Here is a 113,707-nt window from a genome sequence, read left to right as displayed (position 1 = left end):
GCGAGGGCCGCCGCCTGCGCCGCTGCCGAGATGGCCTGCTGCGTCTTGGTGGTGGGGTTGAAGGAATCCATCCCTTCGGTTCCTCCTGCACGTGGACGGTTCGGGCACCATCGTGCCCGTCGACAGGGACAACGTCAGGAAAGTTGAGCGTGTTCCGCTCAAGGGCCACCCGTCGGTGATCAGGCGAGCGCCGAGTTCAGCATCGCCGAGTCGGCGACGCTTTCGTACCGGACGACCCGCCCCTCCCGGAACCGGTACACGTGCACGAACCGCGCGGTCATCGCCTTCCCGGTCGTCCGGTAGGTGCCCCGGTACGTCCCGAGCACGGCGACGGAACTCCCCGATGCGATGTACTCCTCCGGTTCCACGTGAAACTCCGCCCACTCCGCGGCGACCCGGCCGAACACCCCCGCGGCGACGTCCTCGGGCCCGACGAACGTGCCGGCGAACGGCCCGCCCGCGGTCTCGACCCACCTCACGTCGGGATCCAGGAGGGCGAGCACCAGCGGGACGTCCCGCGACGCGAAGGCGGCGTACCCCGTGCGCAGCGCGGCGACGTTCGCTGCACCGACGTCGCCGTTCGCCGCGGTGCCGGCGGCCGAGTCCGTCATCATCACGTTCCTCCTCGTCGGACGGCAGGCCTGCCGAGCGTGTCGCCCGGCTCCCTCGAGGAACAGTCGGAGAACTGCGTACCTAAGGCCGTACCTGGGGCCGCAGCATCCGCGCGCTGCCCCCGCCGAGGTGGGTGGTGCTCGGGAAGCGCCTGCGCCCGGCGTGCGGGCGTGGCCGCCAGCGCGGCGTCTCCTTCGCGCCGAAGTAGTCACCGCCCTTGCGGCCCGGGTCGTCCGTGCCCCACTCGCGCTTCTCGGACACGCGCGCCATGCGCGGGATGTGCTTGCGGCAGTGGATGTAGGCCTCTTCGACCTCGACGACGACCCACCGCTCCGCCCGACGACCGCGGTCGTCGTCCGTCGGTACGTGCGGGAACGCCGTGCCGAAGTCCGCGGCCTCCACGATCCTCGCCCTGCCGTTGACGTGGAGCCCGACGAGGTCCTCCACGAAGTCGACCATCAGCAGTCCGACGTGCCCGTTCTCCGAGAAGTTGCCGAGGCTCGCGTGCACGCCGTTGCCGCGGTACTCCGGGTACGCGAGCGTGCGGGCGTCGAGGACGCGGATGAACCCGGGAGGACCGGCGCGGAGCGACGCGTCGCACTCACCGCGCCCATCCGCCGAGGCCACGAACACCATCTCCATCCGCTGGACGAACGCCGCCATGCTCGGCAACAAGCGATCTCTGACCTGGTCGGCATAGAAACGGCGAGCGCGCGACTCCGTGCCGTAAGCGCACTGGAGCACGTGCTCACCCGCCGATCCGGGTGTCGGATCGCACTCCTCGGACGGCGACGGCACCTCCACGGTGCGGTGGACGGTCGCCGGGCGGGTGTGAGCGAGGGGTTGGGTTGGGGGAGCCACGTTCCCACCGTGCCATCCGAGCGCCGAAGAGTCACCGAATCCCGTCTCGCGCGATAAGCTCGGGCGCCAGGACCCCGGTCCCGCGCTCCCCGTCCCGACGAGCAGGAAGAAGCCGGCCTTCATGACCGCTGAACAGTTGCTCACCGCTGATCTGCACGGTATCGGTGAGCCACGCGGCGAGGAGCACGGCCAGGCACAGCTCATCAGGGACAGCTGGGCGGAGGTCGAGCCCAACGTCGAGGAGATGGGCCGGCTCTTCTACGCCACCCTGTTCCGGATCGCCCCCGAGGCCCGGGACCTGTTCCCGGTCAACATGGAGGTGCAGCGCAGCCGCCTGATGCGCGCGCTCGTGCACTTCGTGCAGATGATCGACCAGCCCGACGAGCTCGTGCCCTTCCTGGAGCAGCTCGGGCGCGACCACCGGAAGTTCGGCGTGGTCGCCCAGCACTACGACGCCGTCGGCGAGTCGCTGCTCACCGCGATCGCCACCACGGGCGGCGCCACCGTCTGGACCCCCGCCGTCCGCGACGCGTGGACCGACGCCTACGCCGCGCTGGCCGGCCACATGCAGACCGCCGCGCAGGCGGAGCGCGGGCCGGCGTCCTGGCTCGGCCGGGTGGTGGCGCACGAGCGCCTCGGATGGGACATCGCGATCCTCACCGTGCAGCCGAGCGAACCGGTCCCGTACCGCGCGGGCCAGTACGTCAGCATCGAGACCCCGCAGCGCCCGCGGCTGTGGCGCTACCTCTCGCCCGCCAACGCACCCCGAGACGACGGCAGCCTCGAGTTCCACGTCCGTGCCGTCGAGGGCGGTTGGGTGAGCCGCGCCATCGTCGCCCACTCCCAGCTCGGCGACACCTGGCGCATCGGCCCCCCGATGGGACGCATGCACGTCGACCCCGGCACGGGGCGCGACCTGCTGATGGTCACCGGCGGCACCGGCGTTGCCCCCATCAAGGCCCTGCTCGAGGACATCGCGGAGCGGCCCGAGCAGCCGCGCACGCAGGTGTTCGTCGGCGGACGCACCTGGGACGACCTCTACGACTTCGCCAGCCTCCGCAAGTTCTCCTACAGCAACACCTGGCTCGACGTCATCCCCGTCGTGGAGGAGGACGAGGGTTCCTCCGGCGCCGAGCGCGGCACCCTCGCCGACGCCGTCACCCGGTACGGGGCGTGGGCCGACCACGACGTGCTGGTCTGCGGCTCACCCGCCATGATCCGCGCCACCGTCTCCCGGATGCTGGTGGCCGGCACCCCGCTGGACCGGATCAAGTACGACCCGTTCACGATGGACTAGCTTGCTGGGGCCGGACTTCGTGATCGCCGACCGGGGCGGTGATCAGCCGCACTCCACGGTGGCGGGGGCCGCGGTGAGGTGCTGCTCGCGACGGCGGGGCCGGCGCGGCCGCTCGACGACCGAGCACCGCGATCGAGTTGTCCGGGGCGCAGTAGCTCGATGCTGCACCGGTTACCACTCGGGGTCGGTTCCGCGGAACGCGCCCGGACTCTCGCCGGGGCCGTGGTGGATGTGGGGCGGGACCACCGGATAGTCCGCGCGCACCCGGCGGCAACGGTCTCGTCGCGAACCGGCGTGCCGGACAGCCGAGGACGGCCGCCCACGCAACCTCAGGATCCGGTAGTGCACCCAACCCAGCCACCCACCCAGACCGAAGGAATCGACGAACCGGGCCGAACACGCGCGAGGCCGGCGCCGGAGGCCGGGCACGCAGCGACCGGTCGGGCACGGCGCGCCCACCGCAGCGGGATCCCCCGGTGAATGCCCGCGCCGCGCAGCGGTGCGACCAATGATCGATCCGACCCGCACCCCACAGCGGCCGCGATCACGCTGAGGTACTGCTCGCGGCGCATGATCGGCCCGAGCAGAACACCAGCCCAGTGGTCACGACCGTGGCGTACGGCTCGCCGCGGCCGGCCCGGCCGGCAACGGCCCGGGGCCGCCACCGGAGGCCACAATCGCCTTGATCAGCAGGATCGGGACATGAGCTGCACGGGTGCAGTTCATGTCCCGATCGCGCCGATCATGGCCGCGCACATCGATGCGTGGCCCGCGGCAGTTCATGCGCGAGCACCGGCCGCAGTCGCTGCTCCAGCGGCTCATCGAACCGGGGGAGATCGCCAACATGGTGGCGTACCTGGCCTCCGACGCCGCCTCGGCCACCACCGGTGGTGCCGTGCGGGTCGACGGCGGTTACGTCGACGCGATCCTGCCCTGAACGGGCCGGAGATCGAAGGCTACTTGCGCGGCTTCGGCCGCCACACGACGAGGGACTGGCGCCGGTCGACCGGAACCAGGTCACGCCGGTAGGACGCGTGCACCGCGGCCGCGGCCTGTTCGGCGGCGGCGTGCGCGGCGGCCAGCTCCTGCTCCAGCTCCTCCATGCGGGCGTGCAGCTCGTCGACCACCTGCTCCAGCTCGATGATCCGTTTGATGCCGGCGAGGTTGACGCCCTCCTCCTGGGAGAGCCGCTGGACCTCGCGGAGCAGGGCGATGTCGCGCGGCGAGTAGCGGCGCCCGCCACCGGCCGACCGGCCGGGGCGCACCAGCCCCAGCCGGTCGTAGCTGCGCAACGTCTGGGCGTGCAGGCCGGCGAGCTCGGCCGCCACCGAGATCACGAAGATCGGGCTGTCCATGCTCGTTCCGGGTGGCAGGCCGTGGCCGCCCATGGTCATCGCGCACCTCCCAGCAGGTCGGCGCGCGGGTCGAACTCCTTCATGGCTTCGGCGTATGACTGCAGGGCCTCGGTGGCTGCATCGTCGAGCCGCGCCGGCACGGCCACCTCGACGGTGACGAGCAGGTCGCCCGTCTTGCCCTTGCGCTGTACCCCGCGCCCGCGAACCCGGAACGTGCGACCGCTCGTGGTGCCGGCCGGGATCTTCAGCGACACCGTGGAGTCGAGCGTGGGCACCGTGACGGTGCTCCCGAGCACCAGCTCCGGATAGGTGGCCGGAACGGTGAGCGTGAGGTCGTCCGCGTTGCGCTCCGAACGTCCGAACAGCCGGTGGGGTGTGACGTGCACCTTGACGTACAGGTCACCGGCCGGCGCACCGCCCCTGCCCGGTTCACCCTGGCCCTTGAGCCGGATCTGCTGCCCGTCCGACACGCCGGCCGGGATCCGCACGGTGATCGTGCGGGTGCGCGCGCTCACGCCGTCGCCGCCGCACTCCGGGCACGGGTCGTCGATGATCCGGCCGGTGCCGCGGCAGTCGCGGCACGGCTCGGAGAACGCGAACGCGCCCTGGCTCCGGCTCACGAGGCCGACGCCGCTGCACGTCGGGCAGGTGCGCGGGGTGCTCCCCGGCCGAGCGCCGGTGCCGCCGCAGCGTTCGCAGCGGCCCGGCGAGGTGAGCCGCAGCTGCACCTCCGCTCCCCGCACCGCGTCGACGAAGTCGATCCGCAGCTCGCTCTCGACGTCGGCGCCGCGCTGGCTACGCGTGGAGGTGGTCGGGCCGGCACCCCGGTTACCGAACAGGCCGCCGAAGAGGTCGCCGAGCCCGCCCGCGCCGGCGCCGGCCCCGGCCGTGCCCCCGGCACCGGACCTCGCGAACAGATCGTTCAGGTCGAAGCCCTGGCCGGAGGCGCCGGACCCGAAACCACCGGGGAAGCCCTCGGGACCGAACCCGCCGCCACCGGCGAAGAGCGCGCGAGTCTCGTCGTACTCGCGACGCTTCTTCTCGTCGGAGAGCACCCCGTAGGCCTCGGAGACCGACTTGAAACGGGCCTCCGCCTTGGCGTCACCGGGGTTGGCGTCCGGGTGCAGCTCGCGCGCGAGCTTCCGGTACGCCTTCTTGATCTCGTCCGCCGAAGCGTCGGAGGCGACGCCCAGCTCGCGGTAGAAGTCCTTCTCGATCCAGTCCCGCTGGGTCACTCCGCCTCCTCTGCGTCGCTAGTGCCCCGGACCGGGCTCTTCGGCCGGATCTGCTGTTGGACTGGGACCGCCGTTCTCGGGGTCGATCGGCGGGAGGTCGTCGGCGCGGTCGGCCACCGTGACCATCGCCGGCCGCAGCACGCGGTCGGCGATGCGGTAGCCGCGGCGCAACACCGCGGAGACCACGGTGACCGTGGGCCCCTCGACGGTGCTGGCCTCGTGCTGCACGGCCTCGTGGACGGACGGTTCGAAGGGCTCGCCGTCCAGGCCGAACGGCTCCAGACCCAGCTTCTGCGTGACGGCCACCAGCTTGTCGGCGACGGACTTGAACGGGCCGGTGAGGTCGCCGTGGGCCTCGGCGCGGTCGAGGTCGTCGAGCACGGTGAGCAGTTCGGACACGAACTGCACGCGCGCCCCGACCAGCACGCTCTCCCGGTCGCGGTCCACCCGCCGCCGGTAGTTGGCGTACTCGGCGCTCACCCGCTGCAGGTCGGCCGTGCGCTCGGCGACCTGGGCGGCGAGCTCGGCGGCCGCGACGGAATCAGGCCCGGTCGCCTGCTCGGCGGGCTGCTCCGGACCGGCGGGGGCCGCCCCGGCCGACTGCTCGGCCGGGGAGCGCACCTCACCGGTGACCGGATCTATCCGGCGCCGGTCCCGGACCACGACCCGCTCCCCGTCGCCCTTCTCGGCTTCGTTGCGGTCGTGGCGACTCATGAGACCTCCTCGCTGACGCCCGTCGGCCGCATTAGCGCGACTGCTGTGTTCGATGGTGAGCTCGCAAGCTCGCTCACTTCTTGCTGTCCTTCTCCTCGTCGACGATCTCGGCGTCCACCACGTCGTCGGCCGCGCTGTCGGTGCCGCCCTGGGCCTGCGGGCCGGGCTCGCTGCCGGGGGCCGCACCGTCGGTGCCCGGCTGCTGGTACAGCGCGGAGCCCATCTTCTGGGACTCGGTGGCGAGCTTCTCCATCGCCGCCTTGATGGCTTCGGTGTCGGTGCCCTTCAGCGAGGTCTGCGCCTCGCCGAGCGCGGCGTTGACCGAGTCCTTGACGTCGGCCGGCAGCTTCTCGTCGTTCTCCTTGACGAACTTCTCCGTCTGGTAGACGAGCGACTCGGCCTGGTTGCGGACCTCGGCCTCCTCACGCCGCTTCTTGTCCTCGTCGGCGTGCTGCTCGGCCTCGCGCATCATGCGGTCGATCTCGTCCTTGCCGAGGGCGGATCCACCGGTGATCTGCATCGACTGCTCCTTGCCCGTGCCCAGGTCCTTCGCGGACACGTGCACGATGCCGTTGGCGTCGATGTCGAAGGAGACCTCGATCTGCGGCACCCCTCGCGGGGCGGGCGGCAGGCCCGTGAGCTCGAACATGCCGAGCTTCTTGTTGTAGGCCGCGATCTCGCGCTCGCCCTGGAACACCTGGATCTGCACCGACGGCTGGTTGTCGTCGGCCGTGGTGAAGATCTCCGAGCGCTTGGTGGGGATCGTGGTGTTGCGCTCGATGAGCTTGGTCATCACGCCGCCCTTGGTCTCGATGCCGAGGGACAGCGGGGTGACGTCGAGCAGCAGGACGTCCTTGACCTCACCGCGCAGCACGCCGGCCTGCAGGGCGGCGCCGACGGCGACGACCTCGTCCGGGTTGACGCCCTTGTTGGGCTCCTTGCCGCCGGTGAGCTCCTTGACCAGCTCGGTGACGGCCGGCATGCGGGTGGACCCGCCGACGAGCACGACGTGGTCGATCTGGCCGACCGAGATGCCCGCGTCCTTGATCACCTGGTTGAACGGCGCGCGGGTGCGGTCGAGCAGGTCCGAGGTGATCCGCTGGAACTCGGCGCGCGACAGCGTCTCGTCCAGGAACAGCGGGTTCTTGTCGGCGTCGACCGTGATGTAGGGCAGGTTGATCGTGGCCGTCGACTGGCTCGACAGCTCGATCTTGGCCTTCTCCGCGGCCTCACGCAGCCGCTGCAGGGCCATCCGGTCCTTGTTGAGGTCGATGCCCTGGCTGCCCTTGAACTTGTCGACGAGCCAGCTGATGACCCGCTCGTCCCAGTCGTCGCCACCGAGGTGGTTGTCGCCGTTGGTGGCCTTGACCTCGACCACGCCCTCGCCGATCTCCAGCAGCGACACGTCGAAGGTGCCGCCACCGAGGTCGAAGACCAGGATGGTCTGCTCCTTCTCGCCCTTGTCGAGCCCGTAGGCCAGCGCGGCCGCGGTGGGCTCGTTGACGATCCGGAGCACGTTGAGGCCCGCGATCTGGCCGGCCTCCTTCGTGGCCTGGCGCTGCGCGTCCTCGAAGTACGCGGGCACGGTGATCACGGCGTCGGTGATCTCCTCGCCCAGGTAGGACTCGGCGTCGCGCTTGAGCTTCTGCAGCACGCGCGCGCTGATCTCCTGCGCCGAGTAGGTCTTGCCGTCGACGTCGCCGGTCTTCCAGTCGGTGCCGATGTGGCGCTTGACCGACCGGATCGTCCGGTCCACGTTGGTGACGGCCTGGTTCTTCGCCGACTGCCCGACGAGCACCTCGCCGTTACGGGCGAACGCGACGACCGACGGAGTGGTGCGCGCACCCTCCGAGTTGGCAATGACCGTCGGCTCGCCACCTTCGAGGACGGCGACGACGGAGTTGGTGGTCCCGAGGTCGATGCCGACCGCACGAGCCATGGTGTGTGCCTCCGATGATGGGTACCTTGAGCTGCCTTCACTCAAGTCTGCCATGGACTGCCCGAGTGCATCGTCGATGCCTTGAGCCGCCCACGCTCAACTTGCTCAAGGGCTCCAACGCGCAGGCATCCGATCGTGTTCCCGAGCCCGATCGACCTTCCGGAGAGGGGTGACCCTCGCGACCTCTACAGCGGCGCCGCGGGGCGCGGCTCCACCCGGCCGGCCGAGACGGCCGGCAGCGGGTCGTCCACCGGGGCGAGCACCCGGTGGTGCTCCGGGTCGGCCACCGCGTTCTCGTCCGCGTCGAGGTACTCCAGCTGGCCCTCCGCGCCGAGGTCCGCGTGGTAGCCGGCGGCGGCGAGCTGCTGCTCGTCGAGGTCGACCAACAGCTCCCAGCGGCTCGGCACCACCTTGTAGTCCGGCCACGGGAGGTGCCCGTACGCGTCGTGCAGGTCGGCGAGGAGCCCGACGAACACCTGCTGCCAGCGCAGCGGCATCGACTGCGCGAGCGAACGCGGCACCACGAGATGGTCCGTCGTGGCGCCCACGGCGGGCCGGTCGAGGTAGTCCTGCACAGGCGTGGTGGACGCCGGGACCGAGCTGTCGGGGGCCATTACCACTCCTGCCGTACGGATTGCCGAACGCGACAGTATCGATATCACTGTGCGCGGTTCGGCGTGGTGCCCGGCCGCGTCGCCAGCGGCACGAGCTCCTTGAAGTTCCACGGCACCGGCCGCACCCGCACCTGCTCACCGGTGTACGGCGCCTCCACCATCTGGTCGTCGCCCAGGTACAGCGTCACGTGGTGGATCGTGGCGGGATCCGACGGGTCGGTGGCGTAGAACAAGAGGTCACCCGGCTGCGCCTCGGCGATCGGGACGTGCCCGCCCGCGTAGAACTGCTGGCGCGAAACCCGGGGCAGGTTGATCCCCGCCGCCTGGAAGGCGCGCAGCATGAGCCCCGAGCAGTCGTAGGTGTTGGGGCCGGTGGCGCCCCAGACGTAGGGCTTGCCGACCTCGCCCAGCGCGAACGCGACCGCCGCGCCCGTCACGCCCTCCGGGAGCACGGCGGTGCGCCCGCAGCCCGTGGGGTCGGCGACGTCCGCGAGCTGTTGCACGAGCTCCCCGGCGAGGCGCTCCCACTTCGCGTAGGCGTCGGGGAACGCCGACCGCTGCACGGTCTGGGCCGCCACCGTGACCGGCATCGTCTCCCAGCCGGGAACCTGCAACAGGCGTTCGACGAAGATCCGGGTGGCGTAGGCCGGATCGGTGACCTCCACCGGTGAGCCCCACCCTTGGGAAGGGCGCTGCTGGAAGAGCCCAAGGGAGTCGCGGTCCCCGTAGCCCAGGTTCCGGAGCGTCGACTCCTGCATCGCCGTGGCCAGCGCGATCAGCCACGCCCGCGGCGGCGCCCCCATGTCGCGGGCCACCCCGATGATCGTGGAGGCGTTCTGCCGCTGCTCGTCGCTCAGATCCCCGATCCGGGTTCCGGCCCGGCTGCCGGCCAGCGGGCCGACCGGGGCCCGCACACCGGGATCACAGGCGCCGTAGCTCGGTGTCCCGCCGCCGAAGCCGCCGGTGCTCGCCGTGAAGGCCATGAAGCCGACGCCGAGGAAGAGGCCGAGCGCCGCCACGAGGACGACGACCGGAACGAGCAGCCGCAGCGGGCGCAGGGGGCGCACCTAGTGCCCCCCGCCGGGGGTCCGGTGCGTGTATCGGCGGATCCAGGTTTTCGATGGGTGTGCCGGCGGGCCGGCCTCGTACCGGGCGTACTCGGCCGGTTCGCCGGTGCGCCCAGCGGGAACCTGGGCCGTCGAGGTACGTGCCGGACTCCCGGCGGGGGGCACTGACATGCGCGCCCCTCATTCCCGGTCGTAGCCGGCAACCCGCCAGCCGTCCTCGGTGCGCACGACCAGCACGAGCAGCTTGAGCGCGTCGGTCGGCACCTCCACCTGCACCGAGCGGGGGGCGACGCGAACGGGGCGCGGCTCGCCGGTGACCCGCGTCGCGGGGATGTTGCCGGGGTCCACACCCGCGAGCACCCCGAGGTACTCGTCGGTGGTCGTCCTCCGCAGGCCGTCCAGCCACTGCTGGGCCGTGATGCCCTCTCGCGGACGCACCCATGCCGCGGCCCAGCGCGCCGCCACCTCGACGGCCGCGTCCGGTGCCGCGGACAGGGGCAGCTGCGACGGGGTGAGCTCGGGCACCGGCGGCAACATGGTCGGCGTCGGCGTGCCGGCGACACCGGGTCGGCGCCCGGCGGGCCCTTCCGTCCCGCCGGAAGCATCGGCGGGCCCGTTCCCGGCCCGCCCCGGCCCGAGGACGCCGGCCGCCAAGGTCAGACCGACCACCACGGCGATCACGACGACCGCGGTGACCGCGAGCCGCAACGGCGACCGCAACGGCCAGGCCCAGATCGCCCGGTACGCCGCGGATCGGCCGTGCGGCGTCCTAATCGGCACGGCCGCCGCCGGGGAAGAACGCCGTCTGGTCCGAGCGCGGCCGGTAGATGCGGTAGACCGGAACACCGTCGACGATCTCCGCCTGCACCGGGCGCGCGCCGCCGGGGCGCAGCGGCACGGCGTCAGGCCTGCGGTAGATCACCCGGTCGTCCATCTCACCGGAGTCGCCCCAGTTCGGCAGGCCGCCGGTGGTCACCGCGTCGTCGGGAGGAGCCGGCAACGCGGGGCGACGCGCGGCGGGCACGAGCGGGGTCGGCGCCAGGTCCGGCGGGGTCCTCCGCGGCGCGGGCACGTCCGCCACGGAGGCCGACACCCGCATCCCGGGCTCCGACTCCGGCCGCAGGCCCCCGGACCGGCCCGCGCTCGCCATCGCGCCGCGGCGCTCGTCCCACCACCGGGTCTGACGGTCGTCGTCGTCGGCCGGGGCGCCGCGCACGCGCTGCCACACCCGCGACAGGGGTCCGGTGCCGGCGCCCGGCACGATGCCGCCGAACTGCTCGCGGGTGAGCGAGACCATCGACACCAGCCGGCGGAACGGTCGTGCGACCGCCCACAGGACCACGGTGACCACACCCGTGACCAGCAGCGCGAGCCACAGGTCGATCCCCGAACCGGGCCGGAAGAGCGACACGACCAGCAGCGCGTGCAAGCCGGCGAGGGCGCCGACCACGAGCGTGTTGACGATTGCGGCACCCGCGACGCGCAGCAGGGCCGGCATGATCTCCGGCTTGAGGATCGCGATGACGGCGACGGCGGGCGCGGTCATCACCAGCAGCCGCAGCACCAGCATCGCGACCAGCACCAGCACCTTCGACAGCAGCTGGAACAGCGCGATGCACATGGCCTGGACGACCGCGAGGACGCCGGCACCGATGCGGCTGCCGGACTCGCCCTGGAAGTAGGGGTACCGGTCGCCCATGCGGCCGGCTATCGCGGCGAAGTCGGCCTTCTTCTGCTCGGCCAGCACCTGTGTGTCCTGGCCCTCGGCGACCTCTGTCTTCGTGAACGTCTGCGCGCGGAGCAGGTCCCGTCCCAGCTCCTGGGCCTGCGGTACGTCGGGGGCGCCGAACTCCCCCCGCAACCAGTTCTGGTAGACGACCTGGTCGACGAGCACCGTCGGCAGCGTGTCCCTCGTGCCTAGACCGACCTGGCCGAGGAAGCCCTCCTGCATCCTGGTGACCCCGTCGAGCAGCAGGGGGTCGGCCGCCTTGGCCCAGTCGACCGGTGCCAGGTAAGCCGCGGAGCCGACCACGAGCGCCACCACCGCGAGCGCGGCCCGCTGGGTCTGGCGGGCCAGGTCACCGCGCAGCGCGAGCACCAGCAGGATGACCGCGAGCAGCAGCAGCACCGGGCCGATGAACGTGGTGAACACCGCGTCGTACATCGCCCGGGTGCCGTTGCCGATCAGCTGGTCCAGCGGGGACAGCAGCTCACCGCCGCCGGCGATCAGGTAATGCGCCCAGTTGACGCCGCCGACCGCGAACTTCGCCAGGTTCATGGCCTGGTTGCCCAGCCAGGTGTCGGTGGTGGTCGACGGGTTGAGCGCCGCCCCGGCGCACCCGATGTCGTAGTTGTGCCAGACCAGCCCGGCGTAGCCGACCTCGCGGTAGACGCTGCCGATCTCACCGTGGCTGGCCCGCGGCGGATCGAGCGAGCCGACCAGACCGGTGCCGGGCCGGTCCGGCTCCGGCGACTCCTTGCAGTCGAACCCCTGGGCGAACGCGGGCTGCCCGAGCAGGACCGAACCGCCGACGAGCCCGGCGACGACCAGCATCGCCATCCGCTTGCGCCGGCGCGCAGCGGGATCGCTCCGGTGCCGCCGCGCCCGGTGGCGGCGCATGGCGACGGCGACCGCCGCCACGATCACCAGGGCGACCGGCAGCCAGCCAGCGGCTGCCGGGGTGCCTCCGGGCATCACCGACGGGCCTCCCCGGCCGCCGGTATCCGGCCGTGGGCGGAGCGATCGGTGCCGTCGGCGATGGTGGGCTCGTCGTCCAGGTCGGTGCCGGGGTCGACGTCGCCCAGCAGGTCGAGGTCCTCGTCGCGCCCCAGGTGCGGGCCATGGCCGTTGCCCACCACCCCGCCCGGTGCGCGACCGAGCAGGTCGTCCGGGTCGTCGAGGTCGTCGAACTCGTCGTCGCCGTCCAGGGAGGTCAGGTCGTCGCCGAGGTCGCTGCCCACGTCAACGGTGATCGCGCGGCCGAGCACGACGGGGCGGGCTGCCGCCGGCTCGGCGGGCGCGTGCACGACCTGCTGCGGGGCGACCGGTGCGCCGCGGACCGAGACCCGGCTCGCGTCCGGGTTCGTGTCGAGGGCCTCCCGGACGTGCTCCAGGTGGGGTGCCTCGAGGTCGATCCGGATCTTCTCCACGCCGCCGTGGCCGTCGGCGAAGATGAACTGGCGGGGCGTGTCGTCCGGCTTGTCGTCGTGCCGCGGGCGGGGCGACAGCGTGCCGAGCATCTGCTCGTAGCCCACCCCGGTGGGCACCTTGAGCAGCCGCAGCGCCTCGCGCTGGGCCTCCTCGTCGTCGGTGCGGCCGACGAACACGGCGTTGACCAGCGATGCGAACCCGGAGACGCGCAGCAGGTCGCCCGCCAGCTGCGAGGCGAAGAGCGCACGGACGTTGAACTTGCGGGAGTCACGGGCGAGCCGGTCGATCAGCACCTTGCCGGTGGGGACCTGCGACAGGAAGTGCGTCTCGTCGAGGGCCACCCCCTTGCGGAGGTTGCGGTCGGCGTCGTAGATCGTGCGCTGGGTGAGCCAGGACGCCAGGTTCAGCAGCTCGACGGCGAGCGCCTCGGCGTCGGTCCACTCCTCGCGCGGGCTGCCGGGACGCGGGAGCGTCATGCCCTGCATCGTGAGCACCGTGAGACGGTAGTCGCGGTCGGCCTGCCACGGGTCCTCGCGGGAGGTGTCCGGGAACAGCAGGGCGGCCTGGGGCAGCTCCCGCCGTTCGGCGAGGAAGTCGGCCACGACGCCGGCGTGGTCCTCGCCGTCGCGGGCGTGCCGGCGCAGCGCGTCGATGACCTGGCCGGGGTGGCGGTCGGCGGCACCGCCGACCTCCCGCACGGCGCGCAACAGCACGATGCGGGTGTGCGGCATCCGGGCGACGTCGTAGGGCAGCAGCCCGGTGAGGACGTCGAGCACGAGCCGGCGGCGGGTGGCCGCGGCGAGCGACCGCTCCCGGCGCCACGCCCGCTCCGGATCCTCCTCGTCGGCGAAGTGCTCCGGGCGGGGCTCGGCGACCACGCGGTAGGGGTTGAGGATGCCCGGGTCGGCCCGCAGCAGGTTGATGTGCCGGGAGAACGGCGCCAGCTCCGGCAGGCGGGTGAGCTGCGCGAGCGGACCGGACGGGTCCAGCAGCGTCCAGCGGGCGCCCGCCCGCAGGGTCTTGTAGGTGATCAGGCCCGTCAGGAACGACTTCCCGGACCCGAGGCCACCGACCACCGCCGTGAGCCCGGAGGCCCGGCGCACCTCCTGCGCGAGCCACGGGTCCCAGGCCACCGGTCGCCGGGTGGCTGTGCAGGTCTCGCCGATCATGATCCCGCGCCGGTCGCCGACCGACGCGGTGGCCGCCGGTACCGCCGACGCGGCCCACATGACCGATCCACGCCTGCGGTAGGCGGTGGACGCGAGGGGCTCGCCCGGGATGAACTCGCGCGCGTGCCGGTACTGGGCCTCCGGGTGCTCGATCTGCACCTTCGGCCGGTACACGTCGAGCACCTGCTGCGCGCGGCTGACCGCCTCGGCCTCGTCCTTGCCCGAGACGGCGACCCGCCACCAGCCGTAGAGGCGGGTGTTGATCTGGGTGAGGCCGCTGGTCAGCTCGTCCTCGACCTCCAGCACGCGGTCGGCCTGGCGGGCGAGCGACATCGGCGGGTCGAGGTCGTGGTCGTGGGTGTAGTGCCGGATCTGGCTGCGCACCTTGCCCATCTGGCGCTGCAGCTCGCCGGCGACCTCCTCGGCCTTGCGCACGTAGATGCGTGCCGACCACTCCACCGGGAACGGCAGCCGGTCGGAGTGCTGCATCCACGGGTCGTCGACCTCGGGGATGCGCAGGCCCTCCATCAGGCCGAGCGAGAGGACCGCGACGTTCCGGCTCACCGTCTGGGCGCGCAGCCGCCCGACCACCCGCACGGTGGGGGCGTAGGGCTCCTGGTACATCTCGACGCCGTCGGTGAACGCGGCGAGGTCCTCGGTCTCCCACCGGTGGGATCCACCGGGCACCACGGTCAGCGTGCGGGGCGCGGGCAGGCCGAGCGCGCAGGACCGGTGCATCAGCCATGCGATGTCGTCGGACGTGGCCGGGACGGCGTCGAGCCCCGTGCCGGCGACCAGGGCGTTCAGGTGGGCGACCTCCGAGGACAGCGCCGCGATCTCGGCCCGCACCGCGGCGGGCGCGACCTTGCCCAGCACGGGCGCCGCGCGCTCGACCCAGCGGTCCAGGGTGCGCCGCCCGGAGACCTCGATGCCGAGGAACACCTCCTTGTCCGACATCGACAGGCCCATGAGGTGGCGCTGCTCGCCCTCGAGGAAGCCGTCCCAGCCGAGGGCGCCCGCGACGTCCGGCATCCGGCCGAGCGCGTTGTGGTCGAACGACTCCGCCCACATGTGCACCGGGTACGGCCGGGTGGTGACGCGCAGGTGCAGCCACCGGCCCTGCAGTTCGCCGACCTGTGCCGCGATCTGGCGGATCAGCACCTCGCGCTGCGAGTCGCTGCGGAAGCTCCACGCCTGCGCCGCGAGCCGGTACCAGGCCATGACCTGCGTGCCGGTGCGGGTCAGGTGCCCCTCGATGGAGCGCAGCGCGATGTTCGGCTCGTACGTGGGCAGCCCACCGTCCCCGGCGAGCGAGCGGCCGCGCTTGCGGCTCGCCCGCTCCTTGGGTCTCCGGTCCCGGCCCGCGTCACCTCGTGACACGCGAACGCCTCTCCCAGGGGCCGGGCTCCGCCCGGCGTCCTGCCTGCTGCTGCGGCTTCCCACGGCGCACCTTGCGCGGCCTGACCGCCGGACCGATCCGGACGTGGCTCGAACGGACCACCCCACCCGTTCCGGCGGTGCGCCGCCGCGGGCCGGTGACCTCGTGCCGGAAGAGCCCGACGACCTGGCCGAGCGGGCGCTCGTAGTTGATGCGCTGGCCGATGAAGCGCGTGACCACCACCGTGAGCACGAGTGCCCACGCGACCGAGAAGAAGTCGAGACCGATCCCGACCCGGCGCTGCACGAACATGATCAAGATCATGACAAGCAGTCCGAGGCCATAGCTCACGTACCTCGCCCGCCACGGGAACGTGGCACGCGGCGGGCCGAGCCAGACGGAGTCGACGCGATAGATCTCGTCGTCGGTGCGGACGAGCACGGATCAGATCATCCGACGAGGAGACCGGCGAGGAAGTTGCCGATCTCGGGACCGTTGCCGGAGACCGCGATGCCGAGGGCGACGAGGCCGACGATCAGTCCGACGCTGCGGCGCGCAACGCCGGCGTTGTCACCCTTTCCGCCTATCCACAGCAGGATGATCGCGATGCCGAGCAGGATGAGCGGGATCACGTTGTCCTGGATCCACCCTTGGAGACCGCTGGTGCTCAGGGCCTGCGCATGCAGAACGAGCACCTGTGGTCCGGTCATGACGGCTCCTCCTCGTGGCGCTGCCAACCCGAGTTCGCCGCGTACCCGACCACCTCGGGCTTTTGGGCGCCCGACCTGGTCTTCTTTCCGGGCACCGCCGACGAGTAGACCATGTTGACCACCGGGAGCATAGCGAGTCGCCCGCGCGTTACAGGCGACCGACACGGACAGCGATACGACGGGGCGCAAGGGGGAACGGCCGGGGTCGCGAACCCCCGATCCGGACCGGTTGAGTGACCGATGTCCCGCCGCCCACCCGGGGGCGGGACCCCGAACGGCGGGTTAGGGTCGCAACGCGCTCCGCTGTTACCGGCGAGTAGGTTGTGGCCTGATCAGCCTGAACGACGCCGGCGCGCGGCGGGGAGCACCGGTCTACCCTGCTCCGCAACGGCCCGCGGTCCACCACTCGCGGCGCCAGCCCTGGGAGGAAAGCCGTGGTTCTCAGACTCGTCATCGGACTGGCGATGACAGTTCTCGCCCTGGCGGTGTCGGGCCGCCGCGCCTACTGGCTCTACACGCTGATCAGGTCCGGGCAACCGGCGCGCGACCGGGTCCAGCAGATGAACGAGCGGGTCAAGGCGCAGTTCGTCGAGGTGTTCGGCCAGCGGAAGCTGCTGCGGTGGTCGGTACCCGGCCTGGCGCACTTCTTCACGTTCTGGGCGTTCGTGATCTTGATCACGGTGTACCTGGAGGCCTATGGGGCCCTGTTCGTGGAGGACTTCCACATCCCGCTGATCGGCCACTGGCCGCTCCTCGGGTTCCTGCAGGACTTCATCGCCGCCGCCGCGCTGATCTCCCTCGCGGTGTTCTCGGTGATCCGCATCCGCAACGCCCCCGACCGGCTGCAGCGGGCGTCGCGGTTCTACGGCTCGCACACCGGCGGCGCGTGGCTGATCCTCTTCATGATCTTCAACGTGCTGTGGACGATGTTCTTCTTCCGCGGCGCGTCGGCGGCACTCGGCGTGTTCCCCTACGAGTCCGGTGCGTTCGTCTCGCTGGCGGTCGGACAGCTGTTCGCCGGGGTGGGCGAGGGCACCCTGTTCGTGCTGGAGAGCATCGGGCTGCTGCTGCACATCGCCGTGATGCTGGTCTTCACCGTGATCATCGCCTACAGCAAGCACCTGCACATCTTCACCGCCCCGCTCAACGTCTCGGCCAAGCGGTTGCCCAAGGCGCTCGGGCCGCTGCAGCCGATCGAGCACGAGGGCGAGCCCATCGACTTCGAGGACCCGCCGGAGGAGGCGGCGTTCGGCCGCGGCAAGGTCGAGGACTTCACCTGGAAGGGCATGCTGGACTTCGCGACCTGCACCGAGTGCGGCCGCTGCCAGTCCCAGTGCCCGGCCTGGAACACCGGCAAACCGCTGTCCCCGAAGCTCGTGATCATGGACCTGCGCGATCACCTGCTCGCCAAGGCCCCCTACATCATCGGCGGCACGGACGCCCCGGAGGAGGGGTCGATCGACTTCTCCGCGGGCCTCACGGCACACCCCGGCCACGGCGTCGCGGAGTCCGGCTTCGAGCGGGTGCAGGGCTCCGGTCCCGAGCAGGCCGCCCGCCCGCTGGTGGGCACCCTCGAGGCCGGCGGCGTGATCGACCCGGACGTGTTGTGGTCGTGCACCACCTGCGGGGCGTGCGTCGAGCAGTGCCCGGTGGACATCGAGCACGTCGACCACATCGTCGACATGCGCCGCCACCAGGTGCTGATCGAGTCCGAGTTCCCCTCGGAGCTGGGGGTGCTGTTCCGCAACCTGGAGAACAAGGGCAACCCCTGGGGCCAGAACGCCAAGGACCGGCTCGAGTGGACCAAGAACCTCGACTTCGAGGTCCCCGTCTTCGAGGGCGAGCTGTCGGCCGACACGGAGTACCTGTTCTGGGTCGGCTGCGCCGGCGCGTTCGACGACAACGCGAAGAAGACCGTGCGGGCCACCGCGGAGCTGCTGCACCGCGCCGGCGTGGACTACGTCGTGCTCGGTCCCGAGGAGTCCTGCACCGGTGATCCGGCGCGGCGCTCGGGCAACGAGTTCCTGTTCCAGATGCTGGCCCAGCAGAACGTCGAGGTCCTCAACGCGGTCTTCGAGGGCCGGGAGCCGGGCACCCGCAAGATCGTGACGACCTGCCCGCACTGCCTCAACACCCTGGGTCGGGAGTACCCGCAGCTGGACGGGCAGTACGAGGTGGTGCACCACACCCAGCTGCTCAACAAGCTGGTGCGCGAGGGCAAGCTGGTGCCGGTCACCGAACCGGACGCGATGACCGACGTCACCTACCACGACCCGTGCTACCTGGGCCGGCACAACGAGGTCTACGCCGAACCCCGCGAGCTGGTGGGGGCGGCCGGGGTGAAGCTGGCCGAGATGCCCCGCCACGCCGACCGGTCCTTCTGTTGCGGTGCGGGCGGCGCCCGCATGTGGATGGAGGAGAAGATCGGCAAGCGGGTCAACCTCGAACGCGTCGACGAGGCGCTCGGCACCGGCGCCGAGAAGATCGCGACGGGCTGCCCGTTCTGCCGCGTGATGTTCTCCGACGGCCTCACCCAGCGCCAGAGCGAGGACAAGGGCGCAGGTGTCGAGATCCTCGACGTCTCGCAGATGCTGCTCGCCGCCGTCAAGCGGGGGGACGCGACCGGGAACGGCCGGGTCGACGAGGCCGTGGACGCCCTCGGTGCGGGCGCACCGCACACGACGGACACCACCCCGGCCGGCGGCACGGAGGCGAGCGGTCCGGGCGACGACTCCGCGGCCCAGGCGGATCCGGAAGACGATGTCGCGGTCGACGGGGCGAACACCCGAGACCCCGAGCCCAAGGGCGCGCGACCAGACGGCAGTGCCCCGGACCAGGAAGGCCACACAAAACAGTGAACAGCGACGTCGCCGTCAGCCTCCGCACGGGGCGAAGCCGGTGACGAGGTAGGTGCGCTCGTTCTGATCCACCAGTTTCACCTGGACTCTCCCGAGCGCCGCGCCGGCCGCCTCGGCCCACCGAGTCGCGCAGGCATCGAGTGTGAGCTCGGCAGGAGGGGGTTGCTTCGGGTCTGCTCCCCGCGGCATGCCCGCGGTGGGCAGCGCCATTGCGGCCGGCTGCGGCTGGTGGAGCGCAGGGGCGGCGGCAGCACAGTCCGGCACGCCCAATCCTCGCGCCAACTGCTCCTCGGCCGGCGGTGTGAGCAGGGCACAGAGCAGGTCGGGGTCGGGCGCCGACTGCGTGATGGCCAGGACGAGCGTCGGCACGATGTCGCCGCTCTCCTCGGCGATACCGGCGCGCGACAGGTCTCCCGCCCGAGCCTGAGCCTGCTCCTGCTCGATCCGGTCCCGGTGCATCGACAGGCCGAAGCCGATCCCGCTCACCACGCACAGCACCGCCCCGACCGCCGCGAGCCGCCACCACGGCAGTTGGGCGAGCCCGGCCAGCAGGATGCCGATGCTCGCGGCCAGGGCCCAGGCCCACGGGCCGGTGCTCACCATCAGCCCGATGACGACGGCGAGGCCTGCGAGCGGGATGTCCCAGCCGCGGAGCGGGCCGTCGAGGCGCAGCAACCGGAGCACGACGAGCGCGACGATCCCGATCAGCCAGGGGATCCATGAGAAGCCCGCGAACGGCCAGAGCAGCAGGGCGGCCGCCAGGACGGCGACGAGGGCGGCGCCCCGCGGCGAGCGGGTGAGGCGGCGCCAGTCGAACCGGGGACGGGCCGGGCCCGGGTTGTCGCCGGGCCCCGGACCCGGCTGCATCGGCACGGGCGGCGGGTACGCCGGGCGCGCCTCGGGGAGCCACGGGGGGCCGGGTTCGCGCGGCGGTTCCATCGCCGCCCGAGATTACTGGGTTTCCGCCTCCGCCGGGCCCTGCCGGACGAGCCCGGCGCGGCGCCATTCCCGTGGCGACGCGCCGTGGGCGTTGCGGAACCGCCGGGCGAAGTAGCCGGGGTCGCGGTATCCGACGCGGGCGGCGACGGCCTCGACGGTCAGCTCGGTGTCGACGAGCAGGCGCCGCGCCTCCACCATCCGCCGCTCGGTGATCCACTGCTGCACCGTCCGCCCGGTCTTGCGCCCCACGACGGTGGTGAGGTGGCCCGGCGTGAGCCCGACGGCCGCGGCGACGTCCCCGAGGCTCAACGGGCCGCGGAAGCCGGCCTCGACCGCGTCGAAGACGGCGGCGAGCAGCGGCTCGTCGCGCAGGGCGAGGTCATCGGACACGTCCGCTGCGAGCCGCGAGATCGCGACGAGCAGCAACGTCAGGTGCGCGAGCGCGGCCTCGTCGCACCCGTCGCGCCGCTCCCGCACCTCCCGGTCGAGGCCTTCGAGGTGCTCGACGAAGGCGGCACGCTGCCCCGGCGGGACGCTCAGCCGCTGGGCTCCGCCCGCCACCCCCCTGACGAACGGGAAGAGCAGCGGATGGGCCCGCCAGGACAGGAGGGGGCGGAGGTGGCCCGGCTCCATGACGTCGGGCGGGAAGTACACCGACCACCCGTCCGCATCGTGCAGGGCGCGCTCGACGAACGTGACCACCTCGCCGGGTGCGACGACCAGCACGTCACCCGCCCCGACCCGACACTCCCGGTCGTCGAGCTGCAGCCGGCCACCACCGCGCTCGACGTACACGAGCACGAGGAAGTCGTGGGCGTGCGGATGGGGGCGCACGATGCCGTCCGGGTTCGTGTGGCCCTCCCGGATGCGCACCACGCCGACCGGGGGCACACCGGGCAGGCGACGGTAGCCGTACACCGGCGCGCCCCGGCTGGTCGCCGCCCGCACCAGAACCGAAGATAGTCCCGGTATGGCCGACGAACGTCCCTTGGCAGCGGGTTTCTGCAGCTCCAGCCTGGAGTGCGACATCCGAACATCGTCGCATCCGAAGGGGACCGCCGCCATGGCCAGCCGCCACGACGAGCACGACTACCTGCCCGCGATGGGCAGGGACCGACTGCTGCCGCTCTACGACCCGTTCACGTGGTTGCTCGGTGCGCCCCGGATCCACCGGCGCCTCGTCGAACTGGCCGCCGTCGAGCCCGGCCACCGGGTGCTCGAGGTCGGCTGCGGCACCGGCAACCTCGTGCTGCGCGCGCAGCGCATGCATCCGGGCGCGGAGCTCGTGGGCATCGACCCCGACCCGCTCGCCCTCGCCCGTGCCCGGCGCAAGGCCGCGCGCTCGGGCCGGGCGGTGCGCTTCGACCAGGGGAAGGCGGGCGAGCTGCCCTATCCGGACGAGAGCATGGACCGGGTGCTCTCGGCGTTCATGTTCCACCACCTCGACGACGCCGAGAAGCGGCGCGCACTCGCCGAGATCCGCCGCGTGTTGCGACCGGGCGGGCAGCTGCACCTGGTCGACGTCGGCGGGCACCACCACGGCCGGTTCGGCCGCCGGATGCAGCGCAGCGAGCACCTGCGGGACAACGCGGGCGAGGGCATCCCGGACCGCATGCGCGAAGCCGGCCTCGCCGACGTCCGGACCGGGGAACGTGGTCGCCTCCGCACGACCTTCTACCGGGCGAGTCGACAGGAGGGTGCTGAAGAGCCCCGGCCGTAGCGAGCAGCGGCCAGGTGGTCGCCTCAGGCGTCCTGCAGCAGGCCGGGCTCTTGAGCGCCCTCCTACCGGCGGGTGTCGGCACGGTGGAAGTTCCGGTGGGCCCGGGACGGTGTGGGCCCGCGCTGCCCCTGGTACCGGGAGCCGACGCCCTGGCTGCCGTAGGGCCGCTCGGCGGGGCTGGAGAGCCGGAACAGGCACAGCTGCCCGATCTTCATGCCCGGCCACAGCGTGATCGGCAGGTTCGCGACGTTGGACAGCTCGAGCGTGATGTGCCCGGTGAAGCCCGGGTCGATGAAGCCGGCCGTCGAGTGGGTGAGCAGGCCGAGCCGCCCGAGGCTGGACTTGCCTTCGAGCCGGCCCGCCAGGTCGTCGGGCAGGGCGACCTCCTCGAAGGTCGACCCGAGCACGAACTCACCCGGGTGCAGCACGAACGGTTCGTCGCCCTGCGTCTCGACGGGCGACGTCAGCTCGTCCTGCTGCCGTGCGGGGTCGATGTGGGTGTAGCGGGAGTTCTGGAACACGCGGAAGAAGCGGTCCAGGCGCACGTCGATGCTCGACGGCTGGAGCATCTCCTCGTCCCACGGGTCGAGCACCAGCCGCCCGGCATCGATTTCCTTGCGGAGGTCACCGTCGGACAGCAGCACCGCGCAAGGGTAGCCAGTGGTGGTGTGGGTGGCTCAGACCTGGGTGTTCGTCGGGGACGGTGAGCCGAGCAGCGGCGACGGGCACAGCCCGAACATCCACGCCACCGCCTGCTCGACCCGCGCGGCCGCGAGCCCGTCGGACGGCGTGACGGGGGTGATCCCGGCGGTCGCGATGATCTGGCGGACCGTGGTCATGACCGCGGGGCTGAGGATGCTGCGGATCGAGTCGCCCGGTTGGGGCACGTGCGGTCCGTCGACGAGCACGGCGGGCGTGCCGAGGCCCGGCGCGTCGGCCACCAGGTCCGGGTCGTCGGAGACGAGCACGGCGCTGGCCGCCACGAGCTGCACCAGCTCCGCGAGCGGCATGCTGCGCACCACCCTGGCCCGCTCGTGCTCCAGCAGCGGGTAGGCGGCCCCGTGGCTCGCGAGCTCGCCGAACACCACGATCTCGATGTCGGGTTCGCGCTCCAGCAGGTCGGGGAGCCCGGCGAGCACACCGAGCGAGTCGACGCGATCCAGGCCGACGAGCACGAGCCGCGGCCCGCCTGCCCGCACCCGCCGCACGAGGCGCGCGAACGACAGGTCGGCCGGCTGCGGGTTGGCCGTCATCGTCTCGCCGACCGCGACCGCGTTGGGCCCCACCGGGCTGCCCGTCGCCGACTGCGCCGCCACGAGGAACAGCGACGCGAGCTGACCGATGATGCGCCGGTTGGCCTCCTGCGGAAAAGGGCACAGCAGGTCGTCGGTGGCCACCCCGCTCTGCAGGTGCACCACCGGGATCTGCCGCCAGAACGCCACCTGTGCGGCCACGGCCGCCGTCATCCCGCCGCCGTAGACCATCACGGCCGACGGGTCGAGGTCGACGAGCACCTCGTCGAGCCGCGCCATCAGCGTGGCCGCGATCGCCGCCGGCAGCGGGGCCGGCGGCTCCCGCAGGAGCACCGTGACGTCCGCGGGCACCCCGAGCGCCTCGAAGGCCTCGTGCACCGACATCGGGTCCGGCCCCGTGGCGACCGTCAGGGCGCGGATCCGGTCGGCCTCGGCGAACGCGGTGGCCACCGGGGCGAGCCGTGCCACCTCCGGCAGGCTGCCCGCCACGAGCAGGACGTCGTGGTCGTGCTCCGGGTCGGGGAGCGCGTCGAGCGACGCTTCGAACTCGGTCATGCTGGATCCTTCGGCCGGGGGAGCTGGCCTGACGGGTCCCTGGAGTGTGAACCGGGCATGGACCAGGCGTCGAGAGCTCATCCCAACTGCTGGTTCCGAAAGGGTGAGAACCACCCTGATGGCGGTACGCGCTGGGTCCTATTGGTGACGGAGCGTGAGATGCTAGGCTTCGATCAGCCCACGCGGATGTAGTTCAATGGTAGAACATCAGCTTCCCAAGCTGAGAACGCGGGTTCGATTCCCGTCATCCGCTCTCATATCAAAGGCCCAGCTCACACGGTGTCCACACCGGAGCTGGGCCTTCGTCGTGGAGCCTCCGAAGAGATCGCATGCGGCCGCTGCAGCGCCGGTATCGCAGCGCTACTTGGCGCGATCCGTTGAGCCAGGAGCAGGTCGATCCGCGCGGTCGTAGGTTTCCTGCGACGCGGACACCTCGCCGAGGTGCGCGATCGACCATTCCTCCAGCGCGCGCAGCGGCCCACGCAGGGTGCGGCCCGCCTCGGTGAGCGCGTACTCGACGCGGACCGGAACCTCGGGGTGGACGGTGCGGCGCACGAGCCCGTCCCGTTCGAGCCCGCGGAGGGTCTGGGTGAGCATCTTCTGCGAGATGCCCTCGATGCGTCGGCGCAACTCCGAGAAGCGGACGCTGCCGTCCCAGAGGGCGCCCACTATGAGCACCGTCCAACGATCACCGATGCGATCCAGGATGTGGCGAGTCGGGCAGTCCGCGCGGTAGGGGCTGCCGCGGAGCACCGACTCGGCCGGAGTGGTTACCACAAGGTGCCTTCTTCCCGTGGGAGAGCTGCGCTCATACGGTAATCGCAGCGCGTCGTCCGACGCCATACCTCCAGTAGAAGGGCGCCTCATGTCTCGCGTTACCGTCATCGGCGGCACCGGCTATGCCGGTTCGGCCATCGTCGCGGAGGCCGCTGCTCGCGGTCACCAGGTCACCGCGCTGAGCCGCTCGCTCCCCGACGCGCCCATCCCGAACGTGACCTATGTCCGAGGCGACGCCACCGACGAAGCAACGCTGTCTTCGGCGATCGAGGGTTCCGACGTCGTTGTGGGCGCACTCGCCCCGCGCGGCCCGCTGGCCGGCACCTGGCGCGGCTTCTACCGCACCCTCGCACGCCTGGCCGATGCCGCGGGCGTACGACTGTTCATCGTTGGCGGCGCCTCCTCGCTCCGCCCCGCGCCCGGGGCGGAGCGCTTCGTCAGCGACCTCAGCGACATCCCCGCGGAGTTGCACGACGAGATCCGCGCCGGGGCGGCGTTCGTCATCGAGGACCTCCCGGCCACACCTGCGAGCCTCGACTGGGTCTTCGTGAGCCCGGCGCTCAGGTTCGGCGCACGCATGCCCGGCGAACACCTCGGCCGTTATCGCCTCGGCGACGACGTCGCGGTCCAGCCCGACGGCGGCGCGATCTCCGCCCCGGACTACGCCCTCGGGCTCGTCGACCTGATCGAGAAGGGCGACCACCACAGGGCACACGTCAACCTCGGCCACTGATCGGCCAACTCCGGTGGGGCTCGACCATCGCCTGCGACAGGTCGATCCCACGGACGGTCATCCCGAGCTGGTGCCGGTAGGCCGCAACCCCTGCCCGGCCCGCTACCGGCGGAGCGCCTTGGACATCTGCATCGTCGAGACCGCGTAGCCGCTCTTGCGGTACAGCGCGATCGCCGCCACGTTCGCGCCGACGACGTTGAGGCCGAGGCGGATCTTGCCGTCCCGCACGACGAGCTCCTCGACCTCGGCGAGGATCGCCGAGCCGTAACCCTTGCGGCGTGCCCGCGGGTACACGTTGATGTCGTAGAGCCACGCCGCGTCGGTACCGTCGACGCGGTGCGGGTCCGGCCCCACCCAGGCGCTCCCCACCGGGATGCCCGCGGCGTCCTCGGCGATCAGGAGGGTGTGCTGCGGGGTGGCCACGCCCTGGGGCAGGTACTGCGTGGTCCCGCCCGCCGCCGTGGCGCGGGCCTCCTCCTCGGACATGGTCGCGACGAGCTCCCGGACGACCGCATCCTGCACCCCGGCGATGAACGAGCCGTACTCGTCCTCGGTCATCTCGCGCAGCGTCACGCGTGGTCCGTCCATACCCTCATGGTGTCCAGCCGCAACCTGGAGATCAACACACATGCCGACCCCTCGGGACTACGACGCCGACCCCGAGCGGTACCGGCTGGGCATGCGGGTGGCGGCGGCGCACACGGCGCCGGGGGTGAGCCTGCAGGCCCGGATCGTCGCGCACCTCGTCACGGCGGGCGCCGCCACCGTGCTCGACGCCGGTTGTGGGGACGGCGCCCTCGCCGCCGCGGCAGCCGCCCGGCCGCTGCGTGTGATCGGTCTCGACGCGGCCGCCCCGATGGTCGAGGCGGCCCGCACCCACGGGCCGGTCGTCCGCGGTGAGGTCGCGGCCCTTCCGGTGGGTGACGCGAGCGTCGATGCGGTGGTGGCCGTCAACGTGCTCGACCACCTCGACCGGCCCACGGCCGGCCTCCGCGAGGCGTGGCGGGTCCTCCGGCCGGGCGGGCTGTTCGTGGCGGGCACGGTGGCACGTTCCGACTCGCCCGAGCTGGCACCGTTCTGGCACCCCACACCGGGGACGTTCGACAGCGAGGAAGCGCCGGGCATCGTGGGGGACGTCTTCGGCGCGGTGACCGTGGAGGCGTGGGACGCGCCGCTCGTCACGCTCCCCGATCGCGACGCCGTGCGGGACTACCTCCGCGCGCGGTTCGTGCCTCCCGACGAGGCCGGCCGGCTCGCCGACGCGGTCACGGCCCGCGGCCCGCTCCCGCTCCCGGTGACCAAACGCGGCGCGCTGCTGCTGGCACGGCGCTGACCAGCCCGATCAATCGGGCAGCAACGGCACCGCGATGCCCTGGTCGCGCCCCATCAGCACCGCCCGGGTGACGGCCGAGGTGCCGAACCGGCGGTGCACCTCGTCCAGGGCGGTGTCCAGCGCGTCGGTGGCCCCCTCGTCGAACGGCAGCTCGAGCTGCATCGTGGCGTCGTCGTGGAGGTTTCCGACGGCGATGCCGACGAGGGTGCACCCGCGCTCCCGGATGAGCGGCAGCGCCCGGGCCACGAGCGCGCGCACCGCGGCGAGCACCTCCCCGGTGCCGGACGTCGGCTGGGCGAGGGTGTGGGAGCGGGTGATGCGGGAGAAGTCGGCGAACCGCAGCCGCAACACCACGGTGCGCCCGACCCGGTGGGCCTTCCGCATCCGCCGGGTGACGCGGTCGACCAGCCCGACGACGACCGCGTCGATGCCCTCCACCGTGTGGGGTCCGCGCCCGATGGCGCGCTGCGAGCCGATCGACCCGCGCCGGCGTCCCACCACGACGGGGCGTGGGTCACGGTTGTGGGCCAGCGCGTGGAGGTGCCGCCCCAGCGCGCGGCCCAGCGTGGAGACCAGCACCGACTCGGGAAGCGCCGCAACCTCGCCGACGCTGGAGATGCCGTACTCGGCCAGCTTGGCCGCCGTGATCCGCCCGACGCCCCACAGCCGCTCCACCGCCAGCGGATGCAGGAACGCCAGCTCCCCGTCGGGTGGGACGACCAGCAGCCCGTCGGGCTTGGCCACGCCGCTCGCGACCTTGGCGAGGAACTTCGTGCGGGCGACGCCCACGGTGATCGGCAGGCCGACGCGCTCGCGCACCTCCCTGCGCAGCTGAGCCGCGATGTCGACGGGTGGGCCGGAGATCCGGTGCAGGCCACCGACGTCGAGGAACGCCTCGTCGATGGAGATGCCCTCCACCAGTGGTGTGGTGTGCCGGAACACCTCGAACACCGCCTTGCTGGCGGCCGCGTACGCCGACATGCGCGGCGGGACGACGATGGCGTGCGGGCACAGGGCGAGGGCCTGCCGCCCGCCCATGGCGGTGGCCACCCCGCACGCCTTGGCCTCGTAGCTGGCCGCGAGCACCACGCCCCCGCCGACGATCACCGGACGCCCGCGCAGGTGCGGGTCGTCGCGCTGCTCGACCGAGGCGTAGAACGCGTCGAGGTCGGCGTGGAGGATCGAGGCCGCGCCTGGCACGAACATATGTTCGCATCGGGGACCGACAGCGGGAAACCCGTTGTTCCCGCCGGGAGGATCGGGCCGTGGAACCGACCGGTCGCCGGGTGCGCGCGCTCGTGGTGCACGACGGCACGCTCCTCGGCGCGCTACCCGCGTTCGACGTGGCCGGCCCGTGGTGGTCGGATGTCGAGCCGGTCGCGGCCGAGCTGGACCGGCGGCTCGGCACGCGCACCGCCGTGCTCCGCTTGGTGACGGCAACCGGGAGGCTGATGCGCGGCGGCGAGGTCACCTATCTCGTCGAGGCGCTGACCCCGCCGGCCTCCGCACCGGAATGGGACGGTGCCGCCGATCCCGGCGTCCTCGCGCCGCACGAGCACCGGATGCACTGGGCCGGGCCGGGAGGTCCGGCGCGGATCCTGGGCTGGGCGATCTCCGCGTTGCGCGCGCTGGACCGGCCGCCCACCGGCCCGCCGGTGCAGGTGAAGTCCTGGAACCTCTCCTGCCTCTACCGGCTCGCCACGACGGCCGGCCGGGTCTGGATCAAGTGCACGCCGCCGTTTCTCGGGGACGAGGCGGCGGCTGCCGGCTACGTGGCCGAGCACGACCCCGACCTCGTTCCCGCGGTGCTCGCCACCACCGCCGACGGCGCGTGCATGCTGATGGCCGACGTGCCCGGCCGCGACTGCTGGGACGCCGACGCCGCCACGGTCGGGGCGGTGCTGCCGCGGTACGTCGCCGCGCAGGCCGCGCTCGCGGGACACGCGCTGCCCGCCCTGCCCGACCGCCGCATGTCCACGCTCGCCGTCCGGGCCGACCGGTTGCTCGCCCCGGACGTGACCGGCGAGCTCGACGCGGCCGAACGGGAAGCCCTCTCCCGTCTCGTCGCCGGGCTGCCGGACCGCGCCGCCGCGATCGCCGACGCGGGGTTGCCCGAGACCCTGGTGCACGGCGACTTCCACCCGGGCAACTGGCGCTCCGACGGTCGCCGAAACGTCATCGTCGACTGGTGCGAGTCCAGGCTCGGCCACCCCGCCTGCGACGTGCTGAGGCTCGCCGAGTGGCTACCGGCCGCGCTCGCCGCACCGGCGACGCGACTCTGGACGGCCGAGTGGCGCGCCGCCGTGCCCGGGTGCGACCCGGACCGGGCCCTGGCGCTCGTGCGCCCCGTCCAGCACCTCGAGGCCGCGCTCACCTACCAGGCCTTCCTCGACGGCATCGAGCCGGACGAGCGGCGCTACCACGAGGGCGACCCGGCCGATCAGATCCGCCTCGCCCTGGGTCAGCGCGACACGTAGGCCTCCTCCCGGGCCGCGCAGGGTTCAGGAATGCCACTTTGCTGTCCTGCACGTTCAGGAATGTGGCTTTCCTGAACTTCCGGGCCCTCCGGCCTCCGCGTCGTACGCCTTCCGCACGCGCACCGGGGCCCGCTCCCGCCACGCCTCCTCGACGAGCTCCTCCAGCTGGTCGCGCTCCACCCGCTCCAGGTCGACGAGGATCGCGCCGTACCCGTCGTAGTGCGGGGTCGTGTAGAAGGCCGGATCGCCGGATGCGAGGAGCGCCTCCTTGTCGTCCAACCGACACATCAGCACGAGACCGCCCTCGGCCTCGGTGCGGAGCCGGGCGAAGCCCTTGCCCTTCACCTTCAGCGCGGGGGTGCCGTAGGAGGTGGACACCTCCACCTCCGGCAGCCTGCCGGCGATCGTCACGACGTCATCCCAGGTCATGCCGACATCGTCCACGGCGGGCGACCGGCTGTCGTGGACGAACCGGAACCGCTATCTCGTCCGGCGCGGCCGCAGCGGTGGGGCCTTCGCGATCACGACCGTGCCGGCGAGGGCCGCCGCGAGCCCGAGCGCGAGCACCCAGCCCCAGCCGGGCCGGACCGGGTCGCCCAGCAGCCAGATCCCGACCATCCCCGGCACGAGCACCTCGGTGACGATGAAGACCGCGGTGACCGCGCCGACGTCGCCGCGGGAGAGCGCCGCCGTGTAACCGACCATGCCGACCAGCCAGAACCCGACCACGAGATAGGTGGAGGGCTGCCCGAGCAGGAGCCCGAGGTCGAGGCCTTCACCGGTCTGGACGTGCGCGGCGCGCACCGACACGGAGCCGCCGCCGAACCCCAGGCCCGATACCAGGGCGAGCGGCCACGCGTGCTTGCCCTGGCGGAGGATGAGCACCGCGACCGCGAGCAGGAGCACGGACGACAGCAGCACGACGTCGACGCCCGGCCGGTGCACCGGCGGCTGCTCGCTCCCCGCGCTCGCCGCCACGAGCACCAGGCCCGCGAGGCACCCGGTGACGGCAAGCCGGGTGGTCGTCGGCATCCGGGCCCCGATCAACCGCGCGCTCATCACGGCGGTGAGCGCGATCGTGCCTCCGATCACCGCCTGCACCGCGAACACGGGCAGCACCCGCAGCGCCATCACGGCGCACCCCCAGGCCACCAGGTCCAGCAGCATCCCGGCGAGGTAGCGCGGCTGAACGGCGGCAGGCCTGGCCCGGGTGGCCCGCCGGGCACCCGCCGCCTGGAGCAGTGCACCGCAGCTGTTGAGGACCATCGCAACAGCTGCGAACAGGATCCCCACCAGCACAGCGTTCAGCATGCCTCACGGGGCCGGGAACGGTTCGCCTCAGGGCTGCGGACGTCGCTTCGAAACCTCGAAGAAGCCGCTCATCAGGCCACCGGGCAGCGCCGCGTTCGGGTCCCAGCGGGACTCGCGATGCTCCTGCAGCATCCGGCGCGGCGCCTCCGAGGCGCGGACGACCAGGAGCGCGATGAGCGTGAGGACGATCACGGGCACGCCGATCACGAGGACCGGCCACCCGAAGTACCCGTACGCCACGAGCCCGGCCGCCAGCTCCATGGCGACGACCGTCGCTCCCATCCGCAGCACGGCGGTGTCCCTTCTCGGATTTTCTTCTGTGTCAGATGGGGTGGTTCAGAGGGCCGGCGGTGCGGTCGGGGCCGCGGGGTCCACCTGTTCGAGCTCGCCGGCAGGGCCGGCCGCGTTGCTGTCGCCCTCGCTCCCGCCCGACTCGCTGCCGGAGTCGGAGTCGCTGCCGGAGTCCGACTCCTTGGTGGAGTCGCTGCCGGAGTCCGGGTCCTTGGTGGAGCCCTTCGTGGGGCTGGACTTCGACGTGGTCTTGGAGGTGGCCGGGGGCTCCTCCGCGGCAGAGGTGGGCGGCGCGGTGGTCGCCTCGTCTGCCGGGGGCACGGCCGGCGCGGGCTCGCCCCCACCGCCGGAGCCGCCGCTGCCGCCACCACCGCTGCCGGACTCGGACGGCGCGGAGTTCGAGCCCGTGCTCTCGTTGCCCGTGGGGTCCGTGGGAGTGTCGGATCCGGTCGGCCAGAGGACGATCGCCACCACGACGGCACCTACGGCCAGCAGCGCGCCCAGCCCGATGGCCATCACGTTGGGCCGGCGGCGCTGCTGCAGCTCGGGCTCGTCGTCGTAGTAGTCGTCCTCCCACTCCGGCTCGGGCTGCTGGTGGGCGTGCCGCGCCTGCCGCGGGCCCGGCGGTGTGAGCACCGCGGCCGCGGGCTCGGCGGCCGGGCGTGACGGCGGCGGCCCGTAGGGGCCGGGACCCGCGCCGCGGGTCGGGGCGCCCTGCTCGCGGTACTGCGGCGGGCCGTCGTTGTAGGGGCCCTCGTTGTACGGACCGTTGTAGGGCATCCCGGGTGGTCCGGGAGGCGGCGGCGCCATGTGCGGCGGCCGCACCGGCGGCGCGCCGGGCGGCATCTGCGGGCCTCCCGGCGCGGGTGCGGCGACGGGCTGGGGCACCAGCGACAGCACGGCGCCCTTGGCGATGGCGTTCTTGGGGTCCGCGTCCACCGCGACCGGCCGGCCGAGCTGCTCGGAGACCAGCTGCGCGACGAGCGGGATCCGCGAGGACCCGCCGACGAGCAGCACGGCAGTCAGCTGGTCCGGCGCGAACCCGGCCGAGAGCACCGCGGAACGCAGGGCCGCGACGGTGTCCTCCACCTGCGGCCCGATCATGGCCTCGAACTCGCTGCGGTGCAGCCGCACCGAACCGCGGGACGACGGCAGCAGCACCGGGATCGACACCTCGGTGTCGCTGCTGAGCGCCTCCTTGGCCTCGGTGCACTCCCGCCGGATGCGCGCCACCGCCGACAGGACGGCGGGGTCGGTGTCGTCGAGCTCGGCGAACGCGTCGGGCATGCCCTCGAGCACGTGCTCGAACACGACCTGGTCGAAGTCGATGCCGCCGAGCCGTTCGAGGCCCTCCGGGCGGCCGACCAGCCTGAAGTCGGCGTCGCCCTTGCGCACGATGGCGGCGTCGAACGTGCCACCGCCGAAGTCGTAGACGGCGATCGTGGACCCGGCGCCGACCCGCTCGTTCGCGGCGTAGCTCGTGGCGGCCGCCTGCGGCTCGGCCAGGAACGTGACGGTGAGGCCCTGGTTCGCCAGCGCCGAGGCCAGCAGCTCCTTCTTGTGCTGGCCCCACGCCGCGGGGTGGGTGACGGCGATCCGGTCGGCGGGCCCGCCCTCCCGCTCCGCGACCCGGTCGACGACCCAGCGGACGAGCCGCGAGGAGAGGTCCTGCGGGGCCCACGGCCGGTTCGCGACCATCAGGGGTGTCGGGTCGCCGATGCGCCGCTTGAACTCGCGGACCACCCGGTCCGGATCGGTGAGGGCGCGGCGTTCGGCGGCCTCGCCGACGACCATCGAGCCATCGGGCCCGACGAAGACGACGGACGGTACCGTGGCGCTGCGGCTACCGAGGGTGACGACTTCCGGCTCCCCCCAGCGGCGGTCCGAGGAGCGACACACCGCTGCGCAGGTGAACGTCGTCCCCAGGTCGATCCCGAGCTGGTACGCCATGCCTTTCCCCTCACCCCGACAACCGGCCTGTAGACCGGTCCCACGATCGCATCGCGGGATCCCAGCCCGTCGTTAGCCCCCTCCCGGGGGCCCTATTGGACCAAGGCCCACCCCCGAGTGCCCCTATCGGGGGTCCCCCTAGTCCCCCGAACGGCGGCTTCCCGCAACTGTGGGGGATCCCCGATGGCCGAGCAACTCCTGCGCCCTACCTTCTGTTCAACGCGGCCTACCCAACCGCAGTCACGCAACTTAGAGGGGATACACAACACATGACTCTGATGGAGTTCCTCCGCTCCCTGATGTTCGACGACGAGGCCCGGCAGGACTTCGCCGAGAACCCCGACCACGCCCTCGAGCAGGCCGGCCTCGGCGACCTGAACGCGGAGGACGTCTCGGACGCGCTCACGATGATGCACGACGACAGCCAGAGCGCCGACTTCAGCCGCGAGTACAACGGCGGCGACCAGGAGGTCAACATCGCCGCGCCGTCGCCCGTGGAGCACCACGACGGCGGCGACTCGGAGTCGGCGGCCGAGTACATCACCAGGTACGTCCAGAACAACTACGTCACCAACGAGGGTGACACGATCACCGACAACTCGATCAACCAGCAGATCGACACCGGTGGCGGCGACTTCGACCAGGACATCGACGTCGACTCGACGGTCGCGTCCGGTGACGGCGCGGTGGCCGCTGGTGACGACATCGAGGACTCGACGATCACCTCCGGCGACGACAACATCGTCGGTGACGACAACATCGAGGGCGACGGCAACACCTCGATCTCCGGCGACGGCAACTCGGCCGTGATCGGCGACGGCAACACCTCGGGCTTCGGCGACGGCGACGTCTCCTCCACGAACATCGACGGCGACGTCAGCGTCGACGACGGCAGCTCGTTCGCGATCGGTGGCGACTCCAGCGTCGACAGCCGCGACCAGTCCGACGACGACGTCAACATCGACAACAGCGACAACTCGACGAACGACTCCAACAACACCGAGACCGACTGGCACGACGAGTCGGACAACTCGAGCCACACCTCGGTCGAGGACAACGACGAGTACAGCGAGTACTCGGACAGCTCCGACCACAGCACCCACGAGGACAACGACTCGAGCAGCTCCGACGACCACAGCAGCGTCGACTCGGACTACTCGATCGACGCCTGATCAGCTCGACCACCGCGACCCCGTCGCCGGCGATGCCGGCGGCGGGGTCGCAGCGTTGCGGGACGGGCGCAGGCCCCGGATCCCCTAATGCCGGATCGGTGGACGGTGCCGCATCCCCGATGGCGGCGGGGCCTCCCGGACCTACCGTTCTGTCCGATCCCACGATTACCGGAGAGACCAGTCGATGGCCGAGACGCTGTCCCTGATGGAGTTCCTGCAGGCGCTCCTCACCGACACCGGGATGCGCAGCGGGTTCGGGGACGACCCGCAGGGCACGCTCGCCGCCCACGGCCTCGCCGATCTCACCCCCGCCGACGTGCACGACGCGCTGGTGCTCGTGCAGGACACCCAGACCGTCGACTACTCCCTCGACGCCGCGATCGCGCCATCACCTCCGTCGCCCGCGGGCGACGGCCACGAGGCCGCCGTGGAGTACCTGGCCCGCTACCTCGCCGGCCCGCAGGACGCCGGCCCGGACGAGTCGTGGACCGATCCCGACGACCCCGGCGGCGTCGCGCCGCTCGGCGGGTTCGGGACAGGCGACGACACCGGGTACGGGGCCGGCTCGGACCTACCCGTCGACGACGGCAGGTGGGCCGCTCCCGGACCGGAGCCGGATCACGATCCCGGCGAGCAGTTCGACACCGCCCTCGACGACCTCGGTCACCACGACGACTTCGCCGAGTTCAGTGGCTTCACGGACCTCCCCGAGGTCCCTTCCGAAGATCTCGCGGACGGCCACGACAGCGGCTCCACGCTGCCCGAGGGGGCCTGACCCCCTCGGGCGAGTCCCGCGTCCCCCGAACCCCCTACGGGGTGGGGTCCCCGATCCCCGAACGGGTACGAATCCCAGACTCTGGACGATCCCCGATGGCCCGGATGGCCGAGCGCCATACCGTTCGGACCAACGCCGGAACCACCCGATCCCGGCACCTCCCACCGATGGAGTTGAGCCCTGATGTCGACGACCAACCTGCTCGAACTGCTCCTCAACCTGCTGCGCGACCCGAGCGCGTACCGCGAGGACCCGGAGGGCTTCCTCTCGTCCTGCGGCGACGTCTCGCCCGAGGACATCCGCGAGGCGCTGGTCCTGCTGCAGGACCGGCAGGACGCCGACTTCAGCCGTGACCACCACTCCGGCGGCAACGTCGTCCACGTGCCCCCGCCGCCGCCCGCGTCGGAGCCGGAGCCGGGCGAGAGCAACCACGAGGCCGCGGTCCGCTACCTGGACACCTACGTGACCAACAACTACGTCACCAACGAGGGCGACACGATCACGGACAACTCGATCAACCAGCAGATCGACACCCACGGCGGCGACTTCGACCAGGACATCGACGTCGACTCCGTGGTGGCCTCCGGCGACGGTTCGGTGGCGGCGGGCGACGACATCGACGACTCCGACATCACCACCGGGGACGACAACATCGTCGGGGACGGCAACGTCGACGGGGACGACAACACCTCGGTCGACGGCGACGACAACGAGCTCGTGGACGGCGACGACAACGTCACGGGTTTCGGGGACGGCGACACGTCCTCCACCGACATCGACGGGGACGTCACGGTGGACGACGGCAGCTCCCTCGCGGTGGACGGCAACTCGAGCGTCGACAGCCGGGACCAGTCCGACGACGACGTCAACGTCGACAACAGCGACAGCTCGACGAACGACTCGGGCAACACCGACACCGACTGGCACGACGAGTCGGACAACTCGAGCTACACGTCGGTCCAGGACAACGACGAGTACAGCGAGCACTCGGACAGCTCCGACCACAGCACGTACACCGACAACGACACGACCACCACGGACAGCCACGACAGCACCCAGGAGTCGTACAGCGCCGAGGTCGTCTGACCATTGGGTGGCAGCGCCGGGTGAGCGGCGCTGTAGCCTGCCGGGTGATCCGCCAACCGGCCCCGCCACCCCACGGGAGTACCCGAGGTGGCGGGGCCGGTGTCGTAGCGGCCGATCCGGTGAGTCAGTATCGGGTCGACGGCTGGCACGTGTCGACGAGGAGGGAAGGACCCGGCGTGGCGGTTCCCGCAGCGGTCGAGTTGGTCGACCTCGCGCTGAAAGCAACCACCGCCTACGAGCGTCCCGACCTCGGTGGGCGACTGCTCCAGACCCGCAAGCGGCTCGCCGACCCCGACGTGCGCGTCCTGATCGTCGGCGAGTTCAAGCAGGGCAAGAGCCAGCTGGTCAACGCGCTGGTGAACGCCCCGGTGTGCCCGGTGGACGACGACATCGCCACCGCGGTGCCCACGGTGGTGAAGTACGCCGAGACCACCGCGGCCGAGCTGGTGCGCGAGGGCGAGTCGGAGGACTCGACCGAGCGCACCGCGGTGCCGGCCAACCAGTTGGTGCAGCACGTCTCGGAGGCCGGCAACCCGAACAACAAGGCACTGCTCAGCTACGCCGAGGTGGGGTTGCCGCGCAAGCTGCTGTCCGGCGGGCTGGTGCTGGTGGACACGCCGGGTGTCGGCGGGCTCGGGTCGGCGCACGGCGCAGCCACGATGTCGGCCCTGCCCAGCGCGGACGCGGTGCTGCTCGTCTCCGACGCGGCCCAGGAGTACACCGCGCCCGAGCTGGAGTTCCTGGACGCGGCGATGAAGCTGTGCCCCAACGTCGCGTGCGTCCTCACCAAGACCGATCTCTACCCGCACTGGCGGCGCATCGAGGAGCTCGACCGCGGCCACCTCCGCCGGGCCGGCGTCGAGGCCGAGATCTTCCCGGTGTCGTCGGTGTTGCGCCTGCACGCGGCCAAGGAGCAGGACAACGAGCTGATGGACGAGTCCGGCTTCAAGCCGCTCGTCGACTACCTGCTGCACAAGGTCGTGGCCCAGTCCGACGATCTCGACCGAACCTCCACGAGCCATGACGTGCTCTCGGTCGCCGACCAGCTGTCGTCCGGGATGCGGGCCGAGCTCGCGATCCTGGAGGACCCGGAGAAGGTCAACGCACTCGTCGAGGACCTCACCAAGGCGAAGGCACGGGCCGACGAGCTCAAGCACCGGTCGTCCCGCTGGCAGATCACGCTGAACGACGGCGTGGCCGACCTGCAGTCCGACATCGGCTACGACCTGCGGGACCGGCTGCGCACGATCGGGCGCGAGGCCGAGCAGCTCATCGACGACTCGGACCCGGCCGAGGTGTGGGAGCAGTTCTCCGACTGGTTCCACCAGCAGATCTCCTCGGCGGCGTCGGCCAACTTCGTCTGGGCGGCCGAGCGGGCGCGCTGGCTCGCCACGCAGGTGGCCGAGCACTTCGCCGAGGGCGCCGAGATCTCCATGCCGGAACTGCGGTTCGACGACGACGGCATCGCCGGCAAGGTCGACCAGCTCACCCAGCCGGAGGTGGAGCAGCTCACGCGCGGCGGCCAGCTCCTGACCGGTTTGAAGGGCGGTTACGGCGGCATGCTGATGTTCGGCATGATGGGCACGCTCGCCGGGCTCCCGATCTTCGCGGGTGCTCCCGCAGGTGTGCTGCTCGGCATCAAGGCGGTGCGCGACGAGAAGAAGCGGATGTTGCAGAAGCGCCGCGGGGACGCCAAGACCGGGGTGCGCAAGCACATCGACGAGGTCACGTTCCAGGTGGGCAAGGACTCCACCGACATGCTCCGGCGCACCCAGCGTCAGCTGCGCGACCATTTCAGCGCGCTGGCCGAGGAGATGAGCACCTCGATCTCCGCGTCCGTCCAGTCCGCGCAGAACGCGCTCAAGACCAACACGTCGGGCCGCGAGAAGCGGATCAAGGACCTCAAGGCCGAGCTGTCCCGCATCGACGGCATGGCCCAGCGCGCCAAGGCACTCGTGAACGACAAACGCTCGACCGCGCTCTCCGGAGGTGCCGCATGACCGCGCCCGCGCCCCCGCTCGGTGCCGCGGTGCGGATCCTGCTGCGCCAGGCCATCGAGGCCTACCAGGACAGCCAGCAGGCGCACGGCTGGCTGACGCACAACCTGCAACGGTTCGACGAGCCGCTGCGGGTCGCCATCGCCGGCAAGGTGAAGGCGGGCAAGTCGACGCTGCTGAACGCGCTGGTCGGGGAGCAGATCGCACCGACCGACGCGGGCGAGTGCACCCGGGTCGTCACGTGGTACGTCGACGCCCAGTACCCGCGCGTCATGATGTACCCCCGCGGCACGGACCCGCAGCAGCTCACGATCAACCGCTCCGGCGGCGGGCTCGCGTTCGACCTGAACGGAACCCCCGTGGAGCGGGTCGACAAGCTCGAGGTGCAGTGGCCGTCGCAGAGCCTGCGCACGCAGACGCTGATCGACACCCCCGGCATCGCATCGCTGTCGGCCGACACGTCGTCGCGGGCGGGCGCGTTCCTCGCGCCGGAGGACGCACCCACGCAGGCCGACGCCGTCATCTACCTGATGCGCCACCTCCACAACACGGACGTGCGGTTCCTCGAATCGTTCTTCGACCAGGGCGTGGCCCGCGCCACCCCGGTCAACACCATCGGTGTGCTCTCCCGCGCCGACGAGATCGGCGCCGGCCGCCTCAACGCGCTCACCTCCGCGCGGAAGATCGCCCGGCGCTACCGGGGTGACGACAAGATCCGCGGCCTGTGCCAGACCGTCGTCGCCGTCGCGGGGTTGCTGGCACAGACCGGCCGCACGATGCGCCAGGGCGAGTTCACGGCGCTCACCGCGCTCGCCGCGATGCCCCGCTCGGACATCGAAGCGATGCTGCTGTCGGCGGACCGCTTCTCCCGCACCGAGCTGCACTCGCCCGATGCCCCCGACTCGGAGACCCGCGCCTACCTGATGGAGCGGTTCGGGATGTTCGGCGTGCGGCTGGCCACCACGCTCATCCGGCAGGGCATGACCGACCCGAACGCCATCTCGGCCGAGCTCGTCAAGCGCAGCGGCCTCGACGAGTTGCGCAGCGTGCTCTCCACGCAGTTCAGCGAGCGGCGTGACCTGCTCAAGGCGCGCTCGGCGCTGCTGGCCATCGACCTCGTGCTCACTCGTGAGGAGCCGCGCGCGGCCACCCCCACCCTGGCCGGCGAGGTGGAACGCATCCTGGCGGGCGCGCACGAGTTCGCCGAGCTGCGGTTGCTCTCCGCGCTGCGGGCCGGCGCGGTCAAGCTGCCCAAGGAGCTGCTGCAGGAGGCGGAGCGGCTGCTGGGCGGCGACGGCGGCGCGCCGTACGCCCGGCTCGGGCTGGAGCCGGACGCGGGCTCGCAGGAGGTGTGGGACGCCGCCATCGACGCGGCCACCCGGTGGCGCAGGCGGGGGGAGAGCCCGCTGTCCAGCCGGGCGATCGCCGACGTCTCACGGCAGGTGGTCCGCAGCTGCGAGGGCATCCTCGCCTCGATGCAGCAGCAGTAGCAGCCGCCGTCAGGCCTCGGTGCCCGGCCCGACGATCTGGCGCAGGTGGGCGAACAGCTCGCCACGGCTGCCCGAGCCGAGGCGCTGGCGCATCCGGGCGACGTGGTGCTCCACGGTCTTGGCCGAGATGAACAGGCGCTCGCCGATCTGCCGGTAGGTCAGGCCTTCCAGCACGAGCCCGGCCACCTCCCGCTCCCGGTCGCTCAGCGGCCCGTCGATACCGTCGGACGCCTGGTCCGGCGGCGGCTCGGCCTCCGCCGAGGAGGTTGCGACGCCCCGCGGGTCGCCGTCCGTGTCGGCCTCCACGGTGACGGTGCGCGCGGCCGGGCCGGTGCTCTGCAGGGCACGGGCGCACGCGAGCAGCGCCGTCATCGCCTTGCGGTCATGGGTGCGGATCGCCGCCTGCCCGGCGAGCTTGCCGCCCTCCCACGCCATCCCGACGGCGTGCAGGCCCCGGGCGGCCGCCTCCACCCCCGCGGCCTCGACGGTGCCGTCGAGCAGGTGTACCCAGTGCTGCGCGGCCGCCGCCATCGCGGACGCGTACCGGCTGCCGTCGGCGGCCGTCTCCAGCGCCGACGCATGCCGTCTCGCGGCGTCGCGGTTCTCGGACAGGATCGCGGCCTGCAGGCCCGACCAGTGCAGGGGCGCCGCCCACAGCGCCGGGTCGCCGAGCCGGGAAAGCAGGTCAGTGGCCTCGTCGAGGTGCGGGCGAACCCAGCTCGCCTCCCGCAGCCGCGTGGCCGCCACCCACAGCTCGCCGAGCTGCTGCAGCACGAACAGGTCCACCGGGTGGCGCACGATCGCCTCCCGGGCCCGGCCCCAGGCCGTCATGAGCACCGCGATGTCGCCCGCCCTGCGGGCGAGCGCGACGTCCAGGGCCGCGGCGAGGAACTCGTCGCGGGGTTCGAGGACCGCGCCGGGCGGTGACGCGACGGTGAGCGCCGAGCGCGCCGCGCCCGTGGCCCCGCGGAACAGCGCGATCCAGCCGAGGAGGAGGCGGTGGCGGGTGACGGACCCCCGCCCGCCGAGCCCGACCCGCAGGGCGCGTTCCAGCACCGACTGCGCCACGTCGAGCTCGCCGCAGTGCACCGCGACCAGCGCCGCGAGCGCGGCCGGGGTGTCCGGCAGCAGCGCCGCGCGTTGCGAGGACTCCAGCAGCGACGCCGCACGCGTCAGCTGCGACAGCGCCGCGGTGGGCGACCCGGCCACCGAGTCGTAGACGCCCTGGGCCATCAGCTCCTCGGCACCGGCCAGGAGGGTGGGCGGGCGGACCGGAGCGCCGTTCCCGGACGCGGGCGCGTGCAACATCTTGCCGGCCTCGTCGAGCGCGCCGGTGCCGATGAGCGCGGGGACGGCGAGCACGGTGGTGGCGCCCATCGCGGGTTCCAGCACGGTGCTCATCCAGCGGTACAGCTCCGCGCTGCGGCCGAGCATCCCGCGGTGGGCGAGGACGGCGGCCGCCACCGTGCCGGCCCGCACCGCCTGCGTTGGCGACACCTGATCGGGATCGGACAACACCTGGTCGGCCTGGGTGAGCGCGAGGTCGAGGTCGCCGGTGAGCACCGCCGCCTCGGCCCGACCCGCCGCCAGGCCCAGCGCGGGGCTCCCGGCATGCACGGCGGCCTCGAACAGCTCGCCGGCCGCGGGCGATCCGGTGCGCAACGCCTCCTCGCCCGCCGTGGTGAACACCGCCGCGACCCTCGAACCGCTCGCACCCGTGCCGAGCAGGCCGCGAGCCGCCGCGAACACGTTGCCCCCGCGGTCGAGCTCGATCTCCGCGAGGGTGCGCCGCAGCTCCACCCGCGACGCCCGCGGGGCGCGCGCCAGCACCGCGGCCGACACGAGGGGGACGACCCTCCCGTCGCGGGTGAGCATCCCCGCGGCCCGCGCACCCTCCAGCAGCTCGTCGAGCTGGGCGGCGCCGTCGTCGGGGGAGAGCCCCAGCATCGGGACGAGTACCTCGGACTCCAGCGGGGCGCCGAGCGCACGGGCCAGCAGCAGACCCCCCACACCGTTGCCGAGGCCGTGCACCAGATAGCCGAGCTGCACCAGCAGGCCGGCGGGCGGCTCGCCGGATGGCGGCACGCCCCGGAAGCGATCCAGCCCGGTCTGCTCCAGGAGCGCACCGAGCAACCGATCGACCAGCCCCGGCTGGCCCGCCGTCTGCTCGAGCACGTGGTTCACCAGCTCCGGGGGCGGATCGTCACCGCCCAGCAGCAGCGCCGCCCGGGCCACGACGCCGGTGCGGTCGAGCGCCTCCAGCACCACCGGCGGGCGGGTGGCCGCCAGGGCGCTGCCGAGCGCGGCGCTGCCGGGCGGGCGCGGCCACGGCCGGTGCGCCACCACGAGGTGGCCGCCGGGCGCCGCGGCGAGCGCCGCGAGCCGCTCCAACTCGGCCGGCGACAGCAGGTGGGCGTCGTCGAGCAGGATCGCGTCGTCGACGCCCAGTTCCGCGATGGCGCCGATCTCCCGGTGGACGGTGAGGCCCCCGGCCGCGAAGGTGGCGGCGAGGGCGTCGAGCAGTACGGTCTTGCCGTGCCCGCCCGGACCGATCACATCCACCCGGGCGGACGACGTGGAGCGCGCCGCTGCTTCGTGCACGAGTCGACGCGCCGCGGGCGAGCCCGCGAGCAGCCTCTCCGGGGCCCGCGGCGCCGGGTGGGTACGCATCGACACTGATCGGAGGTTAGTCAGCGGACCCGATCACCTGGCAGTCGGCGGTTGCCGGCGTGTGCCCAGCGGTCCCCTTCGATCAGGTGAGTGGCACGATCGTCCCGCAATGCTCCAGGAGGAACACATGCATGGGTCCGTCTGGGCGATCGTGCTGGCGGGCGGGGTGTCGCGGCGGTTCGGTGAGCGGTCGAAGCAGTTCGAGAGCGTCGGCGGCGTGCCGATGGTGGCCCGCTCGCTGGCGACCGCGCGCCGCGTCTGCGACGGCGTGGTCCTCGTGCTGCCCCCTGGACGAACCTGGACCGGGGAGCCGGTCGACGCCGTCACCGAAGGTGGTGATCACCAGTCGGAGTCGTTGCGCGCGGGGCTCGCGGCGGTACCCGCCGACGCGGCGATCGTCGCGGTGGCCGACCCGGCCCACCCCCTCGCGTCCGACGCGCTGTTCAGGGCCGTGGTCGCAGCCGTACGGGAGGGCGCTGACGGCGCCGTGCCGGTGGTACCGATACTGGAGGTCGTGCAGCGGGTGCGGGACGGCCGGGTGCTCGAGACCCTGCCCAAGGACGACCTCGTCCTGACGCAGACCCCGCAGGCGTTCCGCGCCGACGTGCTCCGCGCCGTGCACGCCGACCGCCCGCGCCCGGTCGAGAACTCCGGGTTGCTGGTCGAGCGCGGCCACCGGGTCGTCACCGTTTCGGGTGACGTGGCCAACGTCCATGTGACGACTCGGCAGGAGCTCGCGATAGCAGAGTGTCTCGCCTCTCGCGGGATTTGCGGTACGGGCCCCGGCTGCACTACGACATCGGGCGGAACGACGGCCCTCGTCGACCACGGCGAGTAGCACTCCCCATACAGCTCCCCAGACAGCGGAGGACAGCTTCCTGATGGACTACGACACGCCTGTTGTCATCCTGTGCGGCGGACAGGGCACTCGCATCCGAGAGGTGAGCGAACGGCTGCCGAAGGCCATGGTGGACATCGGCGGACGACCGATCCTCTGGCACATCATGAAGCTCTACAGCCACTACGGGTACCGGCGCTTCATCCTCTGCCTCGGCTACAAGGGCTGGGAGATCAAGCAGTTCTTCCTGGACTACCGGTCGCACATGTCCGACTTCACCCTCACGCTGTCCGAGGGCGACCACCAGCCGTGGTTCCGCAACGGCGTGGCGGACGAGAACTGGGAGATCACCTTCGCCGAGACCGGCCTCGAGGCGGGCACGGGGGCGCGGCTGCGCCGCATCCGCGACTACATCGACACCCCGCAGTTCATGATGACCTACGGTGACGGCGTCAGCGCGGTGGACATCGGGAACCTCGCGAAGGTCCACGCCGACGGCGGCCGGCTCGGCACCGTCACCGGTGTGCACCCCACCTCGAAGTTCGGCGAGATGCAGGTCGACGGCAACGTCGTCGCGGAGTTCAACGAGAAGCCCACCCAGGTCACCGGCTGGGTGAGCGGCGGCTACTTCGTCTTCGAGAAGTCCTTCCTCGACGACTACCTCGACGACGAGGAGGACCTCTTCCTCGAGGCGGAGCCGCTGCAGCGGCTGGCTCGCGACAAGCAGCTCACCGTGAACCGGCACGAGGGTTTCTGGGCCGCGATGGACACCTACAAGGACTACCAGGCGCTGAACAGCGTCTGGGCCACGGGCGAGGCTCCCTGGAAGATCTGGAAGGACGAGACCCGCGCCTGATGACCCTCATGGGCGCCGATCGGCGCTGAGCAGCCGCTTCCACTCCTCGACTCCGGGGAGGGCGGACGCGCGCACCGCGCCGTCGGGGGTGAGGACCCGCACGGCGAGCGCGATCTCGTCGTGGTCGGCATCCCGCGCGGTCACGAGCAGCGGCCACGTCTCCCCGCCGATCAGCCCGTTGATCTCCTCGGTGCGATGGGCCTCCTGGTACTCCCGCACGGCCGCGATCGTCCGCTCGTCGAACCGGCCGTTCGGCTGCACGTCGGTGAGGCCGGCAGCACGGAGGAGGTGCTGGGCCGCCTGCACGGCTCGCCCTTCGCTGCCGGACCGCAGCAGCGGCCACGACACCCGCCTGGCCGCCCCGTCCGACATGGGTTCCCCGAGCACGTCCGCCACCTCGCTGCGCAGGCGCGGCAACATCGCGTAGAACGCGTCACCGGGGCAGAGGGTGTCCTTGAAGTCGCGGTGCCCGCCGATCTCGGACGGCTCGATGCCGTACTGGTGGCAGATGTACGCGCACAGGCTCCGCAGCTGCTCCCACTGCTCGTCCGGCGGCGTGATCGTCGAGTAGGTGCCCTCGTTCTCGATCCCGACGGCCTCGACGTTCTGCCCGGTGCAGTGCGCGCCCTCGACGTGCCGGTTGCCGCCGCGCAGCACCTCGAGGCTGCGGTGGCGGCCCTCCAGCACGTAGCCACCGCGGCTGATCGTGAAGTTCTGCCCGGTGTCGATCCAGCCACGCCGGTCCATGTGGAAGTCCTGGATCGTGCGGGCCACGAACTCGGCCGCGCCGCGGCTGAGGTCCTCGACGTTCGGGGTCGCCGTGTGGTGCACGATGATCCGCACCGGGCGCCGGTCCCAGACGGGGATGGTGGCCGAGGGTTCACGGGCGCGCCACGCGCCGCACCCCAGGATCGGCGGGCTCTTCACCCCCGGTCCCGCGGCACTCGCCTCGGCCGGCCGGATCAGGCCGCCGATCGTCCCGGTGAGGAGGAGCCCGCCGAGGAGGACGCTGCGCCGGGACGCGTTCGGACCCCACACATCGCCTCCCCTTCATTGCCCCCTCCCGGCTCCCGCGCGCCGGCCACCTGTTGATCTCCGAACGATGAGCTACGCAAACGTCCCGCACAACGCTGCTGCTCGAAGGTGTGATCGCCCGGTCGAGCAGCGCACATCCGCGACTTGTCGGGGTTACTGATGAGTAATAAGCTGATGGTTACCGACGAGTAGGCCGTTCCACCCTGCTGAGGAGCGATGCACGATGGGCCACTTCAGGAGCAACCTGCGGGATCTCGAGTTCAACCTGTTCGAGGTCTTCCGGGTGCAGGACCGCCTGGGCACCGCGCCCTTCGACGGCATCGACATCGACACGGTGCGCGGCGTGCTCACGGAGCTGAACACCGTGGCCACGGGCCCGCTCGCGGAGTCGTTCGCCGACGCCGACCGCAACCCGCCGGTCTTCGACCCGGCCACCCACTCGGTCACGTTGCCCCAGTCCCTCAAGGACAGCTACCGCGCGCTGTGGGACGGTGAGTGGTGGCGGATCAGCCTGCCGGCCGACCTCGGCGGCTACGGCATCCCGGCCACCGTGCAGTGGGCCGCGTCCGAGCTGATCCTCGGCTCCAACCCGGCCGCCTTCATGTACATGGCGGGTCCCAACTTCGCGGCCGTGGTGCACCGCAACGGCACCGAACAGCAGCAGCACTGGGCCGAGCTCATGATCGACCGCGGTTGGGGCGCCACGATGGTGCTCACCGAGCCCGACGCCGGCTCGGACGTCGGCGCGGGCCGCACCAAGGCGGTGCAGCAGGCCGACGGCACCTGGCACATCGAGGGCGTCAAGCGCTTCATCACCTCGGGTGAGCACGACCTCACCGAGAACATCATGCACCTGGTGCTGGCCCGGCCCGAGGGCGCGAAGCCCGGCACCAAGGGGCTGTCGCTGTTCCTGGTGCCGAAGTTCCACTTCGACCCCGAGACCGGCGAGCCCGGCGAGCGCAACGGCGCCTTCGTCACGGGCGTGGAGCACAAGATGGGCCTGAAGGCGTCCACGACGTGCGAGCTGACCTTCGGCCAGCACGGCACCCCCGCGGTCGGGTGGCTGCTCGGCGAGGTGCACAACGGCATCGCGCAGATGTTCCAGGTGATCGAGTACGCCCGGATGATGGTGGGCACCAAGGCGATCGGCACGCTCTCGGCCGGCTACCTCGCCGCGCTGGACTACGCCAAGGAGCGCGTGCAGGGCGCCGACCTCACCCGGCAGCTCGACAAGTCCGCCCCTCGCGTGACCATCACCCACCACCCCGACGTGCGCCGCATCCTGATGCTGCAGAAGGCCTACACCGAGGGCCTGCGCGCGCTCTACACCTACACCGCCACGTTCCAGGACGAGATCAGGGCGGGCGACGCCACCGGTGCCGACACCACGCTCGCCGCGCGCGTGAACGACCTGCTCCTGCCGATCGTCAAGGGTGTGGGCTCCGAGCGCGCCACCGAGCAACTGCTGCTCTCGCTGCAGACCCTCGGCGGCTCCGGCTACCTGCAGGACTACCCGATCGAGCAGTACATCCGCGACTCGAAGATCGACTCGCTCTACGAGGGCACCACCGCCATCCAGTCGATGGACCTCCTGTTCCGCAAGATCGTGCGGGACGACGGGCAGGCCATCGGGCACGTGGCGGGGGAGATCAAGGCGTTCCTCGACGCCGAGGACGAGCTCGGACGGCTGAAGGAGGAGCGGGCGCTGCTCGCCACGGCGCTGGCCGACGTCCAGGGCATGCTGGGCGCCCTCACCGGCTTCCTGATGGCCTCGACCGAGGACCCGAAGAGTGTCTACAAGGTGGGGCAGAACAGCGTCCGGCTGCTCATGGCGGTCGGCGACCTCATGATCGGCTGGCTGCTGATGCGCCAGGCCGAGGTGGCGCTCGTCGCGCTGGGTGGGGAGCCTTCGGCTCGCGACACGGCGTTCTACGAGGGCAAGGTGGGAGCAGCGAGGTTCTTCGCCAAGACGGTGTTGCCCCAGCTCACGGCGCAACGCGCAGTGGTGGAGGCGACGGACGACAGCCTGATGGAGCTCCCAGAGGCCGCCTTCTGACCGCACGAGCGGCACCCTCGTCCGATAGAGCGGTACGAGAGTGCCGTTCGTGCAACGGAATCCGGTTCCGTGAAGATCAGCTGCCCTGCACCTGGAATCCCTGCTCCGTGGCGTAGGTGCGCAGCCGCTCGCCCCATGCGTCGAGGCCGGCCTGCACATCCGTGTGGTTCACCAAGGCCTGGCCGACGGTGTCGGGGAAGACCGACTCGGTGTAGTCCTGGAAGGGCGAGTACTGCCAGCCTTCCGAGACCTGCTTCGAGGCGTCGACGTAGACCTGGTTGGCCTGCTGCCCGCCGAGGAACGGCATCGGCGCGGCGAGCCACGCCGGGTCCTGCACGAGCGCGCTGGTGGCCGGGTACAGGAGGCTGGTCTCGTTCAGCTCCTTGGCCGCGGCCGGGTCGGAGTTCAACCAGGTGGCGAACTCGGCCGCGGCGGCCGGGCACTCGCTCTGCGTCGTGACGGCCACGGACGACCCGCCGTTCTCGGGCACCACCGGCTCGCCGTAGTTCGGCATCGGCGCCACCCGCCACTGGCCCTCGGCCTGCGGGATCACGCTCTGCAGGAACGTCGGGGCCCAGGCGCCGGCCACCCAGGTGGCATAGCGGCCCTCGGCCATCCCCCGGTACCACTCGTCGGTGAAGCCGGGCACGGGCTCGACCAGGCCCTCGGACACCAGCGGGTTCCACGTCTTCGCGAACCTGGCGGCGCCGTCGTCGGAGAAGTCGATCGTGAGTGCCGACTCGCCCTCGAGCGCGAACGGTCGCGCTCCGGCCTGCCACAGCAGGCTCGAGACACCACCGGCGTCGTCCGGACCGATGTTCCCGATGAAGCGGTCCGGGTCGCTCGCGTGGATCTTCCGGGCCGCCTCGACGTACTCGTCCCATGTGGTGGGCAGCGGGATGCCGAGGCCGTCGAGGATGTCCGGCCGGTACAACATGATCATGGGCCCGGTGTCCTGCGGGATGCCGTAGATCCCGTCACCCATCTTCACCTGGCGCCACGCCGAGGGCAGGAAACGATCCTCCACGTCGGCCGCGCCGTACTGGGTGAGGTCGACGAGCGAGTCGGTGAGCACGAAGGCCGGGATGTTCTTGAACTCCATCTGCACGGCGTCCGGGGCGCCGGTGCCGGCGGAGAACACGGTGCGCAGCTGCGTGTAGTGCTCGTCGCCCTGCCCGACGTTCGACACCTCGACGTCCACGCCGGGGTGGGACTGCTCGTAGAGGTCGACCGTCGACTGGATGTTGGGCACCCACGTCCAGAACGTGAGCGGGCCGTCGCAGGTCTCCCCGTCGCCGCCACCACCACCGCCACTGCTGCACGCGGACAGCGCCATGGCCAGCGCGACGGATGCCGCCGCGAGCGTGCTCCGTGATCGGATCATGCGTTCCGGTCCTCCCCGGGTGGTGGTCCTCTACTGCTTGACGGCGCCCAACGAGATGCCCGACTGCCAGTACCGCTGCAGCACGAGGAACACCGCGATCAGGGGGATGATCGCCAGCAGTGACCCCGTGATGACGAGCGTGAAGACCGCCTGGGCACCCCCGCCTGCGGCGTAGGCCTGCTCGTTCCACTGCTTGAGCCCGACCGTGAGCGGGAACCAGGCCGGGTCGTTGAGGACGATCAGCGGCAGGAAGTAGTTGTTCCACACGTGGACGAGCTGGAAGAGCAGCACGGTGACGAAACCGGGCGCCAGCAGCCGCATCGCCACCGACCAGAAGATCCGCAGCTCCCCGGCGCCGTCGAGGCGGGCCGCCTCGAGCAGCTCGTCGGGCACCGCGGCGGCCGCGTAGATCCACATCAGGTACAGCCCGAACGGGCTCGCCAGCGACGGGATGATCACCGCGAACGGCGTGTCGACGAGCTGCACGGAGCTCATCAGCAGGTACGTGGGGATCGCCAGCGCGGTGACCGGCACCATCACCGCACCCAGCACGCCCGCGAGCAGCAACCTCCTGCCCGGGAAGTCGAACTTCGCCACGCCGTATCCGCCCAGCGCCGCGAGCAGCGCGGCGCCGCCGGCCCCGACCACCGCGTACAGGACCGTGTTGAGGAACCAGCGGACGTAGATGCCGTCGGTGTAGGTCAGCACGTCGCGCACGTTCGTGAACAGGTGGAAGTCGCTGGCGAACCACAGCCCGAAGCTCTCGAACAGCCCGGTGGTGCTCTTCGTCGAGTTGATCACCAGCCAGGCGAGCGGCAGGAAGAAGTACGCCAGCAGGCCGAGGAGCATCGCGGTGAGGATGACGCTGGGCCTGCGGGCGCGGCCCCCGCCGCCGCCGGCCGGTCGCCGGGTCGTGCGCACGCGCTCGGCCGGAGCCGTCTCCACCGCGGTCACAGGATCCGCTCCCGCCGCGCGGTGGTCAGCTGCACGACGTAGGCGACGACGATCGTCACCAGCCCGAGCAGCACGGAGATCGCCGCCGAGTAGTCGACGAGCTGGCCGTTGAAGGCGAGCTCGTAGGCGTAGATGTTGGGCGTGTACGAGGTGGTGATCACGGCCGGGGCGAGGTCCATCATCACCTTCGGCTCGGTGAAGAGCTGGAAGCTCCCGATCACCGAGAAGATCGACGCGAGCAGCAGCGCGGGCCGCAGCGCCGGCAGCTTGACGCTCCACACCTTCCGGAACTCGCCGGCTCCGTCCACCTCGGCGGCGTCGTAGAGGTCCTGCGGGATCGCCCGCAGCGCCGCGTAGAGGATCAGCATGTTGTAGCCGACGAACTGCCAGGTGACGATGTTGGCCAGGGCCGGGAGCATGAGCTCGGCCCCGAAGAGGTTCGGCGGGTCGGCGCCGAACGCGTCGGCGATCTGCCCGGCGAGGCCGAACTGGCCGCCGTACAGGAAGCCCCACATGAGCGTGCCCACCACCGCGGGCACCGCGTACGGGACGAAGACGCCGAGCCGGAAGAGCTTCGGCCACCACACCCGCCTGCTGTCGATCGCCAGCGCCACGAACAGGGCGAGCAGCAGCATCACCGGCACCTGGATCACCAGGAACAGCCCGACCCGTCCCAGCCCGGCGAGGAACTGCGGGTCCACGGCGGCGCGGAGGTAGTTGTCCAGCCCGACGAACGTGGTGCCGCCGATGAGGCGGCGCCGGAAGAGGCTCAGGACCAGCGCGTACACCAGCGGGGCGACGATGACGGCGAGGAACACGAGAAGGAACGGGGCGAAGAACAGGAATCCGGTGAGCCCCCTCCGGCGGGAGGGGCTGGCAACCGCCATCGAACGATCCTCCTCGATCGTCTTCGCTACGCCGCGGCGCAAGTGTGAGCGCTCACACACGGATGGGTCAAGGGGTTGCCAGAAACCGCCGGCCTCGGCTTCCATCGCCGCGTCGGGTCTCGTGAGCGTTCACAGCGGAATCGGGGAGGCGGCATGCCCGAGAACGGTGCCCGCCGAGCCAGCGGACGGCACGGAGCTCCGGTGATGGGGGACGTCGCCGCGCTCGCGGGAGTCTCGTACCAGACCGTCTCCCGCGTGATCAACGACCAGCCCGGTGTGCGCGACTCCACCCGCGATCGCGTGCTCGCCGCGATGCGCGACCTCGGGTACCGGCCCAGCACCGCCGCGCGCTCCCTCGCCTCCGGCCGCACCCGCATGATCGGGGTCGTCACGATCGGCTCCGGGCTCTACGGGCCGGCCTCCACGCTGCGCGGCGTCGAGGCGGCGGTCCGCGACGCGGGCTACACGGTGAGCACCGAGAGCCTCTCGCGGTTCGACCGCCCGTCGGCGCTGGCCGCCGTCGAACGCATGACCGCGCAGGGCGTCGAGGGCATCGTCGCGATCGACCCGGAGGTCGACGCCGCCACCGCGCTGCGGACGCTTCCCGCCGGCATCCCGATGATGGTGCTGTGCGGCGGTCTCGACGCCGTCACCGCGGGCGTGCAGATCGACGGCACCGAGGGCTCGCAGGGCGCGATCCGACACCTGCTCGACCTGGGGCACCCCACCGTCCGGCACCTGGCCGGGCCACTGCGCTGGGAGGCGGCGCGCTCCCGGATGCAGGGCTGGCGCACGGCCCTCGAGGCTGCCGGTGCTCCGGTCCACGAGCCGCTGCAGGGTGACTGGAGTGCGCGGTCCGGCTACGCCGCCGGGCGGGTGCTCGCGGCCGACCCGGACGTGAGCGCGGTGTTCGCGGCCAACGACCAGATGGCGATCGGCCTGCTGCTCGCGCTGCACGAGGCCGGCCGGGCGGTGCCCCGCGACGTCAGCGTGGTCGGCTTCGACGACATCCCGGAGGCGGCCTACCTCATCCCGCCACTCACCACCCTGCGCCAGGACCTCGAGGACGAGGGCCGCCGGGCCGTCGCGATGCTGCTCTCCCAGATCGAGCGCCCCGCCGCCGACCCCATCCCCGTGCGAATGGTCCCCGACCTCATCGTGCGTGCCAGCACCGGCCGGTACACCAGGAGGGACCCGTAAGTGACGCCTGCGCCCTACGTCGAGGACCCGCGTCCGGACGCCCGCGCTGCCACCCCGTGCGGCCGTGCGGTCGAACGCACCCCGCATGAGCCTGAACGGGCAGTGGCGGTTCGCGCTGTCCCCGACCGCCGAGGAGGCCCCGGCCGGGTTCGCCGACCCGGCGTTCGACGACGCCGGGTGGGCGCAGCTGCCCGTGCCCGCGCACTGGCAGCTGCACGGGTACGGCGAACCGGCCTACACCAACACGCGCTACCCCTTCCCGATCGACCCGCCGCGCGTGCCCACGGAGAACCCGACGGGCAGCTACCGGCGCACGGTGCCGGTGCCTGCCGAGTGGGCGGGCGAGCGGATCCTGCTGCGGTTCGAGGGTGTGGACTCGTGCTTCGCCGTGTGGGTCAACGGGCACGAGGTCGGCACCGCCCAGGGCAGCAGGCTCCCGTCCGAGTTCGACGTCACGGAGGTCGTCCGCCCCGGCGCAGGCAACCTGGTGGCGGTGCGGGTGCACCAGTGGTCGGCGGGCAGCTACCTCGAGGACCAGGACATGTGGTGGATGTCCGGGATCTTCCGGGACGTGGCGCTGCTGGCACGGCCCGCCGGCGGGGTGGACGACGTGTTCGTGCACGCCGGCTACGACGGCGGCGCCGGGTCGCTGCGCGTGGAGGTCCCCGGTGATGCCCGGGTGCTCGTCCCCGAGCTGGGGATCGACGCCGCCGCGGGCGAACAGGTGTGGGCCGAGGGCGCGCAACCGTGGAGCGCCGAGGTACCCCGGCTCTACGACGTGGCGGTCGTGACGGCCACCGAGCGCGTCGACATGCGGGTGGGGTTCCGCACGGTCCGGATCGAGAACGGGCTGCTCACCGTCAACGGCAACCGGGTGCTGCTGCGCGGCGTGAACCGGCACGAGTTCCACCCCGACCGCGGCCGCGCCGTCACCGAGCAGGACATGCTCGACGACGTGCTGCTGATGAAGCGGCACAACGTCAACGCCGTGCGCACCAGCCACTACCCGCCGCACCCACGCTTCCTGGAGCTGTGCGACGAGTACGGTCTGTACGTCGTGGACGAGTGCGACCTGGAGACCCACGGCTTCGTCCACGTGGGCTGGCGCGGCAACCCCACCGACGACCCGGCCTGGGGCGACGCGTTCGAGGACCGGATGCGCCGGATGGTGGAGCGCGACAAGAACCACGCCTGCGTGATCATGTGGTCGCTCGGCAACGAGTCCTGGACCGGCCGCAACCTCGAGCGCATGTACCGCTACGCCCACGACCGCGACCCGGGCCGTCCGGTGCACTACGAGCACTGCCCCGACGGGCGCTTCACCGACGTCTACAGCCGGATGTACGCCTCGCAGGCCGAGACCGACCTCATCGGCCGCCGCGAGGAGCCGGCCCGCGGTGTCGACCCGGTGCAGGACGCGGCCCGCCGCGCCGCGCCGTTCGTGCTCTGCGAGTACGCCCACGCGATGGGCAACGGGCCGGGAGGGCTCGCCGAGTACCAGGAGCTCTTCGAGGCCCATCCTCGCTGCCAGGGCGGTTTCGTGTGGGAGTGGATCGACCACGGCATCCGCACCCGCGACGCGCAGGGCCGCGAGTTCTACGGATACGGCGGCGACTTCGGCGAGGAGCTGCACGACGGGAACTTCGTGGCCGACGGGCTGCTCTTCCCGGACCGCACCCCGTCTCCGGGGCTGCACGAGTTCGCCAAGGTCGTCGAGCCCGTGCGGATCAGCGGCACCCCGGACGGGCGCCTGCGCGTCGCCAACCTGTACGAGGTGCTCGACCTCGCCCACCTGCGCTTCACATGGGCGCTGGAGGAGAACGGCGTCGAGGTCGACGCCGGGCCGTTGGACGTCCCCGCGGTCGCCCCCGGCCACGCCGTCGACCTCGACCTGCCGGCCGAAGCGGGCCGTGAGGTCGAGACGTGGCTGACCGTGCGCGCCGTCCTCGCCGCCGACGAGCCGTGGGCACCTGCCGCCCACGAGGTCGCATGGGGTCAGGTGCGGCTCGTGGCGCGCCCGCGCACCGCGGCCGCGGCCGGCCGTGGCGTGGTGCCGCTGGACCGCGTGCGCGGGGTCCTCACCGAGCTCGCCGGCATCGCGGTCGACGGTCCGCGCCTCGACGTGTGGCGCGCCCCCACCGACAACGACCGGATCCCGCGCGACTCGGCCGCCGACGCCTGGCGGGCGATCGGCCTGCACCGGCTGCGGCACCGGGTCCTCGACGTCCGCGACGAGGACGGCGGGATCGTCGTGCGCACCCGCACGGCCCCGGCCGCCGTCGACGCCGGGTTCCTGTCCACGATGCGCTGGACCCCGCTCACCGGCGGCGGGTTGCTCCTCGACGTCTCCGTGCAGCCGGAGGGCGAGTGGCCGGGGCCGATCCCGCGGCTGGGCCTGGCCTGGTCGCTGCCGGCCCAGGTCGACGCCGTCACCTGGTACGGCGGCGGACCCGGCGAGGCCTACCCCGACACCCACCACGCGGCGCGCGTCGGGCGGTTCACCAGCTCGGTGGACGGGCTGCAGACGCGCTACGTCATGCCGCAGGAGAACGGCAGGCGCGCGGACGTGCGCTGGGCCGAGCTCACCGGCGGGGGCAGCGGCCTGCGGATCGAGGCGCTCCCCGGGGCCGACGGGGACCCGGAGACGTTCGGTCTCACCGTGCGGCGCTGGACCAGCGCCGACCTCGACGCAGCGCGGCACCCCGTCGAGCTCGTACCCGGCGACCGGGTCCGGCTCACCGTCGACCTGGCGCACCGCGGCGTCGGCACCGCGAGCTGCGGACCCGACGTGCTGCCGCAGCACGAGCTGCACGCGGCCCCGGCACGGCTGCGGCTCGCGTTGAACCCCCGCTACCCCGCGATGTAGCTCTGCAGTTGCGCGCGCTCCGACTCCAGCAGGTCGATGCGCGCCTTCACCAGGTCGCCGATGCTGACGATGCCGGCCAGCTCACCGTCCACGACCACGGGGAGGTGCCGGAACCGCCGGGACGTCATGACGGCAGCGAGGTCGCTGGCGTCATCGTCCGGGCCGCACGTGGTGACCTCGCTGGTCATGATGTCGGCCACGGTGGCCTGGAGCAGCGCGGCTCCGCCCGCGTGCAACCGCCGCACGACGTCGCGCTCGGAGACGATGCCGATGAGGTTGCCGCCGTCGACGACCGGCAACGCGCCGACGTTGTGGGCGGCGAGCTCGCCGAGCAGCTCGGTGACAGTGGCCTGGGGCCCCACCGTGGCGACGGCGTTGCCCTTTCTCCGTAGTACGTCCGCGATACGCATCGCTCGTACCCCCGATCCCGGTCGCCCGCTTCCGTCGACGCTGACCAACCGAGGGTACGAACTCGGGTCCCGCTTTCGGAACCCCCGACGCAGGTGAGCCCGAACCGGACTAATCCTCGCAAACCACCTTCGGGGCCGGGTTGTAGCGCGTGGTCATGGTCTCCGAGTTGGACTCGCCGGTGTCGACGTCGCGCCGGGTGCGGGTGTCGGTGATCGTGAACCCGGGGGCCCCGTTGCTGGCGTGGCAGTCCTCGCCGGCCGGGATCGTCACCTCGTTGGGCTGGGTCGGGTCGGTGCGCGGCCCGAACTCGCCCGTGACCTCGTACTTGCGCTGCCCGTAGATCTGCACGGTCAGCGAGGTCGGGGTCCAACGCGTGCGGATCATGATCGGGGTCGGGTTGTCGTTGCGGAACCTGTTGTCGATCGCGCCGGTGGCGATGGTCGCCTCCCGGCCGGCCGGGTAGCGGCTGATGTAGAAGCTGTGCGCCTTGTGCTCGAGCAACGTCATCCCGGCGAAGTAGGAGGCGTTGTAGAGCGTGGTGGACACCTGCGAGACGCCGCCCGCGATGCCACGCGCCGACCGCCCGTTGTCGATCACTCCGGCCTCGACGTACCCGTTGGCGGCGGTGCGCGGGCCCGTGACCGTATCGAGGCTGAACACCTCACCCGGCTGCACCACGGTGCCGTTCACCAGCTGGGCGGCCCGGCGGATGTTCAGGCCCGAGTCGGCGGCGAAGCCGCCGGTCGTGAAGTCGCCGATGATCTCCGGGTTGCCGAGCGCCTTCAGCTCCTCGGTGGTGACCTCGGCCGGCTTCTCGGCGTACACCGCGGTGACCTCGCGCGGGTCCGGGCGGCCCAGCACACCGATCAGCGCGGCCACGGTGGCCTCGTAGTCCACCCCGCGCCCGTCCTGGGACGGCACGACCACCGCGCGGCCGCTGGAGAAGTCGAACGTGGCGTCCCGCCCGGGCTCCTCCGACTCCGCCATCTGCGGCGTGAGCGCGTCCTGGATCGCCTGCTGGTTCAGCTTCGGCGCCAGGCCGCCGTTCTCGGCCTCGAAGCTGAGCGACGCGGCGAGCACCTCCGGGGTGACGGTGCCCTGCACGCTGTTCTCGCCGATGACCGTGATCGGGGCGGCCACCGCGGGCCGCGCCACCTCCTGGATGGCGGTGGCGACGTCCTCGGCCGTGGTGGTGGGAGGCAGCTCGGTGACCGGCAGCGCCACCACACCCCCGTTGGCCCAGTCCCGCTGCAGGACACCGATGGCCGCGTTCAGGTCGAGCCGCTGACCGGGCTGCGGGTCGACCGGCTGTGGCTGGGTGCCGTCGAACCGCACCGTGCCCTCGACCGGATCCCGGTCGACGACCGGCCCGAGCTGCTCGAGCGCCTGGTTCACGGCGGTGGGGTCGGCGATCGTCACCACACCGGTCTCGCGCTCGCCGAAGAACGAGGTGATCCGGGTGATCGGGTTCAGCGGCTGGGAGGCGGCCCGGTCCAGGGTGCCCGGCCAGTCGATGGACAACCCCGCCGCGGCGGGGTCGATCTGTCCGCGCGCGTCGCCGACCGTCACGGGGATCGGGCCGTCGATGCGGCCGCCGATCTCCGACCGCAGCCGCTCCTCGGCCTCGGCCATCGACATGGTGCCGACGCCGACGCCGGCCACCGTGACTCCGCGTGGCATCGATCCGGAGCTCAGCAGCAGGTCGGCGCCGTAGAGCAGGCCGAGCGCGCCGACGACCGCCGCCAGCACCAGCACGCGCCTGCGTCCACGGCCGGGCTTGCGGGTACGACCAGTGCCGTCCCCGCCGTCCGTGTCGTCCGGGCCGCCGAGGCCGACCCGGGTGGGCGCATCGAGCGGCGGCAGCGGTGGGCGCGGCGCGGCACTGATGGCCGGGATCCGCTCGGTGACCGGCTCGTCGTCCACCAGCGGGGGCCCGGTGCGCGGGAGCATCTGCGTGGCCTCGCCGTCGGCCGAGGAGCGGGACGCGACCGGGACGACGACCGTGGTCGCCTCGCCGGAGCGCTGCTCGCCCGCCGGTTGGCCGTGGTCGGCACGACCGTTGGCTCCGTGGTCGTTCGGCAGGCTGCCGTTGGGCGGCCCGCCGTTCCCGGCCCGACCCGCCGGGGCCCGCCCGGGTGTGCGGACCGTGGGGCTCTCGTCGCCGTCCGGCTCCCGGGCCGGGCCGGGGCGCGGCGCCGGCCGGGCCGGGTGCGCACCGTCGCCGCTCGCGCGCTCCGCCGTCCGGGTCGGGGAGGGCGGCCACGCGTCCCCCGACGCGCCCTGCTCGGTGCCCCTCGGGCCACGCACGTTGTCCGTGATGTCCGGCTCCGGAGGAGCCGCCGCCTCCCCAGGCGATGACTGCCGCTCGGGCATGAAGTCCGTTTCCCCTCGACCATCGGACCGGGCTGCAGCCCGGTCCGTCACAGGTACAGCCCCGTACCGTGCTCGGTGCGCTCCGTGGCGACGGCGTGCACTTCCCGTTCCCGCAGGACCAGGTAGGTGGCGCCCTGCACGTCGACCTCGTACTGGTCGTCGTGGGCGAACAGCACCCGGTCGCCCACCTTGACGGTGCGGACGTGCGCCCCCGTGCCGAGCACCTCTCCCCAGACAAGACGCCTGGCGACCTCTGCGGTTGCGGGGATGACGATTCCCGCTCCGCTGCGCCGCTCCCCGGCCGAGTCCGGCTTCACGAGGACCCGGTCGTGCAGCATCTGGATCTCGAGCTTGGCGTCCTGCATCGGACCGATGCTACGAGGAGGCCCCGGCAGCGCCCTGACCGGCCCGAAGATGAAGAAGCCCCGCGGTGCTGTCAGGTCGGGGGTCCGACAGCGCCGCGGGGCTGTACCTGGAATCGGACATCGAGCCCCGGCCGTTACCTGTGGTCGCAAGTTGGCCAGGATTCACCCGTATAGAGCAGGGATTTCAGGGCTGGGTGAGCAGGTAGCGGCCGAAGTGGGGCACCGTGAACGCGATCTGCCCCCGCTGGGCGGAGAAGACGAGCCCCTTCTTCAACAGGCTGTCACGGGCCGGGGAGAGGGACGAGGCCTTGCGGCCGAGGTGGTCGGCGATCCCGGCCGTGCCGACCGGCTCGTCCCTGCCCTCGGAGAGCTCGGCCATCGCGCACAGGTACTCGCGCTCCGCGGGCGTCGCCCGCTCGTACCGGGACCCGAAGAAGCCGACGGCGAGCTCGCCCTCGGCGTCCGGCGCCGCCAGCTTGACGTCGGCCGCCCCGATCGGGCTGCGGGGCGCGGCGTCCCACGCGGCCTTCCCGTAGGCCTGGACGAAGTACGGGTAGCCGCCGGAGGCCTCGTACAGCGCGTCGAGGGCGTCGACGTCGAACTCGGCGTCCTCCCGCCCGGCCGGTGCGAGCAACGCGAAGTCGGCGTCGGCGCGGTCGAGCTTGTCGATGCGCGCGTACTTGAACAGCCGTTCCGAGTAGGACTTGGAGGCCGAGAGCACCGCGGGCAGGTGCGGCAGGCCCGCGCCGACGACCACGAGCGGGGCGCGCGACTGCGACAGCTCGTGGCAGGCCGCGCAGAGCGCCGACACGTCGTCCGGGCGCAGGTCCTGCATCTCGTCGATGAGCAGCGCGACGCCGGACTGGACCTCCTGCGCCAGGCCCGCCACCTCGGTGAACAGCTCGACGAGGTCGATCTCGATGTCGCCGGAGTCGGCCCTGCCGTGGGTCACGGCGACGTCGATACCCGGCTGCCAGCGGTCGCGCAGCTTCGCGCCGTCGGGCGCCGATCGCATCGCGAACGCCTTCAGCACGCCGAGCACCTCGTCGGCGCGGTCCTGGTCGACCGGCTCGTCACCGGCGCGCTCCGGATCCCGGTGGCGCACCGCGAGGTCCCGGATCGCGCGGTGCAGGGCGGCGGCGAGCGGGCGACGCAGGTCGGCGTCCGGCCGCGCCTCGATCTTCCCCGCGCCCCACCCGGCCCGCATGGCCATCGACCGCAGCTCCCCGAGGAGCACGGTCTTGCCGACCCCGCGCAGGCCGGTGAGCACGAGGCTGCGCTCCGGCCGGCCGCGGGCGACCCGCTCCAGCACGATCTCGAACGCGTCGATCTCCTTGTCGCGACCGGCGAGCTCCGGGGGCCGTTGGCCCGCGCCGGGCGCGAACGGGTTGCGCACGGGGTCCACGGATCGGACGGTATCGGCGAATCTTGCCCGGAGCGTAGAGGCGGCTATCGAACCCGATGGCGTGTCGCCGATCGCCCGTTCTACGAGCTTCTAGCGATCGTGCTAGAAAGGCGGATAGAGCGCGATCAGGCGCGGCGGGTGCCGGCGTCGGCCATGCAGAACAGGCCGAACGCAGCGAAGCCCGCAGCCACCACGGCGAGCAGCCAGGTCCCCGCCGCCGTGTCCCCGAGCGCGCGGAGCGCCGCGTCGAGACCGCCGGCCCGGGCCGGGTCGGCGAACAGCGCGGCCGCGCCGGCGAGCCCGCCCACCACACCGATCGCGAGCGCGCGGGCGAGGTGCCCCGCCACCCCCGCCACCTCGATCGCGTGCTGTACGGCTGGAGCGAGCCGGTGGACGTCGAGGTCGCCCATGAACGTGCGGCGCACGCCGGTGTAGGTCATCGCGCAGGCCATCGCGACGAGCACGGCGGCCACGATCCCCAGCAGCACGCGTCCGGCCGGCAGCTCCAGCACGTCTGCCGCCAACTGCGGCACGGTGGTGGCGTCGGCCGAGCCGATGCCCGTGAGGTACTCGAGGACGATCCCGGCCAGCCCGGCCATCGCGATCGACTTCGCCACCGCGCCCACCCGCTTGCGCATCCGCTCGTTGCCGTGCACCCAGCGGAACCCGACCGCCGCGGCGATGACCTGCCACAGCGCGAACGCGACCAGGCCGACCACGGCCACGGCGAGCGCGAGGAGCCCGCCGGGCGTACGCGCGATGGTCCCCACGGCGCCGGCGGCGTCGGGCGGGGCGTCCGGCACGCCGAAGGCCACCTGGAGCGCGAGCCACGCGACGATGAGGTGCACCACCCCGTAGCCGACGAGCCCGATGCGGCCGAGCCCGTCGACGAGGCGTCCGGGAGCGTCGGAGCGCCCCTCGCGCACGAGCCGTCGCAGGCGCGGGAGGGGTCGAGCCATTCCATCACTCCGTATGTGGCCGTATCGGTGGCCTACTAGAGAGCCGGATACTCCGGCATCTGGTTACCTGGGATTGTGACCGAGATCGTGACCGAGGGGAGCGGCTGGTCCGAGCAGCCGGGCGACCGCGCCGAGCTCGACGTGAGCTTCACGGCGGTGGCCCGCACGCGCTCCGACGCCGTACGCGACCTCGGCCGCCGCATGGCGGCCGCGGAACCCGCGCTCAGCCGGCCCGGCCTGCAGGTACGACACCGCCGGGTGCGGGTGCACAACGAGTGGCGGGGCAACAAGATGATCGGTTGCCGGGCCGGCGAGGACCTCGCGCTCCTCGTCACGGACGTCGCCGAGCTGGACGCGGTGCTGTCGGCGCTCGTGGGCGCCGAGCCCACCGGCCTGCAGGGGCCGAGGTGGGTGCTCGAGGACCCGGCCGCGGCGCACCGGCAGGCGCAGGAACGCGCGGTGGCCGACGCCCGCGCCCGCGCCGAGGGCTACGCCGTGGCGCTGGGCGGCACGCTCGGGCCGTTGCTGAGGCTGTCCGAGGCGCCCGAGCACGGCGCCCCCGTCGCGTACCGGATGGCGGCGACCGAGGCTGCCGGCCCCGACGTGCGCGCGCTCGGCCTGGAGCCGGAGCCCGTGCGCGTCACGGCGCGGTGCTCGACCACCTGGACCCTGGAGTCCTAGGATCGCGGCTCGCCGGGGACGACGGTGCCCTCGATCACCAGGCGGTCCGGACGCGGGGCATCGGGCTCGACGACCTCGCCGTCGACCACCTCCCCGTCGACCACCGGGGCCTGGGCACGGATCCGCGCGGTGCGCAGCTCCGGAGAGCGCTCCTCGGCGGCGCGCACCAGCCTGCGGCGCACCAGCGCGCGGGTGGGGGGCAGCACGAGCAGCAGGCCGGCGAGGTCGGTGACCAGGCCGGGCACGAAGATCAGGACACCGGCCGCGGCCACGAGCATGCCGTCGGTGACCTCGGCGGTGGGCACCCGCCGGTTGTTCACCGCCTCGGCGAGGGCCTGCGCGGCCCGTACCCCCTCGCGGCGCGCGAGCCACAGGCCGATCACCGAACCGGCCAGGAGCACGAGCAGCGTCCAGCCCAGCCCGATCGCCGAACCGAGCGCGACCAGCGCGACGATCTCGACCACGAGGTACAGGAGCACGAACGCCATGCTCCTAGTAACGCACGAGATGCCGTCCGTGCTCCCGGGATCCAGTCACGGATCGGTCACCACGTGAGCGCGAGCCCCGGATCCGTGAGCAACGCGCCGACGTCGGCGAGGAACCGCGACCCCTGCTCGCCGTCGACGAGGCGGTGGTCGAACGACAGCGCCAGCTGGCACACGGTGCGCACGGCCAGCTCCCCGTCCACCACCCAGGGCATCGGCTTGATGGCGCCGACCGCCAGGATCGCCGCCTCGCCCGGGTTGATGATCGGGGTGCCGGCGTCCACACCGAACACGCCGACGTTGGTGATGGTGAACGTGCCTCCGACCAGGTCGGCCGGGGGTGTCTTGCCGGTGCGGGCGGTGTCGGCGAGGTCGGTCAGCGCGCCGGCCAGCTCCCGCACGGAGAGCAGGTCGGCGTCGCGGATCTTCGGCACGATCAGCCCGCGCGGGGTGGCCGCCGCGATCCCGAGCTGCACCCGGTCGTAGTAGACGATCTCGCCGGCCGGCTCGTCCCACGAGGCGTTCACGTCGGGGGTGCGCTTCGCGGCCAGGCACACCGCCTTCGCCACGAACGCGAGCGGTGTGAGCTTCACCTCGGCGTACTCGCGGGTGGCGCGCAACCGGTCCCGCAGCGCGAGCGTGGCCGTGACGTCGACGGCCAGGAACTCGGTGACGTGCGGCGCGGTGAAGGCGCTGCCCGCCACGGCCGCCGCGGTGGCCCTGCGCACCCCGCGGATCGGCTCCCGGCGCACGCCGCCGACGCGAGGTGCCGGAGCGGCCAGTGCCGGGGCCGCCGCGCCCTCCACGTCGGCGCGGGTGATCACGCCCCCCTCACCGCTGCCGCTGAGGCTCCGCAGGTTCACGCCGAGGTCCTTGGCGAGCTTGCGCACCGGCGGTTTGGCGAGCGGCACGGGCCCGCGGCCGGCTGCCGGCTCCGGTTCTGCAGCAAGGTGGCTTTGCTCCGGAGCTACCGGAGTAGAGCCACCTTGCTGCGGTACGGGGGTGGTGGCCATGCGCCGGGGGCGGCGGGTCGCCGAGGCCTGGCGCGGGCCGTAGCCCACCAGGTTGGGGACCTCCTCCTCGTCGGCCGCGCCACGCGCAGGCGCCTCGCCACCGGTGTCGATCGTGATGATCGGCGTGCCGACCTCGATCGTCCGGCCGGGCTCGGCGAGCAGCGCGCCCACCGTGCCCGCCCACGGGCACGGCAGCTCGACGGCGGCCTTGGCCGTCTCGATCTCGCAGATGACCTGGTTGACGGTGACCGTGTCGCCCGGCTTCACCTGCCAGACGACGATCTCGGCCTCGGTGAGGCCCTCACCGACGTCGGGCAGGGTGAACTCTCGGAGCACCCCGATCACCAGGCCAGCGAGCGGTCGACGGCATCGAGGACGCGGTCGAGGTCGGGGAGGTAGCCGTCCTCGCACTTCGACGGCGGGTAGGGCGCGTCGAACCCGGTGACCCTCAGCACCGGCGCCTCCAGCGAGTAGAAGGCCTCCTGCTGGACCCGGGCGGCGACCTCCGAGGTGATCGACGACTCCGACGGCGCCTCGGACACCACGACGAGGTGACCGGTGCGCCGCACCGACTCCACCACCGGGTCGAGGTCGAGCGGGGACAGCGTGCGCAGGTCGATCACCTCGAGGTCGTGGCCGTCGGTCTCGGCCGCCGCGGCGGCGGCCAGGCAGGTCTTCAGCATCGGCCCGTAGGTGGCGACCGTCAGCGTCCGGCCCGGGCGCACCACCCGCGAGGCGAAGAGCGGCGGCGGGTCGGCGTCCGGGTCGACCTCGCCCTTCTCCCAGTACCGACGCTTCGGTTCGAAGAAGATGACCGGGTCGTCGGCCGCGATGGCCTGCTGGATCATCCAGTAGGCGTCGGCCGGGTTCGAGCAGGCCACGACCCGCAGCCCGGCGGCGTGCGCGAAGTACGACTCGGGCGACTCGCTGTGGTGCTCGACCGCGCCGATGCCCCCGCCGAACGGGATCCGCACGACGACCGGCACCGGGACCTTGCCCTGCGACCGGTAGTGCAGCTTGGCCAGCTGGGAGACGATCTGGTCGAAGCCGGGGAACACGAACCCGTCGAACTGGATCTCGCACACCGGCCGGAAGCCGCGGATCGCGAGGCCGATGGCCGTGCCGATGATCCCCGACTCGGCGAGCGGGGTGTCGAGCACACGCTGCTCGCCGAAGTCCTTCTGCAGCCCGTCGGTGACCCGGTAGACGCCGCCGAGCTTGCCGACGTCCTCACCCATCACGATGACCTTCTGGTCGCGATCCATCGCCGCACGCAGGCCGTTGTTCAACGCCCTGGCCAGTGTCGTCTGTGCCATGTCAGGCCCCCTCGAAAGAGGCGTGGTAGTCCAGGTACGCGGCGCGCTGCGCCTCCAGCACGGGCGACGGCTCCGCGTAGACCTGCGAGAACATCCGGTCCGGGGTGGGCTGCGGCATGTTCACGCAGAACTCGCGGAACCGCTCCGCCAGCGCGTCGGACTCGGCCTGCACCTCGTCGAAGAACTCCTGCCCGACGTGGTGCTCGCGTACCAGGTTGACCCGCACCCGCTCGATCGGGTCCTTGAGCTTCCACAGCTCCAGCTCGTCGGCGAGCCGGTAGCGCGACGGGTCGTCGGACGTGGTGTGCGCGTCCATGCGGTAGGTGAACGCCTCGATCAGCACCGGCCCGTTGCCGGAGCGGCACTCCTCGAGCGCCCAGCGCGTGACGGCGAGGCACGCCAGCACGTCGTTGCCGTCGACCCGGATGCCGGGGAACCCGTACCCGCCGGCGCGTTTGTAGAGCGGCACCCGGCTCTGCCGCTCGGTGGGCTCCGAGATGGCCCACTGGTTGTTCTGGCAGTAGAAGACGACCGGCGCGTCGTAGACCGCGGCCCAGACGAACCCCTCGTGGACGTCGCCCTGGCTGGTGGCGCCGTCACCGAAGAAGCAGATCGTGGCCTCGCTGTCGGGGCCCTCGCCGACCTTGCCCTCGAACTTCTGGCCCATCGCGTACCCGGTGGCGTTCAGCACCTGGTTGCCGATGACGATCGTGTAGAGGTGGAAACGGGTGGCCTTCGGGTCCCAGCTGCCGTGGTCGGTGCCCCGGAAGATGCCGAGCAGGTCCGTGGGGTCGATTCCCCGGGTCCACGCCACCCCGTGCTCGCGGTACGACGGGAAGGCCATGTCCCGGGGCGCCATTGCGCGGCCAGCCCCGATCTGCGCGGCCTCCTGGCCGAGCAGCGGCACCCAGATGCCGAGCTGCCCCTGGCGCTGCAGCGCGTTGCCCTCCCGGTCGAACCGGCGCACCAGCACCAGGTCGCGGTAGAGGTCGCGCAGGGCGTCGACGCCGAAGTCGGTGGCGTAGCCGTCGAAGCGGGGGTCGGACACCCGCTCCCCCTCGGGGGTGAGGAGCTGGACCAGTTCCGGGTCGCCCTCGTCGGTGGCTTTCAGGCCGGCGACCACCTGGTCGCGGGTGGGTCGCGACTCCTGCACACCCGTGCTGGGTGGGGTCCAGTCGTGCGGAACGGTCACGGTGCCTCCTCCTGCTCATCGACCCGCTCCCGTTCGTGGCGGGACGCGGGGCGGCTGCGGTCGGGGACGCCCCGGTGCGGGGTCCACGACCGGCTCAGGGCGTCATCCTGACACGGCACCCGCCCGTGGGGGAGGACGCGCCGGACATGGCGAACGGCACGTCCCGATGACTCCTGGACGTGCCGTTCGACGGCTCCGGATGCGGTCTAGCGGCCCGGCTCGGTGGGGCCGGACTGCCCGGGCTGCGGCGGGGTCGGCGCGCTGTAGTCCGCCGTCTTCCCGAACCCCGCGTTCTGGTCGTAACCCTGCGTGTACCCGTTGCCGGTGGCGCCGTAGCCGGGCGTCTGCCGGATTCCGGCGAGCCCCTTCGCCTTGTCGGCGGCGCCGCGGATCTGGCCCGAGTACTTGCCCTTGGTCTGCTTGTCGACGAACGACGCAGCCTGGTCGAGGTACTTGGACGCCTTGTCAGGGTTGCTCTTCGCATAACGGCGAGCTGCCTCGGCCGCGGTGGCCAGCAGGGCGAGGCGTTTGATCAGGGCCATCGGGTCCTCCGTTGGGGGTGGTTCTCACCGCGACAACGCTCACACGGTGTCTGCCGGTTCCGGGAGTACCCAACCTAGCCCCGTGACTCACGGGACATCTGCACCGAATCACTCTGGGTGATGTCACACAACAGTGACCACCGACGAGATGTCCGAAAGGCGTACGAGTGGCAGCATCCCCGCGTAATCACCGCCCACGAGGAGGTCAACGTGCCCGCCATCCGCCGTTCGTTCCCGGTCGCGCTAGGCGCAGCCGCGCTCGCCGTCCTTCTCGCGGGCTGCGGTGCGGGCGGTGACGGCAGCGGCGGCGCGCCCCCGGCGGCCGCGCCGGGTGGCGCCCCGGGTGGCGCCGCGCCGACCGAGACCGTGCCGACGGTGGAGCGCGACGACGCGCTCGCCAAGATGGTGCCCGAGCAGATCGCGTCCGACGGCGTCCTCCAGTTCGGGGTCGACGCCTCCTACGCGCCGAACGAGTTCACGGCCCCCGACGGCACGACGATCATCGGCATGGACGTCGACCTCGGCACGGCGATCGCCCAGAAGCTGGGGCTCAAGGCGCAGTTCGAGAACACGCAGTTCTCCGGGATCATCGCCGGCGTCCAGGCCAAGCGCTACGAGATGGCGATGTCCTCGTTCTCGATCAACGACGAGCGCGTCCAGGTCGTCGACATGGTCAGCTACTTCACGGCGGGCACGAGCATCGCCGTCGCGTCGGGCAACCCGCAGAACGTCAACCCCGACGACCTCTGCGGTCTGAACATCGGGGTGCAGGCCGGCACCACGCAGGTCGAGGACATCACCGCCCGCAACCAGGCCTGCCAGGCGGCCGGCAAGCCCGCGATCCAGGTGACCGAGCTGCAGGCGCAGTCCGACGTGACGCTGGCGCTCGCCGCCAACCGGATCGTCGCCATGCTGGCCGACTCCCCGGTCGTCGCCTACGCGGTCACCACCACCGAGGGGGCGGTGGAGCAGATCGGCGACACCTACGACACCGCGCCGTACGGCGTCGCCCTTCCGAAGGGCGAGGGCCAGTACTCCGAGGCGGTGCGCAGCGCCGTGCAGGCCCTGATGGACGACGGCACCTACTCGACGATCCTCGACAACTGGAACGTCGCCGAGGGTGCGATCCCGACCTCGGAGATCCGGAGCTGACGGGTGGCAGCCGAACCCCTGCCCCTCGAGAAGAACCGGCCGAAACCGATCGAGGCGGTGCCGGTGCGCCACCCCGGCCGGTGGCTGGCCGTCGCGGTGCTGGCCGTGCTGGCGGCGATGTTCGTCAACACGGTGATCACGAACGAGAACTTCCGCTGGCCGATCGTCGCGCAGTACCTGTTCTCCGCGCCGATCATGAACGGCCTGCGGAACACGCTGATCCTGACCGTGCTGTCGATGGTCATCGGCATCTTCGGCGGGGTCGCGCTCGCGATCATGCGGCTGTCGCCGAACCCCGTGCTGTCCGGCGTGTCCGCGGTGTACATCTGGCTGTTCCGCGGCACGCCACTGATCGCGCAGCTGCTGTTCTGGAACTTCCTGGCCGCGCTCTACCCCCGCCTCTCGCTCGGCATCCCGTTCGGGCCGGAGTTCATCTCGTTCGACACCAACCAGCTGATCAACCAGTTCGCCGCGTGCCTGCTCGGGCTGGGCCTCAACGAGGCCGCCTACATGGCGGAGATCGTGCGCGGCGGGCTGCAGTCGGTGGACCAGGGGCAGAGCGAGGCCGCCGGCGCGCTCGGCATGTCACGCTCGCAGACGCTGCGCCGGATCGTGCTCCCGCAGGCCATGCGCGTGATCATCCCGCCCACCGGGAACGAGACGATCTCGATGCTCAAGACCACCTCGCTCGTGGTCGTCATCGGGTACTTCGAGCTGCTCACGTCGGCGCAGCGGATCTACTCGGTCAACTTCCAGACGATCCCGCTGCTCATCGTGGTTGCCATCTGGTACCTGGCGCTGACCTCGCTCCTCTCCGTCGGGCAGTGGTACATCGAGCGCTACTACGGGCGCGGCACGAACCGCGGGCAGACCGGCGCCCGGCTCTTCCCCCGGCGCAACCCGGAGGAGCAGAGATGACCGTCCCCATGGTCGAAGCGGCCGACGTCCACAAGAGCTTCGGGCGGGTGGAGGTGCTGCGCGGGATCGACTTCGCCGTCGAGCCCGGGGAGGTGGCCTGCATCATCGGGCCGTCCGGCTCCGGCAAGTCCACGTTCCTGCGGTGCATCAACCACCTCGAGCGCATCGACGCCGGCCAGATGCGGGTGAACGGGGAGCTGATCGGCTACCGGGAGGCCGCCGGCAAGCTCTACGAGCTGCGGGAGTCCGAGGTCGCCCGGCAGCGCCGCGACATCGGCATGGTGTTCCAGCGCTTCAACCTCTTCCCGCACATGACGGCCGCCGAGAACGTCATGGAGGCGCCCCGCACCGTCCGCCGGGAGCAGCGGCAGTCCGCCCGCAGGCGCGCCGTGGAGCTGCTCGAACGGGTCGGGCTCGCCGAGAAGTGCGACTCCTACCCCGGGCAGCTCTCCGGCGGCCAGCAGCAGCGGGTGGCGATCGCGCGGGCGCTGGCGATGGAGCCGCGGCTCATGCTGTTCGACGAGCCGACCTCCGCGCTCGACCCGGAACTCGTCGGCGAGGTCCTCGACGTCATGCGCGGCCTCGCCCGCGACGGCATGACGATGGTGGTCGTCACGCACGAGATGGGCTTCGCGCGCGAGGTCGGCGACTCCCTCGTGTTCATGGACGAGGGCCGGGTCGTGGAGGCGGGCCACCCGCGCGAGGTGCTGACCGCCCCGCAGCACGAACGCACCAAGTCGTTCCTGTCGAAGGTGCTCTGAACCGGTCAGCGCTTCGGCCAGTGCCACGCGGGCCGGTCCAACACCTCCTGTCCCGCCAGCACCGTGGCGCCGAACTCCTTCTCCAGCTCCAGCAGCGCCGCGGCGTCGTCGACGGACTCGAGGGCGCGCACGAGCGGCCGCGCGTGCGTGACGACGACGACCTGGGTGCGGGCGGCGGCGACGGAGATCAGCGCCGCCAGCGCCGGGAGCAGGTCCGGGTGCAGGCTGGTCTCCGGCTCGTTGAGCACCAGCAGCTCGGGCGGGCGGGGGCTCAGGAGCGCCGCCACCCATAGCAGGTAGCGCAGCGTGCCGTCGGACAGCTCCGCGGCCGACAGCGGGCGCAGCAGCCCGTGCTGGCGGAACCGCAGCTCGAACCGGCCGTCCTCGCCGGCGGTCACCTGCAGCCGCGACCCCGGGAACGCGTTGTCGACCGCGGCCCGCAGGCCGTCGGCGTCGCCGACCTCCTCGACCGTCTGCAACGCCGCCGCGAGGTCGGCACCGTCGTGGTCGAGCACCGGGGTGCGGGTGCCCACCCGGGCCTGGCGCGCGGGGGCGTCGGCGTCGGTCCGGAAGTGGTCGTAGAACCGCCACGATCGGACCCGCTCGCGCACCAGCAGCACCTCGGGCGAGATCCGCGGGTCGGCGAACGCCGTGAGCATGCTGTCGGCGAGCCCGATGCGGTGGGGCACCTGACCCCACGCCCCGCTCTGCTCGCGCGCCCGCACGACGGGCCCGGCGCGGTCGGCGAGCAGCGCCGCGGGTTTCAGCGCCGGGCCACGCCAGACGCACTCCCGTTTGAACTCGGGATCGCGGTTGAAGACCGTCTCCGTGGGAACGGGCATGCCGAGGTCGAGGGCGTAACCGAACTCGTCGCCCGCGAAGCCGAGCCGCAGCCCGACGGGTTTCGTGCGCCGCGTGCCCTGCACCGCCGCCCTTCCCTCGCGGACCGCCCGGCCGACCGACTCCGGACCCGCCCACAGCGCGGACGGCAGCCCGCCCTCCCTGGCGAGCGCGGCGACCGCCCCGTTGCGCGCGGCGTCGGCCAGCAGCCGAAGCGCCCGGTAGAGGCTGGACTTCCCGCTCCCGTTCGCCCCCGTGACGACGGTGAGCCGGGACAGCGGCAGCACGAGATCGCGCAGCGAGCGGTAGTTCTCGACGGCCAGGGTGGTCAGCACCGGGCAGACGCTAGGGCGGGGTCCTGACAGACTCGACGGGTGGCCGTCACCGACGAGGCGATCCTCGAGATCAAAGCGATGATCCGGTCCGGCGAGCTGCGCCCCGGCGACCGGCTGCCGCCGGAGAAGGAGCTGTCCGAGGCGCTCGGGCTCTCCCGCAGCTCGCTGCGCGAGGCCGTGAAGGCCCTCGAGGTGATCCGCGTGCTCGACGTCCGGCGCGGCGACGGCACCTACGTCACCAGCCTCACGCCCGACATCCTGCTCGACGCCATGTCCTTCGTGGTCGACATCCACCAGGACTCGTCGGTGCTGGAGCTGTTCGAGGTCCGCCGGATCCTGGAGCCGGCCGCGGCCACACTCGCCGTCCCGCGCGCGACGGCCGCCGACATCGAGCACCTGCGCGGCCTGCTGACGCAGGTGCACGGCACCACGTCGGTGGACGACCTCGTGGCCCACGACCAGGTGTTCCACCGCTACATCGCCGAGCTCGCCGGCAACGCCTACCTCACCAGCCTGCTCGAGACGCTCTCCAGCAGCACCCTGCGCGCCCGGATCTGGCGCGGCCTGTCCGAGGAGGGCGCGGTGGAACGCACGCTGACGGAGCACCGCGCCATCGTCGAGGCCCTCACGAGGGGCGACGCGGCGCTGGTGTCCGCCCACGCGATGGTGCACATCAACGGCGTGGCGGAGTGGCTGCGGCAGGCGGTCGGCTGACCCCGTAGTACAGGAAAGCCACATTCATGTACCTGCAGTACATGAATGTGGCTTTCCTGAACCTTCGGAGAGGCGGCCTACTGGTAGAGCAGCTCCTTGATCTCGGGGCTGTCGATGTTGGTCTTGTCGTACCAGAAGAAACCGGTGTCGATCACCTTCGGCAACTGTTCGCCGTGGAGGGCCTTGACCGCCGAGTCGACGAGCGCCCTCCCCATGCCGATCGGGTCCTGCGTGATAGCGCCGAGCATCTGGCCGTTGCGGATCGCCTCGAGCTGTCCCGCGCCGGAGTCGAAGCCGACGACGGTGAGGCCCTGCACCCCGCTCTCCTGCACGCCGCGGACGACGCCGATCGCGGAACCCTCGTTCGAGCCGTAGATGCCCTTCAGGTCCGGGTTGGCCGCGATGATCGCCTTGGTGATGTCGGCCGACTTCGCCTGGTCGCCGCCGCCGTACTGCGGCTCGAGCACCTGGATACCGGGCGCGTTGGCCGCCATCCACTCCATGAACCCGTCGCGGCGGTCGGTGCCGGACTTGCTGGTCTGGTCGTGCACGACCAGGGCGACCTTCCCGGCGCCGCCCAGTGCCTCCGCCATGTGCTTGGCGGCCTCGGCGGCGGCGGCCTTGTTGTCGGTGGCGGCCGTGGTGAGCGGGATGTCGCTGTCGACGCCGGAGTCGAACGCGATCACCGGGATGTTGCTGGTGCGCGCCTGCTGCAGCAGCGGCGCCGCGGCGCGGGAGTCGAGCGCCGCGAATCCGAGGACGTCGGGCTGGCGGCCGAGCGCGTTCTGGAGCATGTTGACCTGGGCCTCGACCTCGGACTCGCTGGCCGGGCCCTCGAAGCTGATCCGCACGCCCTGCTTGGCCGCCTCCTGCTCCGCGCCCTGCTTCACGGCCTGCCAGAACTGGTGCTGGAAGCCCTTCGAGACGATGGCGAGGTAGGGCTGGTCGCCGTCACCGCCACCGCCCGCGTCGGACGATCCGCCGCACGCCGCGGCCGTCAGCGCGAACGCGGCCGCTACGACGGCCGCTCCGATCCGGTGGATCCGCATGTCGATCGAGCTCCCTTGGTCGAGCGTGGATGAAGTCAGGCGGTGGTGCTCTTGCGCGCCCGGTCTGCATACACCGCGAGCAGGATCACACAGCCGAGGATGACGTTCTGCCATTCCTGCGGGATGGACATGATCTGCAGCCCGTTGTTGAGCACCGAGATGATCAGAGCACCGATGACCGTACCGACGATCGATCCCTTGCCCCCCGAGAGGGACGTCCCACCGATCACGACGGCGGCGATCGCCTGGAGCTCGTACCCCATGCCGGTGGCGGGCTGTGCCGAGCCGAGCCGAGCCGAGATCATCACGCCCGCGAGCCCGGTGAACAGGCCGGCGAGCGTGTAGATCAGGATCTTCCAGCGGCGCACGTCGATTCCGGAGAGCGCCGTGGCCTCCTCGTTGCTGCCGATCGAGTACGTGTAGCGCCCGAGCACCGTCTTGTTGAGCAGGACGCCGGCGATCACCGCCGCCAGCGCCAGGATGATCACGGCATTGGGGAAGTTTGCGCCGGGGATGATGCTGCCGATCGAGATGTCGATGTAGGCCGGGGTCTGGTCGAAGTAGATCGGCGTGCTGTTCGAGACGACCAGTGCCAGCCCCTGCGCCACCAGCATCATCGCCAGCGTCGCGATGAACGGCGGCAGCCCGAGGACCGCCACGTTGAGCCCGTTGACCAGGCCGATCAGCCCGCCGAAGAGGATCGCGCCGAGCACGCCGAGCGGCAGCGGGATCCCGGCGTTCACGATCAGCACCCCGGACATCACGGCGCAGAGCGCCATCCCGGTACCGATCGACAGGTCGATCCCGCCGGTGATGATCACGAACGTCGTCCCGAGCGCGAGCGTGCCGATCACGACCGTCGAGAACAGGATGTTCGTGATGTTGCCGTAGTTGAAGAAGTTCGGGCTGACGATCGAGAAGATCACGAAGATCACGAGCAGGCTCGCGAACGCGAGGAACTGCTGCAGCCCGGCCCGCAACGTGTGGCGCACCCCGGCGGGCGCCACCTTGCGCTGCTCCTCCTCGGGGGCGGCGGTGGGGGTTGTCAACTGACGGCCTCCGTCTCCGGACGCAGGGTGGCGAGGTGCATGACGCTCTCCTGGGTTGCTTCGGCTGCATCGAGCTGCCCGGTGACCCGGCCCTCGCTCATCACGACGACCCGGTGCGACATCCGCAGCACCTCCGGCAGCTCGGAGGAGATCATGATGATCGACTTTCCTTGGGCCGCGAGGTCGTTCAGCAGCCGGTAGATCTCTTCCTTGGCGCCCACGTCGATCCCGCGGGTCGGCTCGTCGAAGATCAGGACGTCGCAGTCCTTGACCAGCCACCTCGCGATGACGACCTTCTGCTGGTTGCCGCCGGAGAGGAACTTGGCGGTCTGCTCGATCGACGGGGTCCGGATGCGCAACGAGTCCACGACCTCGCGCGATCGCGTCCGCATCGCGCGGTCGCGCACGAACCCCCAGGACTGGAACTTCTCGCGGATCGAGCTGAGCCCGATGTTCGCGTTGACGTCCTGCTCGAGCAGCAGGCCGAGGTGCTTGCGGTCCTCGGACAGGTAGCCGATCCGGTGCTTCGCGGCCTCGGCCGGGCTCGCGATCCGCACCGGCTCGCCGCGCAGCTCGACGGTGCCGGACTCGACGGGATCGGCGCCGACGAGCGCGCGGGCCACCTCGGTGCGGCCGGCACCCATCAGGCCGGCGAAGCCGAGGATCTCGCCCTCCCGCAGGTCGAACGAGACGTCCTTCAGCAGTTCCTTGGTGGACAGGTCGCGCACCGAGAGCACGACGGGCCGGTCGTCCCGCACCCCCTCGGGCCCGAGCCCGCCCGCGATCTCCCGGCCCACCATCCGCGAGATGACCTCGCTCATGGATGTCGTGGCCGTATCGAGGGTGTCGATGTAGCGGCCGTCGCGGATCACGGTGATCCGGTCGGTGATCGCCTTCAGCTCGTCCATGCGGTGCGAGATGTAGATGACGCCGGTGTCCGGGCGGCGGAACCGCCGGATGAGGTCGTGCAGCACCTGCACCTCGGCGTCGTTCAGCGCCGCGGTGGGCTCGTCCATGATCAGGATGCGGGGCTCGTAGGAGAGCGCCTTGGCGATCTCGACCATCTGCTGCTTCGCGACGGTCAGGTCGCCCACCCGCTGCCGCGGCTTCAGCGGCAGGTGCAGCCGCTCGAGCAGCTCGGTGGCCTTCGCATCGAGGGCACGCTCGCCCAGGAAGAGCCGGCCGGCCCGGGGCTCGCGGCCGATGAAGAGGTTCTGCGCGACCGTGAGGTCGGGCATCAGGTTGAACTCCTGGTGGATGATGCTGATGCCCTGCTCGAGGGCGTCGCGCGGGCCCGTCACCCGCAGCGGTTCCCCGTCGAGGAAGAACTCGCCCTCGTCGGGGGTGTAGATGCCGGACAGCAGCTTCATCAGCGTCGACTTGCCCGCGCCGTTCTCCCCGACGAGCGCGAGCACCTCGCCGTGGCGCAGCTCGATGTGCATGTCCTGCAGGGCCCGCACACCGGGGAAGCTCTTCCCGACGCCACGGGCCTCCAGCAACAGCGCCCCGGTCACCTGACGACGCCCTTCCGGAGGATCGCGTTGCCGTATACCCGGGTCTCGCCGGTGCGCACGATCAGGTACGCGGGCGCGGCGGCGTCGTAGAACGCGTACCGGTCGAGGAACCGCACGTCGCCCGTGCCGGCGGCGGTGATCAGGTCCTTCTGCACCGGGAGCTCTCCGCCGTCCGGGGTGGCCATGAGGTCGACGGCGGGCGCGTCGTCGAGCGGCAGGACCGTGCGGATCGCGGCCATGAGGTCCGGCGTCGCGACGCCGGGCAGGTCGAGCACGCGAGCACCGAGGCGGTGGGCCGGGAAGTGTGCGTCGGCGAGCACGACGGAGTCCGAGTGCCCCATCGCGTCGAGGTGGGCGAGCAGCGGCCCGGTCAGGAGCGGGTGGATGCCGGAGAGCACTACTCCTCCTCTGCGGAGAGTCGGTAGACGCGTCGCGCGGTGCCTTCGAGGATCTTGCCCTGCTCCTCCTCGGTGAGCTCGCCGAGGAGCCCCGACACGACCTCCCAGGTGCCGGCGTAGCCGGCGGTGAGCAACGTCATCGGCCAGTCGCTGCCCCACAGCAGCCGGTCCGGGCCGAACAGTTCGAGCGCCGCCTCCCACGCCGGGCGGATACCCGCCACCGTGAACGGCTCACCGCGCACCTGCAGGCCGGACACCTTCGCAACGGTGTTCGGCCGGGCGGCCACCGAGGCGAACGCCTCCCGCCACGCCGGGAAGTCCGCCCTCCCGTGGGGCGGCTTGCCCAGGTGGTCGAGCACGACGGCGAGCCCGGGCAGCGCCCCGGCCAGCTCGGCGGTGGCGGCGAGGTGGCGCGGCCACGCGTCGGGCACGTCGAACGGGAGGCCGCGCTCGGCGAGCACGCCCAGCGAGGTGCGCACGGCCGGCAGCGCGAGGAAGTCGTCGCGCGGGTCGTCGTGCACGAGGTGGCGCACCCCCCGGAACGCGGGGTCGGCGGCGAACCGGTCGAGCTGCGCCGCGGCGACGGCCGGGTCGTCCAGCTGCACCCAACCGACGACGCCGGCCACCCAGCGGTGCTCCCGGGCGACCTCGAGCATGAACTCGGTGTCGGTGAGCGAGTCCTCGGCCTGCACGAGCACCGCCCGGTCCACGCCGACCGTGCTCAGCTCACCTTCGGCCCGCTCGGCGGTGATCGTGGTGTGCAGCGGCCCGAGCTCGGGGATGATCCACGAGTACGCGCTGCGCCGCAGGTCCCACAGGTGCAGGTGGGCGTCGATCACGGGAGGAACCCCTCCGCGGCGAGCTGCTCCCACAGCGCGTCCGGGATCGGCTCGGCGATCCGGGCGACGTTCTGCTCGATGTGCGCGGGTTCGGTGGCGCCGAGCGCGATCGAGCGGACGGCGGGCTCGCGCAGCGGGAACTGCAGCGCTGCGGCCGGGAGCTCGACGCCGTGCTCCGCGCACACCGTCGCGAGCCGCCGCGCCTTCTCGACGACCTCGGCGGGGGCGTCGCCGTACTCGTAGTGGGCGCCCGGTCCCGGCGTCGACGTCGAGAGCAGCCCGGAGTTGAAGGCGCCCGCGACGACGATGCCGACCCCGCGCTCCCGGCACAGCGGGATCAGCTCGGGCGCGGCGGGCTGCTCGAGCAGCGTGTAGCGACCGGCGACCATGAGCAGGTCGAGGTCACCGGTGCGCACTCCCGCCAGGTGGGCCGCCACCGACTTCGAGCCGATGCCCACGGCGCGCACGAGGCCCTCGTCGCGCAGTCCGACCAGTGCGGGCACGGCGCTGCGGACGGAGCCCTCCACGTCGTCGTACTCGTCGGGGTCGTGCAGGAACAGCACGTCGACGCGGTCGAGGCCGAGGCGCTCCAGGGACTCGTCGAGGCTGCGGCGCACGCCGTCGGCCGAGGGGTCCCACACGCGGCGCGGGTCGGCGGGCACCACGAACCCGCCTTCCTCGTCCAACTCATCTGATGTTTCCGGGCTGGGGACGAGCCGCCTGCCGACCTTGGTGGAGACGACGAACTCGGCGCGCGGCTTGGTGGCCAGGAAGGCACCGAGCCGCCGCTCGGCGAGCCCCAGCCCGTAGTGCGGCGCCGTGTCGAAGTAGCGGATGCCGCAGTTCCACGCGGCCTCCAGAACAGCGCGCGCCTGCTCGTCGGACATGGCGGTGAAGAGGTTGCCGAGGTTCGCGCCGCCGTAGCCGAGCTTGCTGAGCTCACCCACCCCGCCGGCTCCGCCGGCTGCCGTCCCCCGGGGCGGAGGCACGCGGTCAGGCATCACGCGACACCGTGTGCCCGGCGAGGGATGCGGCGCGCATCTCGGCGCCCGCTCCGGGCTCGGTCGGCGTCCGGTACCGGCCGCCGCTCACCCGGACCGGCGTGACGAAGTGCTCGTGAAGGTGGTCCACGAACTCGATCATCCGCCCATCGAGCCGCCCGGACACGGCGACGTAGTCGAACATCGCCAGGTGCTGCACCGCTTCGCAGAGGCCCACACCACCGGCGTGCGGGCAGACCGGCACCCCGAACTTGGCCGCGAGCAGCAGCATCGCGACGTTCTCGTTGACGCCCGCCACGCGCGTCGCGTCGATCTGGAGCACCTGCAGCGCGTCGTGGGCGAGGAACTGCTTGGCCATCACCCGGTTGGCCATGTGCTCACCGGTCGCAACCGGGATCGGGGCGATGCCGCGGGCGATGGCGGCGTGGCCGAGCACGTCGTCCGGGCTGGTGGGCTCCTCCACCCACGCGAGGTCGAAGCTCGCCAGCTCCTTGATCCACGCGATCGCGTCGGCGACGTCCCAGCGCTGGTTGGCGTCCACGGCGATCCGGACGTCCGGCCCCACGACCTCGCGGGCGATCCGCAGCCTGCGCACGTCGTCGGCGAGCTCGCCCCCGACCTTGAGCTTGATCTGGTCGAACCCCTCGGCGACCGCCTCCCGGCACAGGCGCGCGAGCTTCTCGTCGTCGTAGCCGAGCCAGCCGGGGGTCGTCGTGTAGGCGGGGTAGCCCTCGCGCAGCAACCGCTCCTCCCGCTCGGCGCGGCCGGGCTCGGCGGTGCGCAGGATCTGCAGCGCCTCATCAGGGGTGAGGGCGTCGGTGAGGTAGCGGAAGTCGACGAGGTCGACGAGCTGCTCGGGCGTCATCGCGGCGAGGACCTGCCACAGCGGGCGGCCCTCCCGCTTGGCCCGCAGGTCCCACAGCGCGTTGACGACCGCGCCGATCGCCATGTGCATGACGCCCTTCTCCGGGCCCAGCCAGCGCAGCTGCGAGTCGTGCACGAGGTCGCGCCAAGTGGCACCCATCTGCGCGAGGACCGGCTCGACGTCCTTGCCGACGAGGTGGCCTGCGAGCGCCTCGATCGCGGCCACCTGCACGTCGTTGCCCCGGCCGATGGTGAAGACGAACCCGTGGCCGGAGTCGCCGTCGTCGGTGCGGATCCGGACGTAGGCCGCGGAGTAGTCGGGGTCGGGGTTCATCGCGTCCGACCCGTCGAGCTGGAGGGAGGTGGGGAACCGCACGTCCGCGGTCTCCAGGGCGGTGATGCGGCTCACGCACAGTCCTTTCTGCCGATGCGCGGCTCACCGTAGACATCGGATGTCTACTGGTCAAGGCGTCCTGCGCCCCGCTGCCGGCATCGACACCGGGTAGGTTCCTCCCGGGACATCAGATCTTTCGACGACCTCGACCGTCTTGGAGCCGCGATGAAACTCGCCCGCCTCGGACCCGCCGGAGCCGAGATCCCGGCACTCGTCACCGACACCGCGACCTACGACCTGCGGGGGCTCGCCCGCGACATCGACGGCGGCTTCCTCGTCAGGGGCGGTCTGGACGACGTGCGCGCGGCCGCCGATGCGGGCTCGCTCCCCGAGCTCTCGGGCGCGACCGACCTGCGCGTCGGTCCACCGGTCGCCCGCCCCGGCGCGGTGATCTGCATCGGGATGAACTACGCCGCGCACGCCGCCGAGTCCGGCGCAGCGCCGCCGGACAACCCCGTGGTGTTCTTCAAGACACCGAACACGGTCGGCGGCCCGGACGACGGCGTCGCCATGCCGCGCAGCGAGAACGCCAAGGTCGACTGGGAGGTCGAGCTCGGCCTCGTGATCGGCAGCACCACCGCATACCTCGACTCGCCCGAGCAGAGCCTCGCCCACGTGGCCGGCTTCGTGGTGGCCGACGACCTGTCCGAGCGCTACGCCCAGATCGAGATCTCCGGCGGCCAGTGGAGCAAGGGCAAGTGTGCGGCCGGCTTCTGCCCGACCGGGCCATGGCTCGTCACGCCGGACGAGGTGGAGCACGGCAACCTGCGCCTGCGCAGCTGGGTGAACGGCGAGCCGCGCCAGGACTCGAACACGAAGGACATGATCTTCGGCGTCGAGTTCCTCCTGTGGCACCTGTCCCAGCACATGACCCTCGAGCCGGGCGACCTGGTGATCACCGGCACCCCGCAGGGCGTCGGCCTCTCCGGGAAGTACCCGTTCCTGAAGGCGGGCGACGTGGTGGAGATGGAGATCGAGGGCCTCGGCCGCCAGCGGCACACCATGGTGGACGGCCACTGATGGCGGGGGACTTCGACGGGCTGGTCGCGGCCGTCACGGGCGGGGCGTCCGGGATCGGGGCGGCCATCGCACAGCGCCTGATGGCTGACGGTGCCCGCGTCGCCGTGCTCGACCGGGACGTGAGCAACCCGCCGGAGGGGGCGCTCGCCGTGCAGGCCGACGTCACCGACGACGCCTCGGTGCGCGCCGCGGTGGATCGCGTCCTGAAGGAGTGGGACCGCCTCGATGTGCTGGTGAACAACGCCGGGGTCGGGTCGCAGGGCACCGTCGCGGACAACCCGGACGACGAGTGGCACCGGGTGCTGGACGTCAACCTGCTCGGGATGGTCCGCGCCACCCGGGCGGCCCTCCCGGCGCTGCGCCGGTCCCCGGCCGCGGCGATCGTCAACACCGGTTCGATCGCGGCCACGGCCGGCATCCCGCAGCGGGCCGTCTACAGCGCCAGCAAGGGCGCCGTGCACGCCCTCACCAGGGCGATGGCGGCGGACCACCTCGCCGAGGGCATCCGCGTCTGCGCCGTTGCCCCGGGCACCGCCGACACCCCGTGGGTCGGGCGGCTGCTGGAACGGGCCGACGACCCGGCTGCCGAGCGCGCCGCACTGGAGGCGCGCCAGCCCCACGGTCGGCTCGTGTCGGCCGACGAGGTGGCGGGCGCGGTCGCCTACCTGGCAAGCCCGCGCTCGACGTCGACCACCGGCATCGTGATTGCCGTCGACGGCGGAATGCAGGAGCTGAGGCTGCGCCCGAGGAGCTGACCCACCGAGCGCTCACACACCAACTCCGTCGCTCACACATGAACTGCAGTTGGTGTGCGAGCGCGGATGTTGGTGTGTGAGCGGATCGCTCGTCGCCAGCTCCGGGTGGTAGCCGTTCCGCAGGGCCAACACCGACGTCGGCGGCGTCAGGACCGGAACCTCCCCGTCCGGCACGGGAACCGGGTCGGACCAGCCGGCGAAGGAGAAGGCCAGCAGGCGCCCGTCGAACACGAGCCGTGGGCCGTCGGACAGCACCACCGCGCCGTCGGGGAGATCGTGGGCGGGCGCGGACCACATACGGCGGTCCGCGGCGCGAGCCACGCCGCGCCCGGGTCGGAGCCGCTCCGCCCGCAGGCGCCGGTTCAGCTCGCCCGCCCGGATCGGTCGCCCGATGCCCTCGGACACCGCGTCCCGGTACGACCGGTAGGCGGCGTACCGGCACTCGCCGCAGGGCCGGTGCCCCGCCGCCAGGGCCACGGCATCGTCCATGAAGAAGACCGGGGTCCAGCGTCCCGGGCGGGCCAGCCCGACCCGGCGGCCGCGGAACGCCGTGACGCACGTGATCCACAGGTCGCCCCGGTGGTGGCGGACGACGTTCCCCGCGTCGTCGACCAGGCACCCGCGGTTCCCGGTGAACCTCCCCCGGTCGGGCACGGCGTGCAGGTCGCCGAACGGGTCGACCCGGTTGCGCCGGGGCATCACCCGCGGGGCACCCGCCCCATCAGGAAGAACTCCGGGTTCGGCCGCAGCGCCGTGAGGTGCGCGAGCCGGTTGGACATCGCGAACAGCGCGGTGATCGCACCGATGTCCCAGATCTCGTCGTCGGAGAGACCGGCATCCCGGGCGACGTCGAGGTCGGCCTCGGTGAGGGAGGCCGAGTCGGTGGCGACGAGCAGGGCCAGGTCGACGATCGCCCGCTCGCGCGCGTCCAGCTCGACGCCCCACGGGTTGCTCGCCACCCGATCGGCGATCTCCGGATCCTTCGTGCGGATCCGCAGGACGGCGCCGTGGGCCACGATGCAGTAGGTGCAGTGGTTCGCGCCCGACGTCGCGACGACCACCAGCTCGCGCTCGGCGCGGCTCAGCCCGTCGTCGGAGTCCATCAGCGCGTCGTGGTAGTCGAGGAAGGCCCGCAGCTCCGCGGGCCTGCGGGCGAGGGCGCGGAAGACGTTCGGCACGAAGCCCGACTTCTCCGCCACCGCGCCCACACGGGCGCGCAGGTCGTCGGGCATGTCATCCAGCTCGACGTGGCCGAACCGGCTCACGGGGACCGCTTCTGTCATGCCCCGACGCTAACGCCCCCGGCCGTTCCCCTCATACCGCTCGACGCGCGGTCGCCGAGCAGGGACGATGCGGGCATGGCCGTGCCCGAGGAGGTTCGCACGCGGCTGTCGCAGTGGTGCGCCGCGCGCGTCCCCGTCGGGGAGCGCGACCAGCGCCAGATCGCCTACACGATCCACGGCGACGCGGTCACGATCCTCGAACGCAGGCCGCCCGCGTATCCGGAGCTCGGCCAGGCCTGGTCGGCCACACCGATGGCGCGCCTGGTCCGCAGGCCCGACGGGTGGCAGCTGGACCGCCCCGCCGGCCGCGGCGAGTGGCGGCCCGACGCCTCCGGGAGCGACCCGATCGAGCTGCTGGAACGGGTGCGGGCCTAGGGCCTAGGAGGTCCTGAGCAACTCCGGCCGTAGCGAACGGCGTCCAGGTGACCGCGTCGCAAGGCGGCCGCATGTGGCCGCTCCCGCACCAGACTGCCGATCATGCCCGTCGGGCAGTGGGCTTGATCAGCTCCTAGCGGCCTAAGCCCCCGCCTGTCCGATGCGGGCGGCCGTGCGCGCCGATCCGCCGTTGAACGGCACGACCTGGCCGCCGGCCGTGCGGCCCCGGATCACCAGCGCCGACGCGCGCTGCAGCACGCTCAGCAGTGTGGGGCTGTCGCCCCGGGCGCCGTCCGGCCCGATCACGGCGACGATCCGGGGGGCCACGGCACTGAGCAGCAACCGCTCGACGCCGAGGCCACCAGCGCCCAGCACGAGCACGACATCGGCGCTGTCGGGCGCTGGGAGCGTGGACAGCAGCGGCTCCACCGGCATGAACGACACGAACCCGAGGGCCGCGGGGCTGGTCTCGCCGAGTGCCCCCCAGGCTTCCGCGAGACGTGGGGCCCCCTCCTCCAGGCGCTGGAGCAAGGTGACGCGCAGCTGGTCGTCGCGCTGCTCCCGGCGAGCGGCGCCGAGTGCCTCGACGGCGGCCAGGTAGCCGGCTGCGGCGCGCTCGCGCAACGCGCTGACCGCCCGCTCGTGCTCCGGCGCCATGGCGGTGGCCGGGCTGAGCGCGGCGAGCTCGTCGGCGAGCGCGTCGAGCCGGCGAGCCGCGTCGACACCCGAGCCGTGGACGGCGAACTCCAGGACACCCCTCGCTAGCTCCTGGGCGGCGTCGACGTCGGGTGCCGACAGCGGCGAGTCGGCGCCGAGGAACAGCACGTCGTGGCGGAGCGCGCTCACCGAGCGGGCCGCCGTGGCCACGCACTCCAACGCGTCGGCGATCTCGGCGAGCTCGTTCTCGTCGGCCGGTACCGGCACACCGAGGTCGGCGCACGCGGCGTCGACACGCGCCTGGCGCTCGACGAGCTCCAGGTACTCGGTCACCCGGTCGATGTCGTCCTCGGTCTCGGGCGGTTGCGTGCCGACCCGCGCCACGTCGAGCACCGCCTGTACGTCACGCTGGGCCGCCGACCGGAAGTACGAGCGCGAGCGGCCACCCGCGGCGAGGAACCCGCGGTACCGGACCAGCGCCTCCGCCGCGTCCGGCGGAGGCGCCGCCGTGAACGACACCGGTGGTGCGGAGCGGGTGTTGTCCAGGACGGCGATGACCTGCGCGGTGTCCTCGAGCATCTGGTCGAACGCCGTGCGGTGGTGCCCGTAGATCAGCTCGGACAGCAGGTGCCACGCCCACTCGTGCTCGGTGCGCGACGGCATCGCCGCGAGCGAGCGCTCGACGCCCTCCGCGACGGACGTGACGGCGGCGCGACGGTCTTCGCCGAGGTCGGCGAGGAGGGTGGGCAGCACCCACTCGCCGTCGCCTGCTGCCTCGGATCCCGCGGCGAGCGCGCACAGCTGCGCGACCTCTGCGGGATCCGGAAGGGCCGGCTCGGCCGGGAGGAGCTGCTCACCGCGGGCACGGCGCTCCGGTGTGGACGTGGCGAGCAGGCGCCTCAGCTCGCGCAGCTCGCCGGGCGGCAGCGCCGGCAGGTGGGGGAGAGCGCGGTCGACGGAGTCACCCGGCAGTGCGGCGCGGACGGCGGCGAGCTCGGCGGGCGCTGCGCCCGTGACGACCACGCGCCTCCCGTCGGCGAGCAGTGCGGCGACGGCCCGGGCGGTGGCGGGCGCGTCGAAGTCCTCCAGGACGACCAGCGTGTTGTCCCGGACGGCCGAGACCAACGACGCCGTGTCCTCCACGGGCGCGCGCGGCGCTGGGGGGAGCTCGGCGACGGAGGCCGCGAGTGCCTCGGCCAGCCTGCGCACTCCCGGTGGCACGGCGCCGGCCGCGATCGCGTGGTGGATGTGCGTCTGAGCGTCCGTGGTGGACTGGTCCGTTCCCGCCGCTGCGAGACGGTCGACGAAGACGGCGAGGTCATCGGCCTCGCCGCGCTGGTCCGCCGTTCCGACTTCGAGCACGTCGTCACCTCCGCTGCCACCGGCCGGGCGGTGGTCACCCTGTATCGCAGGCGCCGTCCGAATGTTGCACCTGTGGGTCATGGACGACAGCGTTCGGCGATCGCCGAGCGCCGGAACGGCCGCTTGCGGCGGCGTCCGGCCACCCGATCAGGGCACGGAGGGGTCATTCGGGCGCGCGTCGTGGACGTAAACGATTAAGACACGTGAACGATGCGCAGCCGCTCGACGAACGGACGGTTTCACGCGATGAACGGTGGCTGCCTCACGACGATTCGTCCGGCGGTCGGCGCGTGCGGAGATGGACCACGGCGAGGCACGCGACCGTGACCGGGATCCAGGCGAACTGGGCCCAGTAGAAGAAGGGCACCCCGGCGAGGCGCGGCTCGACGGAGTTGAACCACGGCGTCACGAGGGTGAGGAACGGCACGAGCAGGAGCAGGCGCCACGGGCTCACGGGCGTCATCGTACGAGCCGGGGTGCCGCTGCGAACCGAACAGCGGCACCCCGGCTCCGGCGTACGTCCGACGCTTACGCCCCCAGGCGGAGTTTCAGCGCCTCGAGCTCGTCGCGCATCGACGTGGGCAGACGGTCCCCGACCTTCGCGAACCACTCCTCGATGAGCGGGAGCTCCGCCTTCCACTCCTCCGGGTCGACCGAGAGCGCCGCCTCGATGTCGGCGGCGGTCACGTCGAGGCCGTCGCGGTCCAGCGCGTCGGCGGTCGGGACGTAGCCGATCGCGGTCTCCGTGGCGGCCGCGGTGCCCTCGATCCGCTCGACGGCCCACTTCAGCACGCGCGAGTTCTCCCCGAAGCCGGGCCACAGGAAGCCGCCGTCCTCGCCGCGGCGGAACCAGTTGACGTAGAAGATCCGCGGCAGCTTGTCGGCGTCGGCGCCCTTGCCGATGTTCAGCCAGTGCTGGAAGTAGTCGCCCACGTTGTAGCCGATGAAGGGCAGCATCGCCATCGGGTCCCGACGCACGTTGCCGACCTTGCCCACGATGGCGGCCGTGGTCTCGCTCGACATCGTGGCGCCGAGGAACGTGCCGTGCTGCCAGTCGCGCGACTCGGTGATCAGCGGGACGGTGGTCTTGCGGCGCCCGCCGAACAGGATCGCCGAGATCGGCACGCCTGCCGGGTCGTTCCACTCGGGTGCCACCACCGGGCACTGGGAGATCGGCGTGGTGTAGCGCGAGTTGGGGTGGGCGGCCGGTTTGTCCGAGTCCGGGGTCCAGTCCTCACCCAGCCACGACGTCAGGTGCTCCGGCTCACCCTCGAGGCCCTCCCACCACACGTCGCCGTCGTCGGTGAGAGCCACGTTCGTGAAGAGCGAGTTGCCCTTCTCGATCGTGCGCATCGCGTTCGGATTGGTCTTCCAGTTCGTGCCCGGGGCCACGCCGAAGAAGCCGAACTCGGGGTTCACCGCATAGAGGCGGCCGTCCTCACCGAAACGCATCCACGCGATGTCGTCACCGACCGTCTCGGCCCGCCAGCCGGGCACCGTCGGCTGCAACATCGCGAGGTTCGTCTTGCCGCAGGCCGACGGGAACGCCGCCGCCACGTAGTAGGCCTTCTCCTCCGGCGAGATCAGCTTGAGGATCAGCATGTGCTCGGCGAGCCAGCCCTCGTCGTGGGCGATGGCGGACGCGATCCGCAGCGCGTAGCACTTCTTGCCCAGCAGCGCGTTGCCGCCGTAGCCGGAGCCGTAGCTCCAGATCTCCCGGGTCTCCGGGAAGTGGCTGATGTACTTCGTGTCGTTGCACGGCCACGGCACGTCCTGCTCACCGGGCTCGAGCGGGGCGCCCACGGAGTGCAGGCCCTTCACGAACGAGTCACCGCGGTCGGCGAAGAGCGACAGCACCGACGCACCGATCCGAGTCATGATCCGCATCGAGACGACCACGTACTCCGAATCGGTGATCTCGACGCCCAGCATGGGGATCTCCGCGTCGGTCGGGCCCATGCAGAACGGGATGACGTACATCGTCCGACCGCGCATGCACCCGCGGTAGAGATCCGTCATCGTGCTCTTCATCTCGGCCGGCGCCACCCAGTTGTTGGTGGGGCCCGCGCCGGCCTCCTCCGCGCTGCAGATGAAGGTTCGCTCTTCGACGCGCGCGACATCGTCCGGGTCGGAGGCAGCCCAGAACGAATTCGGTTTCTTCGACTCGTCGAGCTTCACGAAGGTGCCCGCCTCGACGAGCTGCGTCGTCATGCGGTCCCACTCCTCGGCGGAGCCGTCACACCACACGACGCGGTCCGGGGCGGTGAGATCCGCGACCCCACGCACCCAGGACAGCAGCTCCGCGTTGGCGGTGGGCGCTCCGTCGATCCCCGGCACGGTCATCGCAGTCATATCGTCCTCGCTCCTCGCCGGCTGCCCGGTCCTGGAAATGCTACGCACACCCGACCCTGATTCGGGTGGGTGTGCTCTAGGGAGATGGGCCCCGACGGTACCTGCGGACACGTATTCCATGCACGGCGAGTGGCTGTCGGCTCACTCACAGGACCGATCAGGTAATCGATTCAGAGGAATCGAAAGCGCTTTCCTCGAGATTGGGTTCTCGGGCGCCGGTCGAGGCGTAGCTCGGGGTGCGGGCGGGTACCCGCGCGCTGTGAGCGCCCACACTCGATCGGCCCCCCAGGACCGTGGACGGCACCGCCACGGGCGCGTAGCGTTTTGAACACGTTCAAAAACCGGGGAGGGCCCGATGGCCGCCGAGATGATCCAGTACATCGTCCTGCTCGCCGTATCGGTCGTACTGACGTTCATCGTGGGGAGGCTCCTGGTCCGCGCGGGCGAGCCGTTCCTGCAGGAGGTCTTCCACGACGAGAAGGTCACGCGATCGGTCAACCTGCTGCTCTCGGTGCTGTTCCACCTGGTCACGCTCGGGGTGCTGGCGATCATCTCGGTCACCGACGTGTCCGGCGACAACCCGCTCCAGACCTTCGTCGTGAAGCTCGGCGTGGTGCTGCTGACGCTCGGCATCGCCTACGGCATCTCGATGCTCGTGCTCATCCGGGTGCGTGAACGCAGGCGGGCCGCGGAGATCTCCGAGCAGGTCCAGGAGCGCCTCGCCGAACGCGGGATCGGTGAGCCCGGCCACCAGTGACCACGGCTCCCGGGAGCACCCGCGACGCGATCGTCGGCGCCGCTCTGGAGCTGTTCCGCGAGCGCGGGTTCGACGGCACGACGATGCGTGCCGTTGCCGACCGAGCCGGCGTCTCGGTCGGCAACGCGTACTACTACTTCTCCTCGAAGGACGAGCTGGTCCAGGGCTTCTACGACCAGCTCGTCGCCGAGCACCGCGCGCTCGCGCTCCCCGAGCTCGCCGGGCACACCGGCCTGGCCGGCCGGCTCGGCGTCACGCTCCACACGTGGATCACCGCCGCCGGCCCGTACCGGGAGTTCGCGGGCCGCTTCTTCGCGGTGGCCGCCCAGCCCGGCAACCCGCTGTCGCCGTTCAGCCCGGATGCGGGCGCGGCCCGGGCGGCCGCGGTCGACCTCTACCGGGAGGTGCTCGCGGGCGCCCGGGTCGACCTCGATCCCGAGCTGGCGCGCGAGCTCCCCGAACTGCTGTGGCTGCAGCACCTCGGCGTCGTGCTGTTCTGGGTGCACGACACCTCCCCCGACGCCGCCCGCACCCGCCTGCTCGTGGACCGCACCGTGCCGATCGTCGCGCGGCTCGTCCGCCTCTCGCGGCTACCGGTGCTGCGCCCGCTCGGTCGCCAGGTCGTCGACCTGGTCCGGTCCCTCAGGGAGTGAGGCATGCGGCTGCCCTCGCCCTGCCTGGTCGTGCTGGCCGGACCCGTCGCATCCGGCAAGTCGACCTGGGCGGCGGAGCACTTCCCGCCGGACGCGGTGGTCTCCGGCGATCGGCTACGTGCGCTGGTCGGTGCGGGGGAGGACGACATCGCGGCGAGCGCGGACGCGTTCGACCTGCTCGACGCGGTCGTCGACCGGCGCGTGGCTCGCGGGCTGACCACCGTCGTCGACACCACCGGGCTCGACGGCCGACGCCGGGCCACCTGGGTGCGCCTCGCCCGTGAACACGGGATGGCGTGCGTCGCCGTCGAGTTCGACACACCGGCCGGCGTCTGCCGGGCGCGCAACCGGACCCGCCCCCGACCCGTGCCGGCCGCGGTGCTGACCGCGCAGCTCGAGGCGTGGCCCGCGGTGCGCGCCGCGCTGGCCGGCGAGGGGTTCGACGATGTGCTCGCGCCCGAGCCGGTGCGGGTGGTGCCGCCGGTGTTCCTGGAGTCGGCCGCGGCCGTCGAACGTCAGCGGCAAACCCCCGTCGGAATCCGGTTCGCACTGCACCTCGGGGAGTTCCGCGGAGGTGCCACCGGGATGCGGCACCGGTTGCGCCAGATCGCGGTGGCGGCCGAGTCCGCGGGCTTCGACGCGATCTACGTGATGGACCACTTCCGGCAGATCCCGCAGCTCGGCCGGGCGTGGGAGGACTTCCCCGAGAGCTTCACCACCCTCGCCTGGCTCGCCGCGTGCACGGAACGGGTCCGGCTCGGCAGCCTCGTCACGGCCGTGACGCACCGCAACGTCGGCCACCTCGCCAAGATCGTCGCCACCCTCGACGTGCTCAGCGGCGGCCGCGCGATCTGCGGGCTCGGACTCGGGTGGTTCGAGGCCGAGCACCGGGCATACGGGTTCGAGTTCCCGCCGCGCGCCGAGCGGTACGCCCTGCTCGAGGACGCGCTCGCGGCGCTCCCGGTGCTGTGGGGCCCGGGCGGGAAGCCGTTCCGCGGGCGGGTGCTCGACCTGCCCGACACGTCCGGCTACCCCCGGCCGCTGCAGGAGCACGTGCCGATCGTGCTCGGCGGCGGGGGCGAGCGGCGCACGCTGCCGCTCGCGGCCCGCTACGCCGACGTCGCCAACGTGCTGGGGGATCTGCCGTCCGTGGCGCGCAAGGCCGGGGTGCTGCGCGAACAGTGCGCCCGCACCGGCCGCGAGGTCGAGCTGTCGCACCTCACCACCGCGCTGGTCGGCCGGGATCCCTCCGAGGTGGCCGCCCTCGTGGAGGCGCACCGGCCGCGGCCCGTCGACTCCGGCCGGTTCGCCCAGCAGGTGCACGCCGGCACCGTGGCCGACCAGGTCGGGCGGTTCCGCGAGCTCGCGGAGATCGGCGTGGCCGAGGTCGCGGTCCGCCTGCCCGACCTGCGCGACGCGGAGCCGGTGGCCCGGATGGGCGAGGTCATCGCGGCGTTCCGGGAGTGAGCACGATGCGCCCGCGCAACCCGCCGCCCGCCACCTTCCGGTAAGCCGTCGTGGCGTCCTCGAGCGCATGCACACCGGCCACCCTCGTCCCGATGGCCCCGGTCTCGACCAGGCCGACGAGCCGACGCAGCCGGTCGCCGTCGGCGCTGACGAGGAGGGTGTGCACGCGGATGCCGCGCAACGGCGCGGGCGCCGGGGTCGCTGCGAGGTGGGCGAACGCACCCCCGTTGCGCACGGCCTCGTGGGCGGCGACCCCGACGAGCGCGGCGTCGACGACCCCGCCCACCCCGCCGGGCACCAGCTCGCGCACGGCGGTGGGCAGGTCGGCGCCTCGGGGCACGACGTGCCGTGCCCCGAGCTCGCGCACGAGTCGCTCGTCGGCGGGAGCGGCCACTGCGACGACGTCCAGCCCGCGGTGGCGGGCCAGCTGCACGGCGTACCCGCCGACGGCACCGGCGGCGCCGGTGACGAGCAGCGTGGCGCCGGTGGGGAGGGCCAGCGCGTCGAGCGCCTGGTCGGCGGTGAGGGCGCCCAGGGGGATCGTCGCCGCCGCGACCGGGTCGAGGCCGCGCGGGGCGGGCGCTACCGCGGTGTCGTCGAGCACGACCTGCTCCGCGTGCGTCTTCAGCGGCCTCCCGAGCAGGTCGGACAGGCCGATCACCGCGGTGCCGACGGACAGGTCCACGCCGGGACCGGCCGCGTCGACGGTGCCGGCCACGTCCCACCCGAGGCCGTACCGGTCACGCGCCGCGGTGAGGCCGAGGCGCTGCAACGCACCGCAGGCGGTCGCCACGTCGACCGGGTTCACGGCGCTCGCCGCCACCGCGATCCGGACCTGCCCCGGCCCGGGCTCGGGAACCGGGGTCTCGATCAGCTCCATGCCGTCCGGCCCGTCGAGCCGCCGGGTCACCAATGCACGCATGGCCCCAGGTTCGGGGAGCTACTCTTCATCGGGAAGAAGGCACCTGGAAGTGCGTACGGCACGCGGAGGTGAGATGGCCACCCGCACCGCGAGCGAGCGCCGCGCGGAGGCGGCCCGGCGGTACGACGCCTACATCGCGTCCTGCCCCACCCGGCACCTGCTGGACCGGATCAGCGACAAGTGGGTCACGCTCGTGCTGTCGGCGCTGGCCGGCGGGCCGCAGCGGTACTCGGACCTGAGCCGGCGAATCGCCGGGGTGAGCCAGAAGATGCTCACCCAGACCCTCCGCTCGCTCGAGCGGGACGGGTTGGTGAGCCGCACCGTCACACCGTCGGTGCCGGTGCGGGTCGACTACGCCCTCACCCCGCTCGGTGACACGCTCATGCCGCTGCTCGCCCACATCAAGGAATGGGCCGAGCACCACATGGACGAGGTGGCGGCGGCCCGCGCCGGGCACGACGGCGCTAGCGGCTCCGCGCCAACCCGATGAACACCGTCAGAGCGACGAGAAGGAGCACTGCGGTGCCGGTCAGCGCGGTGACCTCGATGGCGCCGGTGAACGCGGCCCGGGCCGAGGACAGCAGCTCGGCGGCCGGCGTCCCGGTGAGCCGGTGCGCCACGCCGACCGCTCCGCCCAGGGTCTCGCGGGCCGCGGTGGCGTAGGTCGGCCCGACGCTGCTCGGCACCTCGACCGCACCCCGGTACACCGCCGAGAGCACGCTGCCGAGGACGGCCGTGCCGAGCACGGCACCGATCTCGTACGCCGTCTCGGACACGGCCGATGCCGCTCCGGCCCGGTCGGCGGGGGCCGCGGCGAGGATGGCGTCGTTCGTGATCGTCTCCGAGAGGCCGATCCCGGCCCCGACCAGCACGCTCGCCGCCACCAGCACCGCGAGGGCCGGACCGGCGCCCAGGAGCGTGCACAGCAGGTACCCGGACGCCGCCAGCAACAGCCCGGCCGGCACCAGCCCGCGCAGTGGGAACCGCCGGCCCAGCCGTGCGGCCGCCAGGCCGGCGAGCATCGTCACGACGAACCCGGGAAGCAGCACGAACCCCGCGTCCATCGGCGTCAGCCCCTGCACGAGCACGAGGAACTGCGCGGAGAAGAAGAGCAGACCGGTGAGCGCGAACATCGTGGTGGCGTTCGCCAGCGCCGAGAGCCGCAGCACCGGCGACGCGAACAGGGTGACGTCGAGCAGCGGCTCCTCGCCTGCGGCCCGGCGGGCCTCGGCCCGGCGCACGAAGAGGACGCCGGCCACGACCGCGACGAGGAGCGCCAGCGCGGCCACCGGCGTGACGCCGTCGTGCGCGACGATCTTCACGGCCAGCACGGCGGGCGCCATCGCGAGCAGCGAGAGCAGCACCCCGAGCGGGTCGAACCGGCCCGGGTGCGGCATGCGCGACTCCGGGAGCAGCGCAGGGGCGAGCACGAGCAGTACCAGCATCACCGGCACGTTGACCAGGAACACCGATCCCCACCAGAAGTGCTGCAGGAGCAGCCCGCCGACGATCGGGCCGAGCGCCGAACCCGCGGCGAACCCGGTGGCCCAGACCGCGACGGCGAACCGGCGCTGGGCGCGGTCCCGGAAGAGCGTGCGCAGGAGCGCGAGGGTGGCGGGCATCAGCATGGCGCCGAAGAACCCGAGCAGGGCTCGGGCGGCCACGAGGTGCGCGGCGTCCGCGGCGAAGGCCGCCACGAGCGAGACGGCGCCGAAGCCCGCAACGCCGACCACGAGCGTGCGGCGCCTGCCGACCCGGTCGCCGAGCGTGCCCATCGTCACCAGCAGGCCGGCCAGCACGAGCGGGTAGACGTCCACCAGCCACAGCAGCTGCGCCGCCGACGGCGAGAGCGCAGCGCTGATCGCCGGCAGGGCGAACCCGAGCACGGTGTTGTCGATCGTGACGAGCAGCGTGGGCAGGAGAAGCACGGCCAGCGCGCACCATTCACGGCGGCCGGCGCGGGCCCGGCGGGGAGCAATGACGGTCAAGGGCGTTCCTCGGGAGCAGCGGCTGTCGACTGTACCGTCTAGACGGTTTAGAGCGCCTGGTCATTCCCGTCACGTCCGACGGCCTAGACTCGCGAGGTGCCGAGCGCCCGCGATCGCGTGCTGGACGCCTACGAGACGCTCCTGATCGAGCACGGCGGTGCGGCCGTCACCCTGGATGCCGTCGTCGCGGCCGCGGGTGTGTCGAAGGGCGGGCTGCTCTACCACTTCGCGTCGAAGGAGGCCCTCGCCGCCGGGCTCCTCGACCGGCTGCGGGAACGCAGCGCGGCCGACGCCGATGCGATCCGCACCGCGCCCGACGGCGCCGTGGCCTACTACGTCCGCACGTCCGCCCCCGGCGGCGCCTCCCCCGGCGGCCTGACGCGCACCTACCTGGCCGTTCTCCGCCTGGCCGACAGCACCGCGGCCGGCAAGGCCGTCCGCGACGCGCTCGCGCGGGTCGACGCCGACGGATTCGCCGCGCTGCTCGACGAGCTGCACGACCCGGTGCTCGCCTGGCTCGCCCAGCTCGTGGGGGACGGGCTGTACCTGCGGACGCTCACCGGCACCCCGCTGCCTCCCGACCTGAGCGTCGACGACCTGCTGGGCCGGATGCGCCAGTACGCGCCGCGGCAGGCGTAGCTCGCACACCAACTTCTGCGCCGGCACACCAACTGCAGTTCGTGTGCGAGCGCCGATGTTGGTGTGCGACGGGGCTACTGCGGAGCCAGTCTTCGCACCACCGGCCGGAGCCAGGGCAGGTTCACGCTCTCCTGCACCGTGCGGGCGAAGAGCCAGAGCTGCACCCGCTCGGCGTCCAGGCCGGCCAGCTCGGCCATCCGCCGGGCGAGCGCGCGGGGATCGGTGAGCAGGCGGTCGCGGCAGTTGAGCACGTGCTGCAGGACGTCGTAGGCCGGGTCACCGACATACGGCTTGGGGTCGATGATCAGCCAGGGCTCCCGCCGGGACGCGAGCACGTTGTCCGCGTGCAGGTCGGTGGCCAGGAGCCGCCGGGCGACGTCCTCGCGCGGCAGCCCGCGGAAGAGCTCCACCCCCGCGCGGGCGAGCCCGGGGTCGAGCGCGCCGGGCTCCGCGGCGAGGTCGTCCTCGAACTCGCCGGCCCACCAGTCGCACATGCCGGCCAGCGAGCGGAACGGGTGCCCGGCCGGCGGCTCGCGCCACAGCCGCCGCAGCAGGCCGGCGACGACCTCGTCCTGCTCCGGCTCGGGGAGCGCGGTCCTGCAGGTGGTGCCGGGCGTGCAGCGCTCCAGCAACAGGGCCGTGGTCGGGCCGTCGACGTGCGTCTCGTACACCCGCACCGCGCCCCGGCCGTCCCACACCCGCAGCCCGGCGGCCTCGTCGCGGCCCTCGTCGTGGGTCCAGCCGACCTTCAGCACGACGTCGCGGCCCGCAGCGTCCCGCGCCGGTGCCACCCACGAGACCTGGCCCCCCGGCTGGAACGGCGCCCCGACGTCGAGCGACCACCGCTCGGCCAACCCGCCGACGATCTCCGGGAGCCGCCCGAGCCACTCCTCGCGCTCCGGCGAACCGTCCTCGGCAACGGACCCGGCCAGTGCCGCGGGGAGCGGGAGGGGGTCCACGAGATCCATCCTCCCGGCGCTGCCAATCGGATTGTCCGGAGGTGACCGGGGCAGTCACGATCGCCGCATGCTCCGGGCGCCCATCTCCGACCTGCACGCCTACTACGCGAACCACTTCGTCGAGGACGACCGGCTGCGCGCCACCGCGCACGGCCGGCTGGAGTTCGAGCGCACGCAGGAGCTGCTGCGCCGGCACCTGCCGGCCCCTCCGGCGCGGGTGCTCGACGTCGGCGGAGCCACCGGCGTCCACGCGCGCTGGCTCGCCGAGGACGGCCACACCGTGCACGTCGTCGACCTGGTGCGCGAGCACGTCGAGGTCGCCGGCGCGCTGCCGGGCGTGACGGCCGCCGTCGGCGATGCTCGCGAGCTCACCGAACCCGATGGGGCCGTGGACGCCACGCTCCTGATGGGCCCGCTCTACCACCTCGTCGACCGGGCCGACCGCATTCGTGCTCTTCGGGAAGCCGCCCGGGTGACTGCAGCCGGCGGGACGATCGCGGTGGCGGCGATCAGCCGGCACTCCGCGCTGCTGGAGATGGGGGCGCGCGACCGGGTCGACGACGTGACCGAGCCCCTGCTTCGGGAGATCATCGCGACCGGCTGCCACGACCCACGCCTCGGTTTCACGACCGCCTACCTGCACCGAGTGGACGAGTTCGCCGACGAGATGCAGGAAGCTGGGCTGCACGACGTGGACATCCTCGGTGTCGAGGGCCCGATGGGCGCGGTGCTCCGGGCCCTCGAACCCGAGCCGGCCGCCGCCCGGCTGCCGGCTGCGCTGCGCACCGCGCGGCTGCTCGATGGCACGCCGGAGCTCATCGCGGCGAGCTCGCACATGCTCGGCGTCGCTCGCGTCCGAACCACCCGCTGAACCAACGGCACTTCCGTCTGAACCTATCGGACGAGGGTGCCGTTCGTGCAGCTCAGCGGCCGGAGACCACTGCCTCCCGAGCGATCACCGGGAGCGGGATGGGCAGCCGGTGGACCGTGACGTTCCAGTAGCGGGTGTCCGGGTCACCGGCCCGCCATGCGTTGGCCAGGCGGGTGGTGGCGTCGGCGTCCGTGCGGCGGCGGGGGCGCGGGCGCATCCCGCAACGCCGCCGCACCTCGCGGTCCAGTGCCCGCCACGCGTCGTCGGCGGTGCTGTGCACGCTCACCGTGGCGGGCTCGTCCGCATCCCCGACGAGCAGGGTGTATGCGCTCACTACCTCGAACGACACTCCTCGCCCCTTCCCGGTCCTGCGACCCGGCGACGACGTCGGCGCTCTGTCGAGGTAGTCAACGGCAAACCGACCCCATCGGGTGTCGATTGGCCCGGCGACGCGCCGACCGGTGTGCCGACCGGGGTCGAACGGCCGAATCGACTGTGACGCGGGACACCTCCGATCGGATGATCTGGGGAGGGCCGTTCGGCGATTCGTCGCTATCGCCCGAGCGAGACCGACGACATGTTGAAGTCCGGCACCCGGGCGGGCGGCATGGCCGTGCGCGTGAACCAGTCCTTCCACTCCCGCGGGAGCGTGCGTCCGGTGACGCCGACCTCCGTGGCGCGGCGCAGCACGTCGAGGGGTGAGTAGTTGAAGCGGAAGTTGTGGTCGACCTCGCCCACCACCTCACCGCCCTCCACGAGGTAGACGCCGTCGCGGGTGAGACCGGTGAGCAGGAGGGTGGTGGGGTCCACCTCGCGGATGTACCAGAGGCAGGTGAGCAGCAGGCCGCGTTCGGTGCGGCCGACGAGGTCGGCCAGGGAGCCGGCCGAGCCGCCGGTGAGCAGCAGGTTCTCCCCGGCCGGGGTGAACCTCGTGCCGAACTCCGCCGCTTCGGCCCGGGAGTAGACCAGCTCCCCGACGCTGCCCTCGCTGACCCACTCCGCTCGCCGGGTCGGCGCGCCGTTGTCGAACACCGACAGGCCCTCGCCGGAGCGGGTGGCCGTGAGGAACGGCTCGTACTGCAGGCCGGGTGCGGACGGGTCGCTGGCGAGCGTGAGCGGCAGCGCGGTGAGCTTCTCCCCGACCCGGGGCCCGTCCGGGCCGGCCAGCGCGCTGCGGCCCTCCTGCGCGGCCCGCCCGTCCAGGGACCAGGCGAGGTACACCATCAGGTCCGCGACGGCCGAGGGCGGCAGCAGGGTCTCGTACCGGCCGGCCGGCAGCGTGACGCGCCGGTTGCTCCAGCCCAGCCGCCGGTCCGCCTCGGCGGCGAGCGCGAGCACGTCCACATCGGTGAAGTCGGCGGTGGACACCCCGGTCCACGCCGAGCCGGTGAGGTCGGAGGTCTTGGCGTTCAGCTCGACGGAGCCGGTGGGCTGCACCCAGCGCCTGCGGATGCCGGTGGAGGTGCCGAGCCACACCGTGGAGAGCTGGTGCGTGGCGAAGCCGTACTGCCGGTGCGGCCCGGCGAGCACCTCGGCCAGGCCCTCGGCGAACGCGCCGAACACCCCGATCGACGTCTCGACGGCCGGCTCGCCCCACGCCGGGTCGTCGACGTCCGGGTCGAGCAGCGGCGCGGCGTCCTTCGCCGGCCCCGCGTCGCGTGCCGCCGCCTCCGCGGCCCGCACCAGCTCCTGCAGCTGGGGCTCCACGGTGACGGCGACGCTCGAGCTCACGACGCCGGCGGCGATTCCCCCCTCGACCTCGACGAACGCGATGACCGTTGTGCGCCGCGAGGTGGTGTGCCCGTTCGTCGTCATCGTCGAGTTGGCCCACCGCAGCGCGGCCTCGCTGGACTCGCGCACGAGCACGGCGCACCCGTGCAGGTGCCGCGCCGCGGTGAGGGTGCGCTCGACGACCTCCTGGGCTCTCACCGCTCGCGCTTCGCGCGGGCGCTGTGGCACTGGTTCGCGCGCAAGCTCGCTCACCGGCCCTCCTCCTGCGTGTTCAGCACGTTCACCCCGCGGAACCGGGCGGCCGGGCACCCGTGGCTCACCGCCGCGACCTGCCCCGGCTGCGCCTTGCCGCAGTTGATCGCCCCCTGCAGCTGCCAGGTCGACGGCCCGCCGACGGCGTCCATCGCGCCCCAGAAGTCGGTGGTGGTGGCCTGGTAGGCCACGTCGCGCAGCTGCCCTGCGAGCTTCCCACCCTCGATGCGGTAGAAGCGCTGACCGGTGAACTGGAAGTTGTAGCGTTGCATGTCGATCGACCACGACTTGTCGCCCACGACGTAGATGCCGCGGTCGACGCCCGCGATCAGCTCGTCGACACCGGTGTCCCGGACCGGGTCGGGCTGCAGGGACACGTTCGCCATCCGCTGGATCGGCACGTGGTGGGGCGAGTCGGCGAACGCGCACCCGTTGCTGCGCCCGAGCCCCAGCCGCGGCGCGAACGTGCGGTCGAGCTGGTAGCCGACCAGCACGCCGTCGCGGACGAGATCCCACTCGGTGGTGGCCACGCCGTCGTCGTCGTAGCCGACGGTGGCGAGGCCGTGCGGGACCGTGCGGTCACCGGTGACGTGCATGTGCTCCGAGCCGTAGCGCAGGCGGCCGAGCTGGTCGGGCGTGGCGAAGCTGGTGCCGGCGTAGGCGGCCTCGTACCCGATGGCGCGGTCGTACTCCGTGGCGTGGCCCACCGACTCGTGGATGGTGAGCCAGAGGTTCGTCGGGTCGATCACGAGGTCGTAGGCGCCCGCCGCCACCGACGGGGCCTTGACCTTCTCGGCGAGCAGCTCGGGGATCCGCACCAGCTCGTCGTCGAAGTCCCAGCCCTGCCCGGTGAGGTACTCCCAGCCACGGCCCACGGGCGGGGCGAGCGAGGCCATGGTCTCGAAGCCGCCTGCCGCCCGGTCGACCGCGGTGGCGACGATCGACGGCCCGATCCGGACCCGCTGCTGCAGGGTGCTGGTGCCCGCCGTGTCGGCGTAGAACTTGTTCTCCAGTACCTGCGAGACGTCCGCGTGGACGTGGTCGACGCCGTCGGAGGCGAGCAGCCGGCCCGACCACTCCGCGAGCAGCGCGACCTTGTCCCGCACCGGCACGGTGAACGGGTCGACGTCGTACGCCGACACCCACTCCACGCCCGCGTGCACCGGCTCGCCCGCACGCACGACCCGCTCGACGGCCACCGGGGCGAGGGTGCGCGCCACGTCGACCGCCCGCTCGGCGGTGGCCGCCGCGCGTTCCGGGGTGAGCTCGACGTGGGAGGCGAAACCCCACACCCCGTCGACGATCACCCGCACCGCGAGGCCGATGGTCGTGGTGTCGCTGACGCCGGTGACGGAGCCGTTCCGCAGGTCGATCCCCTGGGATCGGATCCGCTCGACGCGCAGGTCGGCGTGCTGGGCTCCGAGCTCGCGCGCGCGGCTCAGCGCGGCGTCGGCGAGCGCCGCGAGCGGCAGCGCGCGGAACTCCGGGACGATGCGTTCGGCGGGCACGCGACCAACCTACTGATCTCCGGGGTCGTCGGGGTCCGGGAACAAGGCGTCCACCGGTTGCTCCCGGACGGTGGCATCGGGGCCGATCCGCAGCACGCGGTCGGCGAAGCGGTCGCCGTCGAGGTCGATGGCGATCACGAGATCGACCCCGTCGACGGTGACGGCGGTGTCCGGGGTGCCGTCGCCGTCGGTGTCGAAGGCCTCCTCGGGCACCCGCCGGGGCTCATCCACGGCTACCGACCTGGTCTGCCGCCAGCAACGCCAGCTCGCGGTCGACGGCGCCGCGCCTGCGCAGCACGGCTGCGTCCAGCGCGGTGGAGGCGGCGAGATCGAGCTCGACGAGCCTGCGGTCGAGGTCGGCGTCGATGGCGACGGTGGCCGTCCCGACGATCTGCTCGACCCTGCGGTGCAGGCGCGCACGTTCGGCCGCGAGCCGCCGGGCACGGGCGGCGACGACGAGCGTGGTGAGGCCCACTCCCACGGCGAGCGGCGCGAGCGCCGGACCACCGAGCGCGGGCAGGCCGACGAGCGGCAGGGCCGCGAGCGGGAGCAGCGCGAGCCGCCCGAGCGCAGCGCCCTCGAGCACCCCGGCGAGGAGCGTGGACCCCGGTGCCAGGGGTTCCGGGGCCGGCGGCGGGCCGGGCGCGCGCGGCACCGGCAGGCGCGGCCAGCCGGGCTCCATGACCAGCCCGCGCTCGGTGGCGATGCGGCGCAGCGGCGGGCCCAATTCGGCCGCCCACCGGGCCGCGGCGGCCGTGGCGACCTCGTCCACCGCGGCCGCGACCCGCTCGGGGAGCCGTTCGCGGGCGGCGCGGTCACCCCGCCGGACGTGCTCGGCCGCCTCGCGCCGCAGCCCGGCCAGCGCGGCGGCCGCGTGGCCGGTGGCGGCGAGGCGGCTCAGGGCAAGGCAGCTGCGCAGCTCACCCCGGTGGCCACCGGCGAGCCGTTCCCGCAGTGCGCGCAGCTCGCGGCGGCGGGCCAGCACGGCGTCGGCATAGCGGTCCGGCATGGCAGGCAGGCTCCCAGGCGAACGCGGTGCCGGGGCCCGGACGGGACGGAACGTGTGCGGCTGTGAACGGTTCGGGGAGCGAGCGGTTCAGAAGCCGCAGTCGATGCGTGCCCGGTGCTCGGTGAACCGGTCGATCCACGCCGACTTGATCGTGCGCAGCGGGAACCGGTTGAGCCGGTAGATCACCGCGCGGCCGGCCCGGTCGACGGTGACGAGGTGGGCCTGCTCCAGGATCTCCAGGTGCTTGACCGCGGCCTGCCGGGAGACGTTCAGGCCGGAAGTGAGCTGCGCCTGGCGCTGGCCGTCCTCGTCGAGCAGCCGGTCGAGGAGCCGCCGTCGCGTCACGTCGCTGAGCGCGAAGAAGACCCGGCTCGCCTGCCCTGTGGTACTCGGCTCGGTCTCGGTATCCACCTAACACCCCTGCCTCGGAAGAGCTGCTGCCGAGGTTAGCGATCGTTCAACGATCTGACAAGACTGCAATCCTCTACTTCGCGGCCTCGGCTTCGGTCACGAGGCGCGCGTACCGGGTCCCCGCCGCCAGCAGGACCAGGCCCGCGCCGAGGAAGGCCGCCACCCGCGCCAGCCCGTCCAGCGCCACGAGGTCGAACAGCACGAGCTTCCCCACCGCGGCCGCCACCAGCACCATCCCGGCGATCCGCAACGCCGGCCTGCGGACTCCCCTGGCGAGCAGCACCAGCGCCACCGCCGTCCACGACACGGTGACGAGCGCGTGCCCCGCGGTGAACCCGGCACGGTCGTCCGACCCGAGCAGGGCGAGCGCGACCACCAGCGACGTCGCACCGTAGAGGCCCACGACCCCAGCCGGAACCCAGAGCGCAGCCGACCCCGGATCCGGGCGCACCAGCCCGCACCGGACCCCGGCCACCAGCAGGGCCACCGCGAACGCCAGCACCAGCACGGAGACCGCGGCACCGACGACGAGCGGCCCGTGGCCCGGTCCGGCGTACGCGGACGAGGGATGGTGGACGAGGCCGTCGAGCGGGGCGTCGCGACCGAGCGCGATCAGCACCCCGATCCCGCCGTACGCCGCGCCGACAGCGAGCGGCAGCCGGGCCCGCAGCTGCGCCGCCAGCACCGTGGCGACGATCGCCTGGCCCAGCAGCACGACGGTGGCCGCGGAGCCGTCCAGCGCGACGAGCGTGGCCTGGAACAGGGCCAGCGCGGCCGCCGCGACGGCGACCACCCGGACCGTCCTCACCCGCCCCGCCGGCTCCGCAAGCTCCCATCCCCCGATGCGCGGCGCGGCCGGCACCGCCGCGAAGGCGGCGAGCGCGACCACCGCGACGGCCGCGACCGCGGCGCCGTTCCACCCACCCCACGCGGCCGCCGTCACGAGGACCGGCACCGGCGCCACGGCGACGAGCGCGCCCACCGGGCGGGCCGGCAGCACCCGGGCCGCCGGCAGCGCGGTCGCGAGCCCGGCGACGAGCGCGCCGATCGCGACGGCGACGGTCGGGGCGCGCTCCGCCGCGTCCGCGAGACCACCGACGACCGCGCCGTAGAGCGCCGGACCCGCCGCCGCCACGACCGCGAGCGTCGGCCAGCGCCGCCGCAGCACCACCGGCAGCGCCGCGAGCTGCAACGCCAGCACCAACGCGACCAGCAGCCATCCCCACACGAGGGCGGGCGCCAGCACCGCGGCACCGACCACCACGCCACCGCCGAGCAGCTGCGCCCGCCACCGGTCGGCGAGCCCGAGCCCGGCCGCCGCGACCACCAGCGCCACCACCAGCGCCGGCGTCGGCGCCAGGAAGCCGTAGAGAGCGGTGGCAGCCGCCACCGCGAGGTACAGCGTGGCGAACCCGGTGCCGGCCAGCGCGAGCGCGCCGACCCGGGCATCCACCTTGCGATGGAGGCGCAGTCCGACGCCGATCAGCGCGACACCGAGCACCGCTCCGCTCGTCACCCGCCCCAGCGGGCTGAACCACCCCCGGGACGCCGCGAGTGCGAGGAGCAGGACGACGCCGAGCAACGTCACCCCGCCACCCGTCCAGGCGAGCACGCGCGCTCCCGAGAGCTGCGAACGCGGCGCCCGCGGACCGCCCCCTTGCGTCCCGACGGGGGACGCTCGGTCCGCGGGCGCCGGCGCCGGCTGCGGGAGCCGGCCGGGTGCTCCGGGGATCCCCTCGGTCCCCGGAGCACCCGAACCCTCCGTTGCCCGCAACCGCAGCAGCTCGGCGCCCAGCCGGTCCAGCCGGCCGCCGAGCAGGTGGAGCTCGGCCGCCAACGCCGCGTACGGATCGGCGGCCGTGCTATCGGTGCCCATGCCCGAGGAGCATCCGCGGCTGCCGCCGCCGCGAGGTCCGTAGCGCTACCGGGTTCGGATCACGAAACGGTCACGCGCACCTGAGGACGCTCAGCCGCGGGACGGGCCCGACCGGGCACAGTGGGGCGGACTCCGAGATCCTTGCCGACACTCACCAGTGTGACCAGGTCACGCTGGGTGCGGGGCCGCGCCGCGCGGGGGCCGGCGCGGCCCACCCGACCCGGCGATTCGAAGAAGGGGGCAACCACTCAGCGCTTTCACGCGTCAACAAGTACGTGACCACGGTCCAGCGCAGCGACGGCCCACTCGGAGCGACCGCCCGTCCGGGCGACCCGCTCCCGGCACCCGCAACCCGTGCGGGAGGGGCTCGTTGTCCCGTTGGAGCGGACCCGTCTGGAGGATGTGTGAGCGCCGTTTCATCCGCCCGTGCGGCCGCCTTCGGCGGCCCGGCTCCGTCCGAGCTGCACGCGCAACGCCCGGCACGGACGCCGCTGCCGCACGCGCAGCGCAACCGCACGCCGTTCCCCACCGTCTCGGTGGTCGTGCCCACCCGCAACGAGGCGCGCAACCTGGAGATCGTGCTCCCGGCGATCGCCGCGGTGCGCCCGACCGTCCACGAGATCATCGTGGTCGACGGCGACTCCACCGACGGCACCGTGGAGACCGCGAAGCGGGTGCTGCCGTGGGTCAAGGTGATCAAGCAGACGCGCAAGGGCAAGGGCAACGCGATGGCCTGCGGGTTCGCGGCGGCCACGGGCGACGTCATCGTCATGTTCGACGCCGACGGGTCGGCCGACCCGGGCGAGATCCCGGCGTTCGTGTCCGCGCTGGTGGCCGGGGCCGACTTCGCGAAGGGCAGCCGGTTCACCCCCGGCGGCGGCAGCGACGACATCACCCTGCTGCGCAAGTCCGGCAACGCCGGCCTGAACGGTGTGGCGAACGCGCTCTTCGGCACGAGCTACACCGACCTCTGCTACGGCTACAACGCGTTCTGGGCCGACCTGCTCCCGGTGCTCGAACTCCCGCCGACCGACACGCCTGCTCCGGCGGAGGGGATGCTCTGGGGCGACGGCTTCGAGATCGAGACCGTGCTGAACTGCCGGGTGGCCGCGGCCGGGCTGAAGATCACCGAGGTGCCGTCGATCGAGCGTCAGCGGGTGTTCGGGGACACCAATCTGCGCACCTTCGCGGACGGCGCGCGGGTGCTGCGTACTCTGCTGGCCGAGCACCGGCGGGCCGACCGCCGCAAGTTCGACCGCCGCATCTGACGCGCGGTCGCTCGGTAGGAGGAGACCGCCCGTGAACAGTCCGGCCGTCACGGCGACCGTCGTGGTCTGCGTGTACACCGAGAAGCGGTGGGACGACATCGTCGCCGCCGTCGGCTCGGTCGCCGCGCAGGACGTGGCTGCGGCGGAGACCCTCGTGATCGTCGATCACAACCCGGCGCTGCTCGCGCGCGCGCAGGAGGAGTTCGGTCCGCCCGGCGTGCGGGTGCTGCCGAACGCGCACAAGCAGGGGCTGTCCGGGGCGCGCAACACGGCCATCGCGGAGGCGGTGGGCGACGTCGTGGTGTTCCTCGACGACGACGCCGCCGCCCGCCCCGGCTGGCTCGCCGCGCTCCTGGAGCCCTACGGCGACCCCACCGTCAAGGCCGTGGGCGGGGTGGCGCACCCGCGCTGGCCGGTCAACCGGCCGCGCGTGCTGCCCGGAGCCGCACCGTACGACCCCAACGCCACCGGCGAGCTCGACTGGATCGTCGGGTGCACCTACACCGGCCAGCCGGTGCGGCAGGCCGAGGTGCGCAACCTCATGGGCTGCAACATGTCGTTCCGGCGCGAAGTGTTCGAGCGCATCGGCGGCTTCGCCGAGGACATCGGGCGCATCGGGAAGAACCCGTTGGGCTGCGAGGAGACCGAGCTCTGCATCCGCGCCCGCCAGGCCTACCAGCGGACCGGCGAGAAGATCCGGATCGTGTTCGAGCCCGCCGCCGCCGTCGACCACCGGGTGAGCGCCGACCGCGTCCACTGGGACTACCTGCGCCGGCGCAGCTGGGCGGAAGGCCTGTCGAAGGCGGCCGTCTCCAAGCTCGTGGGCAGCGACGACGCCCTGTCCACGGAGCGCAGCTACGTGGCCAAGGTGCTGCCGACCGCCGTACTGCGGGAGCTCAAGGAGGGCCGGGTGTCGTCGGCGGCGGCCGTCGTCACCGCGCTGGCGTGGACCACGGCCGGCTACGTGCGCGGCAAGCTCCCCGGTGCCACGTCCGGCGTTCGGCTGCCCGCCGCGCAGGCCCCGACCAGTGGCAGCTGAGGCGCCGCACCCGCCGATCCCCAGCTTCGTCCACCACCGCAGCCGGCTCACCGAGGGCCAGCAGCACGCATGGGATCGCTGGTGGCCCGAGCGCGGCCGCGACGTCGGCGACATCCTGACCGGCGCCGAGCCGTACGACCCGCCGGCCTGGTTCGGCCGCCGGGCACCGCTGGTGCTGGAGATCGGGTCCGGGATGGGGGAGTCCACGGCCGAGCTCGCCGCGGCCGCACGGGGCGTCGACCACGTCGCGGTCGAGGTGTACGAGCCCGGGCTCGCCCAGCTGCTGATGCGGATCGCCGACGCCCGGCTCACCAACGTCTCCCTGCTGCGGGGGGACGCCGTCGCGCTGCTGGCGGAGCGGGTGCCACCCGCGTCGCTGGCCGGGATACGGATCTTCTTCCCGGACCCGTGGCCCAAGCGGCGGCACCGCAAGCGCCGCCTCGTCCAGCCGGACTTCGTCGCGCTCGTCGCGTCGCGGCTGGAGCCCGGCGGCCTCCTGCACCTGGCCACCGACTGGGACGACTACGCGCAGCAGATGCGCGCCGTCTGCGACGCCGAGCCCGCGCTCGAGAACACGGCCGCCGACCGGCCCGGCGGGTGGACCCCGCGCCCGGAGTGGCGGCCGGTCACGAAGTTCGAGCAGCGGGCGCGCATCGAGGGACGGACGGTGCACGACCTCGTGTACCGCGCTTCTTAGCTCGGCGCCTGGAGGCCGGGGACCTGGCGGCTGCGGCCCCGGAACTCGGCCACCGCCCGGTCGCCGTCGCGGACCGTGACGTCGTACAGCCCCGACCTGCCGGCGCTGGCCCGCTCGACCGCCTCGGCGACGAGCTCGGCGCCGAGGCCGACCGGGCGCAGGAACGTGATGTCGGCTCCCGCCGCGACGGCCGACGGCCCGTGGCTGTTGCACGCGTAGGCGAACGCGGCGTCGGCCAGGAAGAACAGGTACCCGCCGTGGCAGATGCCGTGCCCGTTGACGTGCCGTTCCTCGACCGTCAGCGCCACGCGCGCCCGGCCGGGCCCGACGTCGAGCAGGCGCACGCCCACCCCGCGGCCCGCGGTGTCGGCCCGCTCCATCGCCGCCGCGGCCTGCCGGGCGACCTCGAGCTCATCGCTCACGGTGGATCCACGTCTCGTGCAGGTGGCGCGACCGCAGCCCGTGCGGCGCGTCCGCGTGCCGCTCCAGCAGGACGCTGCTGCGCCGGCCGGTACGGCCCGCCGGGCCTTCCTGCCATTCCTCGTACGTGACGACGACACCGCCCGCGTCGGCGTGGACGACCGCGACGTCGTCGATGCGGATCCGCAGGCCGGGAGCGGCGCCGTGCGCGCCCTCGAACCCGGGCAGCAGCTCGTCCCGGCGGAGCAGCGCGCCGTCCGGCGTGACCATCGTGAAGTCGGGGGAGTGGGCGTCGGCGAAGGCGCCGAACGCCTCGGGTGTGCGCGGGGTCCGGCCGTCGAGCCAGTCCTCGATCACCCGGTGCAGGCCGTCGATCTGGGCGGCACAGCGCTCGTGCAGCTCGTCCATCACGTGCGGATGCTAGCCGGATAGGGTCGAGCGATGATCCCGACCGGGACGGTGCCCCCGACACCGCGTGTGCTCCTCGTGTGGGATGCGCCGAACATGGACATGAGCCTCGGCTCGCTGCTCGGGGCGCGCCCCACGGCGGCGTTCCGCCCGCGGTTCGACGCCGTGGGCCGGTGGTTGCTCGAGCTCGCGGGGCCGGAGTCGGTCGCCGAGGCCACCGTCTTCACGAACGTGGCGCCGGCCAGCACGGAGGTCGTCCGGCCGTGGGTCGAGGCCCTGCGCAACGTCGGCTTCGCGGTGTTCGCCAAGCCGAAGATCTCCGAAGACTCGGACGTGGACGACGACATGCTCGCCCACATCAGGCTCCGCGCCACGGAGGGCAGCCTGCGCCACCTCGTGGTCGCGTCCGGAGACGGCCGCGCGTTCCGCGAGCCGCTCGAGCAGCTGGACGCCGCGGGCACGACCGTCACGGTCATCGGCTTCCGCGAGCACGCGACGTTCGCCCTCAACTCCGAGGTGATCGAGTTCGTGGACCTCGAGGACATCGACGGCGTGTTCCGCGAGCCGCTCCCGCGCATCACCCTCGACTCCCTGCCCGACACCGGCGCCTGGCTGCCGCCGTTCCGCTCGCTGCGGTCGCTGCTGGAACCGCGGCGGTGATCGGGGGATGGCAGCCGGCGGGGCGGGTGAGCGGAGCGATCCGGCTCGTCGCGCCGGTCGTGCTGCCGTGCGACCCGCGCTGCTCCGTTCTGCGCGACGGGGTCGTGGACGTCGACGAGAACGGCCGGATCGCGCACGTCGGGCCGCGGGCGACGGCGCCGGACAGCCCGGCACCGGTGCGGGCGCTGCCGGGCGCGCTGCTGCCCGGGCTCGTGAACACCCACGCGCACACGCCGATGATCGCGCTGCGGGGCATGGGCGGCGACCTGCCGCTCATGCGCTGGCTGCAGGAGGTGATGTGGCCGGCGGAGGGCCGGCTCGAGGCGGCCGACGTGCGGGTGGCGATGACGTCCGGGTGCATCGAGCTGCTGCGCACCGGCTGCACCACCAGCGTGGAGATGTACTTCTTCACCGATGCCGTGATCGACGCGGTGTCGGCCGTCGGGTCCCGGGTGGTGCTGACGCCGGGGATCATCGCCGCCCCGGGCTGGGACCGCCTCGGAACCTGGGAGCAGATGCGCGACGACGTGTCCGCCCGGATCGACGCGGTCGGCGTGCGTTCCGGGGCGGGGGAGCGGATCGAGCTCGGCTACGGCCCGCACTCCGCCTACACGCTCCCGCCGCACGCGCTCGCGTCCGTGGCCGAGCACGCCCGTGCCCGGAACGCCCTGATGCACATCCACGTGGCCGAGACGACGGAGGAGGACCGGGCGCAGCGGGCGTCGCACGGGTCGGTACCCGCGCTGCTCGACGACGTCGGCGCGCTCGGCGGGCGGGTCCTCGCCGCGCACGGCGTGCACCTCTCCGAGGAGGACATCGCGCTGCTCGCGTCCCGCGGCGCCGCGGTCGCCCACTGCCCCGGCTCCAACGCCAAGCTCGCCGCCGGTATCGCCCGCGTGACGGCGCTGCGCCGCGCCGGGGTGCGCGTCGGCCTCGGCACCGACGGCCCGGCGTCCGGCGACGACCTCGACCTGTGGGCCGAGGCCCGCCTCGCGGGCCTGCTCGCCCGCGTCGGCAGCGGGGACGCCGCAGCGCTCACCGCGGCGGAGCTGCTCCTGATGTCCACCCGGGATGGCGCCACCGCGATCGGCCGCGACGACCTGGGTGCGCTCGAGGCGGGCCGGTGGGCCGACCTGGTGCACGTGGACCTGGACGACCCGGCCTTCGTCGCCCCCGACGACGATGCCCAACTGCTGTCGAACCTCGTGTGGGCCGGCGGGTCCCGCCTGGTGCGCGACGTGTGGGTGGCCGGGGAGCAGGTGGTCGCCGGCGGCGAGCCGACCCGGGTCGACCGGCGCGCGGCCACGGTGGCGCTGCGGGACGCGGCGGCCCGGCTCCGGGCCTGAGGTCCCGCACCGGGAGCTACCGGGTGCGGCGGTGGCGGCCGGTCTCGGGGCGGCGGCCGCGGGCCGACGCGGGAGCCTGGGCGGGGATCGGCGCGGTGAGCGGGTCGCGGCGGAACTCGTCGACCGGATCCGGTCCGTAGGCGGGCTGCCGCTGCCGGCCACGCCAGCCGCTCCGGGTGAGCGCGTGGAAGATCGGGGTCAACGCGGCGTCGTCGTTGTACGCATGCCGCCCGCCGTCCGGGCCCCACTCCTCGTCAGCGCTCGGAAGGCGGGTGGCCGCCGACCAGTCCAGGTCCGTCACCAGCTCGGACACAGGTCACCTCCGTGATCTCGGTGCGCCGCCGGACCGTGGATCGGGTCCGGCGCGTCCACCACCCACAACGGGGACCCTCGGGAGGGGAAACGGCTGCGGCCGACCCGTTACAGGGATGGGAAGGGATTCCGCTCGATCGGGTGGAATCCGCGTGTCGCACCGCCCTGCCGAGTAATCGGACAACACGCGCAGTTTTCGCGACGAACGGAAATCAGGCGGCGGTGTCGAGCTCCTCGACGGTGTCCAGGTCCAGCGCGAGCGAGGCGGCCCGGACGTTCTCCTCCAGGTGCGCCACGTCCGTCGTGCCCGGGATCGGCAGCATCACCGACGAACGCTGCAGCAGCCACGCCAACGCGACCTGCGCCGGCGTGCCGCCGAGCCGCCGCGCCGTGGCGTCGAGCGCGCCGCCGGGTTCCGCGAGCCCACCGGCGGCGATCGGCGCCCACGGGATGAAGCCGATGCCCTGCTCCGTGCAGTAGCGCAGCACGTCGTCACTGCTGCGGTCGGCGATGTTGTACCGGTTCTGGACGGTGGCGATCTCGACCACGAGGCGAGCCGCCTCGATCTGCTCGACCCCGACCTCGGACAGCCCGACGGCCGCGACCTTGCCGGCCCGCTGCAGCTCGGCGAGCGCGCCGTACTGCTCGTCCGCGGGCACCTGCGGGTCGACGCGGTGCAGCTGGAACAGGTCGATCCGCTCGACGCCGAGCTTGCGCAGGCTGTTGTCGCACTGCTGGCGCAGGTACTCCGGTCTGCCGTAGGCGTGCCATTCATCGGGGCCGGTGCGCAGCAGGCCCGCCTTCGTCGCGACCGTCAGACCGTCGTACGGGTGCAGCGCCTCGCGGACGAGCTCCTCGGCCACGTCCGGGCCGTAGGAGTCGGCGGTGTCGAACAGGTCGATCCCGAGGTCGGCGGCGCGCCGCAGAACGGCCACGGCGGCGGCCCGGTCGGCGGGGGGACCCCAGATGCCGGGGCCGGTGAGCCGCATGGTGCCGAAGCCGAGACGGTGGACCGGGCGGCCCTGCTCGCCGCCCAGGTCGAAGCGGCCGGATGCGGCGGCGGGGCGGGTGTCGGAGAGTGTGCTCACCCCCCACACCATTGCACCGGCCCGGACCGGCCCGCCGCAGAACGTGACAGGCGCCTCGCCCTGCGTCATGCGGTTCACCCGGCGGTGCCACAACCGGTGATCGGCGCCGCAGATTGCCGGGTCGGGACGGGCGCACTACCGTTCCGACGTGGCCAAGATCGTGCCGTTGCCGCAGGCCGTGTCCGAGCTCGTGCACGACGGCGACACCGTCGCCCTCGAAGGTTTCACGCACCTCATCCCGTTCGCCGCGGGCCACGAGATCATCCGGCAGCACCGCCGGGGGCTCACGCTCGTGCGGATGACACCCGACCTGATCTACGACCAGATGATCGGGGCCGGCTGCGCGTCCCGGCTGGTGTTCTCCTGGGGCGGCAACCCCGGCGTCGGGTCGCTGCACCGGATGCGGGACGCGCTGGCAACCGGCTGGCCCGCCCCGCTCCAGATCGAGGAGCACAGCCACGCCGGGATGGCCAACCGGTACGTGGCGGGGGCCTCCGGGCTGCCGTTCGCGGTGCTCCGCGGCTACAGCGGCACCGACCTGCCCGACCACAGCGACACGATCTCGAGCGTCGTGTGCCCGTTCACGGGCGAGCGGCTGGCCGCCGTCGCCGCGCTCAACCCGGACGTCACGATCGTGCACGCCCAGCGCGCGGACCGCGACGGCAACGTCCAGCTGTGGGGGATCACGGGCGTGCAGAAGGAAGCCGTGCTCGCGGCCCGCCGGTCGCTGGCCACCGTGGAAGAGGTCGTCGACGAGCTGACGCCGGTCCCGGGCGCCGTGGTGCTGCCCGGCTGGGTGCTCGACGCGGTGGCGACGGCCCCGGGCGGTGCGGCACCGTCGTACGCGCACGGGTACTACGACCGCGACAACGCCGCGTACCGGGCGTGGGACGCCGTCAGCCGCGACCGGGAGGCGTTCACGGGCTGGCTGCGCACGATCGAGGAGGCGGCGGCATGACCGGGACCGCGGAGCCCGTTGCGGGCAGGCATGCGGCGGCGAGCTGGACCGCCGACGAGATGATGAGCATCGCGGCCGCCCGCTCCCTGCGCGACGGCCAGGCCTGCTTCGTCGGCATCGGCCTGCCGTCCACGGCCGCCAACCTCGCCCGCAGGCTGCACGCGCCACGGCTGGTGCTGATCTACGAGTCCGGTGCCCTCGCCACCACGCCGGAGGAGCTGCCGCTCTCCATCGGCGACGGCATCCTCGCCGACTCCGCACTGACCGTCGTCAGCGTGCCGGAGATCTTCAACTACTGGCTGCAGCCGGGCCGCATCGACGTCGGCTTCCTCTCCGGTGCCCAGGTCGACCGCCTCGGCAACATCAACACCACGGTCATCGGCGAGTACGACGATCCGGCCGTCCGGCTCCCCGGGTCGGGCGGCGCCCCCGAGATCGCCGCGTCCTGCCGAGAGGTGATCGTCGTGATGCGGCACCGGCAGCGGGCCTTCGTCGAGCGGGTCGACTTCGTGACGTCCGTCGGGCACGGCAGCGGTCCCGGCGACCGGGAGCTGCTCGGGCTGCGGGGAGCCGGCCCGGTTCGCGTGATCACCGATCTCGGCGTGCTGGAACCGGATCCCGACACGGCCGAGCTGGTGCTCACCGCGCTGCACCAGGGCGTCACCGTGGAACAGGTCCGGGCCGAGACCGGGTGGCCCCTGCAGATCGCCGCCGACCTGGTCATCACCGCACCGCCGAGCACGACCGAACTGGAGACGCTGCGCGCGATGCGCACCGTCGGCTCGAAGGGGAGTTCATGAGCGTCGCCCTGCACCACGTCGACGAGGGGCCGCGCGACGCGCCCGTGATCATGCTGTCCGGCTCGCTCGGCTCCACGCTGGACATGTGGCGGCCGCAGGTCGCCCCGCTGACGGAACGGTTCCGCGTGATCCGGGTGGACCACCGCGGGCACGGCGGCTCCCCGACGCCGCCCGGGCCGTACACGATCGCCGACCTCGCGGGCGACGTGCTCGCCCTGCTCGACCACCTCGGCCTGGAGCGCGTGGCGTGGTGCGGGCTGTCGATGGGCGGGATGGTCGGGATGTACCTGGGGTCCGAGGCCCCGGAGCGGATCGCCGGCCTCACCCTGCTCTGCACCAGCGCGAACTATCCGGACACGACCGTCTGGAAGGAGCGGATCGCGGCCGTCTCCTCCGGCGGCACCGCGCCCCTCGCGGAGGGGATCGTGTCCCGGTGGTTCACCCCCGACTGGGCCGCCACCCATCCCGATGCGATGGCCGAGGCGGCGGCGTGGGTGGCCGGCACGCCCGACGAGGGGTACCTCGCCTGCTGCCAGGCGCTCGAGGTGTGGGACCACCGCGACCGGCTCGGCGCGATCACCGCCCCGACGCTCGTGATCGCCGGTGCCACCGACCCGTCCACGCCGGTCGAACCCCACGCCCGCACGATCGTCGAGGGCATCCCCGGCGCCCGGCTGGAGGTGCTGGACGCCGCCCACCTGGCGACGATCGAGGCGCCGGACGAGGCGACGCGGTTGATCGCGGAGCACGCCGCCGCCCACCCTGCCTAGATGAGTAGGTCCGAGCTCGACGGTTGGCGGCTGATCGGTCATGCGGGCAGGGACGGTTGCTCGGGCGTGCCGTTCCCGGCTGGCCGGTTCTGCCCCGGCGCCCGGACCCGGGCCCCGCGCGGGAGTCAGCCGGGATCGCCACCTGGCAGTTCATGATCAGCGTAGCCGGGACATGCGCTGCACCCCTGCAGCTGATGTCCCGTTCCCGCTGATCAAGACCTGGTGGTCGGTCGGATCCCGGGACCCGGGGGCCCGGAACTGTCGGGCGGCCACAGGAGTGCGAAGCCACAGGGGTGCGGGGCGGATCGGGACCACAGCCAGTGGAGCGGGCACCCACCAGGGACGGTCTCGTCCAGACCGGCGTGCCAGACAGCCGGGGACGGCCGCCAGAGCGACCACCGGGTCCGGTAGTTGTGCCCACCCAGCCACCACACACACAGGAAGCGGCCGGGGAAAGACCGGCGACCGCACACGGGACCGGGTCGAGGTCGCGGGGCAGCCAGTCACCGTCCGGGTACGGCGCGCCCACCGCAACGTTTCATGATCATGCCCCGGGAGGCCAGGACCGGGCCCGGTGCGCCCGGCGGGCGCGGCCGGTGGCTCGGTCTGTCGCCGACGGTCTCATGATCGCCGTAAGCGGTCGTGGAGCCGCAGATTTGCGGCTCTGGAACCGCACCCGGCGATCATCGCAGGGGACGGCCGGGGTCGGACTCACTCATCTAGGTGTGATCTCCGGCGAAGGCCAGGAGCAGCTCGGCGGTCCGCGCCGGTTCCTCGAGCGGGGGCGAGTGCCCGACACCGGGGAGCATCTCGATCCGCGCCCCCGGGACCACCCGGTAGTCGGCGGCGGATGACGACCGCCAGCGTCGGTCCTCGGCACCGAAGATCACCAGCAGCGGGACGCCGAGAGCGGCGAGTCGGTCGGGCAGCGGGCGCTGCCGCAGGTAGTCCTCGGCGGCCCGGTGCGCCGCGGTGAACGCGTGGTGGGTCATCCCGAGGACGTCGTCGACGACCGCCTGGGGGATGGCGACGTCCCGGGTGACGGCGGTGGCCGCGGCCCGTCGGACGAGAGACTCGGTGCGCAGCCGCCACAGGAGCCGGCCGACGACGGGGACCTGCAGGAGCCGGGTGGCGGGTCCTTGCGGGATGAAGGCGTCGAGCCTCGGTCCGGTGTTGAGGAAGGCGAGCGCGGTCACCAGGTCCCGTCGCCCTTCGGTGAGCGCGGTGGCGACCGACCCGCCGGTGGAGTGGCCGACCACGACGGCGCGACCGACCCCCAACCGGTCGAGGGCCTCGCCGACCCGGCGCGCCTGGTCGGCGATCGCGTAACCGGCGCCCGCCGGCTTGGCGGACCGGCCGTGCCCGAGCAGGTCGATCCGGATGACGCGGTGGGACTCGGCCAGCATCGGGACCAGCAGGTCCCACGACCTGGTCGACGCGGTGAACCCGTGGATCAGGACGAGCGCAGGGGCGTCCCGCGGGCCGTCCTCCGTGACGTGGATCTGCATGTGCCCACCGTCGGGGGACCCGGCCGGCGGGTATTGGACGAATGTCGCCGCGGTCCCGCGGCTCGTAGCATCGGGTCGTGCGGTCCAGCGCGTTCGGCCGGGACGGCGTCCTGGAGGTGGTGCCTCCGGCACGGCCGAGCCGGTTGCCGGGCGTCACCATGGCCGGGTTCCGCGATCGGGGCCCGGGGCCGCTCGACATGCGGGTGATCCCGCATCCGGCGGTGACGCTCGCGGTCGATCTCAGCCCCGGAACGTTGAACGTCGACGACACGACCGGCCGCCGGCGGGGCAGTTTCATCGCCGGGCTGGCGTTCGGCGACGTGTGGGCGCGCGGCCGGGGTATCGAAGCCGTGCAGGTACGCCTGTCCCCGATCACCGCGTACTCCCTGCTGGGCACCTGCCCCGCCGATCTCGGGGGCGCCGTGGTCGCCCTCGACGACCTCTGGGGCCGGGACGCCGCACGGATCCAGGAGCGCCTGGGCCTGGCCCGCTCGTGGCAGGAGCGGTTCACGCTGGCCGACGACCTGCTCGCCCGGCGCTGCGACACCGGGCGGAGCGTGCACCCCGAGGTGGCCAGGGCGTGGGATCGGATCGTCCGGAGCGGAGGGCAGATCCGGGTCGAGGACCTGGCCGCCGAGATCGGCTGGAGCCGCAAGCGCCTGTGGTCCCGGTTCCGGTCCCAGATCGGGATCCCCCCGAACCGCGCCGCGAAGCTGGTCCGCTTCCACGACGCGGCCCATCGACTGGCCGCCGGTCTCGGCCCCGCCCGCGCCGCCGCCGAATCCGGCTACTTCGACCAGTCCCACCTCCACCGGGACGTCCGGGGGTTCAGCGGGGTCACGCCCGCCGTCCTGGCCGGTGAGCTGTTCCTGGCCGTGGACGACGTCGCATGGCCCGGCCAGGGCCCACCCGTCACGAGGGCCGCCCACCGGGCGCATCAGGCCGCCGGCTGGTCGACCAGCACCTCCTCGTAGGTCGGCGCCTTCTTCACCAGGCCGCTGTCCAGGTGGAACGTCCGTGCCGTGTCGTACGGGCTGCGTTCGAGCCGGGGCGTCTGCGGGATCTCCCGCCCCAGGATGGGCACGAGCGCGTCGAGGGCGGCCGCGTCGGTCTTCTCGAGGTACTGGCCCAGGAGGTCGCGCACCTGCCCGGTGTCGCCGTGGATGTCGGCCAGGGCACTGGCGATCGCCCGGTTGAACGCCGCGAGCTCGGCGGGCTTGCGGTCCAGCAGCTTCCGCGTGCTGAACACCACGCCGTGCAGCGCGCCGCGCAACGAGGGCACGTCGCCGCGGACGGGGGAGATGAACGTCCGGCCGACGTTCGCGGCCTCCGCCTGCTGGGCGATCGGCTGGAAGAACGCCAGCGCGTCGACCCGGTCCGCCTGGAGCGCACCGATCGCGGCGGTCGCGGCGCCGCCCAGGTTCACCAGCGTCGCGTCGACCGCGGCGTTGCGGCCGGTGCTGGTGAACAGGTAGTTGACGAGCGCCTCGGTGCCGCTTCCCGGCCCGGTGATCCCGATCCGCTTCCCGACGAGTGCCGCGATCTTGTCCTCGAGGGTGGCGGGCTCCTCGAACGACGGCGGCACGACGATGTCGACGTAGTACTCCGTGACGAGGCTCGTCACGATCCGCGTCCCGTCGTCGATCTTGGCCAGGTTGAAGGCGTCGGTGATGACGCCGGCCCCGAGGTCGATGCTGCCGCCCTTCAGGGCGGCCGCCACCTTCGCGCCGGTGCCCAGCCGGGGTCGCTCGCCGAGCCGCACGCCCTCGGCCGCGAAGTAGCCCTTGTGCTCCGCGACGAACAGCGGGAAGAACGCCACCGAGTTGCTGATCTGGCCGACGTTGAGGACGCCCGGCGGGGTGGTCGAGTAACGCGTGGCGCACCCGGCCAGCAGCAGCGGGGTGGCCGCGAGCCCTTTCAGGACCGTCCTGCGGTCAGTCATCGGTCGGCTTCCACCGGTTGACCCGGCGCCCGGTCAGCCCGACGAAGACGTTCAGGACGCTCGCGATCACGCTGAGCACCACGAGCGTCGCGAACACGCCCGCGGTGTCGAACTGCGCCGCGGCGTCGTTTATGAGGTAGCCGAGCCCGCGGTTGGACGCCACGAGCTCGCCGATCACCGCGCCGATCAGCGCGTACGGGATGGACACCTTCAGCCCGGTCAGCACCCCGGTCATGGACGCCGGCAGCACCACCTTGAGGGCGATGTCGCGGCGGGTGCCACCCATGAGGCGCACGGCGTCGATCAACCCGCGGTCCACCTCGCGCACGCCTGCGGCGGTGTTGATGAACACCAGGAAGAACACCGTCACGGCGGCGAGCAGCACCTTCATGTGCATGCCGATGCCGAACCACACGATGAACAGCGGGGCGAGCGCGACCTTCGGGATCGAGTACAGCGCCATCACGAAGGGGTCGAGCACGCGGTACACCAGGCTCATCGACGCCAGCACGAACCCGGCGAGCGCCCCGGCCACCGCGCCGAGGAGGAACCCGTAGACGATCTCCTGAACGGTGATCCACGTGTTCGTCCACAGCGTGCCGTCGGCGCTCCACTCGACGAGCCGTCCGACGATGTCGCTCGGCCTGCTGATGAACGTGCTGTCGATCCACCGGTCGGCCGCGATCTCCCACAGCACGAGCACCACGGCGAGCAGGGCGATCCGGGTGGACCACACGACGGTGGTCGTGCCGTGCCGCTGCCACCACGTTCGCTCGAGCCCGACCCGCACCGGTCCCGCGTCGACCGCGACCGTCATGGCTGCTCCTCCTTGAGCGCCGTGGACAGTTCCCTGTGCAGCGCCACGAACTCCGGGTCGACCCGCAGGTCGTCGGCCGAGCGGGGGCGGGCCAGCCCGATATCGCGGTCGAGCAGGATCCGGCCGACCCGGCCGAGCACCACGACCCGGTCGCCGAGCAGCAGCGCCTCCTCGATGTCATGGGTCACGAACACCACGGTCTGGCCGCTGCCCTGCCACAGCCGCAGCAGCTCCAGCTGCAGCTCCGTGCGCAGCTGCGCGTCGAGGGCGCCGAACGGCTCATCCATCAGCAGCGTCTCGGGGCTGCCGGCGAGCAGGCGCGCGAGGCTCGCCCGCCGCCGCATGCCTCCCGACAGCTCGCGCGGGTAGTGCTTCTCGAACCCGCCGAGGCCGACCCGCTGCACGAGGTCGGTGGCGACGCTCCGCCGCTGCGCGCCGTCGACCCCGCGGATCTCCAACGGCATCTCGACGTTGCGCAGGACGTCGCGCCACGGCATCAGCGTGTCGTGCTGGGTGAGGTACCCGATCTGCGTGTCCGGCCCGGACAGCCTGCGGTCCCGGTACCGGACCTCGCCCGCGCTCGGCGGGGTGAGGCCGGCGAGCATGTTGAGCAGCGTCGACTTGCCGCAGCCGCTGCGCCCCAGGATCGTGACGAAGCTGCCCTCGGCGATGTCCACGCTGAGCTCGCGCAG

The 113,707-nt window shown here is 72.6% G+C and carries 111 protein-coding genes, 1 tRNA gene and 1 pseudogene (2 of these 113 only partly in view); 41 read left to right on the top strand and 72 right to left on the bottom strand.

From position 1 onward, the window contains the following. The 3 genes from clpB to ACU436_RS25695 all read right to left on the bottom strand — a co-directional run. Positions 1-71 carry the beginning of an ATP-dependent chaperone ClpB gene (gene clpB, locus ACU436_RS25705; RefSeq protein ID WP_459029495.1) on the bottom strand. It extends 2,545 nt beyond the left edge of the window, so 71 of the gene's 2,616 nt are visible here — the first part of the coding sequence; the start codon lies at positions 69-71; its stop codon lies beyond the left edge, outside the window. Positions 72-179: 108 nt separating this feature from the next. Further along, on the bottom strand, positions 180-614 hold the full coding sequence (locus tag ACU436_RS25700; RefSeq protein ID WP_459029494.1) for a nuclear transport factor 2 family protein: 435 nt from the start codon (positions 612-614) through the stop codon (positions 180-182). A 79-nt stretch (positions 615-693) separates the two neighbouring features. Beyond that, positions 694-1,275 carry a pyridoxamine 5'-phosphate oxidase family protein gene (locus ACU436_RS25695; RefSeq protein ID WP_459029493.1) on the bottom strand — a complete coding sequence of 194 codons (582 nt, stop codon included), beginning with the start codon at positions 1,273-1,275 and terminating at the stop codon, positions 694-696. 319 nt (positions 1,276-1,594) lie between these two features. Between ACU436_RS25695 and ACU436_RS25690 the strand changes: the two genes are divergently transcribed. Both ACU436_RS25690 and ACU436_RS25685 read left to right on the top strand, forming a co-directional pair. Then, the gene (locus tag ACU436_RS25690) at positions 1,595-2,770 is read left to right on the top strand and encodes a globin domain-containing protein (RefSeq protein ID WP_459029492.1); all 1,176 of its coding nucleotides are present in this window, start codon (positions 1,595-1,597) and stop codon (positions 2,768-2,770) included. A 772-nt stretch (positions 2,771-3,542) separates the two neighbouring features. Then, positions 3,543-3,707 (top strand): annotated as a pseudogene (locus ACU436_RS25685) (SDR family oxidoreductase); the annotation flags it as partial. Positions 3,708-3,726: 19 nt separating this feature from the next. Here the strand turns inward: ACU436_RS25685 and ACU436_RS25680 are convergent. From ACU436_RS25680 to ACU436_RS25625, 12 genes are all read right to left on the bottom strand, one after another. After that, on the bottom strand, positions 3,727-4,164 hold the full coding sequence (locus tag ACU436_RS25680) for a heat shock protein transcriptional repressor HspR (protein WP_459029491.1): 438 nt from the start codon (positions 4,162-4,164) through the stop codon (positions 3,727-3,729). Further along, positions 4,161-5,360, bottom strand: a complete 1,200-nt coding sequence (dnaJ, locus tag ACU436_RS25675) for a molecular chaperone DnaJ (RefSeq protein WP_459029490.1) — start codon at positions 5,358-5,360, stop codon at positions 4,161-4,163. The genes ACU436_RS25680 and dnaJ overlap by 4 nt, the downstream gene beginning before the upstream one ends. Before the next feature lie 18 nt (positions 5,361-5,378). Continuing rightward, complete coding sequence (grpE, locus tag ACU436_RS25670) at positions 5,379-6,074, bottom strand: nucleotide exchange factor GrpE (RefSeq protein WP_459029489.1); 696 nt, start codon at positions 6,072-6,074, stop codon at positions 5,379-5,381. A gap of 73 nt (positions 6,075-6,147) precedes the next feature. Further along, the gene (gene dnaK, locus ACU436_RS25665) at positions 6,148-8,013 is read right to left on the bottom strand and encodes a molecular chaperone DnaK (protein ID WP_459029488.1); all 1,866 of its coding nucleotides are present in this window, start codon (positions 8,011-8,013) and stop codon (positions 6,148-6,150) included. Between the two features lie 185 nt (positions 8,014-8,198). Beyond that, positions 8,199-8,627 carry a hypothetical protein gene (locus ACU436_RS25660; protein ID WP_459029487.1) on the bottom strand — a complete coding sequence of 143 codons (429 nt, stop codon included), beginning with the start codon at positions 8,625-8,627 and terminating at the stop codon, positions 8,199-8,201. 44 nt (positions 8,628-8,671) lie between these two features. Next, a complete protein-coding gene (locus tag ACU436_RS25655) occupies positions 8,672-9,676 on the bottom strand; it encodes a C40 family peptidase (RefSeq protein WP_459029643.1) in 1,005 nt (334 codons plus the stop codon). Positions 9,677-9,874: 198 nt separating this feature from the next. Beyond that, positions 9,875-10,474, bottom strand: a complete 600-nt coding sequence (locus tag ACU436_RS25650; RefSeq protein ID WP_459029485.1) for a hypothetical protein — start codon at positions 10,472-10,474, stop codon at positions 9,875-9,877. Next, positions 10,464-12,389, bottom strand: coding sequence for a hypothetical protein (locus tag ACU436_RS25645; RefSeq protein ID WP_459029483.1), 1,926 nt, complete (start codon positions 12,387-12,389; stop codon positions 10,464-10,466). Before ACU436_RS25645 ends, ACU436_RS25650 begins: the two co-directional genes overlap by 11 nt. Beyond that, positions 12,389-15,394, bottom strand: a complete 3,006-nt coding sequence (locus ACU436_RS25640) for an ATP-binding protein (RefSeq protein ID WP_459029482.1) — start codon at positions 15,392-15,394, stop codon at positions 12,389-12,391. The genes ACU436_RS25645 and ACU436_RS25640 overlap by 1 nt, the downstream gene beginning before the upstream one ends. Next, positions 15,381-15,833, bottom strand: a complete 453-nt coding sequence (locus ACU436_RS25635; RefSeq protein WP_459029480.1) for a hypothetical protein — start codon at positions 15,831-15,833, stop codon at positions 15,381-15,383. Before ACU436_RS25635 ends, ACU436_RS25640 begins: the two co-directional genes overlap by 14 nt. 8 nt (positions 15,834-15,841) lie before the next feature. Continuing rightward, positions 15,842-16,102: a hypothetical protein gene (locus ACU436_RS25630; RefSeq protein ID WP_459029478.1), complete on the bottom strand. Its 261-nt coding sequence runs from the start codon at positions 16,100-16,102 to the stop codon at positions 15,842-15,844. After that, positions 16,099-16,233 (bottom strand): hypothetical protein, encoded by a 135-nt coding sequence (locus ACU436_RS25625; RefSeq protein WP_459029476.1) that lies wholly within the window; start codon positions 16,231-16,233, stop codon positions 16,099-16,101. The genes ACU436_RS25630 and ACU436_RS25625 overlap by 4 nt, the downstream gene beginning before the upstream one ends. A 333-nt stretch (positions 16,234-16,566) precedes the next feature. On the opposite strand from ACU436_RS25625, the gene ACU436_RS25620 reads away from it, so the two are divergent. Then, positions 16,567-18,960, top strand: coding sequence for a (Fe-S)-binding protein (locus tag ACU436_RS25620; RefSeq protein ID WP_459029474.1), 2,394 nt, complete (start codon positions 16,567-16,569; stop codon positions 18,958-18,960). Between the two features lie 15 nt (positions 18,961-18,975). Here ACU436_RS25620 and ACU436_RS25615 read toward each other — a convergent pair whose 3' ends face one another. Then, on the bottom strand, positions 18,976-19,833 hold the full coding sequence (locus ACU436_RS25615; protein WP_459029472.1) for a hypothetical protein: 858 nt from the start codon (positions 19,831-19,833) through the stop codon (positions 18,976-18,978). A gap of 78 nt (positions 19,834-19,911) precedes the next feature. Then, positions 19,912-20,847 carry an AraC family transcriptional regulator gene (locus ACU436_RS25610; protein ID WP_459029470.1) on the bottom strand — a complete coding sequence of 312 codons (936 nt, stop codon included), beginning with the start codon at positions 20,845-20,847 and terminating at the stop codon, positions 19,912-19,914. 115 nt (positions 20,848-20,962) lie between these two features. On the opposite strand from ACU436_RS25610, the gene ACU436_RS25605 reads away from it, so the two are divergent. Next, positions 20,963-21,619, top strand: coding sequence for a class I SAM-dependent methyltransferase (locus ACU436_RS25605; protein ID WP_459029468.1), 657 nt, complete (start codon positions 20,963-20,965; stop codon positions 21,617-21,619). A gap of 62 nt (positions 21,620-21,681) precedes the next feature. On the opposite strand, the gene dcd is transcribed toward ACU436_RS25605, so the two are convergent. Next, positions 21,682-22,263 (bottom strand): dCTP deaminase, encoded by a 582-nt coding sequence (gene dcd, locus ACU436_RS25600; RefSeq protein WP_459029467.1) that lies wholly within the window; start codon positions 22,261-22,263, stop codon positions 21,682-21,684. Positions 22,264-22,296: 33 nt separating this feature from the next. After that, the gene (locus ACU436_RS25595) at positions 22,297-23,427 is read right to left on the bottom strand and encodes a UDP-N-acetylglucosamine 2-epimerase (RefSeq protein WP_459029465.1); all 1,131 of its coding nucleotides are present in this window, start codon (positions 23,425-23,427) and stop codon (positions 22,297-22,299) included. 182 nt (positions 23,428-23,609) lie between these two features. Between ACU436_RS25595 and ACU436_RS25590 the strand changes: the two genes are divergently transcribed. After that, positions 23,610-23,680: transfer RNA gene (locus ACU436_RS25590), tRNA-Gly, on the top strand. A 107-nt stretch (positions 23,681-23,787) separates the two neighbouring features. Here the strand turns inward: ACU436_RS25590 and ACU436_RS25585 are convergent. Continuing rightward, complete coding sequence (locus tag ACU436_RS25585; RefSeq protein WP_459029463.1) at positions 23,788-24,270, bottom strand: winged helix-turn-helix transcriptional regulator; 483 nt, start codon at positions 24,268-24,270, stop codon at positions 23,788-23,790. On the opposite strand from ACU436_RS25585, the gene ACU436_RS25580 reads away from it, so the two are divergent. Continuing rightward, positions 24,221-24,937 carry an NAD(P)-dependent oxidoreductase gene (locus ACU436_RS25580; protein ID WP_459029461.1) on the top strand — a complete coding sequence of 239 codons (717 nt, stop codon included), beginning with the start codon at positions 24,221-24,223 and terminating at the stop codon, positions 24,935-24,937. The genes ACU436_RS25585 and ACU436_RS25580 overlap by 50 nt on opposite strands. Before the next feature lie 102 nt (positions 24,938-25,039). Here ACU436_RS25580 and ACU436_RS25575 read toward each other — a convergent pair whose 3' ends face one another. Then, positions 25,040-25,525 carry a GNAT family N-acetyltransferase gene (locus ACU436_RS25575; RefSeq protein ID WP_459029459.1) on the bottom strand — a complete coding sequence of 162 codons (486 nt, stop codon included), beginning with the start codon at positions 25,523-25,525 and terminating at the stop codon, positions 25,040-25,042. A gap of 40 nt (positions 25,526-25,565) precedes the next feature. Between ACU436_RS25575 and ACU436_RS25570 the strand changes: the two genes are divergently transcribed. Beyond that, entirely contained in the window at positions 25,566-26,270 is a 705-nt protein-coding gene (locus tag ACU436_RS25570; protein WP_459029457.1) for a class I SAM-dependent methyltransferase, read from the top strand. A gap of 9 nt (positions 26,271-26,279) precedes the next feature. Here ACU436_RS25570 and dinB read toward each other — a convergent pair whose 3' ends face one another. After that, positions 26,280-27,476, bottom strand: coding sequence for a DNA polymerase IV (gene dinB / locus ACU436_RS25565; protein WP_459029455.1), 1,197 nt, complete (start codon positions 27,474-27,476; stop codon positions 26,280-26,282). Between the two features lie 59 nt (positions 27,477-27,535). On the opposite strand from dinB, the gene ACU436_RS25560 reads away from it, so the two are divergent. Beyond that, on the top strand, positions 27,536-28,747 hold the full coding sequence (locus tag ACU436_RS25560) for an aminoglycoside phosphotransferase family protein (protein ID WP_459029453.1): 1,212 nt from the start codon (positions 27,536-27,538) through the stop codon (positions 28,745-28,747). A gap of 54 nt (positions 28,748-28,801) precedes the next feature. Here the strand turns inward: ACU436_RS25560 and ACU436_RS25555 are convergent, their stop codons facing one another. The 4 genes from ACU436_RS25555 to ACU436_RS25540 are packed head-to-tail and all read right to left on the bottom strand — an operon-like array spanning position 28,802 to position 32,299. Next, complete coding sequence (locus ACU436_RS25555; protein ID WP_459029451.1) at positions 28,802-29,176, bottom strand: MmcQ/YjbR family DNA-binding protein; 375 nt, start codon at positions 29,174-29,176, stop codon at positions 28,802-28,804. Between the two features lie 51 nt (positions 29,177-29,227). Continuing rightward, entirely contained in the window at positions 29,228-30,040 is an 813-nt protein-coding gene (locus tag ACU436_RS25550; RefSeq protein WP_459029450.1) for a hypothetical protein, read from the bottom strand. A gap of 45 nt (positions 30,041-30,085) precedes the next feature. Continuing rightward, positions 30,086-30,349 (bottom strand): hypothetical protein, encoded by a 264-nt coding sequence (locus ACU436_RS25545; protein WP_459029448.1) that lies wholly within the window; start codon positions 30,347-30,349, stop codon positions 30,086-30,088. Between the two features lie 45 nt (positions 30,350-30,394). Beyond that, positions 30,395-32,299 carry an Hsp70 family protein gene (locus tag ACU436_RS25540; RefSeq protein WP_459029446.1) on the bottom strand — a complete coding sequence of 635 codons (1,905 nt, stop codon included), beginning with the start codon at positions 32,297-32,299 and terminating at the stop codon, positions 30,395-30,397. A 269-nt stretch (positions 32,300-32,568) separates the two neighbouring features. On the opposite strand from ACU436_RS25540, the gene ACU436_RS25535 reads away from it, so the two are divergent. The 5 genes from ACU436_RS25535 to ACU436_RS25515 all read left to right on the top strand — a co-directional run bounded on the left by ACU436_RS25535 (position 32,569) and on the right by ACU436_RS25515 (position 38,819). Beyond that, positions 32,569-33,471 (top strand): IniB N-terminal domain-containing protein, encoded by a 903-nt coding sequence (locus ACU436_RS25535; protein WP_459029445.1) that lies wholly within the window; start codon positions 32,569-32,571, stop codon positions 33,469-33,471. Between the two features lie 184 nt (positions 33,472-33,655). Continuing rightward, positions 33,656-34,246, top strand: coding sequence for an IniB N-terminal domain-containing protein (locus ACU436_RS25530; protein ID WP_459029443.1), 591 nt, complete (start codon positions 33,656-33,658; stop codon positions 34,244-34,246). Between the two features lie 183 nt (positions 34,247-34,429). Beyond that, the gene (locus ACU436_RS25525) at positions 34,430-35,332 is read left to right on the top strand and encodes a hypothetical protein (RefSeq protein ID WP_459029442.1); all 903 of its coding nucleotides are present in this window, start codon (positions 34,430-34,432) and stop codon (positions 35,330-35,332) included. 176 nt (positions 35,333-35,508) lie between these two features. Next, complete coding sequence (locus tag ACU436_RS25520) at positions 35,509-37,332, top strand: dynamin family protein (RefSeq protein WP_459029440.1); 1,824 nt, start codon at positions 35,509-35,511, stop codon at positions 37,330-37,332. Beyond that, positions 37,329-38,819 carry a dynamin family protein gene (locus ACU436_RS25515; RefSeq protein WP_459029438.1) on the top strand — a complete coding sequence of 497 codons (1,491 nt, stop codon included), beginning with the start codon at positions 37,329-37,331 and terminating at the stop codon, positions 38,817-38,819. Before ACU436_RS25520 ends, ACU436_RS25515 begins: the two co-directional genes overlap by 4 nt. Before the next feature lie 9 nt (positions 38,820-38,828). Here the strand turns inward: ACU436_RS25515 and ACU436_RS25510 are convergent, their stop codons facing one another. Then, positions 38,829-41,489 carry a LuxR C-terminal-related transcriptional regulator gene (locus ACU436_RS25510; protein WP_459029642.1) on the bottom strand — a complete coding sequence of 887 codons (2,661 nt, stop codon included), beginning with the start codon at positions 41,487-41,489 and terminating at the stop codon, positions 38,829-38,831. 127 nt (positions 41,490-41,616) lie between these two features. Here ACU436_RS25510 and ACU436_RS25505 point away from each other — a divergent pair, with 127 nt between their 5' ends. Next, positions 41,617-42,327 carry an IspD/TarI family cytidylyltransferase gene (locus ACU436_RS25505; RefSeq protein WP_459029437.1) on the top strand — a complete coding sequence of 237 codons (711 nt, stop codon included), beginning with the start codon at positions 41,617-41,619 and terminating at the stop codon, positions 42,325-42,327. 43 nt (positions 42,328-42,370) lie between these two features. After that, positions 42,371-43,183, top strand: coding sequence for a glucose-1-phosphate cytidylyltransferase (locus ACU436_RS25500; protein WP_459029435.1), 813 nt, complete (start codon positions 42,371-42,373; stop codon positions 43,181-43,183). Positions 43,184-43,189: 6 nt separating this feature from the next. Here the strand turns inward: ACU436_RS25500 and ACU436_RS25495 are convergent, their stop codons facing one another. Beyond that, a complete protein-coding gene (locus tag ACU436_RS25495) occupies positions 43,190-44,221 on the bottom strand; it encodes a peptidoglycan recognition protein family protein (RefSeq protein WP_459029434.1) in 1,032 nt (343 codons plus the stop codon). A gap of 220 nt (positions 44,222-44,441) precedes the next feature. Here ACU436_RS25495 and ACU436_RS25490 point away from each other — a divergent pair, with 220 nt between their 5' ends. Next, the gene (locus ACU436_RS25490) at positions 44,442-46,274 is read left to right on the top strand and encodes an acyl-CoA dehydrogenase (RefSeq protein ID WP_459029432.1); all 1,833 of its coding nucleotides are present in this window, start codon (positions 44,442-44,444) and stop codon (positions 46,272-46,274) included. 76 nt (positions 46,275-46,350) lie between these two features. Here the strand turns inward: ACU436_RS25490 and ACU436_RS25485 are convergent, their stop codons facing one another. The 3 genes from ACU436_RS25485 to ACU436_RS25475 form a co-directional block, all read right to left on the bottom strand. Continuing rightward, positions 46,351-47,658, bottom strand: coding sequence for an ABC transporter substrate-binding protein (locus tag ACU436_RS25485; RefSeq protein WP_459029430.1), 1,308 nt, complete (start codon positions 47,656-47,658; stop codon positions 46,351-46,353). 30 nt (positions 47,659-47,688) lie between these two features. Beyond that, positions 47,689-48,507 carry a carbohydrate ABC transporter permease gene (locus ACU436_RS25480; protein WP_459029641.1) on the bottom strand — a complete coding sequence of 273 codons (819 nt, stop codon included), beginning with the start codon at positions 48,505-48,507 and terminating at the stop codon, positions 47,689-47,691. Between the two features lie 101 nt (positions 48,508-48,608). Next, positions 48,609-49,499 carry a carbohydrate ABC transporter permease gene (locus tag ACU436_RS25475; protein ID WP_459029428.1) on the bottom strand — a complete coding sequence of 297 codons (891 nt, stop codon included), beginning with the start codon at positions 49,497-49,499 and terminating at the stop codon, positions 48,609-48,611. A gap of 204 nt (positions 49,500-49,703) precedes the next feature. On the opposite strand from ACU436_RS25475, the gene ACU436_RS25470 reads away from it, so the two are divergent. Beyond that, positions 49,704-50,699: a LacI family DNA-binding transcriptional regulator gene (locus tag ACU436_RS25470; RefSeq protein WP_459029640.1), complete on the top strand. Its 996-nt coding sequence runs from the start codon at positions 49,704-49,706 to the stop codon at positions 50,697-50,699. 85 nt (positions 50,700-50,784) lie between these two features. Beyond that, complete coding sequence (locus ACU436_RS25465; protein ID WP_459029426.1) at positions 50,785-53,565, top strand: glycoside hydrolase family 2 TIM barrel-domain containing protein; 2,781 nt, start codon at positions 50,785-50,787, stop codon at positions 53,563-53,565. Here the strand turns inward: ACU436_RS25465 and ACU436_RS25460 are convergent. The 5 genes from ACU436_RS25460 to ACU436_RS25440 form a co-directional block, all read right to left on the bottom strand. Continuing rightward, a complete protein-coding gene (locus ACU436_RS25460; RefSeq protein ID WP_459029424.1) occupies positions 53,550-53,975 on the bottom strand; it encodes a CBS domain-containing protein in 426 nt (141 codons plus the stop codon). The genes ACU436_RS25465 and ACU436_RS25460 overlap by 16 nt on opposite strands. A 109-nt stretch (positions 53,976-54,084) precedes the next feature. Next, entirely contained in the window at positions 54,085-56,283 is a 2,199-nt protein-coding gene (locus ACU436_RS25455; protein ID WP_459029422.1) for a VanW family protein, read from the bottom strand. 113 nt (positions 56,284-56,396) lie between these two features. Beyond that, on the bottom strand, positions 56,397-56,714 hold the full coding sequence (locus ACU436_RS25450; RefSeq protein WP_459029421.1) for a GroES family chaperonin: 318 nt from the start codon (positions 56,712-56,714) through the stop codon (positions 56,397-56,399). A gap of 184 nt (positions 56,715-56,898) precedes the next feature. Next, the gene (locus ACU436_RS25445) at positions 56,899-58,119 is read right to left on the bottom strand and encodes an AAA family ATPase (protein ID WP_459029419.1); all 1,221 of its coding nucleotides are present in this window, start codon (positions 58,117-58,119) and stop codon (positions 56,899-56,901) included. Between the two features lie 125 nt (positions 58,120-58,244). Then, entirely contained in the window at positions 58,245-59,078 is an 834-nt protein-coding gene (locus ACU436_RS25440; protein ID WP_459029417.1) for a DUF1206 domain-containing protein, read from the bottom strand. A gap of 75 nt (positions 59,079-59,153) precedes the next feature. Between ACU436_RS25440 and ACU436_RS25435 the strand changes: the two genes are divergently transcribed. Then, positions 59,154-59,759 (top strand): SIMPL domain-containing protein, encoded by a 606-nt coding sequence (locus tag ACU436_RS25435; protein ID WP_459029415.1) that lies wholly within the window; start codon positions 59,154-59,156, stop codon positions 59,757-59,759. On the opposite strand, the gene ACU436_RS25430 is transcribed toward ACU436_RS25435, so the two are convergent. The 5 genes from ACU436_RS25430 to ACU436_RS25410 all read right to left on the bottom strand — a co-directional run bounded on the left by ACU436_RS25430 (position 59,756) and on the right by ACU436_RS25410 (position 64,307). Then, a complete protein-coding gene (locus ACU436_RS25430; protein ID WP_459029413.1) occupies positions 59,756-60,247 on the bottom strand; it encodes an FxsA family protein in 492 nt (163 codons plus the stop codon). The genes ACU436_RS25435 and ACU436_RS25430 overlap by 4 nt on opposite strands. Positions 60,248-60,303: 56 nt before the next feature. Further along, positions 60,304-61,599, bottom strand: a complete 1,296-nt coding sequence (locus ACU436_RS25425; protein WP_459029639.1) for a dihydrolipoamide acetyltransferase family protein — start codon at positions 61,597-61,599, stop codon at positions 60,304-60,306. After that, positions 61,599-62,573: an alpha-ketoacid dehydrogenase subunit beta gene (locus ACU436_RS25420; RefSeq protein ID WP_459029411.1), complete on the bottom strand. Its 975-nt coding sequence runs from the start codon at positions 62,571-62,573 to the stop codon at positions 61,599-61,601. The genes ACU436_RS25425 and ACU436_RS25420 overlap by 1 nt, the downstream gene beginning before the upstream one ends. A 1-nt stretch (position 62,574) precedes the next feature. Continuing rightward, the gene (gene pdhA, locus ACU436_RS25415) at positions 62,575-63,765 is read right to left on the bottom strand and encodes a pyruvate dehydrogenase (acetyl-transferring) E1 component subunit alpha (protein ID WP_459029409.1); all 1,191 of its coding nucleotides are present in this window, start codon (positions 63,763-63,765) and stop codon (positions 62,575-62,577) included. A 206-nt stretch (positions 63,766-63,971) separates the two neighbouring features. Continuing rightward, a complete protein-coding gene (locus tag ACU436_RS25410; protein WP_459029407.1) occupies positions 63,972-64,307 on the bottom strand; it encodes an antitoxin in 336 nt (111 codons plus the stop codon). Positions 64,308-64,517: 210 nt separating this feature from the next. Between ACU436_RS25410 and ACU436_RS25405 the strand changes: the two genes are divergently transcribed. Genes ACU436_RS25405 through ACU436_RS25395 form a run of 3 tightly spaced genes read left to right on the top strand, consistent with a single transcriptional unit; the run spans position 64,518 to position 67,138 of the window. Then, positions 64,518-65,459 (top strand): ABC transporter substrate-binding protein, encoded by a 942-nt coding sequence (locus ACU436_RS25405; RefSeq protein WP_459029405.1) that lies wholly within the window; start codon positions 64,518-64,520, stop codon positions 65,457-65,459. Between the two features lie 3 nt (positions 65,460-65,462). Further along, complete coding sequence (locus tag ACU436_RS25400; RefSeq protein ID WP_459029403.1) at positions 65,463-66,377, top strand: amino acid ABC transporter permease; 915 nt, start codon at positions 65,463-65,465, stop codon at positions 66,375-66,377. Then, positions 66,374-67,138, top strand: a complete 765-nt coding sequence (locus ACU436_RS25395; RefSeq protein ID WP_459029401.1) for an amino acid ABC transporter ATP-binding protein — start codon at positions 66,374-66,376, stop codon at positions 67,136-67,138. Before ACU436_RS25400 ends, ACU436_RS25395 begins: the two co-directional genes overlap by 4 nt. Positions 67,139-67,143: 5 nt before the next feature. Here the strand turns inward: ACU436_RS25395 and ACU436_RS25390 are convergent, their stop codons facing one another. Continuing rightward, entirely contained in the window at positions 67,144-68,313 is a 1,170-nt protein-coding gene (locus ACU436_RS25390) for an AAA family ATPase (protein ID WP_459029399.1), read from the bottom strand. Between the two features lie 39 nt (positions 68,314-68,352). Between ACU436_RS25390 and ACU436_RS25385 the strand changes: the two genes are divergently transcribed. Continuing rightward, positions 68,353-69,027, top strand: coding sequence for a FadR/GntR family transcriptional regulator (locus ACU436_RS25385; protein WP_459029397.1), 675 nt, complete (start codon positions 68,353-68,355; stop codon positions 69,025-69,027). Between the two features lie 77 nt (positions 69,028-69,104). Here ACU436_RS25385 and ACU436_RS25380 read toward each other — a convergent pair whose 3' ends face one another. Genes ACU436_RS25380 through ACU436_RS25350 form a run of 7 tightly spaced genes read right to left on the bottom strand, consistent with a single transcriptional unit; the run spans position 69,105 to position 76,150 of the window. Next, entirely contained in the window at positions 69,105-70,076 is a 972-nt protein-coding gene (locus tag ACU436_RS25380; RefSeq protein WP_459029396.1) for a substrate-binding domain-containing protein, read from the bottom strand. Positions 70,077-70,111: 35 nt separating this feature from the next. Further along, entirely contained in the window at positions 70,112-71,125 is a 1,014-nt protein-coding gene (locus ACU436_RS25375) for an ABC transporter permease (RefSeq protein ID WP_459029394.1), read from the bottom strand. Beyond that, positions 71,122-72,639 (bottom strand): sugar ABC transporter ATP-binding protein, encoded by a 1,518-nt coding sequence (locus ACU436_RS25370; RefSeq protein WP_459029392.1) that lies wholly within the window; start codon positions 72,637-72,639, stop codon positions 71,122-71,124. The genes ACU436_RS25375 and ACU436_RS25370 overlap by 4 nt, the downstream gene beginning before the upstream one ends. After that, positions 72,636-73,037: an RbsD/FucU family protein gene (locus ACU436_RS25365; RefSeq protein WP_459029390.1), complete on the bottom strand. Its 402-nt coding sequence runs from the start codon at positions 73,035-73,037 to the stop codon at positions 72,636-72,638. The genes ACU436_RS25370 and ACU436_RS25365 overlap by 4 nt, the downstream gene beginning before the upstream one ends. Continuing rightward, positions 73,037-73,876 (bottom strand): amidohydrolase family protein, encoded by an 840-nt coding sequence (locus ACU436_RS25360; protein WP_459029388.1) that lies wholly within the window; start codon positions 73,874-73,876, stop codon positions 73,037-73,039. Before ACU436_RS25360 ends, ACU436_RS25365 begins: the two co-directional genes overlap by 1 nt. Further along, positions 73,873-74,823 carry an aldo/keto reductase gene (locus ACU436_RS25355; RefSeq protein WP_459029387.1) on the bottom strand — a complete coding sequence of 317 codons (951 nt, stop codon included), beginning with the start codon at positions 74,821-74,823 and terminating at the stop codon, positions 73,873-73,875. Before ACU436_RS25355 ends, ACU436_RS25360 begins: the two co-directional genes overlap by 4 nt. 46 nt (positions 74,824-74,869) lie before the next feature. Continuing rightward, positions 74,870-76,150, bottom strand: coding sequence for an L-fuconate dehydratase (locus ACU436_RS25350; protein WP_459029385.1), 1,281 nt, complete (start codon positions 76,148-76,150; stop codon positions 74,870-74,872). Positions 76,151-76,300: 150 nt separating this feature from the next. On the opposite strand from ACU436_RS25350, the gene ACU436_RS25345 reads away from it, so the two are divergent. Next, complete coding sequence (locus tag ACU436_RS25345) at positions 76,301-77,155, top strand: fumarylacetoacetate hydrolase family protein (protein WP_459029383.1); 855 nt, start codon at positions 76,301-76,303, stop codon at positions 77,153-77,155. Next, a complete protein-coding gene (locus tag ACU436_RS25340) occupies positions 77,155-77,910 on the top strand; it encodes an SDR family NAD(P)-dependent oxidoreductase (protein WP_459029381.1) in 756 nt (251 codons plus the stop codon). Before ACU436_RS25345 ends, ACU436_RS25340 begins: the two co-directional genes overlap by 1 nt. Positions 77,911-77,922: 12 nt before the next feature. On the opposite strand, the gene ACU436_RS25335 is transcribed toward ACU436_RS25340, so the two are convergent. Together ACU436_RS25335 and ACU436_RS25330 are read right to left on the bottom strand one after the other, a co-directional pair. Continuing rightward, positions 77,923-78,609: a hypothetical protein gene (locus ACU436_RS25335; protein WP_459029380.1), complete on the bottom strand. Its 687-nt coding sequence runs from the start codon at positions 78,607-78,609 to the stop codon at positions 77,923-77,925. Further along, positions 78,609-79,193 (bottom strand): peroxidase-related enzyme, encoded by a 585-nt coding sequence (locus ACU436_RS25330; RefSeq protein ID WP_459029378.1) that lies wholly within the window; start codon positions 79,191-79,193, stop codon positions 78,609-78,611. Before ACU436_RS25330 ends, ACU436_RS25335 begins: the two co-directional genes overlap by 1 nt. A gap of 75 nt (positions 79,194-79,268) precedes the next feature. Here ACU436_RS25330 and ACU436_RS25325 point away from each other — a divergent pair, with 75 nt between their 5' ends. Further along, complete coding sequence (locus tag ACU436_RS25325) at positions 79,269-79,568, top strand: DUF3024 domain-containing protein (protein ID WP_459029376.1); 300 nt, start codon at positions 79,269-79,271, stop codon at positions 79,566-79,568. A gap of 141 nt (positions 79,569-79,709) precedes the next feature. On the opposite strand, the gene ACU436_RS25320 is transcribed toward ACU436_RS25325, so the two are convergent. The 3 genes from ACU436_RS25320 to ACU436_RS25310 all read right to left on the bottom strand — a co-directional run bounded on the left by ACU436_RS25320 (position 79,710) and on the right by ACU436_RS25310 (position 83,939). Then, positions 79,710-81,587 (bottom strand): hypothetical protein, encoded by a 1,878-nt coding sequence (locus ACU436_RS25320; RefSeq protein WP_459029374.1) that lies wholly within the window; start codon positions 81,585-81,587, stop codon positions 79,710-79,712. Positions 81,588-81,849: 262 nt separating this feature from the next. Next, a complete protein-coding gene (locus tag ACU436_RS25315) occupies positions 81,850-82,041 on the bottom strand; it encodes a DUF3311 domain-containing protein (protein WP_459029372.1) in 192 nt (63 codons plus the stop codon). Between the two features lie 74 nt (positions 82,042-82,115). Next, the gene (locus tag ACU436_RS25310) at positions 82,116-83,939 is read right to left on the bottom strand and encodes a phosphoenolpyruvate carboxykinase (GTP) (RefSeq protein ID WP_459029370.1); all 1,824 of its coding nucleotides are present in this window, start codon (positions 83,937-83,939) and stop codon (positions 82,116-82,118) included. Positions 83,940-84,294: 355 nt separating this feature from the next. Here ACU436_RS25310 and ACU436_RS25305 point away from each other — a divergent pair, with 355 nt between their 5' ends. Genes ACU436_RS25305 through ACU436_RS25295 form a run of 3 tightly spaced genes read left to right on the top strand, consistent with a single transcriptional unit; the run spans position 84,295 to position 86,816 of the window. Continuing rightward, a complete protein-coding gene (locus ACU436_RS25305) occupies positions 84,295-84,696 on the top strand; it encodes a hypothetical protein (protein ID WP_459029369.1) in 402 nt (133 codons plus the stop codon). Further along, the gene (locus ACU436_RS25300; protein WP_459029367.1) at positions 84,693-85,349 is read left to right on the top strand and encodes a TetR family transcriptional regulator; all 657 of its coding nucleotides are present in this window, start codon (positions 84,693-84,695) and stop codon (positions 85,347-85,349) included. The genes ACU436_RS25305 and ACU436_RS25300 overlap by 4 nt, the downstream gene beginning before the upstream one ends. A 3-nt stretch (positions 85,350-85,352) precedes the next feature. Beyond that, a complete protein-coding gene (locus ACU436_RS25295; RefSeq protein WP_459029365.1) occupies positions 85,353-86,816 on the top strand; it encodes an LLM class flavin-dependent oxidoreductase in 1,464 nt (487 codons plus the stop codon). On the opposite strand, the gene ACU436_RS25290 is transcribed toward ACU436_RS25295, so the two are convergent. Further along, positions 86,794-87,738, bottom strand: a complete 945-nt coding sequence (locus ACU436_RS25290; RefSeq protein WP_459029363.1) for an NADP-dependent oxidoreductase — start codon at positions 87,736-87,738, stop codon at positions 86,794-86,796. The genes ACU436_RS25295 and ACU436_RS25290 overlap by 23 nt on opposite strands. 73 nt (positions 87,739-87,811) lie before the next feature. Here ACU436_RS25290 and ACU436_RS25285 point away from each other — a divergent pair, with 73 nt between their 5' ends. After that, positions 87,812-88,228 (top strand): winged helix-turn-helix transcriptional regulator, encoded by a 417-nt coding sequence (locus ACU436_RS25285; RefSeq protein ID WP_459029361.1) that lies wholly within the window; start codon positions 87,812-87,814, stop codon positions 88,226-88,228. Here the strand turns inward: ACU436_RS25285 and ACU436_RS25280 are convergent. After that, positions 88,203-89,726 (bottom strand): MFS transporter, encoded by a 1,524-nt coding sequence (locus ACU436_RS25280; RefSeq protein WP_459029360.1) that lies wholly within the window; start codon positions 89,724-89,726, stop codon positions 88,203-88,205. The genes ACU436_RS25285 and ACU436_RS25280 overlap by 26 nt on opposite strands. Positions 89,727-89,822: 96 nt before the next feature. On the opposite strand from ACU436_RS25280, the gene ACU436_RS25275 reads away from it, so the two are divergent. Continuing rightward, positions 89,823-90,365, top strand: coding sequence for a TetR/AcrR family transcriptional regulator (locus ACU436_RS25275; RefSeq protein WP_459029358.1), 543 nt, complete (start codon positions 89,823-89,825; stop codon positions 90,363-90,365). Between the two features lie 74 nt (positions 90,366-90,439). On the opposite strand, the gene ACU436_RS25270 is transcribed toward ACU436_RS25275, so the two are convergent. Continuing rightward, positions 90,440-91,324, bottom strand: a complete 885-nt coding sequence (locus tag ACU436_RS25270; RefSeq protein WP_459029356.1) for an aminoglycoside phosphotransferase family protein — start codon at positions 91,322-91,324, stop codon at positions 90,440-90,442. Between the two features lie 67 nt (positions 91,325-91,391). On the opposite strand from ACU436_RS25270, the gene ACU436_RS25265 reads away from it, so the two are divergent. Then, on the top strand, positions 91,392-92,195 hold the full coding sequence (locus tag ACU436_RS25265; protein WP_459029354.1) for a class I SAM-dependent methyltransferase: 804 nt from the start codon (positions 91,392-91,394) through the stop codon (positions 92,193-92,195). Positions 92,196-92,247: 52 nt separating this feature from the next. On the opposite strand, the gene ACU436_RS25260 is transcribed toward ACU436_RS25265, so the two are convergent. From ACU436_RS25260 to ACU436_RS25230, 7 genes are all read right to left on the bottom strand, one after another. Further along, positions 92,248-92,529 (bottom strand): hypothetical protein, encoded by a 282-nt coding sequence (locus ACU436_RS25260; RefSeq protein ID WP_345606267.1) that lies wholly within the window; start codon positions 92,527-92,529, stop codon positions 92,248-92,250. 218 nt (positions 92,530-92,747) lie between these two features. Beyond that, the gene (locus ACU436_RS25255) at positions 92,748-94,124 is read right to left on the bottom strand and encodes a metallopeptidase TldD-related protein (RefSeq protein WP_459029352.1); all 1,377 of its coding nucleotides are present in this window, start codon (positions 94,122-94,124) and stop codon (positions 92,748-92,750) included. Positions 94,125-94,174: 50 nt separating this feature from the next. After that, positions 94,175-95,686, bottom strand: coding sequence for a TldD/PmbA family protein (locus tag ACU436_RS25250; RefSeq protein WP_459029350.1), 1,512 nt, complete (start codon positions 95,684-95,686; stop codon positions 94,175-94,177). A gap of 9 nt (positions 95,687-95,695) precedes the next feature. After that, positions 95,696-95,917 (bottom strand): hypothetical protein, encoded by a 222-nt coding sequence (locus ACU436_RS25245; protein ID WP_459029348.1) that lies wholly within the window; start codon positions 95,915-95,917, stop codon positions 95,696-95,698. Continuing rightward, positions 95,910-96,695: a hypothetical protein gene (locus ACU436_RS25240; protein ID WP_459029346.1), complete on the bottom strand. Its 786-nt coding sequence runs from the start codon at positions 96,693-96,695 to the stop codon at positions 95,910-95,912. The genes ACU436_RS25245 and ACU436_RS25240 overlap by 8 nt, the downstream gene beginning before the upstream one ends. Positions 96,696-96,782: 87 nt before the next feature. Then, positions 96,783-97,106, bottom strand: coding sequence for an ArsR/SmtB family transcription factor (locus ACU436_RS25235; RefSeq protein ID WP_459029344.1), 324 nt, complete (start codon positions 97,104-97,106; stop codon positions 96,783-96,785). 73 nt (positions 97,107-97,179) lie between these two features. Then, entirely contained in the window at positions 97,180-98,982 is a 1,803-nt protein-coding gene (locus ACU436_RS25230; protein ID WP_459029342.1) for a DUF2339 domain-containing protein, read from the bottom strand. 404 nt (positions 98,983-99,386) lie between these two features. Between ACU436_RS25230 and ACU436_RS25225 the strand changes: the two genes are divergently transcribed. Genes ACU436_RS25225 through trmB form a run of 3 tightly spaced genes read left to right on the top strand, consistent with a single transcriptional unit; the run spans position 99,387 to position 101,986 of the window. Further along, positions 99,387-100,250, top strand: a complete 864-nt coding sequence (locus ACU436_RS25225) for a glycosyltransferase family 2 protein (RefSeq protein WP_459029340.1) — start codon at positions 99,387-99,389, stop codon at positions 100,248-100,250. A 31-nt stretch (positions 100,251-100,281) separates the two neighbouring features. Continuing rightward, positions 100,282-101,289 carry a glycosyltransferase family 2 protein gene (locus tag ACU436_RS25220; protein ID WP_459029338.1) on the top strand — a complete coding sequence of 336 codons (1,008 nt, stop codon included), beginning with the start codon at positions 100,282-100,284 and terminating at the stop codon, positions 101,287-101,289. Next, positions 101,279-101,986, top strand: coding sequence for a tRNA (guanosine(46)-N7)-methyltransferase TrmB (gene trmB, locus ACU436_RS25215; protein ID WP_459029336.1), 708 nt, complete (start codon positions 101,279-101,281; stop codon positions 101,984-101,986). The genes ACU436_RS25220 and trmB overlap by 11 nt, the downstream gene beginning before the upstream one ends. Here trmB and paaI read toward each other — a convergent pair. Beyond that, a complete protein-coding gene (gene paaI, locus ACU436_RS25210) occupies positions 101,983-102,366 on the bottom strand; it encodes a hydroxyphenylacetyl-CoA thioesterase PaaI (RefSeq protein WP_459029638.1) in 384 nt (127 codons plus the stop codon). The two genes, trmB and paaI, sit on opposite strands and share 4 nt — an antisense overlap. Positions 102,367-102,397: 31 nt before the next feature. Beyond that, positions 102,398-102,814 (bottom strand): DUF4440 domain-containing protein, encoded by a 417-nt coding sequence (locus tag ACU436_RS25205; RefSeq protein ID WP_459029637.1) that lies wholly within the window; start codon positions 102,812-102,814, stop codon positions 102,398-102,400. A 33-nt stretch (positions 102,815-102,847) separates the two neighbouring features. On the opposite strand from ACU436_RS25205, the gene ACU436_RS25200 reads away from it, so the two are divergent. Beyond that, positions 102,848-103,474: an NYN domain-containing protein gene (locus ACU436_RS25200; RefSeq protein WP_459029334.1), complete on the top strand. Its 627-nt coding sequence runs from the start codon at positions 102,848-102,850 to the stop codon at positions 103,472-103,474. A gap of 26 nt (positions 103,475-103,500) precedes the next feature. Beyond that, positions 103,501-104,820 (top strand): amidohydrolase family protein, encoded by a 1,320-nt coding sequence (locus tag ACU436_RS25195; protein WP_459029332.1) that lies wholly within the window; start codon positions 103,501-103,503, stop codon positions 104,818-104,820. Between the two features lie 16 nt (positions 104,821-104,836). Here the strand turns inward: ACU436_RS25195 and ACU436_RS25190 are convergent, their stop codons facing one another. Together ACU436_RS25190 and ACU436_RS25185 are read right to left on the bottom strand one after the other, a co-directional pair. Continuing rightward, a complete protein-coding gene (locus tag ACU436_RS25190; protein WP_459029330.1) occupies positions 104,837-105,133 on the bottom strand; it encodes a hypothetical protein in 297 nt (98 codons plus the stop codon). 211 nt (positions 105,134-105,344) lie between these two features. Next, entirely contained in the window at positions 105,345-106,220 is an 876-nt protein-coding gene (locus ACU436_RS25185) for an aldo/keto reductase (RefSeq protein WP_459029328.1), read from the bottom strand. Positions 106,221-106,368: 148 nt separating this feature from the next. On the opposite strand from ACU436_RS25185, the gene ACU436_RS25180 reads away from it, so the two are divergent. Genes ACU436_RS25180 through pcaD form a run of 3 tightly spaced genes read left to right on the top strand, consistent with a single transcriptional unit; the run spans position 106,369 to position 108,748 of the window. Further along, a complete protein-coding gene (locus tag ACU436_RS25180; RefSeq protein WP_459029326.1) occupies positions 106,369-107,178 on the top strand; it encodes a CoA transferase subunit A in 810 nt (269 codons plus the stop codon). After that, the gene (locus ACU436_RS25175) at positions 107,175-107,978 is read left to right on the top strand and encodes a CoA-transferase subunit beta (protein WP_459029324.1); all 804 of its coding nucleotides are present in this window, start codon (positions 107,175-107,177) and stop codon (positions 107,976-107,978) included. The genes ACU436_RS25180 and ACU436_RS25175 overlap by 4 nt, the downstream gene beginning before the upstream one ends. After that, a complete protein-coding gene (gene pcaD, locus ACU436_RS25170) occupies positions 107,975-108,748 on the top strand; it encodes a 3-oxoadipate enol-lactonase (protein WP_459029322.1) in 774 nt (257 codons plus the stop codon). Before ACU436_RS25175 ends, pcaD begins: the two co-directional genes overlap by 4 nt. A 719-nt stretch (positions 108,749-109,467) precedes the next feature. Here the strand turns inward: pcaD and ACU436_RS25165 are convergent. Then, positions 109,468-110,256: an alpha/beta fold hydrolase gene (locus ACU436_RS25165; RefSeq protein ID WP_459029320.1), complete on the bottom strand. Its 789-nt coding sequence runs from the start codon at positions 110,254-110,256 to the stop codon at positions 109,468-109,470. Between the two features lie 77 nt (positions 110,257-110,333). Here ACU436_RS25165 and ACU436_RS25160 point away from each other — a divergent pair, with 77 nt between their 5' ends. Further along, a complete protein-coding gene (locus ACU436_RS25160) occupies positions 110,334-111,230 on the top strand; it encodes a helix-turn-helix domain-containing protein (RefSeq protein ID WP_459029319.1) in 897 nt (298 codons plus the stop codon). On the opposite strand, the gene ACU436_RS25155 is transcribed toward ACU436_RS25160, so the two are convergent. The 3 genes in view from ACU436_RS25155 to ACU436_RS25145 are tightly spaced (each overlapping or abutting the next) and all read right to left on the bottom strand, a layout consistent with a single transcriptional unit that may run on beyond the window. Beyond that, positions 111,194-112,198, bottom strand: coding sequence for an ABC transporter substrate-binding protein (locus ACU436_RS25155; RefSeq protein WP_459029317.1), 1,005 nt, complete (start codon positions 112,196-112,198; stop codon positions 111,194-111,196). The genes ACU436_RS25160 and ACU436_RS25155 overlap by 37 nt on opposite strands. Beyond that, entirely contained in the window at positions 112,191-113,015 is an 825-nt protein-coding gene (locus ACU436_RS25150) for an ABC transporter permease (RefSeq protein WP_459029315.1), read from the bottom strand. The genes ACU436_RS25155 and ACU436_RS25150 overlap by 8 nt, the downstream gene beginning before the upstream one ends. Then, a protein-coding gene (locus tag ACU436_RS25145) for an ABC transporter ATP-binding protein (protein ID WP_459029636.1) crosses the window boundary here: on the bottom strand, positions 113,012-113,707 show its 3' portion. 60 nt of this gene lie beyond the right edge of the window; the window shows 696 of its 756 coding nt (coding positions 61-756); its start codon lies off the right edge, out of view; it ends in the stop codon at positions 113,012-113,014. The genes ACU436_RS25150 and ACU436_RS25145 overlap by 4 nt, the downstream gene beginning before the upstream one ends.

The organism is Pseudonocardia wallangbongensis, from assembly GCF_054486945.1.
This window is presented reverse-complemented; position numbering and strand designations above follow the sequence as displayed.

Coding starts and splice junctions, on each gene's coding strand:
- ACU436_RS25310 (WP_459029370.1), bottom strand. CDS start 83,939: ATGACTGCGATGACCGTGCCGGGGATCGACGGAGCGCCCACCGCCAAC.
- ACU436_RS25660 (WP_459029487.1), bottom strand. CDS start 8,627: ATGGCCCCCGACAGCTCGGTCCCGGCGTCCACCACGCCTGTGCAGGAC.
- ACU436_RS25490 (WP_459029432.1), top strand. CDS start 44,442: ATGGGCCACTTCAGGAGCAACCTGCGGGATCTCGAGTTCAACCTGTTC.
- ACU436_RS25420 (WP_459029411.1), bottom strand. CDS start 62,573: ATGGCACAGACGACACTGGCCAGGGCGTTGAACAACGGCCTGCGTGCG.
- paaI (WP_459029638.1), bottom strand. CDS start 102,366: ATGGAGCGGGCCGACACCGCGGGCCGCGGGGTGGGCGTGCGCCTGCTC.
- ACU436_RS25620 (WP_459029474.1), top strand. CDS start 16,567: ATGACAGTTCTCGCCCTGGCGGTGTCGGGCCGCCGCGCCTACTGGCTC.
- ACU436_RS25265 (WP_459029354.1), top strand. CDS start 91,392: ATGCTCCGGGCGCCCATCTCCGACCTGCACGCCTACTACGCGAACCAC.
- ACU436_RS25595 (WP_459029465.1), bottom strand. CDS start 23,427: ATGACCGAGTTCGAAGCGTCGCTCGACGCGCTCCCCGACCCGGAGCAC.
- ACU436_RS25555 (WP_459029451.1), bottom strand. CDS start 29,176: ATGACCTGGGATGACGTCGTGACGATCGCCGGCAGGCTGCCGGAGGTG.
- ACU436_RS25345 (WP_459029383.1), top strand. CDS start 76,301: ATGAAACTCGCCCGCCTCGGACCCGCCGGAGCCGAGATCCCGGCACTC.
- ACU436_RS25695 (WP_459029493.1), bottom strand. CDS start 1,275: ATGGCGGCGTTCGTCCAGCGGATGGAGATGGTGTTCGTGGCCTCGGCG.
- ACU436_RS25475 (WP_459029428.1), bottom strand. CDS start 49,499: ATGGCGGTTGCCAGCCCCTCCCGCCGGAGGGGGCTCACCGGATTCCTG.
- ACU436_RS25700 (WP_459029494.1), bottom strand. CDS start 614: ATGATGACGGACTCGGCCGCCGGCACCGCGGCGAACGGCGACGTCGGT.
- ACU436_RS25465 (WP_459029426.1), top strand. CDS start 50,785: ATGAGCCTGAACGGGCAGTGGCGGTTCGCGCTGTCCCCGACCGCCGAG.
- ACU436_RS25625 (WP_459029476.1), bottom strand. CDS start 16,233: ATGCTCCCGGTGGTCAACATGGTCTACTCGTCGGCGGTGCCCGGAAAG.
- ACU436_RS25540 (WP_459029446.1), bottom strand. CDS start 32,299: ATGGCGTACCAGCTCGGGATCGACCTGGGGACGACGTTCACCTGCGCA.
- ACU436_RS25410 (WP_459029407.1), bottom strand. CDS start 64,307: ATGGCCCTGATCAAACGCCTCGCCCTGCTGGCCACCGCGGCCGAGGCA.
- ACU436_RS25585 (WP_459029463.1), bottom strand. CDS start 24,270: ATGGCGTCGGACGACGCGCTGCGATTACCGTATGAGCGCAGCTCTCCC.
- ACU436_RS25295 (WP_459029365.1), top strand. CDS start 85,353: ATGCGGCTGCCCTCGCCCTGCCTGGTCGTGCTGGCCGGACCCGTCGCA.
- ACU436_RS25430 (WP_459029413.1), bottom strand. CDS start 60,247: ATGGCGTTCGTGCTCCTGTACCTCGTGGTCGAGATCGTCGCGCTGGTC.
- ACU436_RS25395 (WP_459029401.1), top strand. CDS start 66,374: ATGACCGTCCCCATGGTCGAAGCGGCCGACGTCCACAAGAGCTTCGGG.
- ACU436_RS25605 (WP_459029468.1), top strand. CDS start 20,963: ATGGCCAGCCGCCACGACGAGCACGACTACCTGCCCGCGATGGGCAGG.
- ACU436_RS25525 (WP_459029442.1), top strand. CDS start 34,430: ATGTCGACGACCAACCTGCTCGAACTGCTCCTCAACCTGCTGCGCGAC.
- ACU436_RS25530 (WP_459029443.1), top strand. CDS start 33,656: ATGGCCGAGACGCTGTCCCTGATGGAGTTCCTGCAGGCGCTCCTCACC.
- ACU436_RS25460 (WP_459029424.1), bottom strand. CDS start 53,975: ATGCGTATCGCGGACGTACTACGGAGAAAGGGCAACGCCGTCGCCACG.
- ACU436_RS25690 (WP_459029492.1), top strand. CDS start 1,595: ATGACCGCTGAACAGTTGCTCACCGCTGATCTGCACGGTATCGGTGAG.
- ACU436_RS25480 (WP_459029641.1), bottom strand. CDS start 48,507: ATGCTCCTCGGCCTGCTGGCGTACTTCTTCCTGCCGCTCGCCTGGCTG.
- ACU436_RS25575 (WP_459029459.1), bottom strand. CDS start 25,525: ATGGACGGACCACGCGTGACGCTGCGCGAGATGACCGAGGACGAGTAC.
- ACU436_RS25175 (WP_459029324.1), top strand. CDS start 107,175: ATGACCGGGACCGCGGAGCCCGTTGCGGGCAGGCATGCGGCGGCGAGC.
- ACU436_RS25335 (WP_459029380.1), bottom strand. CDS start 78,609: ATGCCCCGGCGCAACCGGGTCGACCCGTTCGGCGACCTGCACGCCGTG.
- ACU436_RS25450 (WP_459029421.1), bottom strand. CDS start 56,714: ATGCAGGACGCCAAGCTCGAGATCCAGATGCTGCACGACCGGGTCCTC.
- grpE (WP_459029489.1), bottom strand. CDS start 6,074: ATGAGTCGCCACGACCGCAACGAAGCCGAGAAGGGCGACGGGGAGCGG.
- ACU436_RS25505 (WP_459029437.1), top strand. CDS start 41,617: ATGCATGGGTCCGTCTGGGCGATCGTGCTGGCGGGCGGGGTGTCGCGG.
- ACU436_RS25290 (WP_459029363.1), bottom strand. CDS start 87,738: ATGCGTGCATTGGTGACCCGGCGGCTCGACGGGCCGGACGGCATGGAG.
- ACU436_RS25440 (WP_459029417.1), bottom strand. CDS start 59,078: ATGGCTCGACCCCTCCCGCGCCTGCGACGGCTCGTGCGCGAGGGGCGC.
- ACU436_RS25330 (WP_459029378.1), bottom strand. CDS start 79,193: ATGACAGAAGCGGTCCCCGTGAGCCGGTTCGGCCACGTCGAGCTGGAT.
- pcaD (WP_459029322.1), top strand. CDS start 107,975: ATGAGCGTCGCCCTGCACCACGTCGACGAGGGGCCGCGCGACGCGCCC.
- dinB (WP_459029455.1), bottom strand. CDS start 27,476: ATGTTCGTGCCAGGCGCGGCCTCGATCCTCCACGCCGACCTCGACGCG.
- ACU436_RS25485 (WP_459029430.1), bottom strand. CDS start 47,658: ATGATCCGATCACGGAGCACGCTCGCGGCGGCATCCGTCGCGCTGGCC.
- ACU436_RS25285 (WP_459029361.1), top strand. CDS start 87,812: ATGGCCACCCGCACCGCGAGCGAGCGCCGCGCGGAGGCGGCCCGGCGG.
- ACU436_RS25150 (WP_459029315.1), bottom strand. CDS start 113,015: ATGACGGTCGCGGTCGACGCGGGACCGGTGCGGGTCGGGCTCGAGCGA.
- ACU436_RS25380 (WP_459029396.1), bottom strand. CDS start 70,076: ATGCGGATCCACCGGATCGGAGCGGCCGTCGTAGCGGCCGCGTTCGCG.
- ACU436_RS25155 (WP_459029317.1), bottom strand. CDS start 112,198: ATGACTGACCGCAGGACGGTCCTGAAAGGGCTCGCGGCCACCCCGCTG.
- ACU436_RS25510 (WP_459029642.1), bottom strand. CDS start 41,489: ATGCGTACCCACCCGGCGCCGCGGGCCCCGGAGAGGCTGCTCGCGGGC.
- ACU436_RS25680 (WP_459029491.1), bottom strand. CDS start 4,164: ATGACCATGGGCGGCCACGGCCTGCCACCCGGAACGAGCATGGACAGC.
- ACU436_RS25535 (WP_459029445.1), top strand. CDS start 32,569: ATGACTCTGATGGAGTTCCTCCGCTCCCTGATGTTCGACGACGAGGCC.
- ACU436_RS25165 (WP_459029320.1), bottom strand. CDS start 110,256: ATGCAGATCCACGTCACGGAGGACGGCCCGCGGGACGCCCCTGCGCTC.
- ACU436_RS25645 (WP_459029483.1), bottom strand. CDS start 12,389: ATGCCCGGAGGCACCCCGGCAGCCGCTGGCTGGCTGCCGGTCGCCCTG.
- ACU436_RS25500 (WP_459029435.1), top strand. CDS start 42,371: ATGGACTACGACACGCCTGTTGTCATCCTGTGCGGCGGACAGGGCACT.
- ACU436_RS25340 (WP_459029381.1), top strand. CDS start 77,155: ATGGCGGGGGACTTCGACGGGCTGGTCGCGGCCGTCACGGGCGGGGCG.
- ACU436_RS25200 (WP_459029334.1), top strand. CDS start 102,848: ATGATCCCGACCGGGACGGTGCCCCCGACACCGCGTGTGCTCCTCGTG.
- ACU436_RS25325 (WP_459029376.1), top strand. CDS start 79,269: ATGGCCGTGCCCGAGGAGGTTCGCACGCGGCTGTCGCAGTGGTGCGCC.
- ACU436_RS25305 (WP_459029369.1), top strand. CDS start 84,295: ATGGCCGCCGAGATGATCCAGTACATCGTCCTGCTCGCCGTATCGGTC.
- dnaK (WP_459029488.1), bottom strand. CDS start 8,013: ATGGCTCGTGCGGTCGGCATCGACCTCGGGACCACCAACTCCGTCGTC.
- ACU436_RS25570 (WP_459029457.1), top strand. CDS start 25,566: ATGCCGACCCCTCGGGACTACGACGCCGACCCCGAGCGGTACCGGCTG.
- ACU436_RS25205 (WP_459029637.1), bottom strand. CDS start 102,814: ATGGACGAGCTGCACGAGCGCTGTGCCGCCCAGATCGACGGCCTGCAC.
- ACU436_RS25240 (WP_459029346.1), bottom strand. CDS start 96,695: ATGCCGGACCGCTATGCCGACGCCGTGCTGGCCCGCCGCCGCGAGCTG.
- ACU436_RS25630 (WP_459029478.1), bottom strand. CDS start 16,102: ATGACCGGACCACAGGTGCTCGTTCTGCATGCGCAGGCCCTGAGCACC.
- ACU436_RS25470 (WP_459029640.1), top strand. CDS start 49,704: ATGGGGGACGTCGCCGCGCTCGCGGGAGTCTCGTACCAGACCGTCTCC.
- ACU436_RS25230 (WP_459029342.1), bottom strand. CDS start 98,982: ATGGGCACCGATAGCACGGCCGCCGATCCGTACGCGGCGTTGGCGGCC.
- ACU436_RS25515 (WP_459029438.1), top strand. CDS start 37,329: ATGACCGCGCCCGCGCCCCCGCTCGGTGCCGCGGTGCGGATCCTGCTG.